The following is a 115,343-nucleotide window of genomic DNA, read 5'->3' as shown; positions in this document are numbered from 1 at the left end:
CGGTGCGGTCGCTCGTTGTGAAGACACGACGGACTTCGGCCACGGGCGAGTTCAGAGGCACGCGCAGCAGCCGCGCCGCCTCAAGATCCGCGGTGCCGATCGTCAGCGTCTGACGGGCGCTGGCGATCGCGGGATCCCTGAGATCGTTGAGGATCGGGATCACGGTCTCATTGCGGAAACGCTTTGGCGACCTGCGAAAGATCTTCTCGTCGAGATAGATGGAAATCACGCAGTAAGGCAGCTTCCGGCGTGAGTGCAGGCGGCGCATGAAGACGTATTTCTCGGCCGGCATGCCGTCTTCGGCAAGCAGCGGCGCATTACTGCGGCTCTCCGAGATGTTGATGATCTCCGGCGAGGTGTCGCGGTACATGTCCGCAAGATCGGACAGCGTAGTCTCGACCTTGAGCCAGCGATCCTGCCGCACGGTGCCCGTGACAAACGTGCCTCGTCCCTGCTGGGCCTCGATGACGCCGTCGCGGGCAAGCAGCTCGACCGCCTGACGGATCGTGACGCGCGACACGCCGAACTCGGACGCAAGGTCCTCGTTGGCTGGCAGGCGAAAGCCATGGGTCCAGGTGCCGCGCGCGATCCGCTGGCGGAAGATGTCGGCGATCTGCGCGTATTTGGGGACGTGACTGTCGGAACTCAATTCCATCTCGTCCTCCCGATTCAGGGCCGCGCCATCAGGCCATGACCAGCGCAGCGCCACGCTCGCCGATCATCAAGCTGGCTGCATTGGTGTTGGCCGAAGTGATCTGCGGCATCACCGAGGCGTCGATCACGCGGAGCCGCTCGACGCCGCGCACGCGCAGCTGCGGATCGAGCACCGCTCGCTCGTCCCGACCCATACGGCAGGTCCCGACACAGTGGAACACCGTGCCACCCGTATTGCGCGCAAAATCCCACAGCCCGGCGTCGTCTCTTGCTGCGTCTCCCGGCACCACCTCGACGTCCCACAGCGGACGAAACACCTTCTGTTGATAGATCTCGCGCAGGATCTTCAGGCCCGCAACGATGGTCTTGCGATCGATTTCTTCGGCGAAATAGTTGGGCACGATCCGCGGCTGCTCGAATGGATCGGTCGAGCTGATCGCAAGCTGGCCGCGCGACTTTCCGTGGCATTGCCAGACCGAAGCCGTAAATCCGGAATAGGTGTGAAGGGGCTCACCGGGCTTGTCGACCGACAGTGGCATCACGTTGAACTGCACGTCCGGCCGGCCGCCGACGGCGTATTCGGTGCAGGCTGCACCGCCCACCTGCCCTGCGCCGACCGTCAACGGACCGCTGCCTGCCAGGATCCATTGCAGGCCCATCTTCGCAAGCTCGACGGGATTTCGGACCTGATCGTTGAGCGAGATCCGCTCCTTCAGGCGGACGATCAGCCGGGCCTGATAGTGATCCTGAAGATTGGCGCCAACTTCCGGAGCATCCGCAACAACGGGAATGCCGAGCTTGCGCAGGAGACCCGCCGGACCGACGCCGGAGAGCTGGAGGATCTGCGGCGACTGCAGCGCGCCACTGGACAGGATGACTTCACGCTCGGCCCTGGCGCGGTGCACCTGCCCCTTCCTGATCCATTCGACGCCGTTCGCAACGGGGCCTGCGAATGTGACCTTACTGACCTGCGCATGGGTGATGATAGTGAGATTGGGCCTGGCAGCAATCGGACGAAGAAAGGCGGAGGCGGAGCTGGTCCGCCAGTGACGCCCAATGCCGAGCTGGTAAGTGCCGACGCCGAGCGTGGTTGCGCCGTTGAAGTCGGGATTGGATGGCAGACCAAACTGCACACCCGCCTCGACCCAGGCCCTAGATGCTCGATTGTCGTTGCGGAGATCTGAGACCTCGAACTCCCCAAGCCCGCCGTGAAACTGGCTCTCGCCGCCGCGGTAGCGTTCGTAGCGCCGGAAATACGGCAGGACGTCACGATAGCTCCAGCCATCGGCGCCAAAGCGTTCCCAGTCGTCGAAATCCTCGTGCTGGCCGCGGATGAAGATCAGGCCGTTAATCGACGAGGACCCTCCGAGCACACGGCCGCGCGGCCAGACGATGGCGCGCCCGCCGCTGCCTTCCGACGGCTCGGTCCTGAACAGGCGCGAGAAACGTTCGTTGTAGATGGTCCGATAGTACCCGACCGGAAGCCTGAGCCAAAAATTCCGGTCCGATCCACCGGCTTCCAGCAGCAGCACGCGGCAGGCGGGATCGGCCGACAGCCGGTTTGCGACCACGCAGCCGGCCGAGCCCGCGCCGACGATGATGTAGTCGTAGCCGGGCGATGACATCAGGCGGTCCGGTACTGTTCGATCGACGCAAGGTCAGGCTTGAGCCCAAGACCTGGCCCGTCGCCGAGTTCGATCGCGCCGTCCCGGACATCTAACACGGGGCCACAGAAGCGATCGCGCAGCGGGTTCTCATTGCAATCGACTTCCAGCAGCCCGTCGCCGCCGATGCCGGCCAGAAGATGGGCCGATGCGAGAAGTCCGATGCCGGCACCAAGATAGTGCGGACAGAACATCTTGCCTGACTGCAGGATATCGCGGGCGATGCCCGCGCAAGCCGAGAGTCCACCCCATTTCGCGATGTCCGGCTGGACCACGCCGAGAACCGGCTCACCCAGCACCTCGGCAAATCCGGCGTGGCTGGCGATGTTCTCGCCGGCCGCGAGCGGAAAGCTGATTATCTGGCGGAGTTGCTTCCACTCCTGCCGCGGGCGGTCGGCGCGGATCGGCTCCTCGAGCCAGCCAAGGCCGAACGCCTCCAGCTGCGGAGCAAGCTCAAGCGCCTGCGCGATGGTCCAGCCCTGGTTGACGTCGGCGGCGAGCAGGCCCTCGCCGACAAGCCGCCGCAGGGCTGCCAGATTGGCGCGGTCGGCCACCGGATCAAAACCTACCTTCAGCTTCAGGTCGCGGTAGCCGCGTGCGAGGGCCGCTTCCGCGGCCAGCTCTGATCCGGCCGGATTGATGCCGCTGGCGTACACCTTGATCTTGCTCCGGGATCCGCCGAGCAACTTCCACAGCGCAACGTTCTGGCGGCGCGCATAGAGATCCCAGACAGCAAGATCGATGCCGGCGATCGACTGCGCAAACGGACCCGCCTCGCCGGATTGCAGCGCGAGCACCGAGGTTCCCTGCGTCAGGCGCTCGAAAGCGGCCGGCGGCTCCTGCGCCTTAAATCCGACAAGGGCCGGCGCGAGCACCTCGTTGACCAGCCGAACACGATGTTCGGCGCCCGGCGCTGGAAAATTGCACCACACCTCGCCCCAACCTAGGTGACCGTCCGTATCCTCGACTCGAACGAAAACGGCTGGCCGATCCGCCATCCGCCCGAACGAGGTGATGACGTGTGTCGTCAACGGATAGCGATAGCCGAAAGCCTGGACGCTGCGAATGGTGAAGGGCGGCGATGTCATGCGGGAAGGCCTGCGATGCCTATGACCAAAGGCGCTCTTGTCTGGTCATCCTATTTATAATATGAGTTCTAAAAACATCAACCGCAATCTGGGTGGACGCGTCGAATGAACGGAGCTGGCGTGAGACGCTTTAGTCTCGGATTGATACCGTGGATCGGTGCAATCCTGCTCTGGTACACGGTGCGCTGGAGCGGCTTCGTCAATGTCTCGCTGATCCCCGCCCCGCACCAGGTTGCCGCGAAATTCTTCGAGCTTCTCACGAGGGAAGGCCTTCTCGTCGACATCTTCGCCTCCACCAGACGCGTCTTCTTCGGCGTCGCGCTCGGGAGTCTTGCAGCGGTGCCCGTTGGCTTCCTGCTCGGCTGGTATCGCCCGGCCCGCACCTTCGCCGACCCGATGATCAACTTTTTCCGCGCGCTGCCACCAATCGCCCTGATCCCGCTCGTGATTGTCTATTTCGGCGTGGACGAGGTCGCGAAACTCGTCATCCTGGTCTACGCCTCATTCTTCTCCGGCGTGATCGTGATGTATGAGGGCGTCTCGCAGATCACGCCTCTCTACATCCGCGTAGCGCAGACGCTCGGCGCCAATCAGGCGGAAATCTTCCGCAAGGTCATCATTCCCCTCACCGTGCCGCATATCCTCACCGCGCTGCGGGTGGCATTGGGTGTGGCCTGGGCGACTCTGGTGGCATCTGAGCTGATCGCGGCCCAGCGCGGACTTGGTGCGATGATCCAGAATGCCTCGACCTATTTCCTGCTCGATGTCATTTATGTCGGCATCATCTGCATCGGCCTGATCGCCCTGATCATGGACATGATCCTGCGCAGGATCACGGCGCGGTTGCTGGTGTGGCAGGATCGGGTCGTCGCATGACGAAGCGTGCGCGATTCGAAAACGTTTCGTTGTCCTTTGAGACTGCGAAGGGCCGCCTCAATGTCGTCGAGGACATCAGCTACGACATCAACGACGGCGACTTCATTGCCGTGATCGGCCCGTCCGGCTGCGGCAAGACCACGATGATGAGCATGCTCGCGGGCTTCCAGAAGCCGACGACTGGCAAGGTCCTGTTCGACGGACGTCCCGTCGCGGGTCCCGGCCCCGAGCGCGGTGTCATCTTCCAGGAATATGGCGTATTCCCGTGGTTGACCGTGAAGCAGAACATCGCCTTCGGCCTGACGCTCAACGCCAACCGTGTTCCGACCGCCGAGCGCGACGCGATCTGCGATCACTATCTTGGCTTGATGGGCCTGTCCGACTTCGCCAACTCCTATCCGAAACATCTGTCCGGCGGCATGCGGCAACGGCTCGCGATTGCACGGGCCTATGCGGTCAAGCCGCAATTCCTGCTGATGGATGAGCCCTTCGGCGCGCTCGACGCCCAGACACGCTCCAACATGCAGAACCTGCTGCTCAAGGTGCTGGAGACCGAAGGCAAGACGGTCATGCTCATCACCCACTCCGTGGAAGAGGCGATCTATCTCGCCTCCCGCATCGTGGTGGTGACCGCGCGGCCGGCACGGATCAGGGAGATCATCGACGTGCCGTTCGCCTATCCGCGCGATGAATCGATCCAGGAGCGGCCCGAATTCGGCGAGCTGCGAAGCTACATCAGGCAACTGGTGATGGACGAGTATCGCGCCCAGCAGGCGCAAATGCGTGCGGCATCATTCTCGGAATAACAAGCAAAATGGAGGATACACCATGGATCGCAGACAATTTCTGAGCACGACGGCGGGCCTTGCGCTTGGCACCTTCACGGCCTCGGCACCGGCGATCGCGCAACCGAAAACGAAGGTCCGCGTCGGCTATCTTCACACTGTCGCCGTCGATGGCCAGATCTGGACCGGCATGGATCGCGGTTCCTTCGAAAAACAGGGCCTCGATCTCGAGCTGCGACAGTTCAACACCGGCCTGGAGATCTTCCAGGCGCTGATCGGCGGCAGCCTCGACGTGCTCGCAACCGGCGCCGTGCTCTCGAACTTCCCGGCTCGGGGTCAGGGCAAGGTGTTCCTGGTCAACGACATTGAGGTCGCGACCGCACAGCTCTGGGTTCGCGGCGACCAGGGCATCAAGTCGTTTGAGGACCTCAAGGGCAAGCGGATCGCGACCGCGACCGGCACCACTGCCCACGTGTTCCTGGATACCGCGCTTCGCGCCAACAAGGTCGATCCGAAGGAGATCGAACTCGTCAACCAGACTATGCCAGCCGCCGTGACCGCCTTTATCTCCGGCGCGGTACCGGCCGTTGCTCTTTGGGTACCCTTCAACGTCACGGTTCGCGACAAGGTGCCAGGCGCGGTAAAGCTCGCCGATGCATCAGCCTACTATCCCAAGGCCGCTATCATCGGCGGCTGGGCGGCGGCCAACGATTATTACGAGCCAAACAAGGAAACGCTGGCGAAGCTCATCCGTGGTTGGGCGGATGCCAATGACTACATCATCGCGAACAGCACCGAAGCGATGGATAAACTGCAGAAGGGCCACTATAGCCAAACACCGCTGGCCGACATCAACGAGTCATTCAAGGCGCAGAAGATGTTCACGTCCAAGGATTGGAAGCGCATGTATTCAGACGGGACGGTCACCAACTGGCTGCAGCAGTCTACGGATTTCTTCATGGCCAATGCAGGCATCAAGGAGTTCACGCCGGCAAGCAAATATTTCGACCCCAGTCTGTATCTAAAAACAATCGTGTGATCTTCGCGGAAGCTGCCGGCTCCGTTGCAAGGAGCCGTAGCACCCGCGCTCTCTACATCATAAAATAGGCTTCCCGTGCGAAAGCTAACCAGTCGATGATATGGCTCCGGTTTAGTTGAAGCCTGCTGGCGGCGAAACCGCCGCCTTTTGCATAACACTAAGCGACCACAGCTGCGGCTTCATTGGCCCTTCTCATTCGCTGTAGGATCGCTGTTACCCTGTTTCGGCCGTCTCGTTCGAAGACAAGCAACGCCGCGCCCCCTCTATCTGGACGTTGGTGGCACCCTGACTACGGGCATACATTTCAGCCAGCGCTGCTGAATACCTTGCAACGTAGTATCTGACTCCGAGCAGGAGATCCAGTCTCCGGGCCTGTGTTGCCGTGCGGCATACGCGTCAGAGCTCATCGTGATCAGGAACAAAACGGCAGCTCCGATTCCGGACGCCTTCACCCGCATCTGCATTTCACTATGTGAATCAGGTCGAAGGTGGCGGCTCTCAAAAAGCGACCTCAGGAGCCGAGACCTGCGGCCGAGGGTTTACCTTCCCTCCACTGTTCACGCGGTCAGAGGCCTCCTTGTGAGCAGGACGGAGAACCTGCCTAGCGCATTCTGCTGAATCCGCAACGGCTTGCCGGCGATCTAAAGCGGCCACCGCTTAACGCAAGCGCCCGATCCGGGGCCGTCTTTCCACGATTCGTAGTATCGAAGTCGGCGTAATGCGTCCCTCGCCGTCGATCGCCCGCCGATCGCCCATCGAGACGTCTATCTCAGCCGCTCTAGGACAAGGCGCCCTTCCAAATAAGCGGGCTTACGCGGGCGGGGTTTTGCTGCTTCCGCGAACCTGATGACGTGGTGCTATTCGACTTTTCGAACTAAAGCCGTTTTGTGCGGGCTTGCTCCAGCCGCGCCGGCGACGCGGGGGGCCGATTTGCTGCCGTCGGATGCTATCTTCAGAGTCTATCTATTAGGTCGGTCCAATCGAGCCGGGTGCGCCTCCGCCGTGAATGGCGCCGTCGAGGTCCCATAGTCGGCACCGTCATCAGTTCAGCTTGAAAAACGTCTGCCCTAGCCGCTCCTTGAGTGTTTCCAGTAACGACATTCTCGTATCAGGCGCGGCAATTTGCGCTCCCGTTGCGGGTACGGGAATAATATTCAACGGTTTCGCTGCTCGATCGTTAGGGACCGTTTTCCCAGATGCGCCTTTTGCAGCATGCTTCCGCTTCAAAACCTCGCCGCCTGATTTCGGAGTGACCGGTTTCGGGGCAACGTCGAGTTCAGACAATGCGCTCTGCAGAGGCCAAGCAGATTGCACCGACGTCATCGATGTAGAAGGACTGATGTTCGACGGAGCCACAATGGTCGGCAAGCTGGCATCGATTATTACCCGTTCAGGTGCCCGCTCGGCTGAGCTGATCCTTATGGACGGTCGCTCTACGTCACTATAACCGGGGCCCATCGCCTGCTGCGGGAAGCACCAGCCGATTGCGATCAGCAACAGGACGAGAGCGCTGCCGACGAATGCGAAATATTTCATCAAAGGCATAGGCCGCCTCCGTTTGGCAACGACCTTGCGACCTGGATTGTTAGTAAAAAGCTAAAGGTAGATTAAAACAGAAGACATGGTTATCACGCATGCTGCGACGCAGCGGCCATTTCGCGGGCGTCCGTGACTTCGATGCTGCATCGTAGATCTCGATCTTCAGCATGGGATACTTGGCCAACAGTTCAAGGGCCGCTTGAGTCGCGGCGTCCTGATCAAGAAATTCGGTCTTGAAACGACCATCGACGAGCATCGCATAACCGGTGGCCGGCGCGAGGTCGGCACGCCGAACTTGGCTTGGTTGCGGACGTTCAAGGTGGCGGGTTGTCTTGTTCATTCCTTACTTATCCGGTTGGAGAACGCCCTTGCTGCTGAGGCTCTCGCAATTCGCCGAATGAACGCTTGGGGTTTCCCAACCGGCGTAAGCACAGGACAAGAGAACAAAGATTCGAAATGCAATCGACATGCCGCCCGCCTTTTCTTGTTGGTGACGGTGCAAGCAAGCCTTACAGGCAGCTTAGGAGAAAGGGTTTGCGCAAAGTATACGCCAGAGCGAAGAGGGACGTCGGATTGCCGAAGCCGCAGTCATATTTCTGTTGGCGATCGCTTCAATTCAGCATTCATAAATGAATTCGCTATCGTGACCAGGTGTACTGCGGCGGTTCCCAGCTGCTCCATTTCCTTGTCAGCAGAGTAGGCTGAAGCCGCTCGTCGAAAGGCGATTGCGACCGTTGCGTATGCATCGGTGATCAGTACAGCTGAATGATCGTGCGCATCCTTTGCTTTCCGATTACGTACTTGGACGACTTTTGTCGCCGCCTGAGCGGTTAATTCAGCAAGCTTCTCGTTACTTAAGCGCGGATCATCAATACCAGGCTGACATGCTGAAGCCGCGCCGGCGATTGCCTGATAGTATTGGTGTTTTTGCCACTCATTGGCCGTCAGGTAACTCTGCAGCAGGCGGCGAGCTCTCGCTTCAAGCTGCTTTCGATCGATTCGGATCTTTTGACGATCTGAGCTAAGCCAGCGGAGCATCGTTTGCCTATTCACTTCGGCGCCTAACGCAAAGATCAAGGGGCTATTAAGTTCCACCGGCGCGATTGACAGTCGGGACATAATTGAAGTCGATCACGGCCTGCAGCTGGTGCGGACGCGCATTTGCGCAAAGGGTGGGCTGGGGCCCTCCCCCCGGAATGCTCCATCTTGGCGTCCTTGACCGCAGCCCAAACGCGCGGTGAGGCCCTCCTGCTGGTGACACAGTGGTAACACTGTCGATGCGGCGTGCGCCTGGACGACTGCCCAACCTGTAAGCGGTTGTTTTCGGGATGCAGCCGCCATAAATTGCCTGATCGCGATCCTACTTTATCTGATCGCGAAAAAATCGGCAGCGGGGTGGAAATGGTCCGAGCCGGGGCTCCAAAAAGTTCGACGATTTGGTCCGCAGAGGACGACGAAATGCTTTTACGGATGCGGGCGAGCGGAGCGTCATTTACAGAGATTGCAGCAAAACTCGGCCGTAGCCAGGCATCAGTCGAATCTCGCTATTCCAGCTTAAAGAAGCAGATTGAATCTGCGCGGTCGTTCCTAAAACCTTAAGCCCGGCCACCGGCGGGATACGACCTGGTGAACACGCCTTGTTGCTCAATGCGATTGTAATGAAATGTGCAGCCATGAGCGCGGCGAAGATTTAAGCCTCTGCAAGCGCGAGCGCGTCATTCCCGCCGAACGCATACTCGATGTACCGGTCGCGAATTATCACCTGCTGGTCCGCCCCGGCATCATCTAAAACGCTCGCCAGCCGCAGCAGGTAGTCTTCGCGCCTCCATGAAGGCGTCGGATCAACTACCGGCCTTCAACGATTTTGCGGCGTCCAGGTGCTTTTGCAACGTATCAATCTGGCCGGAGGCATATTCACCGGCAGCATCCTTAGTTTTAGATGCCTTCTTGTACTCGGCGATGTCCTTCTGGTGGTCTGCGACCATGTGGGTAGCGAACATCTTGTCGAACCCTGCGCCGGACATTCTTGCCATCTTGTCATGGTCGGCTTTTTGCTTCGCATTCGGCCCGCTGGGTGGGTTCATTCCCAATGCTTGGGCAGCATTTAAGGCCTTCTGATTGGCCGCAGCGTGGTCTGTGGAGAGCATTCTGCCGAACGACTTGACGGCATCGCTCTGGCCGTTCTGCTGCGCCAGCTCTCCCATGCGCACTTCAGCGAAATTGCCCTCGATTGCCTTCTTGAGGAACGTTTCGCTTTGCTTATCCTTCGCAGTTGCGTTGGCAACAGAGATCGCCATCAAGGTTGCTGTCCCGAGCGACAAAAGCATTCTGTTCATCGACCACTCCTAGCAGGTTATTCGCCGATGAACACGCCCATGGCGGAAGAGGTTCCAATTAAGGCAGATCGGGCCGCGTTGGGCCCGGCAGACCCCTCCAGTGGCCCCGGCGCAGGCGCTACCGCAGGATCTTCCGCAGTCCGAGTTAGCATGATGTCCAAGGAACCGAAGACAGCGGGTGCTATTACGTCGCTATGAGCGATCGGGTTCTGTATGAAAGCAGCAATGGCGACATCTGGTATTTGTCGCGCAACCACCTTCGAGCACGCCAGTCGTGTAGCATCGGCCGAATGCCAACTCAGGAGGACGGACCTCGTACATTGAAATCGGCAAATTCCTACTGGACAGCGCTAACGGTCCTGAGCAGCAAGCGCTGCTCAACCTGATCTGGACCTTGATACCAAACTAGCGAGCACGCAATGCGATATCCTTGGATAGTGGCACCCCTTTTTGCAGTCGGAGTCATTGCCTGGGCAATGCTAGCTTAGGGTCCCCCAGAGACCCCCTGCGGATCGAGGCGTCCATGACGGTGGCCGCCGACCCCGACCTTCGTTTGGTCTCAGAGCGCGGCCCCTTCATGCGGACAGAGCGTTGATAACGAACACAATGGTCAAGGCGTCGTTACTGGGCGTCTCGCTGAGCACCCGAAGGCAACGGTGGAATGGCGGGAACAATATTGCCAATTTGTTGAATTCGGAAAGGAGCAACCGGAAGTGTTTTGGTCGAACGTCCGAGGGTTGAGCGGGGCGACCGTGGGATTTTGAGTCTCGGAGTTGGGCTTGCGCTCGGAGACGGAGCACTCGGTTTCGCGCCACTGGTGGTCGTAATCATCTTAGCCGCTGTGGTCGGCTTGATAGGCAACCGGCTCGGCACCGCAACTGCCCGACGGCAATCGACTTAAGGCGCCAACACCCCCTCAACATTTGATTTGCAGACGCGCGTAAAACTGGGACCGACCGGTCTGCGACGGCGGATTGCGTCCGAAAACTGCCACGCCCTCCCCATACCGGCCTACAGCATGCCCTCACACGCATGGCTTCACGCCTTGCGGCGATGCCGCGTTGGATCGCGCGGGCGCGCGGTTTGTGAAAGCCAAGATGCAACTCAGCTGAGGCAAGCATGCAGCGGCTTCAATACGGTCCCACTTGAAGCTAGGGACGCGCGTCAACAAAGACGTGGGTCAGTTCAGAAACTTCACAGCGAGACGTCGCTCATCACGCCATACAACGGAGCAATCAATATCCAAGCCAGCACCTGGAACGCGCAGCCCAAATGCCGCGGGCACGAAAGGCGCGTTATCGATTTGGACGATCGCAGAGGAATCCGTGAGGTGGCGGACCTTGCACCGCACAGGACTGCCGTCGACCAATATCTGCGCAGCATAGACGCTACGTCGCCGCTCGTTCGCCACGTCTCGCAGTCCTCCCGCTCTAGCGCGGGAGAGATATTGATCTACGATTCCAGTCTCAAATGAGGCTAGACCATGGTTTCATATCGGACAAGAGCCAGCTCAGTTCCTGGTGGAGGAGCTTTTGAAGGATGGGCCAAGGACCTTGCCCGTTGGCAATTTGAATCCCTCGACATCGCTGCACTATCTAACCTTGGAAGATTAGCCTCCACGCCGTGAGAACCGCCGGCCTCAAGAGCCGGCGGAGCCTTGCGGTGTGAGGCCGAGGCATCCAACCGTACTCTGCCTGGCTTGCCCGGATCGGAATTAGCGATATCCGTTTCCTCACCCGCGACGCGCAGTAGCTCGCGCGCTTTCGCCTCCTTCTCGTAGTTGTGAAGCCGGCACAGATTGTGAGGGAACAGTCGGAGTATCAGATAGGGGCGGTTGCGGAATTGGAGCTGAACTATGCGCTCGGTTTTGGCGGTGAGTTTCTTGATGCTCCTGTGCACCTCGGCCGACGCTGCAAAGGTGCGTCACTCTCGGGCGCGCCAACCCGCGGCGGAACGTCCGAGCCCGGATGTCAATTCTCGGGCGCGCTTCGCGGTCCCCGGATGGAGTGACGACGCAACGCGGCGATGGCTGGATAATGCTTCCTCCAATGTCGGTCGCGGTGGCTAACAACCGACATCGGTTGCGGGCACTAGGCCCGCGCCAGACATTTCGTACCGCGTTCGAATGGAAAGGGAGCCAATGCGTACTCTCATAATCGCCGGCATCGCTCTTGCTTCGCTAGTTTCAGCCGGGGCGGCCGATGATGGTCCCGCAGACAAACCAAGAAGATCGACAGCTGCAGCTACATGCTGATGGATGGCCAGTTGGTCCATCTACCGGTTGGCGCGAACGTTTGCGTCCGCTCACCTGCGCCAAATACCAACGAATACGCCCTGCTTCACTGTTATCGCCCCTTCAAGAGGTCGACCTCGTAAAGCGCGGTGATTTCCGGTGTAGTGAAAAGTACGAGATCGCGAGCGATAAAAATAGAGTGGCGTGAACCCGAGCTGTTCGCTCTGGTCCGAGTCACGGCTCGACGAAAACGCCCTAGCGCTGCTTGAATGCGCTAGGGCCCCATTTTGCACCGGCGCACTCGCAGTTAAGACCGGTGCTCGTACCATCGCCCACAAACGTTTCGGAATGGTTAGTTGGAGGCTTCTGCTGTTCTAAACTAGTTCGGCCAGGTGCAGAAACTCGCGGACGGCGCAAACAATCATTCCCCACAGCGCAAAGTGTATCTGCAGAGCTGCAACCATGCTTCCCTCCCTGTCGGCCGTGCTTGGTGCTACGGTTGCTGGTGGACTTGCATTTTCACCATTTCTCCGAATCTTATCGATTCGAACGTCTCAACCGCCCCGCAAGAATACTGGGGCGGACTCTCGATGAATACCGCTCAAGGCCCGCCCTCTTCCGCATCACGGCAAGGCGTTGCGCTCGCGCAACAGCCTCCGGGTTCCTATTCGGAACAGATGTTTTGACTCAACCCGCAAACCAGGTTCTGCAATCATCGCCAACAGCCGGGGCTGGAAGTGTCCATTACGTAAGCACTCAATTTTCCCGGGAAAATAAAGGCCGCAGGAGATGAGCTGATCCTGCGGCCTTTTTCATCTCAGCGGCGGATGTTGTAATCTCAGGAGCGGGCTTGCTTGAAAGGAAAAGCGTCCGGAGCAGCTTGGAGCTACCGACGACGCCGATCAGTGAAGCGATATCGATCAGCTTGGCCGATGTTTCGCGTTGGAGTTCTCCCAGGCGACCTTGAAGCGGCGCGCTTGGCTTCATCGAGCGAGCCAGCTTCCCCGAACGGCGGACCCGGAAGCGGTTACGATGCAGGCCAGTGCGGTAGCCGCAGACGTCCTTATTCGCCCGGTACAGAAGAGCTGGCGAGTGCATCTGAGGAAGCCGATCGCCTTCCCAAAGCTGCACGTCGTGCTCGCCATACATTTGCTAGGCTCGACGTCTCGCCGCTTGCTCGTCAATACAGTCAAGCGTTGCTGCGCAGATCACTTGCCGCAGTCCACCACGAACACTTTGTACCCGCATGATGGAAGTCCCATCCAAAAAGGGATCGTCATGTTAATCGAATGTCCGTCTAAGGCAGCTCCGAACTGAGTGCAGGCGCGCGGAACCTTTGTACGTGTGGCAACTCGGCTATAACGGCGTGAACTCATCGATCGCGGGGCTGCGTCAACTAACCCGCTCAGTGTACGCGCATCGGTGGCGTAGCTTTACCGTCTGCCGAACCGTGCGGTTCGAGCTTAAAATCGAAAAGCCCCCAGCGTCATCAGCAGCACACCTAACGAGGTTACCGTCCAGCTGCGCGGCTCGTCGCGCACCTCTTCATTGTGCGCGGCCATCGGGATAGCTGGAGGTGAGTCGGCTCGCGCGGCCGCGGCAAGCTTCTCCACGTCAACTTGGGGCGGCACGGAGTGCTGGGGCGTGAGCTGGGTGATAGGAAGATCCGCGACGGGTCGCGCCGGCATGGGGGCCGGCGTGCCCGCATCGAAAACAGAAGCGGCATCGGCCACCTTGAGTTCGCGTGCCGGCGGCGTCGGCTGAGCCCCCTCGGCCGGCGATGAGCTTGGCATGCACGAGCATGACTGATGCCTTCGTTCGTGGGGTGCCGGTCTGATGGGGGCTCGTCCGTGGGTGCAAGGTCAACGGCTCACTTCAATGACACTGCTCCGCTCAAGTCGGTTCCTGCGCGCCCCTGTCTCTGGCTGTCATTTGGGCCTTCTTGCCATTTGCTTGGATAAAAACGGACGCCAGCTCGCCAACACTGCACTGCGTACAGGCACTGCTGCACAGCCCGCCGACCACAGCCCACGGACAAAGAAAAGCCCTAGCTCAGTCCGTGAGCTAGGCCTTTCATTGCGTCGCCCGAGGGTTGAGTTATCCGGACGGAGAGACTGTACAGCGGGCGCGCTAACGTACCGTTACCAATGAGTTGCGGCTTAGCTGGCTGGCAGCAACTCTGGTCAGCCACCAATCGGACCCGAAAGCGTATTCAAGCCCGCTTCGATAGCAACAATATCCTCTTCGATCTGTGTTATTGAAAGCCGGTAGTCGAAGCCAGTTCTGGCCTTCAGATCGACAGCCAAACGTCTCCGGTGCATCCGGAGATCCTCAAGCGATCGCCGGTCCTTCAGTTGAGCAAAGCCATCAACGATCAACTCAATGGCACTCGACATAACGCTACCCTGATCGGCGCGTTCTGGCTACCGTAGTGTGGATGCAGATGCAAATGCGCGATCTTGCCGTCCGCGCGGTCGAGACCAATGCCAAGCTGTCTGCCCGGTATTACCAACTCTTTCGATGGTGGTTCGCCTTCGGATTTCCGGCGCTCGCAGCCGTGCTGGTTATCTTCTGGCTGATGATCGCTCGCGCACCTATACTGGGATTGGATTGACCGGCTGCAAATCAGAGTCCTCTGCTCTTGTCGCAGTTTAACCCTGAACGGATGTGGTGGATATAAACACCTGGACGCGGTCCGGTGTGAGGTCTTGGCTTTGGTTTGCTCGGACGTCCGCATCACGAACTGACGCGCTCGCCCCTAACTCCTGCCCTACTCGGCTTCATCGTAGGCTTGCAGGATCCGGACAAAATCAGCCATGCTGGATCGATCTTGGTTTTCAGCCATAGCCGCCACCTGAGTATTGGACGCGCGCTGGCTTCCCTGCCAGAACCGCACTAGGAGATCGGCGATGTTTCTCATGACGGACTCTCTGCACCAAAGTACAGCGGTAAGCATGAGTTGAGCGGCGAAGCCCCGCTAGATCGGGAGAAGGGCCGGCGGGCGCTACGCCGCCGGTCTCGTCCCGCAACTGCCGACTCGCAGGGCCGGTTCCGTTGCTTTCCACTCTCGATGTATCGATAACAGTAGCCCTTGGTCGGTGCCATCGCGCGCAGGTATGAAGTGACCATACTTAGGTAGACGGGCTGGTGAATCGGGATCAGGAGCCATCCGACCGGCACCGTTCGGCGTGGCGCCGCCGCCGACCAGGCCATTGCTGCCTGATGTCGAGACGCCCGGGAGGCGGTCAAGGCGCTCATTGTCGCGAACGGCTTCCTCCGAGGCGCAGGTCGAGGAGTTACGGGCCTCGGTTTCCGCCGGCTACTTGCGCGGCCGGTTCGTCGTCCCGCGCGGCCGCCTCCCCCGAATTGACCAGGCAGGCCCCTCGACCGCCATCGACCAAGGCGTCATCGATCAAGCTGCAGATCAGAGCTTCATCCTCGACGACCAGAACACGAAGGGCATTACTCACCTCGACGACCGATGCTGTCGTCTCGCGCAACGGCGAGTGCGTCGGCCCGCGAATGTCGTGCGCCTCAAGCCACCGGCACACCGTAGTAGGCATTCACGGAGCGCGTGGTCGCGGGATCGCTCCAATTCCAACTGCTCTCGTCGGAGTATTTCGGGGCGCCGCGGAGCTGGTCCTGGGTGATGCCGGTGACGTAGCCGTCGAGGTTGGTGTCGTATTTCAGCCCCTGCCATGGCAACGGATAGTGATCGTCGCCAATGCCGAGCAGACCCCCGAAGCTGAGCACCGCGTACGACACCTTGCCGCTGACCTTGTCGATCATGACGCGCTCGATGTAGCCCACCTTTTTCCCGTCGGCCCCGTACACGTTCGTGCCCTCGACCTTGTCGCTTCCGATCAAGCTGAACGTCTCGCGATCTTCCATAGCCATGTTAACCTCCTGGATGTTGTCTTCCGGAGTCAACCCGAGGACGATGGCTCCGTTCCTGGCTGAAGCCCTGGTAATGTTGTTCTCGGCATCATCAGCGATGGAGCGCCGCGGACGACGCGACCCGCGGTCCCCGTAGGGCGGCAGTAGGTTCAAGGTTACTGCGGGCAGCGGAATGGCGGAGGGACGCGACCCTGCTCACCCGAGTACGCGGCTGTGATATAGGCCGAGGCGCTTTCGCGAAAGCCCGGGCATTCTCAGCGCGGTGGCCTTGCCGCAGCGGGGATGAGGCGACGGGCCACTTCGGAGACGCAACCGTGATCCGGAAGTTCGGCGAGGTCCTGGACGACCTTGAGTACGGTGCGCAGCCGGCCCGCGATAGCTTCGATCGTCTCGGAGCGCCCCGCACCTTGCTGTCCGTCCGACATGATTGCGACCTTCCAGGTGTCGTGAAAGGCACTACGAGATGGCGATGCCAATCCGTAACTCGCAGGTGTCTTCCATTCTTGGACCTTCGGTCATTCAAAGCTCCGGAATACGCGCGCGGCCCATAACATCTCGATTGGCGGCGCAAACCAGCGAGGACTGCCCGACCTTCATTCAGTTGTCGGAACACGAAAAAGGCTTGGAGGATGTGAGGCGGCTCACATCACCGGGACGAATTAGAGCTTACTCCGTCTTGGCGGATACAACACCGGACGGAGATGTCGAATGAAACGCCTTATGCTTTCGCTCGTCACGGCCCTGCTCGTCATCGGTGCGGCGACCAGCGTGCTCAGACCGCATGCACTTCTTCATTCTGCACAGAGTGGCATGCCAAACATTCCAGAGCTGCAGACAGCCCAGGCGAGCACGCTGGCCGAGCAGGAGATCGAGGACCGGTCCGTTCTGTTTGCCAGAGGGCGCACGCAATAGCGCACACCTGACCGGCCCTCTTCAGCCGCTCCCCCTCATTCCGCCGCAGCGGTCACTGGTTGCGGCTTTTGATCGTTCGGCCCGGTTCGCCCACTCTGTTCGTCGAGCCAGAGGCTATGATGTTCGCGTGCCCAGTTGAGGTCGACCTCACCCGAACCCATGGCCTCGAAAGCCCCCTCCATCCCGATCGTGCCGATGTAGATATGCGCTATCATTGCGGCCACGAATAGCACGGCCACCACGGAGTGGATGATCTGGGCCATCTGCATGCCTTCAATGCCGCTGATGTAGAACGGGAACATCAGCTCGTATCCCGTCGCCGCAACGAGGCCGCCCCCGATTACGACGATCCAGTAAATCATCTTCTGGCCGGCGTTGAAGCGATAGGCCGGTGGATGATCATGGCCGACAATGCCCCCTCCCCGCTTGATCCAGGCGACGTCCACCTTGTTCGGGAGATTTCCCGCGATCCACATCAGGAAGATCAGGACGACGCCGACGGTGAACGGGAAACTCAGATAGTTGTGGGCATACTTCGCCCATTGTGACCATTCGGAGAACGCTTCAAAACCGATCAACGGCAATAACAACGGCCGCCCGAAGGTGATGTTCAGACCCGAGATGGCGAGGATGATGAAGCAGGTCGCTGTCATCCAATGCACGAAGCGCTCAAACAGCGTGAAGCGCACGATGGTGCGCCCCGATCGCCCGCTTTCAAGCCGCACCATGCCACGGGTGAGATAGAAGATCACGAGCAAAGCCAGCATGCCGATAATCGCGACGCCGCCGATCCAGCGCAGCGTGACATTGCGAAACTCCCGCCATTCGCGTCCCTGTGGCTGCTCAAGCACGCCCGATCTCTGATCCGGAATGCTGACACGGCCCTGGATTCGGTTCAGTTCCTGCAGCAACTGCTGCTCCTTGACGGAGCTTGCGGTCGGGTTGACCTGCTGGGTGCTCGCTGGAGCCGCCATGATCACCAGAAGCAGCGCGCATGCGCCAAATGCCAGGCGAATGAGTCTTCCAAATGACGCCATCTGCGCCTCCCGGTATCGCGTCCTTGACTGTCGTCCGCGTCAGGACTCGATCGTCTCGCGATACGCGGTCTTCCAGCCCCACGCGCCGGAGCCGTAGCCGCGCTTCATCACGCGTTCCTTGTAGATCTGGGCGATGATCTCCCCGTCGCCGGCGAGCAATGACTTCGTCGAACACATTTCGGCACACAGCGGCAACTTGCCCTCCGCCAGCCGGTTCGCGCCGTACTTCTCGTATTCCTCCTTGCTGCCATCGGCCTCGGGCCCGCCGGCGCAGTAGGTGCATTTGTCCATCTTGCCGCGTGAGCCGAAGTTCCCGACCTTGGGATATTGCGGCGCGCCGAACGGACAGGCGTAGAAGCAATAGCCGCAGCCGATGCAGAGGTCCTTGGAGTGCAGCACCACGCCATCTGCGGTGGTGTAGAAACAGTTCACGGGGCACACGGCTGCGCAGGGCGCGTCGGTGCAGTGCATACAGGCCATCGAGATCGAACGCTCGCCTGGCTTGCCATCATTTATGGTGACCACGCGGCGCCGGTTGATACCCCAGGGCACCTCATGCTCGTTCTTGCAGGCGGTGACGCAGGCATTGCACTCGATGCAACGGTCGGCGTCGCAGAGGAATTTCATACGGGCCATCGTCGTTGCTCCTTATGCCGCCGCGATTTGGCAAAGAGTGACCTTCGGTTCCTGCATGCCCGTCGCGGGATCATATCCGTAGGTCGTGATGGTGTTCGCGCTTTCGCCGAGAACGATCGGATCGGTCCCCTTCGGATAGGCGCTGCGAAGATCCTTCCCTGCCAGCCAGCCGCCGAAATGGAAGGGCATCCAGGCGACGCCCTTGCCGACACGCTCGGTGACGAGCGCTTTCATCCTCGCTCTGGAATTGTTCTCTGCACCGGTGACCCAGACCCAGCCGCCATCCTTGACGCCGCGATCAGCAGCATCGGCCGGGTTGATTTCGATGAACATGTCCTGCTGTAGTTCGGCAAGCCACGGATTGGTACGCGTCTCCTCCCCACCTCCCTCATACTCGACCAGACGGCCCGACGAGAGGATGAGCGGGAACTGCTTGGCAATCCTCTTCTCCACAGCAGCCTTCTGCACCGAGAAGCCGATGTTGGGCATGCGAAACTGCTTGGCATCGGGCGTCGTCGGATATTTCTCGACAAGATCGACACGTGGCGTGTAGATCGGCTCACGATGGACCGGAATCGGATCGGGAAGGCCGAAGGCGTTCATGCGTGCCTTGCCGTTGCCGTACGGCACGCAGCCGTGTTTGAGCGCGACCCGCTGGATGCCCCCTGAGAGATCGAGCGACCAGGACACCGAATCCGGATTGGTCGGATTGATCTTCATGATCGTGGCCATCTCCGCTTCGGTGAGATCCGTATCCCAGCCAAGCTTCTTCAGGCTCGCCAGCGTGAATTCGGGATAGCCGTCCTGGATCTCGGAATCCTTAGAGTACGATTTGTCGGCCAGCAGGCTGACCTTGCGCGTGGACCCGTCTGGCAGCTTCTCCTCGCGTTCGATACCGAAGCGCGGCCGGAACGTGCCGCCGCCATCCATCACCGCGAGATTGGTGTTGTAGAGCAGCGGCGTGCCCGGATGCCGGACGTCCGGTGAGCCCCAGCACGGCCACGGCAGGCCATAATAATCACCGCCGACCTCGGGATCGTCCTTTGGGGCACGCATCGTCAGCATGTCGAACTTCGCCTGGTTCTTCATGTGCGCCTTGAGCCGCTCAGGCGATTGCCCGCAATAGCCGGTCGACCAGCTGCCGCGATTCATTTCGCGCAGCACATCCTCTGCTTCAGGCAGATTGTTCTCGACCTTGATTTTCTTGAACATCTGGTCTGCGAATCCGAGTTTCTTGGCCACAAGATAAATGACCTCGAGATCGTCCTTGGATTCGAAGATCGGTTTGACGATCTGCTCGCCCCATTGCAGCGAGCGGTTCGAGGCGACGCGCGATCCCTTGCACTCGAATTGCGTGGCCACGGGAAGAATGTAGACGCCATCCTTGCGGCCGGCCTCGACCGCCAATGACGCCCACGTCGTGGGATGCGGGTCGGCAATGACAAGCAGGTCTAGCGCCTTCAGGCCGTTGAGAGACTCCGGAATGCGCGTGATGCTGTTGCTGGCGTGCCCCTGAACGAACACTGCCCGTACGTTGTCCTTCTGAGCGACCTGATCTTTCGGCAGCGTCACCGCCTCGAACCAGCGAGTCAGCGGAATGCCGGGAGTCTCCATGATCTGCTTGGAATCGAAGCGCGACTTCAAGAACTCGTAATCAACGTCCCAAACCCGCGACCAGTGCTTCCACGCACCTTCGGCGAGACCGTAGTAGAACGGCAACGTCACAATATCGAGCCCGACATCAGTCGCGCCCTGCACATTGTCGTGGCCGCGGAAGATGTTGGCACCCATGCCGGGCCCGCCCACATTGCCGGTCAACAGCAGCAGGATGCAGCTCGCCCTCACATTGGCGGTGCCGACGGTCTTCTGAGTCTGGCCCATGGCCCAGATCAACGTCGACGGCTTCTCGGTGGCGAACATCTTCGCGACCCGCTTGAGCTGTTCGCCGGGGATGCCGGCGACGCGCTCGACCTCTTCCGGATTCCATTTCTCCACCTCCTTGCGGAGATCGTCGAACCCGTAGACACGCTGCCTGATGAACTCCTTGTCCTCCCAGCCGTTCTGGAGAATGTGCCACATCATGCCGTAGAGCACTGGAATGTCGGTGCCCGGACGCATCCGCACATATTCCGTGGCGTGCGCTGCGGTGCGCGTCATGCGTGGGTCGATGACGATGAAGTTGGCCTTTTGCAGCTCCTTGCCTTCGAGCAGATGCTGCAACGAAACCGGATGCGCCTCGGCCGGATTGCCGCCCATGATCATCTGAGTCTTGGCATTGCGAATATCGTTGTAGCTATTGGTCATCGCGCCGTAGCCCCAGGTATTGGCGACGCCGGTGACGGTGGTCGAATGGCAGATGCGTGCCTGATGGTCGGTGTTGTTGGTGCCCCAGAACGCCCCGAGCTTGCGGAACAAATATGCGCCCTCATTGGTCATTTTGGCCGAGCCGAGCCAATATACGGAATCGGGCCCCGATTTTTCGCGAACTTCGATGATCTTGTCGCCGATCTCGTTGACCGCAGACTCCCAGGAGACGCGCGTCCATTGCCCGTTTAGGAGCTTCATCGGATAGCGCAAACGCCGCTCGCTGTGCACCAGCTCGCGTACGGAAGCTCCCTTCGCGCAATGAGATCCTCGATTGATGGGGGAATCCCAGCTCGGCTCCTGGCCGATCCAGACCCCGTTCAACACCTCCGCGGTCACGGTGCATCCGACCGAACAATGCGTACAGATGCTTTTCTTGACGGTGGCCCCGGCGGTCAGCGGGCCCGCCACGGCCGCTTCCGCCTTGCGCACGCCGGAAATCGGCATGGTCCCGAGTGCCGCGAGCGCGCCACCCGCAACACCGGACCGGCGCAGGAAGGTGCGGCGATCGAGACCGCCGGTCTGCCTTGCCATGGTGTCCGCGACCGAGCCGCGGCGGCCGGATCCGGAATGCTCTTGTGTTCGCTTGATAAGCACGGGCAGCCTCCCTTAAGCGGGATAGCGATTGACGCGGTAATAGGCCTTCACGTGATCGGATTCCTTGTAGCGCGCCTTACGCTTCTCATCGTTATTCTCGCTGTCGGCCTGCGCGGAGCCGACGAGTGGCGTCGCCAGCGTGGCGCCAGCGCCTACCGTGCCGATGCCAACTTTGCGGAGGAAGTCGCGCCGTCCGACGATCGCTTTCTTTTCATCGCTCATCGCATCTCACCCGGACCAGCCTGCGCATGGTCAGTTCGCGAACGAAAATCCTTGCCTCTCGATCTCGATAAACAGGCGGCCGAATGTGCCGACCGCGCGGTAAAACCTTGCGCTCGCGGCCCGCTCCATGTCGGCAAACAGACGCCCCATCCAGGACGAGACGTGCTTCTCGAACAACGCACGCTGCGCAACGAACGGCGCTTCCAAGCGGCCATCAGCCATTCCGGCCATGATTTTGCAGAGGATGGCGGCATGATCCTCGGGTTCGAAATTACCCTCGGCGCCCATTATGCCGAGTGCCGCAAGATCAGTCCGCAAGCGTGACAGCGGCCGTTCGTTGAGAAAGCCGGTCAAATAGTAGGAGGCGTAGGGCAGCAACTCGCCGCGGCCGAGGCCAACAAAAAGATCGAAATATTCGCGTTCGACCTGAGCTGCGGTCGTGTGCGAAGCGGCATCCGCCAAGCCGGCGTGAACCTGACCGAGTGGCGTGCCGTCTCCACTCAAGCCCGTAAGCCGATCGAGCAAGCTCTTGGATGGCGCAGCCGCAAGCAAGGCGGCGAGAAGGGCATATTCCTGCGCTCGCGCGACATCGATCGGATCGATGCTGTCTTGCAATCTCGTGGGTTCGTGATTGTGATCAGGATAGAGATCAGGCCGCAGTTCGGCCCGGGGAACACCTGTTGCAGCTTCCACCGCAATCACCCGCTGAGCGGGTATCTTGCTCCAGTTCGAAACCGAGGGCTGGCTGATGCGGATTTTGCGCGCAAGCTGGGCCACGCCGCCTGCGGCGTCAATGGCGCGATCAAGCCCGGCGTCACGCACATGGACCTCCGTTGCCTGAGACCCTCTAGTGACCAATTTTACTTGCGCAACAAAGTGCTAGCAAAGCCTAGACCTGGTTCAGGAGGCGGTCAATCGCCGCTCAATAGGTTGAGGCTATAGCCTTTGGTAGAACACTATTCAGGCAGGGCACCGCCATGTACGCGGCGCGGAGGAGTATCAGGCTCCGTTGCCCGTTGCGATGCAACGGGAGCCGCGATCGTCGGGATGGCTTCGTCGGGCGTCTCGGTAAGCACCGCCGAGTGCACAACATCCCCATTCGGAACGTCCGAGGCCCCCTGCAATTGCGGCGGCGTGTCCGGCTGTGCCTCTGCGGCGTCACGCAGACCCCCGACGATTCGGTCGACCCAGGCTGCCAGCTCCGTCTGGGAGCAATCGAGCGGTCCGAAGCCCGGCATAGCATTCGGATCGTTGAAGTCCCAGGCATTCTCGGCGAGCCCCACGAAATCGCGGATCGCCGGGTCGGCCGTCCAGGCGCGGCGAAGAGCCGCTTGCATCAATTCCGGCGCAATACCTTTGCGCAGGAACGCGGTGATGTCGGTACCCGCCGCGATCGCGTCGATCGATGGCAAGCTGCCGAGATCCAGGTCCGGTTCGGCCTGAGCCGCGGGGGATTGCACCGCGGCTTCACCCGCGGGCCTGGCTCTCTCCGCCGGCGGAGCATTCGATTTTGACTCGCGCTTGCGGCGTGACCAGCGTGCGAGAAACTCTTCCTCGGTCATTCTTGCCCGCCTTAGTGCTGCCGACGCGCCAAAGCCTCGGGATCGGCGCGCCGTCGCTCGCGTTTGACGAACTCTCTCTCGACGTGGTGTTCGGCGATGAAGCTTTCAATCACCGCGCGCACTAGCTCAGGCATCGGTACGGCTTCAACCAGATTGTCAGCGGCTTCGGTAAACCCCTCTCCTTCCGCGGGATCAGCGGTCGCGGCGGCGATCGCATAAGGCCAGACTCCCTCGGATGGGCTCAAGACCACCCAGAGGCTCGGTGTGCCGGAGGCGACATTGTCGCAATAGCGCGCGGTTTCCGATACGTACAGGTCAACCGATGCGCTGCCGGCATAGAACCAGGTCGTGCCGCCCTGTTCGCGCAAGATTGTCCAGGCCTCCGTGTCCAGTTTGTCAGGCAACACGGCAGTGCTCCGCCAGATGAAATCGGCCCAGGGCGAATCCGCCTTGCGCCGTTCGACGATGATACCGACAGGGATACGCTGGAGTGGCAGGGCAGCGCTCATGAGATGGCTTCCAAGCGCCTGATCGGGAGTCCCCTCAACAGGTTCTGCGGTTTCATGCGGAGCTTCTGATCGGCTGTCATAGCCAGGATCAGATAGACCGGTTCACCCCGCAAGGTCTCTATGGCGAGCTGAGGATCCGCAAAGGTCAAGCGAAACAACGAAAGAACTCGCTCCGCGCTGGGTCCGTCCAGCTCCTCGTCGTGCCAAAGCCGATCGCCCATCTTGGTGGCGTCAGCGTCCAACCCGACATACCAGGCCAGCTTTACCTCGCGCACTTCCGTCAGCGGTTCAATAGCAACATCGATCCCGAGCAGATGGGAGACCCAGCGGGTCATTGCCTGTGCCAGCGCGCGAGGGCCTCGCCCGCCTGCGGTGAAATCGAAGGCCATATCGAACTGGTCACTGCGTTTCCAATAGTTCTCGGTATTTTCGTCGCTTAACACATCGAGCTGAGCGTCAGCCTTGGTGCCCAGCATCGAGATCAGCGACAAGATAGGGGTCGGGCTACGACCGCCGACAACCTCCTCATCGCCAAGCAGCAAGGCCTGTTCATGCGGAAGGATCCGTTGCGGTCGGAAGAACAGCTCGGCGGCGCGCAGCACCAACACATCCTCGTTGCCGTCGAGCGCATTGCGCAAAATCACATGCACGAGCTGATTGATGAACAGCGGCGGCAGGTCGTTTGACGACGAACGCAGGACCGCGAGATACGCAGCTTCGAGCGTCGGGTGCCGCAACATGAGATCGCGAAATGCCACCACGAAGCGCCAGTTCTCCCGCGCGTCCTCATCGGCGATCGCAGCGAGCTCTTCGGCTGCGACCGCTCGGCGCGGATCAGCAAGCATCTCACGGTGCAGTCTTCGTTCGACCGCGCACGCGTCCTTCGGCGGCATCAACTCGGGACGGGCAAAATAAGCCTTCAAGAATTCGTCGGTGACACGAAGCCTGCCGCTCTCGTCGCGATCGAGCAGATGATGGCCGCATGCGATCCAGAAATCACTCATCGGAGGAGCGACTCCTGGGTCCCATCAGAATAGTTAAGATCGCTGTCGGATTTGACATCATCCTCGATTTCCATGAACGAAAACGCCTTGCCGTGCCGCTGCCCTTCCCTCAGTTTCAGCTTGCGGAAGCCCTCACGGACTTCGCCATCGCCCGCCGAACGGTGGACCGCAATGAGCGAGCTGATCGGGTGCGTGCAAAGGGACTGCGCAAAGGAGACTTCCTCTTCTGCAGCGGTCCTGGCAATTGCCATGTCCGGTGCGCCGAACCGATCAACGAGTTGCCTCGCAAGGAGTTCGATCAGCACCTGGCAATCGTCCTCGGTCGCCGGAGCGATCTGCGCCAGCGTCGACCATCCCCAGGACTGCACACCGAGAAAGCCGCCGCGGAAGGCGGCGCGTGCCTTGCCGCTCAGCTTCGCCGGATCCTGGTCGCAGAAGCGGAACGCGCCGGAGACAGCCCATTCGCCTGGCGTTGCCGGCACCTCGAACACGAAGGTGTCGGAGGGATCCAGCGCGACGGTGCGTAGAAGTTTGACGGTCTTTTTCAACGCTTCGGTCCTCCAAGCGTCGGATCGAGCCAGGATGGCGAGGCCAAGGCATTCACGAGGTCTGCCCGCTCGGTCTTATCACTACCTATGCGGCGCGTGAGCAGATCGCCGCAATCATCGATGCGTCGAACAGTTTGCCGCTCGCGAGGGATGCGGCTGAGATATTCGCGCGCGACGCCGTCAAATCCATCGGCCTGCCAGCTGTCGATCGCCCGCATCAGGTGCCGCGCAAAGCTCTCTGTCATCTGCACTGCGCCGGCCTCGCCGAACCCTTCCTCATCCAGGGCCGAGGCGAGCGGGCGAACACCGGGATCACCATCGTGCATCATGACTGTCCGGATCATGGCCCCGAATACGAGCCAGCCCGGCTCATCCTCGTCCGCGGGTGCGGGCCAGCCAAGCCGTCCCCCTCCGACCAGCCCACCGTCGATCGTCACCGCATCGGGCCAACCGACCACAACCTTCTTGGCGGGCGGCGCATAGGCGCGCAGGGCGTCCGTCAGAGCAACCATGCCGGCGTAAAAGGCGCGGCGTGCGGTGGTCAGCGGCTCGGCCGGCTCCAGCACCACCGCGAACTCGGCGAGGTCGAACCGTCCTACATAGACCAGCGTGCCGGCACCGCTTTCGGGTGCAATGCGGCATGCATGGGCGAACGCGTCTCCGCTCTCGCGCAACCGGACCAAGGTAAAGGGCGGCGGCAATTGGATCTGTTCCGCCATGGAAGTGTGGCTGGTTGGGATCGACCGCAGGCCTTCCTCCACTTTCTCCTTTTTCCCGATTGACAATATCTATACGAGGCAAAGGATTAGCGCGAGTCCGTCATTCGTCGCCTTCTCGGAGGGATGAACCTGGAGCAGCCAGCGAAGACCATCCTGATTTGCTCGTGTGAAGACACGATGCGGCTTGACGTGACCGCAATCAAGCGCGGGTGCGGCAATGGCGACATCAAGAGTTTTCGTCACCTGTGCGGCGCCGAGCTCGACCACTTTCGCGCATGCGCAAAGGCAGAGAGCCCTCTGACCGTTGCCTGCACATATCAGCAATCCTTGTTTGCGGAGCAAGCCGGCGGTCGTTCCGCGCCGATTGCTTTCGTGAACATTCGCGAGACGGCAGGCTGGTCGACCGAGGGCGCGCAAGCAGGCCCCAAAATGGCAGCGCTGCTCGCGGCCAGCGCCGTGCAGGCGCCCGATTATCCGCTTGTCACGCTCGCCAGCGACGGCGTCATCCTGATCTACGGCCGAGATGAGGCAGCGATCGAAACCGGATTGCTGCTTTCGGATCACCTCGATGTGACCGTGATGCTGAGGCAGCCGGGCGAGAACATCCTGCCTGTGGCAACACCCTTCCCGGTCGTCAAGGGAACCATCCGTAACGCCAGAGGACATTTTGGCGCGTTCGAGCTCACCATCGACGACTACGCTCGCCCGCATCCCTCCTCGCGCGATCACTACGTCTTTGAAACTCCACGCAACGGCGCCACCTCGCGTTGCGACATCATCCTTGACCTATCGAGTGAGAGACCGCTGTTTCAGGCGCATGATCTGCGCGACGGTTATCTGCGGGCCGATCCCAAGGACCGGGGCGCCATGCTCGGCGCCGCCCTGAGCGCGCGTGATCTCGTCGGGCGTTTCGATAAGCCTAAATACGTCGAGTTCACGCCCGATCTTTGCGCCCATTCGCGCTCGAATCTGACCGGCTGTCATCGCTGTCTTGATCTGTGTCCCACGAATGCGATCACGCCAGCCGGCAATCATGTTGCCGTCGATGCCGAGATTTGCGCCGGCTGCGGCCAATGCGCCGCCGCCTGTCCGACGGGCGCCGCGTCCTACGCGTTGCCGCCCGCGGACACCCAGCTTCAGACCATCCGCGCCATGCTGCTCGCCTATCATCAGGCAGGTGGATCGAACCCCGTCCTGTTGCTGCACGACCGCCAACACGGCACGCCGTTGATCGACGCGCTGGCGCGGCACGGGGATGGCCTACCTGCCCATGTCATCCCTCTGGCCGTCAATGAGGTGACGCAGATCGGGCTTGAGGCCGTCATCGGCGCATTTGCCTACGGAGCGACCGCGTTCCGGTTTTTGCTCCGCGGCAAGCCGCGACATGACGTGACTGGACTGACCCAAACGATCAACATGGCAGAGGCCATCCTTTCGGGCCTCGGATTTGGCGGGCGCCGGGTTACTGCGATCGAAACTGACGATCCGGATTCAATGCTGGAGCAACTGGGGGGCATCGAGCGGCTTGCTGCGGTGAACACGCCTGCGACCTTCAAGACCGTCGGCAAGCGGCGCGACCTGCTTCGATTCGCGCTGAGCGAACTGCATCGGCTCGCACCGAAGCCGGTCGACGTCATTGCCTTGCCTCAGGGCGCTCCGATTGGAGCGGTGAGTGTTGATACCGATGGATGCACGCTGTGCCTGTCCTGCGTTTCCGTCTGCCCGACGGGCGCGCTCCGCGACGATCCCGACCGCCCAGTGCTCAAATTCGTCGAGGATGCCTGCGTGCAATGCGGTCTCTGCCAGAGCACCTGTCCCGAGAAGGTCATCACGCTGAGGCCCCAGATCGATTTCCGCGCTGGCCGCGCGCCGGCGGTTGTGATCAAGGAGGAAGAGCCTGCCCTTTGCATCCGCTGCGGCGCGCCGTTCGGCGTCAAGAGCACGATCGATCGCATAGCGGCCAAGCTCGAGGGCCGGCATTGGATGTATCCGGCCGGCACCAAGCGCCTCGACGCCGTCAGGATGTGCGCGGATTGCCGTGTGATCGTGATGAGCGAACAGCGGTTCGATCCGTTTGAGGGCGTGCCCGAACGCGCGCCGCCCCGAACCACCGAGGATTATTTGCGCCGGCCGGACAGCAAGACGTAGGCGCGACGTCCCTCGTCCAGGTTAGGGCCTCGCCTATTGCGAGGTCGCCCGGGCCAGGAAGTCGGTCAACGCCCGGCGGTCTTCGGCCGATCCGATGCGCTGCTCCGGCATCTTCGTTCCCGGCGTGTAGGCGTTGGGCCCGACTTCAAACAGCTTTGCGACGGTCTCGGGGCTCCAGACGATATCCATCGTCTTGAGCGCCTCGGAAAACCGATAGCCCGAGAGCGAGGCGATTTTCCGTCCGAACAATCCGGCAAGCGTTGGCCCTGCACGTTGCGGCTCCTTGTTCGACAGCGTGTGGCAGGCAACGCAAGCGCGAAAAACATCGGCGCCGTGATCGCCCGCATAAGCGGCCAGCGGATCCGCTGATGTCCCGAACAGATTCGAGCCGACCGGCTCACCGGTATGCACGTTCCAGCGCCGGATCTTTCCGTCCGCACCTCCAGTCACGAGCGTTGCCGCATCATGCAGGAACACGACGGACCAGAAGGGGAAACCCGGTCCCACAAGTGTCCGCAACACACTCCGCGACTTGCGCTGCACAATGGCAACCGTGCCGTCGATGCATGCGGCGGCGATCAGCATCCCATCATCGGAAAGCGCCAAAGCGACGATCGGTGCCAAGCCCGCGGCCACCTGGCCCTCCAGCTCTCCGTCCCTCGTCAGCATGCGCAGCTTGCCGTCAGCCCCTGCCGCGACGATCTCGCCATCAGGCGCGATGGCGGCGGCGTTCAATGGCGCTGGCAATTCCACCGTCTCAGGCCGGCCCTCGGGCAAGCGCCAGATGCGCAACGCACGATCATAACCGACGCTAACGAGCGACATGCCGTCTGGAGCGAAGGCCACACCGTTCACATTCTGCGCGTGACCCTCGAACACCCGGGCGGCGCCATCAGCCAACGACCAAAGGCGCACGCTATGGTCCCAAGAGGCCGAGGCGAGGCTCGATCCGTCCGACGCCACGGCGATTGCCACGACGGGAGCGGTATGCCCCTCGAGGACTTGATCAGGCTGTTGGCGGCCGGCTGTCCATACCGCCAGCCGGGCGTCGGACCCTGCGGTGACCATGCGGCCGTCCTGCAGGAAAGCAACGGCGTTAACGGCGTCCGCATGATACCTTAGCACCTCGCCCGCCGCGTTGGTCTTAAGCGACCAGCGGATGACGGAAGTGTCGAAGCTGCCCGACAACAGGCTGTCGCCATCAGCCGAAACGGCAAGCGCACGGACGGGGCCGCCGTGACCCGCAAGCTGCGCGTGCGCCGCTGACGCAGCAACAATCTCCAGGAGGGTTGCGGCAACCCGGGCGCACGAAACCCATCGCATCAATCACTGCCAGCCATGGTCACTCTATGCAGTCAAGAATGCCCGAAATAAGTGTCCGCGGCACCGCGCTTACTTCTCCGGCGCAACGACTTTCTTGGACGAGCCCTCGGGCGCCGCCTGCATCCCGGGCGGGCTCTGGCCCTGCGGACTCTCGGCGGGCGCGCCGCCCGAACCCGTATTAACCGGGCCGGTCCAGCCCTGTGGCTGCGGCTGGCCCTTCTCTTCGGGAACCGTCTGTGGCGCAGGCGCCCCTGTCTGACGGGATTGGGCGAGCGCACTATCGAAGGCCACGACCGCTGCCAAGCATAGTATGGATGTCAGTGCCTTCACGGCCAGACCCTCCTTCTGGGGCGCAAGCTTCAACGAGGAAGGATCGGTATCCGTTCCTCGACGCGCACTGCGTCAGTTCGCCCACCGCCCGCAATCTTCCCTTGAATCGCGGCAGCGCGAGTCCTAGCCTTGGTTTTTGCTCGTCATGTCAAGGAAGAAGGCATGCTGGGGCAATCGAGGCCATTGCTGCGGATGATCTCATGGCTACGCGCCATGCGCGTGTTCTTGATCGCTCCAGAGCCAGCTACCCGAGAAGCCTCGCCTCTGCTCGCTTTTACGGTTGTCGTGCTCATGCTGCTCCTCGTCATATTGGAAGTGGACTTGCATAGCGCCGACCTTCAATCGCTGGGGTTGATGAGCGATGCATTTTCGATCGATCCGGTTTTTAACAGCCCCTAGATCCGGCAGCAACTGCGGGCGAGCCTGAATCGTTCGCCACAGTAGCTCGCGGGAAACTGGCATTAGGATGCGTGCGGCTTGTAAATGATGGAGTTTGCACATGAAGGCTTTTCTGCTCGGTTGCGCTGCAGCTCTCGTGATCGCATTTGCAGCAATGGCGCTCTTGGATCAGGTGCAGGAACCCGTCGCTCAGGCGTTTGCTACGACCGGTGTGCGCCTGTAAGACTGCCCGCCACAAGATGCGCCGGGGCGGCCGCTTGATGCTCGGCTACCATCTCCACGAGGTGAGGCGCGGGCTTCCATGACATCGCTACAAGGCGATCCCTTGTCGGAGTATTGACCGCGCCTCAAGGGCAGAATGCGATCAGGCACCATCAAGAGTGGCACTTCTCCCTTTCAGTCGAAGTACGACGTTCAGCAACATTGGAACGCTCTTTGTCGGAGCGGTGGCTTGCGGCCTGTCACTCTATCGGTGAACGTTCGATAACGAGCAATCAACCTCGTCGCTCGATCGCACCCGGTGCGGCCTTGTTCTTATCTGTCAATGTTGTTGACGGTAGTCCTCCGGAGTTGCTGTTGCGCCAAACGCGGTCTGGGATGCGGCGTTCAGCGCATCCACTCGACGTCAGGACAATTGCCGCACGCATTCGTATCTACATCAGAATTGGAGATGATCATGCGCAGCATAGCACTGATGATCGCATTCGTGATTTCGTTGACCGGCCTAGCATCGGCTCAGAAGGCCGAAATTGAAGCGATCAACGCCAAATGGATTGAAATGTTCAACAAGGGCGACTTCTCTGGAATTGGGTCACTCTACAGCACGGATGCGACTGCATTCCCGCCCGGCTCTGCGATGGTGCAGGGCCGAGCAGCCATCGAGACAATGTGGAAAGGCATGGCGGAGCAAGTGGGCGATCCGAAACTTACCACCGTTGACGTTAAGCCACTTGGCCCTATGGCGGTACGCGAGATCGGCACCTTCGTGCTGAAGACCAAGGGACCGACACCACAGGAAGTGACTGGAAAATATGTCGTGGTTTGGGAAAAGGTCGGAAATGATTGGAAGCTCGCCACCGATATCTGGAACGAAGGCAAGTAGCATCGTTCGCAGGCCTGCTTCGCGTCAAAAGCTTCCGAACGTCAAGGCTGTTTCATTGGGCATGAAAGGGCGGGCTCTGCAGGCTTGCGCCTAATGGATTTTTCTGGATCTCCCGGTGCACACGTCGTGCACACGCGGCCTTCTAATTATCTGAAAAACTTGCGCTCTCGCTCCAATCCATCATGGGCAAGTTTGAGCTAGCTCCAGCAATCCATGTCCCGAGTGGAGCCAATCAAAGAAACGTTCGTCCACTCCCCTGCCCACCGCACGTTCAAATCGTGAAGCTGCCGCCGCTTCGACCGCAAACGGCTTGGACTTTGCGTGCCGCGAGAGATCCGTCCTACGTTTGAGTGGACAAGCGGTGGGGCGGAAGGGATGTGATTCACCCTGGTTTTACGCCAAGACCACCCCCCCGCAGTTCGAAAGCTGCCCGCACTGCAATGGCCGTCTATTGCGGGTAGATAGCTTCCTCCACGTCGCTCTGGCAAAACAGTCCGTGCCTTCAAGTGCACCGATTGCCAGAAGCTCACCTGGGACGACTAGGGCGCCTCGGTGGCCCCCTCTTTCATTCGCGCGGGGGCGTTAGACCGTAGCCTTACGCTCTTAAGGCGGGGTCTGCCGATGTCGTGTTGATGGATCTGCAATATGCGCCACAGGTGCTCGCCTCAGTTGGCTATTCGACAATGGAGGACATCATAATCGATGTCGCAAAACAGGAACGGGTCGGGCTGTTCTCTCGTTTTGCTCTGATGCGAAACTCGGTCAGTGCCGGGGTTGCGCAAAGCGCGCTTGTAACGTGGGACGGATTGCACAACACCGCCGATGGTTATGATTGCATTGGACGAGGCCTTGCCCGAGCCATCTCAACGAGTGCGCGTTGAGAGGCCCTAGCTCAGGCGAGTCGAAGGCTGCGAGTTCGCATGAGTTTGGGCACCGACCGTGACAGCGATCCCGAGCGTGCAGATGCCCACCAACGCGAACAAAGACCGCTTGTCGTCGACAATCACCGCATCTCTCGCGGCGGTGACAGCAATTCGCGCCGACGCTGTCAGGAGGTGCGCTCATGCACCATTATGCCAGCCAACTTGTTGACCTGTTACTGGTGCTTCTCGCCGCGTGGATGGTGCCGGCCACCATTTTTATTATCTACGTCTATTTCGCTCGCCTTAAGAATCCGGTCAGCGAGTCGGTCTTTGGACGCGTGGTCATCATATCCTTGTTCTTCATAACCACGTCGATCTGGCTCCCGATAATTCTGACCGCCATAGCCCTATCATTGATGGGTCATTTGTGGTTCCGCTTCAGGGGGCAAGTACGCAAGTAGCTCGATTTGCTAGAGGCGAAAAAGATGGAGTCGAATTAGAGCAGCCCCTCAGTAAACAAAAAAAGGGAAGCGAAGCAATGCCCGCGTTTCTTCCAGCTCTGACGATAGCTGCTATCAATTTGATAACAATCGCCACGGCCGCAGAATGGCGACCGCAGTTTCTCTCAGCGTGCCAAAACGGTTGCGCGCAGCATGGTGGCTTTTCGACGGACGCTTGCTTGCAGATTTGCAACTGCATGGCCTCAGAATTGGAAGCGAAATTTAGTACCGAGACTCTCGGCTCCATTGATCCCCCGAGCGCTGAGCAACTACGCCAAACTAATGAAATCAGAACGCTTTGCGTCCGGCTAGTACTAGGACGTTAGAGCTGTTGCCATTGGCATGGAGGTCATCAACTTGACCCTGACGTACCTCTCCGTCTTTCCTAGCCGCAAAATTGGCTGCGCCGGCTGTTCGAGCACGATATCGCGCCGACGGCGAAGCGGGTCACGATCCCAGTCAGCCGGCCGTTCTTCGAGACGCTATATCTCCGTTACGACGAGCGCTTCGTCTAGGCTCGTGCACGGAGACGAAGTCGCGCGAACCATGCTCCAGGAAGGTATGAGCCTCGCCACGCTGATGGACACGATGTTCTCCGCGCCGATAGCACATCGCGATGCCGTTCGATACGTCGCGAGTGCCTTAGATGACTTCGCCATTACACCAGAACTTGGCCCGGTCCGGCATCTTCGTTACCTGTATGATGATCAGCCCGGCTCATTTCGAGTCGTGATATGGAGATAGCCACGCCAACCGGTACGCTGTCCAGCAACGACCTTTGGCTTCGGCTGCCCGTCTAACCATGCTCTGCAATGCAACCGTGCTTCGACGATTAGCCGGAGCCCCTGCCCTACGTGCCGGCTTTGTAGGTCTTGATAGTGCCGACCGGTACGTCACAGCATCAAGGCGCCGCTGCAGCTCATCGACGCCCTTTCCCCCCATGGCCTGAGCCCAGTTGGCCGCGATGATCCAACTGCTCCCCCGCCCGTTCACGTCGGCGAAATTGCGAGATCGGTGACGCCGAGCGAGGCCTGAAATCTTGATTTCACTTGCGTCCTGCGTGCAGGATGGCAGCTCTCCCAAATCCGCGAGGGATCGACCTTCCGAGCACGAACGCGACGAAGAGCGACTGCAAGAAAGATTTTAGAAGCTAGCAATTGAATCCGGCGTGTGCAGAAAGTATTCGCAGTTGAGCGGCGCGAGGCGTGCGAAAAGGACACTATGCCTGTCGAAGTCGCGAGAGCCCAGCAGGACGAAAAGGTTCACATCCTTGCCGGCGGATGCCCATAGAGGCATCACGATCTCGATTTGGACGTATCGCGATTTGGCCGAGTTACCGTAGTTCCTTGCCGTAGTTATTTCTAGAGTTGTCCAAGGCTTGCGAAAAATGAACGTCTTCGCGAGGGTTTAGCGCCCACAGTTTGGAGGAGTGGATATCCGCGGACCACGAGTTATGATAGCTACCGCCCATTCAACCTGGCCAGGAGCCGACTGGTTGGCAAGGTTCGCGTTTGAACTCTCCCGGTACTGTGCCTGGATTTCCAATTGCCTGCCCCCGCCGGCCGGGTGTCGATGGACAGCTTCGCGGCGGGGTTCAAACCAATCGGACCACCATGTCGTCTAGCTCCAACGCCAGTATCGCCAAGAGAGCGCGCACGAAGGCTGAGGCGGATTTTGCCACCTGGCTCATGATGGCCAAGCTGGGTGCTTTCGATGACCTGCCGTCCAGCGCCCGAAGGTTTCTGACAAATTATCAAACCCGGCTCGAGACAATGAGCGAGGCCGAGTCCACGGCTCTAGCCGTTCGCGAGGTCTACAGCGCTTATTACAGCGAGATGGGAGGCATAGGCGCTGCGCCGGAACTAAAGGCTCGGACGCCTACGACAGAGGGCAAACTCGTGCGGTCCCAGAGACCGCCTGGACCTCAACCGGGTCAATCGGCTGTGCGCCAGTCGACGAGGCCAATGACCCGAAAATGCCTCCCAGCAATGCTGATTTTCGCGAGCATGGTGGCACTGGTTGTCGCCTTCGGATTTCTAGCGCAGTAAGATCGCCCGCGGAATGTGTGCAACGTCCGCTTTTGCCCCCATAGCGACCTAACTAGCGGAGATCGTGCACTTCGCATTTGGGCCAAAACGGAAGTCACCACCTCATTCGATCGTGTTGTTGGCACAGGAGATCCCGGGCGGCATTTCGACACCGAGCGCTTTTGCAGTTCTAAGATTGATGATCAATTCAAATTAAGTCGGCTGCTCAACGGGCACATCAACCGCTTGGCGCCTCGCAAAAGCTTCGCGACCTGATGGGCGCAGTGACGAAAAATGACGCTGAGACGCGACAATCTCCGAATCGAAGGGGAGGTCTGAAATTGGCCATTTCCGGACACCGGCATCACAACAAGACAGCCTATGCGGTCCTCACCGGCGCGGTGAGCGCCAGCGCCGCCACGGCATCCGCTATTCCCGCAGCATCTGCATAGGTAACCATGTGACCGGCATCCTCGACCAGATGCAGCACCGAGCTGGGCAACACCTCGTGCAGGCGGCGCGACTGGTCGGCCTCGATGAGCCGGTCACCCTTTCCATGCAGGATCCTAACGGGAGACCGGATGCCCTGATACTGGAGCTGCAACTGCGCGGCAGCTGGAATAAGGAACGCGCTCTCCTCGGCGGCCGCCCTCAACTGCTTGGGCCGGAGAGCCAACGAGAACGGAAATTCATTCTTGAATTTCGGCGGAATGGCACGCGGCGCGAACAGCGTGCGCATCAGCTTCGGCGTAATAGCCCACGATATGATCGGCGAGATAGTGTAGCGCATCAGATCCCCGAGCAGCGGCAGTGCCGGACCTGACATGAGCCAAAAATCCATCCGAAAGGTTGGAAAATAGTAGCCGGACACAAGCACGAGCCCACTCACGGCATAACCGCTTCGCAGCGCCAGCGCGATTGCCACCAGCGTTCCCCAGGAGTGGCCGAGCACCACGGGATTGCGCACTCCAAGCTGATCAAGAGCCTTCGCGAACAAGGAAGCTTGCGTTGTGGCCGTCCAGATGCGCGTGCGCGGACGGTCGCTGTAGCCAAATCCTGGCCGGTCGAAGCAAACGACGCGATAGTCTTGGGCCAGGCGGTCGACCAAACCGCTTAGGATGAGATCCTGAATCATGCTGCCGTTCCCGTGAAACAGGACCACGCAAGGGGCGGCGGTATCGCCCCGTTCAATATAGTGAAGGCGCACTCCGTCGCACTCGGTAAAGACGCCGATCGGGGGATTCTTTCGCTCCGCTGCCACCTGAAACGCGATGTTGCCGAGGATCAAAACGACAAGTCCTGCCAAAACGATCATCAGCACGGCTTCTGTTGTGGACATGGTGTCAACCTATATGCGCTATGGCGGGTACCTCGGATTGGCGGCACCGAGGCCGCTTAAGGCCGATGCTGATTCGGCTCCCTCGTTGTGAGCCGCGCTGCCCAGCCGAAAGCAAGCAACCGCGCGTGCGTGATCCGCGGTCGCTTCCATCCTTTGCCGCAGCGGATACGGCGCAGTTATCGTCCCGACAGAGCGGTGAGCTCTTGGGGCGGGTCGATGCGCCAGAACGGATAAGCCGCCAGTTCTTTCGAATGCAGCCCGACCATATCGAGCCGTCTGTTTGTAAACTCCGTAATGACGCCAAAAAATTCAGTCGGTGACTTGATCGTCGCAAGTCTGAGGCCGAATTCAAAAGCAAATTGCGCGTTGGCCGCGGCTATCTCAAGAAGCTTCGATTGATACGCCTGCATGTTTGCCGTCGCTAAAGCAACGCCTTTCGTTGGATCGCTATCCGTGATTCTCGGACTGAGGTCATCCGGTAAGGCATCCACCCGAGGCTCAATGAAAGGAACCTCGTGTTTAGAGTCATCATAAAGGCCAAGGGGCGGTTCAATCGAGACTGCCGCAACAGAGCGAAGTAAATCCTGTTTCGGGCTTCGAACAATGGCCTGCTTGTTCTGTTGGGCCCGCGCGGCCATTTTCGGATTCCGGGCGCGCTTCGGCGCTGTCGCCGGCTTGCGTTTGCTCATCTGACACTCCAAGAAAATGGGGGGCGACCACAACAAACATTTCTGAAAGGACAACAGGCTTTGTGACGTGGCGTTCCAAGCCCTGTGCATTGTTGGAGTCCCGCATGAACTGAGATCAATCGGACGGTCTGCGCTGTCGAGGATGATTTTAGGTAGCAACTCCAACCAACAAACGTCTAGCTGGCGATCTTCCAGACCTATGCTCAACGGCGTCAGTCTGAGAACGATCAGGCCTCCGCGCGTTGCGCTCTCCGAAGAACCGCTTTATCGCCGACGTTCTCATCACGGACGTCAAGCCGCCCGGAGACATCGACGGATGGCACATACCGAACGTTGCCGAGCGGATTATCCCAAAGTCCCGTTGATCTATGCGACCTGTTTCTCGCGGGTCGCGCCCAGCGCTGGCGGATAGAGGCCGGCTTCGGCGCCGCCAAGCGGTCCGGACGCTCGGCGACGTGCTCGAGGACAACCTGAGCGCCCTGTGAAGCCAGACTACCCACCGAGCGAATGCTCGAGGAAGAAGCGCAGCATTTCCCTCGTCGCATCCGGCCCTTGCGGATCAGTGTAGGACCCGGCGGGGCTGCCGCCTGACCACGCGTGTCCGGCGCCATCGATGGTCCAATGTTCGGAGATCGCCCGACCGGCCCCATCGATCAGGACGGTGCGAGTGTAGGCATGGCCGTGGGGTACGCGTCCGCACGACATCGAATGCGCCCGCAAAGAAGACTGGCGACCCCTCTTCGGCGAAAGCCATGGCCTGCTCCGCCGAAAGTGAGAATGCATTTTTTTCCGGATGGTAGTCGATGTATCCTGAGGCGGCCTGCCCGGACAGCCATTCGCGCAAGTAACGCTCATGCAGTCCGGTCTTCTTCGCAAGCTCGGACGGAGTGATCACGGCACCATCCGCCATCGCCTTGTAGAGCCCGAGGCGATCGCCGAGCAGTATGCTTGCACCGCCAAGCGAGATGCTAAGGTCGCCGACCAGCTTTCCTACCAGCGCGTTCAATTTTTCGACGTTTGGTTCACGCATTTCAGCTTCCTCCTCTTGAGAACAACCCAGCCTTTCAAACTAGCGTGGGATGACCGGCAGATTGCGAGTGAAGGAGTTCACGTTTCCACGAGTGGCCTGCGTCGCTCGATATCAGCTTTGGGTCATCGCGTCTGTCGTTCGGCAGTCGAGCGGCTTCCGCTCGGCTCCCGCGCGGCCAAGCAGCGGCGGCACCTGCCAGGGGCAGCCAAAACTCGTGGTACTATCAGAATTGCCTCAGCCGCGGATCATCGCGTAGATGCTCCAGGCCAAGCGATTATCCGGGCATCGGTTTCGAACGTATGTAGCTGCCCAAGCTTGGTTGGCTCAGTTCGTCTTAGCGAACTTGTACGTTCCCTTCTTGTGGCCAATGACCTGACTGACGCCTTCGAAGTTGCTCTTAAGTGGGTCTATGGTGACGACGAGCGCAGCCTGGAGACCTTCAAATTTCCCCGTTCCACCAGTGATGTTGCAATTGTTGGGGGATCCAGGCATCCAGTCGCACTGCTCGAACAACTGATCGCCGTCCTTGTCGACGTAAGTACAGTATCCGTGAATCTCCGCCGTCTTTGCCGACGAATCCGTAAGGCGGCTCAGCTGGCAGCGTCCACCCATGTTGTTGAGTACAGGGTTTCCAGCCTCGTTCGAGGCTGCCATGGCTTGGTTGATAAAAACAAACTCTTTGCCGCCGCCGATGGACATTGGCTTGGGCGCTGGAATCGGCGTAGCGGTGAATATGACTGAGACCGAACCTTCCGGCGGCACGCTCTGAGCAACGACGCTCGAGCTGGTCAGAATGGCAACCAGCAAAAACGATGCGATGAGTACACGATTAATAGCCATCGTTCCCTCCCTTTATGATGGCGCAGAGAACTTATGCGAGCGAGCAGGCTATGCCCTGAGCAACGCTCCAGCAAGAGTTACAGACCAAACAAAGAGTAGCACGGTGTCGCAGGCGGAGCTCAGCAAGCAAAGGTGCGTCAGTAGAGCTGATCCACTCGAAATTTTTGGGCGGGCACATCCGCCGCGAATGAACATTTCCGGTCGGGTCCATTCGCGTCGGTGTTGGCCGGAGCTAACGTAACAGCCGACCTTGCAAAATCGGCCCAACAGCTGACATTCGAGGTGTGAAGAGGCCGTCGACCCAGCAAGCGAATAGGCTTGCTTGCTATTCCCGAACCCCTCCCTTCCTCAGCCCATCGAGAATGTCGTCGATCTCTTGACGAAACTGCGGGTTCGTTGACATTGAGTAAACAAGATCACGGTACCAATGGATCGTGAAGTCTGGTCGCAGTTTGTTCAATTCAGTCAAGCTCCGCTGTGCCTGTTCCAATTGCCCCGTGGCTCCATAAGCCGAAGTCAGATCGACATAAGCGTACATGTGCGAGTTGTTCAAATTGACCGAGCGCCCGCATTCCTCGATAGCTTCTCCATATTGGTGCAGGTGCAAGTGTGCATGGCAGAGCCAGAAGTGCCATTGGAAAGCAAAAGGATCTCTGGGACTAAGACGGAGAGCCAACTGGACCGGAGAGAAGGCTTCGCGCGCGCGCCCGGAGGCGACGAGTGCAATTGCTTTAGCAGCGTAGGCAGCTGGATTATTTGGATCAATTTCGAGCGCGGCATCGTATTCAGCCAATGCCTCCTCAGGACGTCCAAATAGAAGAATGGTTCCCTTGGTCGTATGAGCACTCGCGCTTGCCGGGCTTTTGGACAGAACTCTGTCGATGAGGTCGATCGCCTGTTTTTTGTCTTCAACAACGGACGTAGACCATCGGTTGTTCACACCAGCGGCTAGACACCGCGCTTTGCCAATCATGGCCTCGACGTTGTCCGGATCGAGGCGCAGCGCGTTATCGAATAGGTCCTTTGCCTGGCCATTTTGGACCTTCGACTGCGGCCCATAGAGCTTTGCCCAGCCGCGCATCGTGAAGTCCGTAGCGTCTGGATTTCTCGATCGGTCCACTTCGCTGCGACGGCTTTCGGCTTGGATCAGTTCGATGTTAAGCGAACGAGCGAGCCGCGCCGTGATCTGGTCCTGCAAGGCGGCGAGGTTCGTACGGTCGCCGTCGAAACGATCGGACCAGACGTCCCGAGCGCTCGCGATATCCGTAAGTGATACGTTGACCCGAACCTGATCCCCGTTGCGCCGCACCGCGCCCTGGACCGCCCAGCGGATGCCAAGGTCCTTGCCGAGCGTCCTGAAGTCGATCTGCTTGTTCTTGTATGTAAACGCCGTTCCGCGTCCGATAACGAACGCGCCGGGCATTTGCGCGAGGTCGGTCGTCAGGTCGGTCGTGATGCCGTCGGCGAAATAGTCCTGCTCCAGATCATTGCTGACGTTTGCGAACGGCAGAATGACAAGTGACAAGCGGGGAGCAATGTCGGGCCGGGCCGTAGCTTCCCTCTGCGTCTGTTGCTTGTCCGGAAACACGTCGGTGCGAAGCGTCTTCCACACAGTCCAATAGCCGACGAGGCCACCCGCGATCGCACCGATAGCCGCGATCGAAGCAAGCGCCCCGCCAATCAATCGCATTCGCACCCGGAGGCGACCCTTAAAGCGCGAGCCGATGCCGGTTGGTCCGGAGGCTCGTCGTCGGATGGCGTTTCGTTCAGTGGGTCACTATCGGATACTGGTTTATTCGGTCGGTCGCTGGAGACTTCAGAGTCTGTCACCATTGCCTCCCCGCACGGGCCAAACGCCCGGATGCTCGAACCTAGCAGAGTTTTGTGGCTTTGCGTTGGTCAAGGTTGCTGACTGAGTTCATGGCGCTTACAAGTTGTTGCAGTGATGCTGAATGGACGTCCGGGGTCAAAAGCAGCGGTGGACGCCAAGTTGGATCGGCGTCCGGTTTGGCCCTGACAGCCGACATGACATGCGCTCAATTCACCTTCGGGTAAGGGCCAACTGCGGAAATTGCTCAGATCGTCTCATTGCGGAAACCAGCCCGCCGCAGGCCGTTCTCAAATCGTTTGAGACCATCGCGTTCTCGCGGGCGCCGGACCGGTCTTAGGATTTGCCTAACCATGATGAAGTAGAGGTCCCGCGCGAGTGATGCCGCCGATTTGACTAATCGAGAAGCCGCACTCGTTGGAACGGCGCAACCCGATTCATAGCTAAGCTAGGCCTGGTTCTCGCTTGGCGAAAATGCAATGCGTCCCATTTTGGCCTTGTGCCTTTTGATCGCCCTGTGCGGCGTTGCGAACGCGGCGCCGGCGCACCACGCCCACCGGCACGCTGTGGTTCGCTCCAATCAGGGCACGTTCGCACCGGGCTCCGCCTCGAGCTTTGCCTACGCGCCACTTCGCCAGCCGCTCCAAGACCGGTCCGGCACCCCGGACTGCGACAAACCTTAACCGTATTTCGGCGCTTGTCAGGGATATGCGCCTGGCGAAAAGAAGCAATTTCTCGATGGTGTGAGACAAGGTGGTTAGATCGCTCAAACATATCGGATGATCTTAACAACTGCGATCGCTGAAGGGCAAACGAAGGTCTCACCGACGTCAGCAACTGGTCAATCGCGTCGGTCGGGCGCTCGGCTAACCGCTTCCGGTCTATCCCGATAACCGGACAACATGAAAGCTCGCCGGGCTTCGGATTCGGGCCAAGAGGCGACATCACTCGATTACCTCATCGGCACGGCCGAGCAGCATCGCTGGCATTTGGAGGCCGAGCGCTTTCGCGGCTTTGAGATTTATGACCAACTCGAATTTGGTAGGCTGGTAAAAAGGGATGTCTCCGGGATTGGGCGCCTTTTAGAATCATAGCGACAAGGCTGGCGAGGCGGCGATAGACGTCCACCTGGTTGATCGAGTAAGCCATCAGTCCACCAGCGTCGGCAAATTCGCGGAGCGGATAGATTGTTGGGATCCGGCTCTTCGCCGCCAGTTCAACAATCATCGCGATATAGGCAGCGTGCTCAGGTTCTTCAGATATCATGAGCGCATCCGTTCGATCTTGTTCAGCGACCTGAAGACGCGCTCATACTCTGCCTCGTTAAAGGCGTTGCCCAATATAGCCGGTGACAACGCAATGCCCGCTCGTTTAGCCGCCTCCCGCGCCGCCGCACCTCTCGCATCCTCCCAGAATGGTCGTGATGCAAGGTAACCGACGGTGGACAGCTTCTGCATCGCCTCGACCAGCAGCCCCATACGTTTCCCAATAATGTCTAGCGCCTCCGGCGATAGTAACGCCTGTGATGTTGCCGCCCGGCCGCCCGATGTTTGCTACAAGTCCCAAAGCAACCGGATCGATGACTATCGTCACAATCGGGATGTCGTCGTCGCCATCTTAAAGTCCAACGATAGACGACCCCCCACCGCTAAGATCAAGTCGGGATTTGTGCTGACGACATCGCGCGCAAGTGCGGGATAGCGATCGGTTCGCCCTTCCCCAGAGTACCTCTCCACTCCGAGGTTTTTGCCCTCAACGTAGCCAAGACGACCTAGCTCGTCGAAAAACGCGCCGTACCACGGTGGACCGCTCACGGTCATTCTGCTGACGTTGCTCGCCGACTGAACGAAGGCCATCCGCTTCATCTTCGCCGATTGCTGCGCGCGGGCCGCAAGCGACCACGTCGCGGCCGTGCAGCTGAAAAGCGTGATGAAATCGCGCCGTCGCATATATCCCCCTGAGGGAACACTTCATCGGCGCCTCAACCCTAGCACCTTGCGACGACGGGTGGAAAGAAACAGTCAGTTGACCAGCACGCTGCGACCCGATGTCCGCTAATGGAATGGTCCGGCCGTGCTGCGGCCCTGCCAGTACGAGAAGCTGGCAAGGGGCGCCCAAGACAAGGAGCACGCCATGTCTCAGAAACTCGACGCTTCGCCCGCCGTCATCGGCATCGATATCGGCAAGAACTCGTTCCACATCATTGGTCAGAATCAGCGCGGCGGCATCGTGCTGCGGCAGAAGTGGTCGCGCGGCCAGATGCAAACGCTGCTCGCCAACCTGCCGCCGTGCTTGATCGGCATGGAGGCCTGCGTCGGCGCGCATCACCTCAGTCGCAAGCTGCAAATGCTTGGCCACGACGCCCGCTTGATGCCGGCGAAATACGTGCGCCCCTATTCGAACGGACAGAAGAATGACTTCCGAGATGCGGCAGCCATCGCCGAGGCGGTCCAACGCCCGACCATGAAGTTCGTCACAACCAAGACCGCCGACCAGCTCGACCTGCAGCCTCTGCACCGCGTGCGCGAGCGATTAGTCGGTCAGCGCACCGGCGTCATCAATCAGATCCATGCGTTCCTGCTGGAGCGGGGCATCGCCGTGCGGCAAGGCCTGCGCTCCCTGAGGTCCGAGTTGCCGGCTATCCTCGCGACGCGCACCGATGTGCTCTCGCCTCGCATGTTGCGCATCATCGAGAAACTGGCGGGCGACTGGCGCCGGCTGGATGACCGTATCGAGGACCTCTCCAGCGAAAACGAAGCATTGGCCCGTCAAGACAAAGGCTGCGAGCGACTGATGACGGTGCCCGGCATTGGCCCGATCATCTCTCGAGCGCGATGGTGGCTGCGATCGGCACTGGAGACGTGTTCTCGAAAGGCCGCGACTTCGGCGCCTGGCTTGGACTGGTGCCGAAGCAGATATCGACCGGCGACCGCACGATCCTCGGCAAGACATCAAGGCGCGGCAATCGCTACCTGCGCGCGCTGTTTGTGCAGGCCGCGTGGGTTGTGCTGGTCAAGGTCAAGGGTTGGGAGCGCTATGGCCTCAAATCTTGGATCGAAGCCGCCAAGAAACGATTGCACCACAACGTGCTGGCGATTGCGCTCGCCAACAAGCTCGCCCGGATCGCCTGGGCGTTTCTCAACAAGGGACGCGCCTTCGAGTGCGTCAACACGGAAGAGACGGCGTCCCGAGCTGCCTGATCCTCGCACCGTGCTCGGGGCCGTCAAGGCGCGGCCTGACCGCGGTAGAGCAAGACGTCAGGACAGCACGACGGCCGGCCTTGACGGCCCTTGTGCGCGGCGCGTCTGCGCGCGCAGGCCGGGACAAAGGAACGACCGCCAGGCACGAACTAGGGAACAGCACGAAGTGAGGTGCGATCGATGACGTAACCAACATCCCTTACCCGCCGAGGCCTGCGAGAGGAATGAGACAACGATGGAGGACCGGTCTTCCCGGCGCATGCGAACACTGGTGACCCGAATGGCCCGTTCGAGGCCTGTCCGCTAGTTAGCTCGAATGCGCGCTGATATCCATGATGGCCCGGAGCACAACACGCTCCAATCAGAGGCCGGATACATTGATGCAAGACCGCATCTGCCAGGTTGACGAAACCTCTTGCAACGCGCGGCCGGACCATACATCCGGGTCAAAAGCAGCGGTGGACGTCAAGTTGGATCGACGTCCGGTTTGCCCCTGACAGCCGACATGACACGCGCTCAATTGACCTTCGGCTAAGGGCCACTACCGGACTCATGCACCGCGGCAAATGTATTGCTACTCGATTGTCTCTCCGTAGGATGGGACCACAGGCTGGCGGGGTAAAATGATCTCTTTTCGAAGGTTGGTGACGGGGATTGTCGAAGCAATGGCGGGCCGACAGGCGACGGTCGCCGATAATCGATTCGAATCAAGCGTTTAAGTGACGTGAAAGACGGCTTCGCCTACAGGTTGTCGTCGTAGCGCTGCAGATTGCATGCGAAAAGCGCGACGGAGGCTGAGACACTGTCATGACATGGCCCCTGCCGTATCCAAGGCGCGGTGATGTGATGGGTATTCTATTCATCGTCGTTCTGCTGTGCCTTATCGCTTTCAGCTTCTATTGGTTTCCAACTTCTAAGCCGAATAACGGCTTCGGTCCGGATTGGGATTGCACCCCTGTCCCTAATGGCCAACCGATTTGCATCAAAAAGCTAGGTCAGTGAACGCGGTTCGCTGACGGAATTAGACATGCAGATGTCCGATGTGCGCCATAAGCTGCGTTCGTCAGAAGTAGAAGCTGGCAGCGACGCTCTGCATCGCAGCAATCAGCGACGAGCCGGCAAATCTTGACTGCGCGCGCGCTGGTCAATGGCGGCGTTCTCAACATCATAGTCGAACAGCCATCTGCGGAATGCGGAGGAGTTTGCGACCTCGCGATCGCGTTGTTCGAGGTCTTCATATTTCGAATCAAAACGCAGTCCATTTTTCCGTGCCTCGGCCTGAATGACGTCAGTCCGGACACGGCGCATTTTTTCGTACTGCGGCAAAATGGCCGGCACCTCGACCGCATCTCGTCCCTCAAGAAGGACAGCCAGAGCGATGCCGTCTTCGATCGCCTGGTTGCCGCCCTGCCCCAAATGCGGAAGCATGGCGTGGGCGGCGTCACCCAATAGCGCGAGCCGCCCATTCGTCCACGATTGCAGCGGCTTGCGGTCATACAAGCCCCACCAAAAGCAGCTCTGCACCGCTTCAAGCAGTCTCACGACAGGCGCGTCCCATCCGATGAAGGACGACGCGAGCTCGTCGCGGTCTCCGATCGCGGACCAGGATTCGGCCTTGGCGTCGGCGCTAGGGACAAAGCCGACATAGTTCAGCATCCGGCCAGCGCGCACCGGAAATACAATGAAGTGCTTTCCGTCCCCCATCCAAACCTGATGGGCTGCCTCTCGCCATCCCGGAAGTTTGTCGCTGGCAATCAAACCGCGATAGGAGCGGACACCGGAATATTCCGGTAGCGTCGGCTCAACCACATACTTCTGCAAGGCAGAATGTATGCCGTCCGCAGCGATCACGACATCGGCTTCGATGGTTTCCCCATTCGCGAATTTCAATCGCGCTGCGACCACGCTCTGCTCGAATCCGATGCAGCGATAGCCGGCTTGAATGGATTCTCGGGGAATGCTTGCCGCGAGCACATTCAGCAAATCGGCTCTGTGCATGCCATACATGCCATTCCAGCCGCTGGAGTCGGTCGTGACAACAGAGCCGACCCTGGTGCCGTCGGAGCGGCAGTATTGTGATGCATCGCCGATCTTGGCACCGATCTTGGCCAGAGCCGGTCCCAGCCCCATTCGCTCGAGTTGCCGCAGCGCGTTCGGAAAGATCGACAGGCCGGCACCGATCTCGCCCAGCGCATCGGTCTGCTCGAAAACCATGACGTCGATGCCCCTTCGACGCAGGGCACATGCTGCGGAAAGACCGCCTATTCCTCCACCGACGATGGCGGCCCGAAGCTTCATTTGAACCTCCCCCGTATCCCGAGGCCGCACTACCTTGCTACATTTTTCAAATCGACCACGCGGCTGATCTGCTCGATGCCCGTTCGCTGCCGTTCAATGGCCGCGGAAAACTCACGGGGCGTGCTGCCGAGGACTTGTGCGCCACTTGCCTCAATTCGTGAGCGGACCGAGGGATCGGCGGCCACCGCCTTCACGTCCTCGGCAATCTTGTCGCGCAATGCTGCCGGCATGTCGCGCCAGCCGAACAGACCTGCAAGACCCTCAATTTCCATTTCAGCAAAGCCGGACTCAGCAACCGTCGGCACGTCGGGCAAGCTTGGTTGGCGTCCAGGACTCGTGACGGCAAGTATCCGCGCCTTGCCGGCAACGACGGAAGCTCTCACCGACAGCAGGGCGTGGGAAAGGATTTGGATGCGTCCCTCGCCAAAATCCGCCTGCTGGGCCGAGGCGTCCCGATAGGGGATGTAGATCTGCTTGAGCCCGTGCCGCGCCAGCATTGCCGCGAACACGAAGTGTGGCAGGCTCGGACCCGAACTCCACGACAATTCACCGGGCTTCGCTCGGGCCAGTTCGGCCAGCTCCTGTAGCGAGCGCACTGGGAGGCGGTCGTGGACCGCGATGACCAGGATGGAACTAGCCGTCGAGGCGATCGGTACCATGTCCCGGGACGAATCGTAGGGAAGTGAGTCCTGCAATAGCGGGCTCACGGTGACCATCGAGGCGGTCCCATAAAGAAGGGTGTGATCGTCCCTGGCGTTTGCAAACGCGCCGCCACCGACGACGGCATCGGCGCCGGGCCGGTTCTCGACGATGACGGGCTTGCCCCAACGCCTACTCAAACCGTCAGCATAGAAACGCGCGCTTACATCGTTGGCGGAGCCTGCGGCAAACGGTACAATGATCTTCACAATGCGCACTGGCCAAGCGTCGTCTCCACGACAGGTGGACACAGTCGCCGGGGTGGCTCCGGCAAGAAGCATCGTGAGGCCGACGACATTTCGAAGGTTTCGCAACCCCATTGGCTTCTCCTGAGGCAGCCTTGAAGGAGAATTTCGAAAAGTGTCTTGAAACGCCATGTTGCCACCATATGGATGGCACCGCGTTCGCAATTGAGCCGCTCCCAGTAGAGCATGGCTGAGGGATCACTGTCCTGAATTATGATGTAATTAGCCTGAAACTTCCGCTCTATTCCTTCAGGCACTCGCCGCGAGCGACGTCGGGGTTCATGCATTGGCACAAGGTGCACTAGTCAAATCCTGAGTTTCTGCTTGTCTGGGGCGCGCCTTGCCGATCTTTCCGGCCCCCAAGCTTCCAAGATTGGCGAGAACGTACAGGCCTCGGCGCGGCATCAGCTTCGCCGGGGCCACCGACGCGGAGATAGTCCAAGACGATGAACGCAGAGGCAGATCGGCAAGGAGGTTTGGAGTTGGGTCGCCGCTGGGCAGAGCATGCCTCGGCGCATGAGCTTGCACCATGGTGAGCGGGTCGTTTGGTGATCTCAGCCAAATTCTGCCACCGGACGCATCTGATCAGCTCGTTGGCGGCTTTCGCGAAGGCGTGTTGCGCGTCTGGCGCGGAGCTTAGGACGAGCTCAGCACAAGGGCGCCTGGATGAGACCAAGCGCCCTTGCACCCCCATCATCGGCTGATCCAAGGTGTGAGTTCTAAGAAATCGTTGGGCGAGCCGAGGAACGCTGGATTACCGAGCGAATCAATATTCGAACCTCTTGTTGCAACTGAGGCGGACGCGCGTTTAACTGCTGTCGCCGCTTACGTCAATTCTAGTGACCGACCTTCTAAAGGGATCTTCACCATCGAGCTTTTTCACGAACGACAGCTCACCATGATGTATGTGAGTGTTCGCGGCGCTCTCGCGTCTGATGACCCGCAGAAGGCTAATGGCCAGCAGCCTCGTTTCCAAGCTCGCGAAACGTCCGATCGGCAGGAGCACGCCGCCAAGCTGGAAACCGCAATGGTTCGGCGGAGTACGTCCTTGGAGATTATCGGCCCGAAAAGGTGGCGCGGCTGCCTCTCTAGAGTTCTGCTTTAGGGAAATTTAATGGATCGTTGCCGACGTTGAGTTTATTGTTATCGTCGCGGCGACACGCATCTGGTTGCTATCAACCGGGCCTGCTCGGTTGGCAGTCCCTTCACGGGAGGCCGATGCTAAAAGGTTGCATGATTGCTGCTTTCGCGCTGTCTTTTCTGAGCCTGTGGGATCATCAATATCAAATGGCAAGTATACTGACGAGGCTATCGCGATGGCAAAGCACATCACGCGTTCGTTCGGCGTCTGACGTTCAGAGTTCCTGGGGCAGTAAACGCCGGAAAGTGTTCGGATTGCGGATCGAAATTGCGATCCGGGCTGCGCATAGATTCGCGGAGCACCTGATCTGCGTGACATGCGAAGCGCGATTTTACGTCGTGCCGAGACGGCCGCTTGCCACCGCGTTCATTCGGCAATGAAAAGTACAGGTGATTTCGTCAGGGGTTGCCGAAAATAAGCACGCTTTTCGAGGTGTTATTCTCCGCTTGCGGTTGCCCGATCCCCGTTGGGTGGCGTGCGGACGAATCATGCTTACGGCAACGGAGTTCGATCACTTAGCGAATGCCCTCGCTCAGAGGAAGCCGCGCCGATGGCGGCTAGACCAAAGAAGCAGCTGCACTGACCTTTAGTTGAGGTGCCGTTCTTTTGAACCTTGGCTTGAATTGCGGGACTCACGTCAAAGGGCAGTGGCGATGAAGGGCCGCCCATCACAACATGGAGCGATTGTAGCTATCGTCGCTCACCAGCGGCAGCCGCAACGGATTAATGGTTGACAGCCTTAGCCGCACCAAGCCAGCCGATCGGCCGGTGATATCGCGGAGGCAAAGAGATGTTTCCAGCGAAACTTGCGGCGTTGTTGTTTGGCTCAGCGTTGCTACTGACGCCAGCACTCGCACGTGATGATGGCCGATACGACCACTCTCCGCTGAAGTCATGGTTCGAAAGCTTGCAGAGCGAATTTGGAAAGTGCTGTACCGATGCCGACGGATACATAGTGTCCGACGCGGATTGGGAGTCCAGTCGTGGGCGTTACCGCGTCCTCATTGACGACGAATGGGTGATCGTACCTGATGGCGCGGTCATCACACAACCCAACCGTTTCGGCCGCACAATGGTCTGGAGGCACTACATCGACGGCCATCCGCGTGTCCGATGCTTCATGCCAGGCAACATGACTTGATGCGTTTAGAAGGTAGTCCGCTTCGGGCGAAAATGGGAACACAATGTGAGCAACACTGGTCCGCCAAACCCCACCGAGCGGGCCTAACCGAGGCATGCCGCGACTTCGCTGATGGGCCAGCTACGGCCCTAGACCATGAGAAGCTGGCGCCGGTCGCCCAAACTGGCTCTTGTGCATCAGGCCAGCTCATCGAGGAGTGCCCTGCCCTCGATGAGATCGCGCGTGTCGAAACCTTCGGTGAAGCTGCCGAGCACCGGCGCCAGTAGGGCACGCGCCTCGTCGATCTTGCCAGCTTCGCGCCATAGCCGGGCAAGTCCCTTCGCCGCGCGTAGCTCCCACATCCGCGCCGACTGCGCCGTCGCAAGCGTGAGCGCTCGCCGGAATTTTACCTCGGCATTCACCTTGTCCCCTTTTGCAAGCGCAAGTTCGGCGGCAAGCCGGTGTAACTCCGCCTCATACCAGCGTTCGTCCGTGGCCCGCACCAGGCGTAGTCCCTCGCCGAGCTGTTCCTCCGCTTCCGACCACCGACCGGCTTGCAGACAAATCTCGGCCAGGATTGATCTCTTGTAGGGATGCTCGACCTTCTGCTCCGTCGCGACGAGTTTAGCCAGCGCGTCACGCATCAGCTCTATCCCACCTTCGGGTGCGCCGCGACAAGCCCGTGTCCAGCCTTCGAAAAGGCGCATCTGCGCGCGGTACACGACCCCTTTCTTCGCCGCAAGATCGAGCAGCCTAGCAACGTTCGCCTCCACGGCCGCACAATCTCCGCACATATGATGCAGATAGCAACCGTTGCTAAGTGCCATTGCATAGTAGAACTCTGAACCCTTCCTTGAAGCCGCAATGGCTTCTGCGGCTAAAGCGTGCCCCTGGTCCGGAAATCCAAGCACGAACATGGTCCATGCCAAGTATGTCAGTGGCCAAGTGGGATACTGGCCGTGCGAGTAACGATTGACGCGCCCATGGTCTACGTTATCGATGCGCAGCGACTCTTCCAAATGTTGGCGACCGCGAACAAGATCACCCAGCAAAAATGCTGTGCTGCCAATCAAATACTCTGCCACCTTCAGCGCTGAAGCATTCTGGTCAATCTGCGCAACCTCCATGAACTCGCTCGCATAGAGCTCGGCATCATGAAGCTTCGGCCGATTGAACGCACCGACAAACTGACCATACATGACTTCCAAGAGCCGATCGGCGTCGCCAATCTCCTCACATAGTGCGCGGGCACGCCTATAGCTGATCTCAGTCTGCAGTGAGCCCGAGCCACGGAGGGCGCGATACACCGCGCCGAGCGACATCTGCAGGTCAAGCTCAGTACGCTTCCGCGCCTGGTCGGGCAGTTGCGGCACAAGTGCAACCGCCGCGGTCAAGGCGTGCTCAGCCTCGACGTAATTGGAGCGTTCGCGCGCACGCGTCCCGGACCGCTGCCAATAGGCGATCGCGCGATCGTATATGCCGGCGGCCGCGTAGTGGTGTGCCAGCAGTTCGGGCTCCGCTTCTGCAATCTCCGGGAATTGCTGCTCAAGTACGTCGGCGGTCCGCGCATGCAGTTGCTGTCTGGAGGTGAAGAGCAGGGTTCCATAGGCGGCGTCCTGCACCAGCGCGTGCTTAAAGACGTAGCTGTTTTGAGGGGGCAAGCCGCGGCGGAACAGTAGTCCCGCGTGAACCAACGCATCCAAGGCTGCGGTCAGTGCGTCTCGCTTCGGTGGCAAGACAGCTGTCAGGAGGGCCTCGCTGAATTCGCGGCCCAGCACCGCCGCCACTTGCGCGACTTCCTTCGTCCCGGCTGTCCGGTCCAGCCGCGCAACCAGGGCGTCCTGCAGTGTCACCGGAACCGAGAGCTGCAGTCGCCCGGCACGCCCGCAAGTAGTTTCGCCGTCGGCCAAGCCGGCCTCGAGTACCGCTTTGGTCAGCTCCTCGATGAAAAGCGGCACGCCGTCCGCTTTTTCAACGATCTGTTGAATTATTTCCGCCGGCAGCGCTTCGGTAGCAGCAAACGCACCAACCATGTCAGCTGCCTGCGCTCGGCTTAGCCGATTGAGCGTAAGCATGGTTAGATGGGGGCGGCCGCTCCATGGCGGTACGTAGTCGGGTCGGTAGGTAATCAGGATCAGGACCCGAGATTCCTGCACACGATCCATCGCGGCCATTATTAAGTCTGCGCTTGAAGCATCGATCCAATGCGCGTCTTCCACCACGATCAGCACCGGCTTCCGGGTCGCCAACCCAAGCATTCGATCGACCAATGCTGTCGCCGTTCTCTGCTTAAGGCTCTCTGCCGACAGCTCCAGCTTCGGATAGTGCGAAGCAACAGGGATCGATAGCAAACCTGCAAACAGCGAAGCGTTCTCGGGCACTGCCTGTCCAGATTCGGTCAACATCTGCTCGAGCTTGTTCAATTTAATCGCCGGCGGATCAGTTGGCAGGAACCCGGCCGCCTGTATCAACTGGCGCGCGAAGGGATATAGCGCGCTGGTCGCGAAATATGCCGAGCATTGGCACCGCAACCGTGCATGCGGCAGGTCCGCTATTCGCTCGATGAGCGCCTCGGCAATCCGCGACTTGCCGATGCCAGGCTCCCCACAGAGCAATACGACCTGGCCGTCACCTTGCTTCGCCTGCTCCCAGCGGCGCAGCAATAAATTGACCTCTTCCTCGCGACCGATCAGCGGGAATGGCCCGCCAGGATGCAGCGCCTCAAAACGACTCTCGGTCAGACGCTCGCCGGTCACTCGCCACGCCTGCACAGGACGGGCGACGCCTTTCAGCTGGTGGACACCAATGTCTTCGTAGGTGAAAAAGCCAGCGACCAGCCGCTGTGTGCTGGAGCTGATCACTAAGGTATTGGGGGCGGCCAGTGACTGTAGCCGCGCAGCAACATTCGGTGTTTCACCGACAATCGCCATTTCCTCGCGTGCGCCACCCGCACCCATCTCGCCTGCCACCACGAGCCCGGTGTGCACGGCAAGGCGGACACTGAGCTCGATACCGAATTTCTTGGACAAGTCTCGATTCAGCAGCACGACCGCCTCGACAATATCCAGCCCGGCACTCACCGCACGTTGGGCGTCATCCTCATGCGCACGCGGAAGACCGAAATAGACCAGCAGACCGTCTCCAAGGTATTTCGCGAGATGGCCGTCGTAGCGGTCAATGACGGCGACGCAAGCTGCTTGATAGGCGAGCAGTAGTTCTCTCAGCTGTTCGGGATCGACAGTGCTGGAAAGAGCGGTAGAATCGACGAGATCGCAGAACATCACGGTCAGCTGACGACGTTCCGCCTCGGATGTGCTCGGAGCCGGAATTGCCGCTAAGGGCTTGGTCCGCATGAGCGTGGCGATCGCCCTGAGCAGACGCTTGCGGTCTCCTAGCCTTGCAATCCCGAGATCTTTCAGATCGCTGTTACTGAGATCGGGCAGCAGATCAAAATCGACGCCGCTCTGTGCGAACGTTTCGGCATATCGCCCGAGTCCGAGATGCTCAAGCCAAGCTCTTACGTCATGGCTCATCGTCGTGTCCTCAGTGCACCCAGGGCGTCTTAAGTTTCCCAACTAGCTACTGAAGCGGACGAACCTGGCTCCGTGGATGAGCAATCCTATCTCATACGATGTCACCTGTGGGGACAGTTTTCGGCCATAATTCTGCTCATTAGCGAGATCGGAGTACGTCCCGACGCACGATAGGCCGACGCGGCTGGCCTCTTTCGTGTCCTCGCAATTGAGCAGCGCACAAGCAAAACCGCACGCCACGGCCGCGCGACAGAAATGGTTACCTGCGTTCCTTCCCATAAGCGCAACTCCACTAAGACGTTGCTGGCAAGCCTAAAGCCATAGCTCCCAAAAATACAATGTCAGAAGTGGGTTCAATAGCGTCTGTCGCGCGATACGCGAGCTGGTTCCGCTCTGCTCGTATGAACGGACAGCCCGAGGACGCCCTCGCTTTCGCATACGTGCGAACAAGCGAACTTCAGTGAGATGCCATCAAACGGATGGGGTGATTGTGCCGGCGCCCTAACCGACCGACGATCGCGGCGCTGGTCGTCGATGCACCCTTTGACTACCCGCCAGCTTCTCGGCGGCGACGCTCGTCTAATTCTGCGAAGGTAACGATACCCTGCGCGCACCGCGGCACCTCGTCATAGGTCTCCGGAAATGTGGAGGAGCTTGTCGCCTGTCCTGGGATACCAAACTGGTTGAGGCTCCGGAAGCAAAACGCCGTCGGCTTTAAACGATCGCGGGTCGGTCATCATTCACCGCGTCAACAACCTTCCTCGGCAGTGCGGCGTCGTGTTGCGCGCGCGCAAGCTGGACGATCGCAACCGTCGAGGCGACGTACCCTTGAAGGGTGTTGACTTGCGCTGACCCTGAGGGAATGGACGGGATAGCGGAGAATTGCCTAAACTGACGCGATGCACCGCGAAATCAAAGAGATGCTGATCGGTTCAGGCATCATAATCTTACTCGGCATCGGCATCATCGCATGGCCGCCGCTCGGCCTATTCGTTGATCGCTACTTTTTCTCCTACCTGAGACTGGCGCTGCAGTGGGCCATCTCTTGAAGCAAATCGGCACCCACCCTGAGACAGTTTCAGATTCCCCTCGCCGCGGCGTCCAAGGTTAGCAATCGATGCCCGAAAATCCATTGAGTAACGAAAACGTCGCCGAAAGGCTTAAGCTCGTGCGTAAAGCCGTTGCCGGGACGCAAACGGCGTTTTCGTAAGCGGATCGGGATTGAAATCCCCCATTGGAACAATTTCGAACGTGGCTTCCCGTTGTCAAAAAGCATCGGCATTCTGCTAGTGCAAAAGATTCCTGGCCTTACACTGGATTGGTTGTTCTTGGAAAAAGCGGATGGATTGCCATTCCAACTTCGGGAGGAGTTAGGGTCCGCCAAGCCGCAGCTACAACCCTGAACATGCGCGCCACTCCTGTCGCGCTTAAACTTAGTTGCGCGTGAGGGTGAGTGCGCGGCTTGCGAACTGCGCGCTACGTTGTTAGACCGCGCCCTCAACATCGAAGGAGCGCCACGTTGGCCAAGAAAGCAAAGAAAATTATTCGCCGCGAGTGGACTAAGGCCGACATCAAGGAACTTAAAGCGCACTCAAAGGCGCGTACGCCTGTCATCAAAATATCCAAGGTGACCAAGCGCAGCGTTGGCGCGCTCCGTCAAAAGGCGCTGTACTTGGGAATAGGTCTGGGCCATCAGCGATAATGAAGGCTCGCTGCCTCACACTCGATGGAAGCGACCTGCCGAATTTCGATATTGGTTTGACATCAATCTGACACGCTTGAGTGCAGATTATCCGTCTTGCGATGAGGCCGCTGAATCTGGTGGCCTCGTGCTAGAGGTTGAGGGCTCGCTATTGCCAGCCCCGGCGGGCCCTCCCTCAGTCAGCAAGACTGACATTTAAGTTTCCCATAAGTGTGACATCGACGACATTGCGGAGGTGAGCCGTCGCTGTAGGCTTATCTCGCCGGGGCTGGAATCAATATTTCACGCTTTCATTTTAACCCGGCTGGCCGCAGTGGTTCGCCGCTGCGGCCGTTTCGTGTGGTTCCTACCGTCGCATCGCGATTAAACGATCACCCCACGCGCAGATTTTCCGCAGAGTCCTTTCCACGATTGTTCACGACGTCAAAGCTGACCTTGGCTCCCTCGCTGAGGCTGCTCAAGCCGGCTTTCTCAACTGCCGAGATGTGACCCGTGCGGACGCGCATTTGCGCAAAGGGTGGGCTGGGGGTCCTCCCCCCGGCATCCGCCATCTTGGCGTTCTTGACCGCAGCGCCAAACGGGCGGTGAGGCCCTCCTGCTGGGGACACAGTGGTAACACTGCCGATGCGGCGTGCGCCTGTACGACTGCCCAACCTGTAAGCGGTTGTTTTCGGGATGCCAGCCGCCATAATTTGCCTGATGGCGATCCTACTTTATCTGATCGGCAGCGGGTGGAAATGGGCCGAACCGGAGCTCCAAAGAGTTCGACGATTTGGTCCGCAAAGGACGACGAAATGCTTTTACGGATGCGGGCGAGCGGAGCGTCATTCACAGACATTGCAGCAAAACTCGGCCGTAGCCAGGCATCAGTCGAATCGCGCTATTCCAGCTTAAAGAAGCAGACTGAATCTGCGCGGTCGTTCCTAAAACCTTAAGCCCGGCCACCGGCGGGGTACGACCTGGTGAACACGCCTTCTTGCTCAATGCGATTGTAATGAAACGTGCAGCCATGAGCGCGGGCGAAGATTTCGGCCTCTGCAAGCGCGAGCGCGTCATTCCCGCCGAACGCATACTCGATGTACCGGTCGCGAATTATCAGCTGGTCCGCCCCGACATCATCTAAAACGCTCGTCAGCCGGCGCAGGTAGTCTTAGCGCCTCTCCATAAAGGCGTCGGATCAACTACCGGCCTTCAACGATTCTGCGGCTTCCAGGTGCTTTTGCAACGTATCAATCTGGCCGGAGGCATATTCACCGGCAGCATCCTTAGTTTTAGATGCCTTCTTGTACTCGGCGATGTCCTTCTAGTGGTCTGCGACCATGTGGGTAGCGAACATCTTGTCGAACCCTGCGCCGGACATTCTTGCCAGCTTGTCATGGTCGGCTTTTTGCTTCGCATTCGGCCCGCTCGGTGGGTTCATTCCCAATGCTTGGGCAGCATTTAAGGGCTTCTGATTGGCGGCAGCGTGGTCTGTGGAGAGCATTCTGCCGAACGACTTGACGGCATCGCTCTGGCCGTTCTGCTGCGCCAGCTCTCCCATGCTCACTTCAGCGAAATTGCCCTCGATTGCCTTCTTGAGGAACGTTTCGCTTTGCTTATCCTTCGCAGTTGCGTTGGCAACTGAGATCTTGCTGTCCCGAGCGACAAAAGCATTTGTTCATCGGCGACTCCTAGCGGGTTATTCGCCGATGAACACGCCTATGGCGGAAGAGGTTCCAATTAAGGCAGATCGGGCCGCGTTGGGCCCGGCAGACCCTGGCCCCGGCGCAGGCGCTACCGCAGGATCTTCCGCAGTCCGTAGTTAGCATGATGTCCAACAGGAACCGAAGACAGCGGGCGCTATTACGTCGCTATGAGCGATCGGGTTCTGTATGAAAGCAGCAATGGCGATATCTGGTATTTGTCGCGGCAACCACCTTCGAGCACGCCAGTCGTGAAGCATCGGCCGAATGCCAACTCAGGAGGACGGACCTCGTACATTGAAATCGGCAACTTCCTACGGGACAGCGTAACGGTCCTGAGCAGCAAGCGCTGCTCAACCTGATCGGGACCTTGATACCAGACTAGCGAGCACGCAATGCGGTATCCTTGGATAGTGGCATTCCTTTTTGCAGTCGGAGTCATCGCTTGGGTAATGCTAGCTGAGCGTCCCCCAGAGACCCCCCTGCGGATCGAGGCGTCCATGACGGTGGCCGCCGACCCCGACCTTCGTTTGGTCTCAGAGCGCAGCCCCTTCATGCGGACAGAGCGGTGAGTAGCGAAGGCGCGCCCGGCCACAACCGAGTTGGGCGCGTTTGGAGGGCTCACCCCATCCGTAGATTTTCAGCCGAGTCTTTTCCGCGGTTATTCACGACATCGAAGATAACCTTAGCTCCCTCTGTCAAGGAGGTGTAACCAGCCTTCTCAACCGCTGAGATATGGACGAAGACGTCCTTGCCGCCGTTGTTAGGTTGAATGAACCCGTAACCCTTCGTCGGGTTGAACCACTTCACAGTCCCCAAAGCCACTTGACCTCTCCATTATTCAAAAACCAAAACTAGTGCGGGGTTTCCGACAAAAGAATGGCTGGCCGGCCGGCGCGCGAACGCGATAGACGGCACGCTGATTCAATCGGCATGCCCCGAGTCAAGTAGATCCAAATACCGAATGTGAAGTGTGAGCGGCTGTTTGGAGCCGTCTAAGAGCACACGTACCTGGTTGCGCGTGGCGCCTAGCCCAAGGACAACGCCGAACTTGCCGGACAATCTTCGACCAGCCGCCTCGGCCAACACGATGCGACAACCCGGTGCGACGCCATCCTTGATGAGAGACAATTCTGAACTGGGCGGACCATTCTTGTGGTCGGACATGCAGGCAACATATCGTAATATTGGCGCAAATAAAGGCCGCGCAGGCTCCGTAAGAACAACGGGAACAACGATGCTACCATACTCGCGGCTAATCCCGCTTCAGGTTCGGTGCCTCAATCGCCTTCAGCAGCTGCGCCCTCAACTGCAACACAACAGGTTCGCAGTCACAGCCGAGCAGTGATCGCGGTGCGATCCAAAGGGCACCCGCTGAATTTCGACCGCCCAAGTGCTGCGGCCAGAGCAATTATCAGGTCGCGCAACTCGTGCGGAGCGTGCTCGCGATTGCCTAGCAATCTAGACCCATATTCTGATTTGCAGATGTGCGTGAAACGGGAAAGCCGCGGTCGCTAAGAAACGATTGATTCTGAAGATCCGGACACCCCCAACCCCTTGCACCGTGCTCTAACCCGCATAGACCTTCGCGGCGCAAATTGCGCCGTTGCGGACGCGGGGGATGATTTCCGCCGGCAAGCTGACGCACGAGTAATACAATAATTATGTGGCACATCTCTCCTTTGGAGATGCTCGACAAAATGCCGATTTCTCCAGGGCCCAGTTGGGAGCGAATGACGGTAGCCTCAGTTTTCGGCCACGAAGACCACCATAGCAAAGGGCCAGAAGAGGCCCTGCATTCTTGTTCAGGTTTCCTGGTGTTGATGAGGTTCACCTCCAGTCCGAGCCATGGCGCATTGGCCGATTTCCACGTTGTGGAGGTTCAGCAGCACCGGTAAATCGATCACGGTGGTCGCCCTGATAATTAAAGCGGCCGCCCCCATAGACCCGTGGCCACGGGGTTGAAATGGGGCGCCCCATGCCCGCTCGCACCTATCCGCGAATTGGTACACGGGATAGAGACACCGAGGACGATGTTACTCAGCTCACTCTCCTCCCACAAAGGCACACTTCATGGTTCTACCGGTAGCCCTTCTTCAGCTATCACAACGCTGGCGTGGCTGTACGTTACCGCCAAGACGGTGATTGCAGTCGGGGGCTGGCTGCTGTTCTAAAATAGTTCGACTAGTTGCAGAAACTCGTAGGCGGCACAAACAATCATTCCCCACAGCGCAAAGTTTATCTGCAGAGCTGCTACCATGCTTCCCTCCCCGTCGGCCGAGCTTGTTGCTTCGGTTGATGGTGCACTTGCATTTTCACCATTTCCCCGAATCTACACCGATTCCAACGTCTCAACCGCCCGCAAGAATACTGGGTCGGACTCTCGATGAAACACGGCAGAGCTTCGGGTATGCACCCGCCCTCTTCCGCCTCACGGCAAGACGTTGCGCAGGCGCAACAGCCTTCCATGTTCCGCTTCGGAACAGATGTTTTGGGACTCAACCCGCAAAACCGGGTTCTGGAATCATCGCCAACAGCCGGGGCTGGAAGTGTCCATTCCGTAAGCACTCAATTTTCCCGGGAAAATAAAGGCCGCAGGAGATGAGCTGATCCTGCGGCCTTTTTCATCTCAGCGGCGGATGTGGCAATCTCAGAAGCGGAGGGCGGAGAGTGTTGCTTGCTTGAAAGGAAAGCTCGCCGAGCAACTTGGAGCTACCGAAAGACGCCGATCAGCGAAGCGATATCGATCAGCTTGGCCGATGTTTCGCCTTGGAGTTCTCCCAGGCGACCTTGAAGCGGCGCGCGTGGCTTCATCGAGCGAGCCAGCTTCCGCCGAACGGCGGACCGGGAAATGTCACGATGAAGGCCAGTGTGGTAGCGCACGACGTCCTTATTCGCCCCGTACAGAAGAGCTGGCGAATGCATTTGAGGATATGAACCGCGCGAGCAGCGAGCGAACGCTGCCCTGGACTTTAGCTGTGGACATCCTGAACAGGTCGATAAGGCGCAACGGTTCCTGGGCGGAGTCGTGAACAAGTCGGGCGGCCGTCTATTCCAGACAGGGCGGTTGCACCGATTTCCGTTCGATGTTGCACCTTGAAAAGTAGCAACGATTTGATCGCCTTCCGCCGTGCTCGCCATACATTTGCTAGCTCGACGTCTCGCCGCTTGCTCGTCAATACGGTCAGGCTTTGCTGCGCAGATCACTTGCCGCAGTCCACCACGAAACGCTTTGTATCCGCATGATGGCAGTCCCATCCAAAAGGGGTACCGTCATGTGAATCGAATGTCCGTCTAAGGCAGCACCGAAATGAGTGCAGTCGCGCGGAACCTTTGTACGTGTGGCAATGTACCGGCGTGAACTCATCGATCGCGGGGCCGCCTCACTAACCCGTCCTGTGTACGCGCATCGGTGGCGTAATTTTACCGTCTGCCGAACCGTGCGGTTCGAGCTTAAAATCGAAAAGCCCCCCAGCGTCATCAGCAGCACACCTAACGAGGTTACCGTCCAGCTGCGCGGCTCGTCGCGCACTTCATTGTGCGCGGCCATCGGGATAGCTGCAGGTGAGTCGGCTCGCACGGCCGCGCGAAGCTTCTGCACATCTACGTGAGGCGGCACGGAGTGCTCGGGCGTGAGCTGGCTGGTAGGAAGATCCGCGACGGGTCGCGCCGGCATCAGGGCCGGCTTACTCGCCTCGGAAAAAGGAGCGGCATCAACCACCTTGAGTTCGCCTGCTGGCGGCATGGGCGGAGCCCGATCAACGGGCGGAGAGGGTAACAACTCCACGCGCGCATCGATCATCGGGTTCGACCTTTGCTGCGCGGCCTCGTTCTCGGCGAGACTAGTGGCGCGGCCGGCCACACGACCGTGAGCTGGCTTTCGCACCGTCGCGGTGCCTTCGGCTAGGAACCAGCATTTGCGGTGGCCGTCCCGCCGATAGACCCAGTGCTGGCGTGGGCCAGGCGAGTTGCCGGGCCGCGGCAAGCATTCCGGCTGCACCGATGAGGTTGCAGCGGGCTCGCGCGGAGCAATATTGAACAAATCGGTAAAAGGGTCGGAGCACGCTGGTGTCGCGGCAAGAACTCCGACAAGGACTAAACCGGCAGAGTAAAATCGCAAATGACGGGACATCGAAAACTCCCGGTGTTGCGCCCCCTACTCGGCACGAGCCTTCGCGGCGACATGGGCCCCCATGCGGCTTAAATCTGGCAACGTGATGGATTAATTGTGCTCCTGGCCATCCTAGTTAACAGGCCATCCAACACTCTTCAGTTGCAAAACGCGGCAGCGCGTTCGATTGAATCGAGCCACATGCGTTGCATTGGGCGTCGGTCCCGCTCGCGATCCGTGACGCGGCCGCCCGGTTGATCACCCGCTGCGGTGTTTGCGCTCACCTTCGCAATGGCAATGGCAATGTGACGACTGGTCGAGCGGTAGGTTGTGGATGATACGATGCCGGTGTGCGGGGCCGGAGTGAGGATTCGCCTCGCACCAAATTAAATGCTCCGTCACGATATTACCGCCATCGCGCCTTTCTCCCGTTCTACGGCCTCATTTAAATGTGGATTGTACGACGGCTATTTAACTCATGGCTTGTCTGCTCCTTCATTCCCGAGTTGTCTGCCTGGGCCTTCTCCCAAGAATCGGATCGAGCGATGAACACCGAGCATTTCAATTCGCTTTCCCTGGACGAGCTTTGGATGCTTCACCAACAGGTCGCCGCCACGCTCAGCCAGAAAATTCTGGTGCAAAAAGCACGGTTGGAGGAGCGGCTCCACAAAATTGGACTGGCCGAGAAAGCTGTACGGTTCGATCGTAAGCGCCGTCCATACCCTCCCGTTCGCCCCAAATATAGCAACCCAAAGAACCCGGCGGAGACATGGTCCGGCCGCGGCAGACTGCCTCGGTGGCTGCGGCCGCAGCTTCGAGGTGGCCGGAAGTTGGATGATTTCCTAATCGACGCTCCGCGAAATCTAACTCGGGAAAAGGCGTACGCGCGAGCCCGTACCCTCTAAGGGACGACGACAGAGTAGGCGCGAGCCGATCGGCCCCGGGGAGCTGTTGGCGACGCTCGACGCGAGGCTATCCTCGATTTCGAGAGCAATTTTCTGGGCAATCGTGACGTCGCCCTGGGCCAAGCCGCCTAATGGGACGAAGCAGCGCCCCGGCCGGCGGGGCAGCCGATGGAGTTTGGCCTGTAGACCGAGATCCGGACAGACCACGAGGCTTTGTCGCATGAAGACCGCCAGCTGTGAACGAGAGGCCACTAGTTGAGGCGGTGGCCCAAAAAGGGAAGCGGGATCGGGTCAGCGACGATCTGGACGGACGTGGAGGGGCACGACTTTATCCATGTCGCTGTGACCGGAGCGCCGGCTTTGCAGCTTCACCACCTGCTTGAGTTCGAGAGCCTCTATGGCGAGCTCATCTGCCAAGCGTTCGAAAAGTGCGCGCTTTTGCGGGTCGCTCGATCGCCTGCTCATAAGGGCCAGATCCGCGGCATCCGCACGGAGTAGGTCCGCCATGGTTTCGGCCCCGTCCTAGACCCACCTCGTCTTGCGCAGTCACCCTCTTCGATAGATCACGCCTTCGGATTGTCCCATACTCCAGGCGCTTCCGATCATGATTTGGATCAAACAGAGCGAGAGCTTCACTTGGTTGAACTCTCTTATGAGCAAGAGCAGCTCTATCAAATGCCAGAGGTCGGCGACCTGCACCGCGTATGCTAGGGCTTTTTACTGCTGCTTCGCCATATCCCCCGCAACGACCGCGGGCGTCGACCGAGATCGTTGGATGAGCAGCCAGCCGAAAAGATCCTGGATCAATGCGATCGAACCTGAAGTTCCCATAACTCTCTCAGCACCACTTGGCCGGCGTGCTCAACGGTGTATTCCGCTTTGTAGGTGCCCAGATCCCAGCCATTGGCGGGGCGTTTTCGACCCGTGAACAGAAAAGCTTGAGCCTTATTGTGCTCGACGGGCGCAGCGTTATCTTGGGCGATCACGTTGCCGGAGGGATTGCTGACGACAAGTCGCTGCAAGTCGCCCGATTTCAAGCCGATGATGCGGACAAAAGCGACAATGGCCGCCGAGGTCGCCGAAGGCAATTCCGCGTCGGCTCTTCCATCCTCGATGAATTCCATCGTCACCGGGGCACTCGCAAAGCCCGTATTCAGAACGGAGCGCTCCTGATAGCGAAGCCGCGCCTGCAATGCGGGATCCCAGAGCATCTCTCCTCCGCCGCAGGATTCCGGGCTCGAGCCGAAGGCGAAAGGATCGATGATCGAACCGTTGTGCCGTACCGTGAAGTGGAGGTGAGGATACTCGGTCAAACCCGACAGACCTACTCGGCCGAGCGGCTGCCCTCGTGTTACCGAATCACCGGGCTTCACTTGAAGACTGCCCGTTGCCAAGTGACAATACTGCGTTTCCCAGCGGTGCGCGTGTTCGATCAAAACGCCATTGCCACATTCGACATCACGCACAGCCTCGCGGGCGGCCTTGTGGAACGCGCCGTCCGGCAGATTTTCCCGAGTTCGGATGACGCGCCCATTTGCAGATGCGAGAACGTCAACGCCATGGCGTTGCGCCTGCAGCGACGGGAGTCGAAAATCAGTTCCGTTGTGTCCCTCGTATGTCAGCGTGCCGCACTGGTAGTCCCTTGCTGCCGGTGAGGGGTCCCGATCCGTATAATTCTGAATGTAGCACGTCCTGCCGGGCTCGCAGGCGATCGGCATCCCCAGTTGGATGGGTTCGGCAAGGGCAATTCCAGTGACTGCGAACACGAGCATCCCAATCACAGACGAAAGAGGAAATGAGCTTCCTGCGAGCGGACGCGTTGTTGTCATCATGAATGCTTCGCACATAAATCTTGAAGTCGTCGATCAAGCCTGTCCAAGCATTGCACCTATCCGCTCAACCGAGAGGCGGACCCAAGGTGGCGGACCGACTTCTCGCGCAGACCAGAGCCGAACGGCGATTGCGTGAGATGATGAAGCACAAAGAACTCGGATTGCCGGTTGATTCCCATTTTGAGCATGATGCGCTTGGTGTAGGTTCTCACTGTTGCTTCAGTCAGCCGGAGCTCAGCACCGATCTGTCGTGGACACTTGCCTTGAAGGATCCGAGTGACAATCCGCTCTTCCGCGAAATTCAAGCCGAAAGCGGCGGCAATACGGTGCGCTCCCGCCACCTCATCGAACTGCGGCACGATGACAAGCGCTTTTCCGCTATCGCAAGGCGGCGGCGCAGTTCCAATTCTGGCAAAGGCAAACCGCTCGCGCTCGGTTGAAAGAGGCACGGTTGTCCCCAGCCACTCCCGATCGGCGCCCGAACTCAACGATTCGCGAATCGCGTCCCTCAAGGCAGCCGTCACCGAACTGCTACGCCCCGCCAACCGGTTACCATTCGCCTTGAGGAGTTCGCCCTTGGCCAATAGCGATTGCCCGCTGTCGTTGGTTTCGTGAACAAGAAGATCTTCGTCAACGACGAGGGCGGGAAATCCCAAAACTCCAAGCCAGGCCGCTGCATCTTCTTGGCGCTGCTGGAATCCTACCAGATCGTTTGCAGTCTCCCAGATCGCACGCACTGCACGCACCAAGCACGGAACCTCTGCCCGAGTAAGTCCCGCTGAACGCCATCCTGCGATAAAGACGACCGTCACATCATCGCAAGGGGCGAACCTTCCTATCACAGAATGACCTTTCAGATCCGGTTCGGGTCCTATTAGCCTTCGCACGAAGGTAGTACGCATATGGACGGGTTCGAGAAGCGTACAACCTTTACTAGCGCCCTTGCCGACAATTCGCGCCACCATGGCCGTGCACGAGGGATCGATGGCCGCCTGCCCGATCCGCACCTGTAGCAGTTCCTGGCAAGAAGCCCGGCGTGCCGCCGCCGCAACGTAGCAGCTGCGGCATTCGAGGAGCTTCGCAATCCCCCTACCAAAACACTCCATCGTCGTATGGCCGACGCTCTGGTCAGCAGGCACCGCCGACTGTTCAACCCGGCCTTCGGCATCAATCGCCGAACGTGCGCCCGCCGCGTGGAAAAAACCAGCTCTGTTCTGCCAGTGGGGCAGTACCTTGCCATTCCCGTGCAATCGCTCCTCCCGCAATATCAATGCAGCCGGCTTTGCGGCAGCAGCTTAACTCTCCCTGAAGGCGCGGTGGATCCGCAGCACCATAGGCTGCAGCAAATACTCCGCAAAAGTTCTTTCTCCCGTCTCGACGAACACCTCGACGGGCATTCCGGGCAACAACGACGAAAGGTAGTAAGCCGTCTGCGTTGTGGTAGTTAGCTCGAGTTCCGCCATGTACGTGGCCGCGCCCGTCTTCGGGTCATTCAGAGCATCTGCGGCAACCGCAACGACCTTCGCGTCTAGCATCGGTATTCGCCGGATGTTCAACGCGAGGACGCGCACGCGTGCCGTCTGTCCCACGTAAACCTCTTGCCGATCCGTCGGCTTCAGCGTTGCCTCGATGACAAGCCGGTCTTGGAGGGGGACGATTTCCAGAAGAGTTTCCCTGGGTGCAAGCACGGCACTGAGGTCCCTGCTGTTGAGGCCGACGACTTTTCCACTTTCAGGTGCACGCAACTCGGATCGAACAAGCTGATCGCGCAACGCGGCAATTCGATGTCGAAGATCTCCAATCTCTTCGCTGGTGGCATGCAACTGCTTTGCGATGTCTTGCTTCTGGTTCAACTCCAACTGCCGACGCCGATAGTCCAATTCGGCGATCTTTGTTCGTGCCTGCGAGATTGATGCTGCATTGCGGGCGATCTGCCCTTCCGTTTCAGCCTGACTACGTTGCAGAGCCAGTAAACGCGGCTTACGCGCGAGGCCCTTCGCGAGCAAGGAGCTCGTGTCCGCGATTTCTTCCTTCAGAAGGGCAAGTTGCTGCTCTGCCCCATTTGTGTCGCCTTCCAGTCCACGAATAGTGTCTTCAGATTGCAGCATCTGCTGATCGATCTGCTTTCGCTCGCCCTCGATCGCGGTCAACCGCGCCGCAAATTCCGCCTGCTGGGTTTGTACGGCAACGCCCGCGGCCGCAGCAGAGCTCGTTCGCAGTTCGTCCGGAAATCGTATTGTTTTTTTGCCGGCCTGTTCGGCGGTCAATCGCGCTTCCATCGCAAGGTCCGCGAATAATTTCGTCTCGAGCGAGCCAAGCATTGCCTCGATCTGCGTGGTGTCGAGCCGCGCAATAACTTGACCCGCCTGGACACGATCATTTTCCCTGACCTGGATAGACTTTATGATACCTCCCTGTAGATGCTGTACGGCTTTGCGCTTCGAGTGCACCTTGATGAAGCCGGACGCCACGACCGCGCTGCGGAGCGGAACGGTGGTCGCCCAGACGCCGATGCAGCAGAACTGCAGAATGAGCAACACACACCCCCACGTCACGATGCGCCGCATGTCGGAGCGTGGTTCGCTGAACGTTGCCCACCGATCGCCGGTCACCACTTGGCGGGACATGACGATGTTGCGACCTTGGTCTTGCGACGTCATCGACCTGCTCCTCCGGTCCTAAGCACGCGGGGCTCTGCTTCGCGGTGGACGTCGGTCGACTTTTGTATCGGTGTGACGTCAGACAGACGGAGCGGCAGAACCTTGCTCGGCGGACCAAACGCGAGCTGCATGCCATCTCTGAGCAGCAATACGGCATCTGCGATCGTCAGGAGGCGGGGTCTGTGCGTCACGATGACCAGCGTTGCGCCCCGCGCTTTGACTTCCAAAGCCGCAGAGCAGAGCGCTTCCTCACCCTCTGGGTCGAGGTTGGCGTTCGGCTCGTCCAGCAGCATCAACTTGCGGTCGCCGTAGAAGGCTCGCGCAAGACCGATCCGCTGGCGCTGGCCACCTGAGAGCTTGCTGCCGTCGCGCCCGATCTCGGTCTGATAGCCACATGGCAGGGACAAGATCATGTCATGCGCTTGCGCGAGCATCGCTGCCGAGGTGATGTCTTCGTCGAGCGCGCTTTCGTCGAATCCGGCGATCGCTTCTGCGACGGTACCGCCAACGAGCTGTACGTCTTGGGGAAGATATCCGATGAACTTGCCGAGTTGATCGGAATCCCAGTTGTGGAGAGCGGCGTGATCCAGTCGGATCGTGCCGCTACTCGGCGGCTCGAGGGCCGCCATCAGCCGCAGCAGGGTCGATTTCCCAGCCCCCGTCGGACCTATGACAACTACAATTTGTGAGGGTCGGCACTCAAAGTTTATACCTGCGAGAATGGGGCGTTTGGTTCCGGCGGGCCGGTAAGCTACGCGATCGATGACCAGCCGGCCGGACGGCATCGGAAGCAAGGTCTTTCTCTTCCGCGCCAACACCGGCGCGGCGGCGGCCTGGACTTGTGTCCAAGCTTCCTGCGCAGATGCGAGCGCGCGCCATGCCGAGATCAGGCTTTCCATGGGCTGGAGGGTGCGCGCGACCAGCAGTGAACTAGCAATCAGGCTGCCGGACAGCACTTCATTTTGGAGCACCAGCCAAGCGCCCGCTCCGATCGCGGCAATCTGCAGGGTTGTTCTGATCATGCGCGCGGCAACGCCAATCGCACAGATACGTTCACTGGCTCGCACAACGGGCGACAGTGCGTGATCGTTGAGCCGCATGAATTCGCGAACTGCGCCGAGAGTCCACCCCATCGCGCGCACGAGGCTGGCATTCCGGACGATCCCATCCAGGGCGGCCTGCGTCCGCAGGGCCGCTCCCGAGGCGTCGGCTGTCTCGGTGCGCGCGATCCGCCGGCTGATGATGCCCATCACAAGCAGAATTGCCGTCCCGACCAGAGCGATGGCGCCATACCAGGCGTGGAGGAAGAATAGAATGAAGATGAAAGCAGGGAGAAAAGGCGCATCGATGAGCGTTATAACGGTGCCGCTTGACAGAAAGGTCCTTAGCTCGCGGACCTTGACGAGATCGTGCGTCCTCCCATCGCCGCGACTTGCCGCCTCCACGATGGTGCCTTCGAGAACAATTGGTGCGACGCACCGCTCGAAGCCGACTGCGAACCGACTGAGGAGTCGGCTACGCAAGATATCGAAAGCGCCGCTAAAGACTAGGGCCGCTGCAGCAATCATCGTAAGGCCGACAAGCGTTTCAACGCTACCGCTGCTGATCACTCGATCGAACACCTCGATCGAATACAAGGGAACGACCAAAAGCAGTAGGTTCACTGAGATGCTGAAGGCCACGACCCACACGATTGCGGACCGCCCCGGGATCAATCCGAGCAGCGATCTCTTACCAGTGGCTGGGTTCTCAGGCGGACGCAAATACATGACCGGCAGGCAACTTTACCGACTGACTATTACAGAGCGGCGGGGCGGATCGGTAGCCGCCCCGCCGAAAGTGCCTCACACGACTTCGATGACCGTGGCTCCCGCGGCCACATTGATATCCTCGACCGTTGTGAATGGCGTTGCGCCTCCCGTGACGCCGTCGAGTTGAATCGTTCCGAAGCCGAAGTCGAGCACGGTATTGGTGCCATCGTCGCTGACTACGACCGAGTTTGGATCGAATCCCGGTGCAGCATCGACGTGTATCAGATCACCATCGGTGAGACTGAAATCTGTTATCTCGTCATTACCGAAGTTGGTGGTGGTGTTGTCACCGAAATTATAGGTATCGGCGCCCGCACCACCTGTCAGCACGTCGTCTCCCGTACCCCCGCTGAGGACGTCGTTGCCGTTACCGCCATTCAGCTCGTCATCGCCTGCGCCGCCGGCGAGAGTATCGTTGCCATTTCCGCCCGCGAGCGTGTCGGCTCCGTCGCCGCCGTTTAGAGTATCGTTGTTGTCACCGCCAGCAAGCGTATCGTCGCCACCATCGCCGTTCAGCGTATCATTGCCCGTGCCGCCACTGAGCTCGTCCGCGCCGTCACCACCATTCATGGTGTCATCTCCGGCTCCGCCCAACATAGTGTCGTCTCCGGCGTCTCCGAACATCGTGTCGTTACCGGCACCCCCATCCATAAGGTCGGCTCCGGCGTCCCCATGCAAGGTGTCGTTACCAGCGTCGCCGTTCAGCGTGTCACTGCCGGCGCCCCCATTCAAGACGTCATCATCGGCGCCGCCACTAAGCGTGTCATTTCCGAGGCCGCCGTTCAGTGTGTCATTTCCCTCGTTGCCGTTGATGATATCGTCGCCGATACCTCCGTTCAACGTGTCGTTCCCGAGACCGCCGTTCAAGGTGTCATTGCCGGCATCGCCATTTAGCGTATCGTTGCCTGCGTCTCCCCAAAGGGTGTCGGCTCCGGCGCCACCGTGGATGGCATCATCACCATCTCCGCCGTGTATGGAGTCGTCGCCCGCATCGCCAAAAAGTTGATCGTTCCCCAAGCCGCCGTCAATCGTGTCGTTGCCTGCGTTGCCGTGGATCGTGTCGAGGCCAGCATTGCCCGAGAGATTGTCGTCCCCGGCGCCGCCGCTGATAGTATCGTCGCCGTCGCCCCCGGCGATCGTATCCACACCGGCATTGCCATTCAGAGTGTCGTTGCCAGCGCCGCCATCGATGTTGTCGTCACCCGCACCTCCATTCACGACGTCGTTGCCGTCCAACCCGGTGATCGTATCGTTGCCTGCCAGTCCGTTGATCTCGTCGTCGGCTGCCGTTCCAGGAAGGATATCGTCGCCTGCCGTTCCATTGATGAGTGCCATGATTTCCGCTCCCTATTTCAAGGTTTCCGTGATGCGGGTAGGCTTGCTTTTGTGGTGCTTCGCTTGGGTGACCTCCCATCGTCCCTGTTGTACAGTTCGAGCAACGCAACCCTGAATGAAAATTGGGCAGCGTCGCAATCCCCATTTGGGGACAAAAGAATCGTTGAAGAAGCTGGGCGAGTGGCGCGACGGAGGTGGAGCGCCCAATCTGCCCTTTAGGGAAAGTCCTGGAACGCTCGGCCGCATCCGGCGGGACTTACGGCGCGCTGGTTTCGCGCCGACGATCTTTCCCTTGTTTCACGGAGTGCGCTTCGAAACGGCAGGGGGTACGCTGCGAAACGTTCGTTTTCCTAGTGGTCTCTCGTCTGCTCGTGGCCGACAATCAGCCCAGGATCCGGCCCCATGCTTCCGAACTAAATCGACCCCTCTTTCGTGACGCGCAAGCGACGAACGTAATACCCCTGTCGCTGGACGGTTGACCTAACCTCGTCGCTTACTTTGAGAATTCTTCGTCTGCTCTTGCGCCACTGATCCGCAGAGTAAGCCCCGGGTATCGCGGAGTCTGCGCTTAGAATGAGCAAGTCACGCTTCCAATTGAGATAGACATCAAACACTTTTCGCCTCACTGATTTTGTGGAAGTAAGAACGAAATATGTTTCGGTCATTCTGAGACCAGCTTACTACCCCGAAGAGCTGTGCGGGTTGCAGATGTGCAACGCTCCGCGACTCCTGCTTCAGAACGTGCCTAACCGGCGAACCCCGATTGAACGTTGTACTAGTGGTAGCGGCGGGCCACTTCGCCGGTCCCGGCTGCTTACCCTACGCCAACGCCCTGCTTGGCCAGCTTGACCAACCGGCGAACCTCATGCTCGGCCCATTCCTTGGTGTTTCATGGGGGCGATCGGCCTGCGCACCGTTGTGCCAGTGGTGCGGATGCTGATTTCGACAACGGTGCCGGTCTTGCGCGCTATCCTGCCCTCCGGTCATCTAAATGGATCACATTGCTGCCCGTGAGAAATGCGGCCCAATTCTTCATCAGAGCCCGCTGCTTTTCCAGCTTTTGGCCCCTCTGATCGGCGGCGGTGGTCTCGCTCTTGTACTTGTGGGCCAGCGCGGCCTCGCGGACGCCGTCGGGATAATCGGTGCATTCCTCCGCCCAGGTCGCAAACGTCGAGCGGAAGCCATGCACCGTCACGTGTCCGTAGCCTGGGCGATCAAGCACTGTGAGCATTGCGTTTTCGCTGAAGGGCGCCGCGTGATGTTCAAAGAGGGCCAGCCTAGGGGCCTTCGCGGCCCAACTCCGAGTCACTAGCCCCTGAAATTCCTTCCTCGCATTCAGGTAGAGTATAAGGCGCCGACGCAACGTTGGATCTGCTTCGATCGAGATAAGGGGCGGTCAGCAGCAACTGGAAGATGGCCCGAGCAGCCATGTATTGCGCTGCGGGCCGGCTTCTCTCGCTCCCGACAAATAGAACGTTTCCGCGTGGACCTGAAACAGACCACCGCCAGCCGCGGCCGCGCCGATGAATCCAAAGATCAAAGAGAGCAAAATCGCCAACGGTCATGGCGCGAGCACCCTGGGAATGGACACCTAAAATTTGACAGGAGACTTTACAGATCCGGCACCCTAACTTTCGCCTAAAGTCAGGGTTCTGAGTCCGGCCGAAAAATAGTTGAAGCTTAAAGCATCCGTCTGTACTCTAAGATCTTCGCTAGCGATCTATCTAGAATGCGACCGACTTGGTGTCGCATTTCCCACTCTGCGCTGTTTCACGGAAAGCGTGAACTGAATGTCACCAATCCCGACTGACAAGATCGCGCTCTTCATCGATGGAGCCAATCTCTACGCGACGGCGAAAACTCTGGGCTTCGACATCGATTACAAGCGCCTGCTGAAGGAGTTTCAGAGTCGCGGGACGCTGCTGAGGGCGTTCTACTACACCGCCATCATCGAGGATCAGGAGTACTCCTCGATCCGGCCGCTGATCGACTGGCTTGACTACAACGGCTACACCGTCGTCACCAAGGCGACCAAGGAGTTCATCGACGCCTCCGGCCGCCGCAAGGTCAAGGGCAACATGGACATCGAGCTCGCCGTGAACGCGATGGAGCTCGCCGAGCACATCGACCAGATGGTGCTGTTCTCGGGTGACGGCGACTTCCGCTCCCTGGTCGAGGCCGTTCAGCGCCGCGGCGTGCGGGTCACCGTGATTTCCACGATCGCGAGCCAGCCGCCGATGATCGCCGACGAGCTGCGCCGCCAGGCCGACGTCTTCACCGACCTCGTCGAGCTGCAGTCCAAGCTCGGCCGCGACCCGTCCGAACGCCCCGCCCCGCGTGATCGTGAAGCGCGTGGACACATGCCAAAAATCTTGCAGGAGCCGAGGGGAAACGACCCACACGACTAGATCCTGAAGGCGGCGCCCGCATTCCGCAAGCGCGGCTCGCGGTGGGCCTGTTTGTTACTTGAGATATCTTGGTGTCGGCTCGACGTCGCTTGCATGAAAGGGGTAGCATCCGGCATCATGTTTTTGCTGGCGAAGCGAACCTGCCTTGGCTCTGAAGAATCCCGACGCAATTGCCGTCATCGTGACCGCCCTCCGGCTTTCTCACGGCGACGAAGCTGCACGCGCCATGCTGGTCGGCGGCATGAGCCTGGCCCTGCTGATAGAGACGATGTTCTCCGCACCGATCGGGCGACGGGATGCCGTTCACAACATCACACGTGCGTTGGACGACTTCGCCATTTCGCCGGAACTTGGTCCGGTCTGGCGCCTTCGCTACGTTTACGAAAGTCATGGCCCGCTTCGCGTCGTCGATATGGAGATTGCGACGCCAACCGGTACGCTGTCCAGTAAAGACGTCTGGCTTCCTCTGCCCGTCTAGCTATCTCGCCACCTCTGCGATGTGGCCGGTGCTGTCGACGATTAGCAAGCGCGCGGTGCCTTCCTGGACGGCCTTGTAGGTCTTTATCTTCCGGCTGGTAGTTCCTGGATGTGCGAATAGCCGGCGGCGCGAAGCTTACCGATGATCTCCTCACACGTCAGGCAGAGCGCGGACGAGCATGGCCAAACCACCATGAGGGCAGCCTGACGAAAGATCGCAGCACTTGCCCTCCCTGCGCGCTCGCCGCCATCGGATGGCGCCTTAGCTTAACCGCCGACCGGCCCCGACAACGTCTCCAGGCCCGCCTCGATGGCCTCGATGTCCTGCTCGATCTGCGCAATCGACAACCTGCAGTCAAAGCCCGCCCAGGCTTTCAGGTCTCCGGCAAGGCGCCGGCGGTGCACCCTCAGCTCCTCAAGCGACTGGCGGTCTTTCAGACTCGCGTAGCCGTCCACAATCAACTCAATCGCACTCGACATGACGCTACTCCACAAAAACAATTCGGATCTAATCGGATGAGCTTAGTGCAACTTGAAAGGTTGGCGCAACTTCTACGCTGGCTTAAACACCCAGGTCCCTTTTTGGCTGCGAACGCTCAACCAAGCTTTCGGCAAATAGGTCAAGATCATTGACGGGCTGGCAAGGGAGTGGACGCGGTCCTGAGGCAGTGAGCCTGACGTATTGAAATCTGCAATTTACCGGTGGTAGTGTCCTACTTTTACTACTCGCGCTATATGCTCTGACGCCATCCTGATAGTGCTTTTTTGTGCTGGGGAGGACATTTATGCGAGGCTCTCGCGCAATCCTTTACGCCGAACGACTTAGCGAACTCACGTCTCAGCTCTCAGAATTGGAAGATCTTCGAGGTCTGGTCGAAGAAGCAGAGCGCCGCGCCCGCGGTGTGCCCCCAATACGCTTGACACATCCTGCTTCGCGCCGCGTTCGACGTCGTGAACGGTGCGCTATGTCTGTTCGCCTCCGTCGCCACGCGCCACTAAGCCGGAATGCAAAAGCTATCGGCCCCCCTGACAATGACAACCAAGTCGATTGGACTTTGCTGGAATCATTCCCCGACGGATGGTGGGCTTCCTCCTAAAAAGCTAACCAAGCGCTGACCTTGATGAAGAGATCGATCCAATGCCGGTGGGCTACCCACCTTGCGTTCGCCCTTCGGTTGCGATTGGATCGTCATTTTAGGATTTAATCCAATGGCGATCCACCTTACTCGTGGCGAAGGTTCTCAGGGACGAGCTATCTTCGAGGGGCATTCGATCATTAACCGCCGAAGAGTCCGAGGCGATTGCTGCTCGCATCTTCGAGCGGATCACTGAGCTCGAGCTGGAACTTGCTGCCCGGGGCTTCAACGTCCCCGCGAGCGGCGATGACCGGCCGACGTGACGAGCCGAGGACCCGCTACGGAGGGAGCTGGGGCGCACAAGGGCGCAACTCAGCCTTGGCCAACGCACCGCGTGGCTCGGAAACGCCTGCGGCTATCTCGGCAACGGGCGGGACAGGCACTGCTACACTCCTCGCTGGAGTTTTGAGTTCCATTGCAGCAAGCACTCCCACACCCAGTGGGATGAGGAGGCCCAACAACATCATTCTCAGCATGATGCCTCCGGCTTGAAATGGCGCCGGTTAGAATTCTCCGATCTAATGAGGCAACTTGGCGGCGGCCGACCTGACAACGCGCCCCACGTGCAGAGCGTTTGCCGACAGGGTTACAGCCGCTCCAGAAAATCCGCATTGCTAGACCGCGGAACAGGCTTCGTCAGGCTTGGTCGCGGCATCGCGATCGTCTCAAAGTCTTCTCGAGCTTGCTGTCGTACTGCCCGTCCTTGCCCTTGGCGTCATCGAGTTCAAAGCAGCCGCTGCCCTCGGCTTTCTTTTCCATCTCAGTCCGTGCAGCCAAGGACTTCCAGGGCAACTTGATTTCTCAGCCTGCCCCGGTACCACGGGTGTGTCAGCAACTGCGAAAGTGCTGTTTGCAAGTGCAGTAGCGAAGCCCGGTGCTCCTGCGGACGATTGAAGGCCGCACCTGGCTGAAATCAGCCTTCGGGCGAATGCCCGCTTCCCCCCAGAGAGGGCCGTTCACAAGCGTGACTCCCTGCTCGCCGTGCGCACTGATAAGGTTTCAGCAATTTCCTTATCAGTTCGCGAAACTGCTCCATTTGCGACAAGCCATATCGGTTGCCGACTGACTGCTGCGCTCACCAACCCCACTTCGTCTCGGACTCGCTAAATGAGCCCTATCTTCCAGGCGACTCCGCAGGCTAGGAGATTGCGCGCGCGTCTTGCTGTTCCGTGACACCGTTCATTCAATGGGCGCGCGCCGGGTGTGCCAGTCCGTCACCGACTGGAAGGCATGACCAGCGCGGGCAAGCACATCCTCGGACAGATGCGGACCCACCAACTGCATGCTGAGCGGCAGGCCGTCGGACGCCATCCCGTTCGGCAGTGTGATTGTGGGGCTGCCCGAGAAGTCGAACACTGCGGTGAAGCGGAGGATACTGAGCAGCACGTTCGGATCGGCACCGTATTCGCCCATCTTGGTCAGCGTTGGGATCGGCACAGGCATTGTCGGGATCAGCAGCAGGTCGATATCGCCGAACAAGGCGGCGAGACTGCCGCAAAACTTCAGTCGCTCATGATGGATCTGCGCGATTTCGACACCGCTCATCGACCTGCCCTGCTCGATCAGCTGCGCCAGATCGGGGCCGTATTCCGATTTTCGCGACGGATAGGTCTCCAGGTGCGCCTCCGCCGTTTCGATCGAGCACATCGGGATCCACATGCTGACAAGCTTCTCGTAGGCCGGGAACTTGACCTCGCGGATATCGGCACCGAGCGCGGCCAGCGTGCGTTCGGCTTCCAGCAACGCAGCGACCACCTGCGAATCGATCCCGTCCTGGATGTAGCTGCGGTCCACGCCGATCCGTACGCCCCGGATGCCGTCACCGATACCGGCCAGATAGTTCGGCACCGGCGCCTGCAGGGCCGTGGAATCATTCACATCGGCGCCCGCGATGACGCCAAGCATAGCGGCGGCATCGGCCGCGCTCCGGCACATCGGCCCGACATGGTCGAGCGAGTCCGCCAGCGGAAACACGCCGTGACGGCTGACACGTCCCCAGGTAGGCTTGATTCCTGTCAGTCCGCAGGTTGCGGACGGAAACCGGATCGAGCCGCCAGTATCAGTGCCAATCGAACCGAAGCATAGGCCCGCCGAGGTTGCCGCGCCCGATCCACTTGAGGAAGAGCCGACCCAGTAGTCGACGCCCCAGGGATTGAGAGGTGCCTCGTCGTTCGGATGATGACTGGTGTAGGCGCCCTCAGTCATCTTCAGCTTGCCGAGTATGATGGCGCCGGCATGCTCGAGCCGGTCCACGATGGTCGCGTTGAAGGGCGGGATAAATTTGGCGTGCATCGTCGTGCCGCCCGCGGTCGGCGCAAAGGTCGTGTAGCAGAGATCCTTCAATCCGATCGGCACGCCGTGCAGCGGTCCGCGCCAGATGCCTTTCGCTAGCTCGGCGTCACAGAGCTTCGCTTGCGCCATGGCGCGCTCAGCGAGAACGAGTGCGTAGCTGTGGAACTTTCCATCGAGCTTGTCGATCCGGCTCACCATGGCCTCGGTTACCTTCGAGGGCAGCAGCTCGCCCCGGCGGGACAGATCGGAGAGCTCGATAATCGATTTGTAGTGAATTGGATCTGCTGACATTTGACAGCCTTCTTGTTGTCGAAAGCGGCTTAGGCCACCTGCGCCGCAGCCGACGCGGTCCGGTGACCATTGGGCTCTCGATGCTTAGAACTGCACGCCGCGCGTGAGGGCCCCATCGACCACGAGGTTGGTTCCCGTGATGAAGCTCGCCGCCTTGCTGGCGAGGAACACCGCGCCGTTCGCCATCTCCTGTGGCGTGCCCATGCGGCCGGTAGGGTTCAGCGCCAATGCGCTCTTGTACAGCTCGGGATTGCCGTCCTTGATCTGATTCCAGACACCGCCCTCGAAATAGGTGTTGCCCGGCGACACCGAATTGGCGCGGATGCCTTTGCCGGCAAGCTGGAAGGCGAGTCCTTGCGTGTAGTGAATGATCGCGGCCTTGAACGTGCCGTAGGGACCGCTAGCGAAATCGACCTCGCGGCCCGACACGCTGGAGATGGTGACGATCGCGGCGGCCTTGCTCTTCTCCAGAAACGGCATCGCCGCATTGACCAGCCGCACAGTGCCCATCATGTCGGTGGAGAACTCCTTCTCCCAGCTCTCCTCGTCCTGCCCGATCGACAACGCGCTGACATTGGCGACGACGACGTCGACGCCGCCGAGCCTGGAGGCCATATCCTCCACCCAGGCCTTGAGCGCCGGGCCGTTGGAAACGTCGACCGAGCTGCCGAACGCGGCGACGCCCTTCGCCTTGATCGCGGTGACCGCGTTGTCGACGTCGGCCTGGTTGCGCGCGCAGATGCCGACATTGGCGCCTTCGGCCGCAAACGTGTCGGCGATCGCCCTGCCGATGCCCTTGGTGCTGCCGGTGACGAGAACCTTCGCTCCCTTGAGTCCCAGATCCATGTCCATTCCCTCCCTATTGACGACTTGAAAACATGCCATGTGGCCATTCAGAGTAGGAGCTGCTCGCGAACATTGTCCTCGTTGACCTCGCCGCCTGCCAGCGATTGCGTGATCTTGCCCTTCTCCATGATGTAACAACGCTCGGCGATCGCCAGGATCGTGTCGAGATTTTGCTCCACGAAGATAATCGTGGTGCCGAGCTCGTTCCGAAACGACCTCAGCGCCTCGCAGATGTGCTGGACGATCGAGGGCTGGACACCCTCGGACGGCTCGTCCAGGATCATCAAGGACGGATTGCCGATCAGCGCACGGCCTATGGCGAGCTGTTGCTGCTCGCCGCCCGACATGGTGCCTGCGGCCTGCCGCCGGCGTTCTTTCAGTCTCGGAAAATACTCATAGACGAGTTCAGGCAGCTTCTTGCCACCGGGACCGCCAATCAACTCTCCCACCTGCAGGTTTTCCTCGACAGTCATCTGCGGAAAGACATCGCGTCCCTGCGGGATGTAGCCGAAGCCTGCCCTCGCCCGCGCGTCGGCTTCGAGCCTTGTGATGTCCTGCCCCATGAAGCTGATCGTGCCACGCCAGGTCTGCAGCAAACCGATCAGGCACCGCATCAGAGTCGATTTGCCTACACCGTTACGGCCGATCACGCCGACGATCTCGCCGCGCGAGACCGACATGGTGACGCCCTGCAGGATCGGCGTCGCACCGTATCCCGCCCACAATTCCGATACGTCGAGAATCTGGTCAGTGGGATTGGGTTTAGTGAGCATGGGTCTTACCGAGATAGATTTGCGCGACCTTTTCGTCCTGCAAAATGCCTTTGAGATCGCCGCGCGCGAAAATCTTGCCGAGATGCAACACCGTGACGCGCTGGGCAACCTGACGCACGAAGGCCATGTCATGCTCGACCACAAGCACCGTCATGCCTTCGGCATTGAACGACTTGATCAACTCGCCGGTCTTGAACGTTTCATCCGGAGACATGCCGGCGGTCGGCTCGTCCAGCAGCAAGAGCTGAGGCTTCAGCGCCAGCGCCATCCCGATCTCGAGCCATTGCTGCTGGCCATGCGACAGCGCACCCGCGAGCTTCTCGCTGTCCGGCCCGAGGTTGAGCAGAGTCAGCAGGCGATCCTCCTCGGCGATGCGTTCCGCACCGGATAATCGCCCCTGGAGCGCAATCCGGATGTTTTGCCGAACCGGCAGCTCCTTGAACACGCTCGGAGCCTGCATCTTGATGCTCATGCCCCGCTGCACGCGCGCATATGGACGTTCAGCCGTGATGTCGACGGTATCGAACAGTATGCTGCCTTGGCTCGGCGGGTAAAGACCCACGATCAGCTTGAACAATGTGCTCTTACCGGCGCCATTTGGTCCGATCAGGCAGTGGACCTCGCCGGCGTTGACCGTTAGGTCGACGTCGGAGACTGCGGTCAATCCGCCAAAACGCTTGGATACGCCTTTGACTTCAACCAGCGCCATGATCAGGTCTCTTCCGATTGCAAGCGACCAGCCTCCGCCATGACGGCGCTCTCTTTGCGCCGCCGACGCCCGCTCCACCAGTCGGCAGCAAGCTTGCCGATGCCGAGCACAAAACCCTGCGGCGCCAGCATCACCGTGGCGAGCAGCAGCGCCCCCATCAACACGAGTGCGGCCTGCTGGCTGTAGACCGTGATGGTCTGAAAGCCGAACAGCAGCAGGAACGATCCGACCAGCGTCGCGGTCAGATCGCTCCGTCCGGAGAAAGCCACCCATATGATAGGCATCGCCGCAGCAGGCAGACCGATGCTGGACGGCGTGATGAACTGCCCCCATGACGTGTACAACGCGCCGCTGAGGCCCGCGAGGCCGCTGCCAATCACAAAAGTCAGCAGCTGATATTTTCGGACATCGTAACCTAGCATCTCGGCACGCTGCGGGTTTTCCCGCGTTGCCACGATGACGTTGCCTATGCCCGAATTCACCAGCATGCGCAGCGCGAGGTAGACGATCACGATCAACGCGATCATGACGTAGTACAGCGTCGATCCCTCGATAAACAAGTCGCCCACGGTCAGCGGGTCCATGCCCTTCATGCCGTTGAAGCCGTTGAGCCGAGCCGAGCCTATGTGCCACTCCGGCCCTGCAGTTTGGCCAAGGAAGAAGGCGAGCACGAGGGTCGCGGACAACGTCACAATACCGAAGAAGATGCCGCTGATACCGCCCCAAATCATGAAATAGCCGAGGATGCCCGCCGCCACCATCGCTAGGACAACGGAGAGCATCAGCGCGACGATCGTTGCTGTGCCGCCGCCCATGTTGATCGCGAGCACGCCATACCCGTAGCCGGCGATGCCGAAGAACAAGGTCTGGCCGAACGATAGCATGCCGCCATAACCCCACATCAAGCATAGGCCGAGCGCCATGAAGATCCAGATCAGAAAGTAGGCGAAATTGCCAACGTCGTAGGAATCAGCGAACAGCGGATATGTCAGCGCGCCCGCGAGCACGACAAGGAAGCTGGACCAGAAGACCTTGCCACGTCCGAGCGTCTGCGGACCTTCCAGCAGCTTCAACATCACGATCCCCTTTAGCGCCCACGACGAACTAGAACACTGGAGAGTCCCTCGGGCAGAACCCGAATGATCAAAATAACAGCGACTAGCATGCCAATCTGCCCGATGATCTGGCCGTAGCTCGCGTTCAGCGCCATCCGGATCATGGCCAGCAACACGGCCGCTGGCGCTGTTCCGAGCAGCACGTTCGCCCCTCCGATCACGACTGTGACAAAGCTTTCGACCACGAAGGTCGCTCCCATGGTCGGGATCAGCGTCATGGTTGGTGCGTAAAGGGCCCCGCAAAGCCCGGCGAGACCAGTGCCGATTCCGAAACTGATCGCATAGATGCGGCCAGTGCGCGCGCCCAGCGCCTTCGCCATGGCCGCATTCTGCATCGTCGCGCGCGAGATCACGCCGAATCGCGTCTTCATGAAGATGATGTAAAGACCAGCCAGCACCGCTACCGCGCACGCGAACAGCACCAAACGATAGGTCGAAAACGTATAGCCACCGATCGCAAAACTTCCCTCGGGCGTTCCGATGCCCCGCACCGCAGAGCCTACGGTCAGAAGCATCGATTGCGTTACGATCAGACTAAGGCCCCAGGTCGCGAGCAGCGAGTCCAGCGGCCGCTTGTAGAAGCGCCGCACGACCAGGAACTCGACGAGGACACCGATGAGCCCCGCCGTGAGCGCGGCCAGGATCTGCGCAATTGCGAGCGGAACGCCCAGATTCACAAGGCCGACGGTGACATAAGCGCCGCACATGATGAACTCGCCATGCGCCATGTTGATGACGCCCATCATACCGAACACGATGGCAAGACCTGCAGCCGAGAGAATGAGGAACGCGAACACGTCGGCGAACTGATAGAATACCGAGAATACTTCAGCCGACATCTTGGTCCCTCTGTCGATCCCGGCGCCGCATCGTTGCGGCGCCGGCCCTGTCCAGAACGCAACTCTCAATACGAGCAAAATCCGTGCCCGTCAGGCATCACGATTTCTTCGGGAGATGGCTCGGCGTGTATTGGTCCTTGTCGTTCCTCTTGGTGAGATCGCAACCGATTTCGCTAAGCCAGTACGGCTGGATCGTCCCATAGTCCTTCTCAACCTTCACCTCATGCTTCGGCCCGACCGAGATCAGACGCATGCGGTGCGAGGTGTGCTGGCTCTTCGGATCGATGCACACCTTGCCTTCGGGAGCGTCGATGCATGCATCGCCGGTCGCGATCACCTTGCGCATGTCGTCGAGCTTGATCGACTTCGCTCTCTCAACCAGCGCCTTGTACATATAGAGCGCATTATAGGCATTGTAGCCCATGTCGTTGATGTAGAGTTCGTCAGGGAATTTCGCATGCCAGCGCTGCTTGAACTCGGTCGCTTCCGGCGTGTCGATCTCCTCGAACCAATTCGCAGTCGCATGCATGTTGTTAAGCGCAGGCGGCTTGAACCGCTTGTGCTCGAAGCCGAGCATGACCTTGATCGACGATCCCATCGGCAGATTGAGGTTGGCCGCAGCCGCCTGCTCGAAGAATGAATCCTGCGCAGCGCCGACATTGATCGTGAGTAGCCAATCCGGCTTCGCTTTCTGGATGTTCTGGATCGTCTGCGCGAACTGCGACACGCCGAGCGGGATGAACTCCTCGCCTACGACCTCGCCGCCGAGATCCTTCATGATCTTGCGGTTCCACTCGGCCGAGATTTGACCGAAATTGTAATCAGCGGCGATGACATAGACCTTCTTTCCGAATTTCTCGACCATCCATGGAATCAATGTTGAGAATTGCTGCTCCGGCACTGCGCCCATGCTAATCATGCTGGCGTCACAGACGCCGCCTTCATACTGATTGGTGTAGAAGTACGGTGTCGAGGTGCGATCGACGATGGGACGTAGCGCCTCGCGAGAAGCCGAGGTGATGCCCCCGATCAGAACGTCGACCTTGTCGCGGTTGAGCAGTCGACGGCCGAACTCCTGATAGCGCGCATTGTCGCCCTGCGGATCAAGGTGAATCAGCTCGATCTGTCGCCCCAGGATGCCACCGCTTTTGTTGATCTCCTCGACTGCCAGCTGCGATCCATGCAGCTTTGGCATTCCCATGAAGGCGAGGTCGCCGGACACGTCCTCGAGCAGACCTACCTTCAACGGCGGTTCCGCCGCCCGACCAACACTCGCGCCTGCCACTGTACCGAGCATGGCGCCAAGCAAGACCATTCTGAGCTTACGTCCCGAATTCATCGTGCTATCTCCTGTTCTGAAAGCGTCTGGATGTCATGGCTTGAGGTAATTCTTCAGGATCGATGCCCCCATCGTGTATTTTGGATCGACCATGTTGCCGAGCCGCATGCGGCCGGCTTGGCTGAGCAGCATGTAGGCGTCGATCTCGTCGAAGCCGTAATCGGCCGCCATCCACCGCACGAGTTCGCGATAGGCGATACGCGCCGCGTCCTCAAGCGGACGCGCGCTGCCGATCGTCATGATGAAGTCCTTCGTCTCGAGCCGCGGCCAGGCGAAGCTCCAGTTCTTGATCAGGTCGACCTGCAACGTGACGGTTGCGCGCTGCTCCAGCGCCACGCCTGAGAGCTCACCGTCGCCCTGCGTCGCATGGCAGTCGCCGACGTAAAGCATCCCGCCCTCGGTATGCACCGGGAAATAGATGATCGCTCCGGGAGCGACATCGGGCAGATCCATGTTGCCGCCGTGGTAGTCGGGTTGCAACGACGAGATCGCCTCGATCTCCGGAGAGACGCCGATTGTGCCGATGAACGGCTCGTAGGGCAGCGTGATCTTATCGTTCCAGCGCACGCCGTTCCTGTCGACATGCAGCTTTTTCACACGCTCCGGCAGCGGCGGATTGAGCAGCGCCGTCGAGCTTGTTCCAACCAACCCCCCGAACTCCGGAATAATGCAGGTCGTTCCGGCCGGCTGTTCACCCCGCGTCTCGACATCGCGGATATAGATTGCAAGGCAATCGCCCTTCTTGGCGCCTTTGACGGCAATCGGTCCGCATTGCGGGTTGAGATAGGGGAAGTTCAGTTTGGCCGTGGGGCTGTCGCTCTCCTTGGTGAGCACGCCGCCGAAGGCGTCTTCCGTCTGGACGACGACCACCCCGCCCGGATCGATGGACAAGGTCGGGTTGGCATAGGGACCGTAGACGTAGTGGAAGCCACCTTGTTGCTCGATGGTCAGACTATGCGTCGCGCCGATCGCACCCTTGGCGACTGCGCGTTCAGCCATAATGGATTTCTTCAACCAGTCTTCGGACATGTGATCGGCTCCTCAGCTCAGATCGGGGGATGACGCTTGTGCCAGTCGGTGACGCGCTGGAACGCATCGCCTGCGCGAACGAGGCCGGCCTCATCGAAGTGACGGCCGACGAACTGGAAGCCGACCGGACCGCCATTTGCGGTGAAGCCGCCGGGCAGCGTCACGGTCGGGCTTCCCGTCATGTCGAACGGACACGTGAAGCGGAGTAATCCAGCGATGAGAGAAGCGTCCTCGCCGAGGGCCGCCATCTTGGCGAGGGTTGGCGCCGCGAATGCCTGCGCCGGCACCGCGAGGAGATCGACCGACTCGAACAGAAGGCGGACGGCGCCGCGAAACGCCTCGCGGCGAAGCACGATCTTTTGATAGTCCATGCCGGACTGCTGCCGGCCGAGATCGAGCAGGCTCGCGAGCGCCGGGCCGTACTCGTCCTTGCGTGCGGGATAAGTGTCCTCGTGCGCGACGGCCACCTCGATGCCGCAGAGCGGGAACCAATCGTCGATCACCGCCTTCGGATCGGGAAACGTGACCTCCTTGATCTTCGCGCCGAGGTCGGCCGCCACACGCAACCCCTCAGTCAACACCATGGCCGCATCGCCGTCGGCGCCTTCGCTGGTCCAGCGCCGGTCGACGCCGATCGTCACGCCACGCAGGTCGCCGGAGAGACCAGCGAGATAGTCGGGCACGGGCAGCGGGACCGACGTCGTGTCCTTGGGGTCCTGACCCGCGATCACGCCGAGGATCGCGCCGCAGTCGACCGCGCTCCTTGCCATCGGGCCGATATGATCCAGCGTTGCCGCAAGCTCGAACGCGCCGTACCGACTGACTCGTCCCCAGGTCGGCTTGAGCCCGGTGATGCCGTTGGCCGCGGACGGAAAACGGATCGATCCGCCGGTATCGGTGCCGAGCGAGCCGAAGCAGAGCCCTGCCGCGGTGGCGACGCCAGAGCCGCTCGAGGACGCGCCGGGCCAGAGATCCGCGTTCCACGGATTTTTCGGCGGGTCGATCTTCGGGTGATGATCGGCGTAAGCGCCTTCGGTCTGCTGCAGCTTGCCGAGAATGATTGCGCCGGCTTCCTTCAACCGCGCCACGACAGTTGCGTCCTCGGTTGGACGAAAGTCGCGATGGATGGTCATGCCGTGCGCGGCGGGCGCGCCCTTCGCCCAGCAGAGGTCCTTCACCGCCACCGGCACGCCGTGCAGCGGCCCCCTGATCTTGCCGGAAGCGATTTCCTTCTCGGCCGCCGCCGCTTCGGCGAGCGCCGAGTCGGCCATTACATAAGCAAAGCTCTTGAGCTTGCCGTCGAGCTGCTCGATCCGCCCGAGCATCGCTTTGGTCGCTTGGACCGGCGATAGCTCCTTCGCCTGGATCTTCCGCCCGACGTCAACGAGTCCTAGATAGTGGAGATCTGTTGTCGCCATCGCCTATCACCCTCCCACTCGATGTGACACACGGTCGTCTTCACGCATGCGCTATCCTCACGGGCGACGCGGACGCATCGCCAGCTTCCCCGGCGGCAAACGAAAAAAGCCACCCGTCCCTCCCGAATGAGGCGACGAATGGCTCAAATGCCGCGGCTATGATCTATCGCTTAGGGTCCACAATCGAACGAAGCACTTAGTGCAAAGAGCTGGACGTCATCGGCCAGATCGGCGCACGCAAGGTTCGGCAGGTAACCCCTAGGAGAAAAGTCTAAGTAACTGCCTATCGCATTGTCAACGATGCTCTCTGCCTAAATTTCGATAGTGCTGCGCAGCAAACCGGCAGGCTACTTGCACTGCCATCCCCGATGATGATTTCATTGTCGCGTCGCACCACCGAAAGTCGGCAATGACAAAATCGTCTGTTCCCGTTGGCATCATCTGCTCGCAGTCCGGGCCCTATCAGGCCATGGGCCGCGAGATCCTCAAGAGCGCCATAATGGCGGTCGACGAGATCAACAATCAGGCGGAGTTTGATTTCTCGATCGCTCCCCATATACGCGATCCCCACGGCGTCATCTCGGAGTATCATACGGTCTGCGACGACCTCATCCGCAACGTCCGCGTCGAGCACATCATCGGCTGCTACACGTCGGCATCGCGCAAACAAGTGCTGCCCATCGTGGAGCGCACCGATCGCCTACTCTGGTATCCTGCGCGCTATGAAGGCTTCGAGTGCTCCGACAACGTGATTTATGTCGGCGCTTCTCCAAATCACAACGTCTTGCCGCTCGTCCAATACGTGCTCGACAATCTGTCACGGGAGATCTTCTGCGTCGGCTCCAACTACGTTTGGACTTGGGAGACAAATCGCGTCACCCGTGAACTGGTCAGCGCGGCAGATGGCCAAATCCTCGCCGAACGGCTGCTCGAACTCGGCGAAAGTGCCGTCGATCACATTGTCGACGAGATCGTTCGTCGCAAACCGCCAGTCGTGTTCAATACGTTGGTCGGAAGCTCGAGCTACGACTTCATCCGCGCCTTTCACGCCGGCACCAAGGCCGCGGGTCTGGCGATTCCCATGTTGAGCTGCAGCCTCTGCGAGCCGGAACTCGCGATCATCGGACCGGCATCGGCCGGCTGCATCACGTCGTCGGCCTATTTCGAGAGCATCCGCCTGCCGGAGAACCGCGCGTTCGTCGCGCGCTGGAAGGCGCGGTATGGTGACGACAGCAGCCCCTCCGTCGACGGGCAATCCGCCTATGTTGCGGTCTATTTGCTGGCGCGCGCGCTGCAGCGCGCGGGCACATCCGACATCGCCGAGGTGCGGCGCGCCGCGGCAGGCTATCGCTACAATTCGCCGCAAGGGCCGGTCTGGATCGACGGCGGCAACAATCACTGCGTCCTTACACCGCGGTTGGCCGTATCCAATCCGCACGGCCAATTTGATATCTTCTGGGAAGCCGACGCGCCCGTTAAGCCTGATCCTTACCTGACGCAGCTCGACGTTACGGTCAGCCCTTCGAGGGAGATCTCGGTGGGCGGCGCATTGCCGAACGCGCCGCATTTGCGGGTTGTGAAATGAGCAGACCGTCTTCGTTTTCGCTGCGCGGACGCAAGGCGCTCGTTGCCATCAAGGACGAACGCGATGCAACCATCGTGCGACGGCAGTTCGAGCGTCTCGGGATCGCGGGTGTCGCATGGATGCCGGGTGAGCCCGTCGGCTTCGCACCGGACCTGTCGCTGATCGATGACGAGTTCCTACCCTTGCTGCAGCCGACGCAATGCGCGTACCTGGCGCGGTCACCTGTCATCGCACTGGTCGGCACCGAGACCCCAAGCCGCCTGAAGTTGGTGTTCGAGCTCGACCCAGCTTCGTTCCTCATCAAGCCGCTGCGATCGGCCGGCATCTATGCAGCGCTCGTCATGGCATTCGAGCGAAACGAACGCACAAGCGAATTGAAGCAACAGATCGTCAAACTCGAGCAGCGCTTGCGGTCACGTCGTGTCGTACTTGCCGCCGTTCTCCAGGTGATGCATTCGCATGCGCTTGCCGAACCTGCCGCCTTTGCGCTGATCCGAAAAGCCGCCATGGAGCAACGCAAGACGATCGAAGAGCTTTCGGCAGAGATTGCGGCAACGGGCATGCTCCCGCGCGCAACAGGTTAGATCGCCTTCTGCGGGCGGGCGTGGCAGGCCGCAATCTCCTGTGCCCGCTGGACTCCTTGCTGTTTGCATCGTCACATCAAGAAGATGAGCCGTAGCACGCGCATCGCATAGCGCTTGATAAGCTCTCAACTGATTGGCACCATCGGGCAAACTCTGTTTCGGCTTCTGGCCCCCTAAGTGACATTCCAGCGGTTTTAGCTGCGGTCTGCTATTCGGGCGAATCAGGCATCCACCTCCCGTCCAGCGCCCAACTGATAAGCTTTTGCGTATTATCTTATCAGTTGGCCAACTGACGCCGTTTCGTATGAAACGCTATCCGTCAGCGATCTGGATGTCTGCCTTGCCTCAAATAGCACATCGCAGCTGCACCTCACGGAAGGTCAGCTAAGGGGTCACAAACGGCGATTCTAGACGAGCTTTCTCATGTCCGATCTATGCCCGAGAGGCGACGTTGCGATGGCCTGGCGGCCCTTCGAGCTAACGGCCAGAATGCATCAAGTCGTGTTTTGTCTCTTTGGTGCGGATGATCGACTGGCAATGCACGACGGACGCTGTGCGCCTGTTCAGTACCCGGACGCCGCCCAATCGGCTGTGACGGCCAGTGTGTCAGGAGAGACCCTGGTGTTGCGAATTTAAAGTTTGAATGAACTCCGCTGGGGGGAGAGCGACATGTTATTCTAGTCCATAGTATCTATTTTGATTGTACAGGAGACCGGATCATGATTCCTCAAGATCGGTTTCGCAGCCTCTTTCATAAATATTTGCTCGCGCTTTTCGTGGCTGTCGCTATCCCGCTGGCCTTCAACGGCGTTATCGAAGGATGGTTCGGCTATCGCGATCAGCGCGATAGGCTTGATCAGTGGCTTGGTCTCCAATCGGCATCTGCGGCTGCCGAAATACACGATTTCATCCACGGTGTCACAACTCAGCTTGGATGGCTGGTTCAGCTTCCGTGGACTGAGGAGCCCGACGAACGCCGGCGAACCGACGCGTTGCGCCTCCTTCGACAGGCGCCCGCCATTACTAGTCTTACGCTCCTCGACGGCAATGGTCTGGAGCGTCTCTACATCTCGCGGATCGGCCTTAATCGAATTGAGAGCCGCGCCGATCGATCAGCCGATCCCGCCTTGGTCGGTGCCCGGGTAGCTCAGGTCTGGTTTAGCGAGGTCAGCTACAATCGAGGCTCCGAACCGTACCTGACGGTGTCGATTGTCGGCAATCGACCGGCTGTCGGCGCTGTCGTCGCCGAAGTCAACCTCAAGCTGATTTGGGACGTGATCTCCGCGATCAAAATTGGAAAAACCGGCTACGCCTTCGTTCTGGACCGATCGGGCCGTCTAGTCGCCCACCCCGACATCAGCCTCGTTCTGCGCGGGGCAGAAGAAGCAACCTCCGAACCTTTCCGCGCTATACGGGACGCTATAGGGCCGGGACGGGGTTTCGCAACGAGCCGGGATGCACAGGGGCACTATGTTGCTGCTAGCGCGGCTCCCGTACAGGGCCTCGATTGGACAGTCGTGGTCGAGCAGCCCCTATCTGAAGCTTACGCGCCGCTCTATGCCGCCCTATGGAGGACGGTCATGCTTCTGGCAATGAGCAGCATACTCGCAGGCATTCTGGCCTATGTACTGGCGGACCGGATGACGGTGCCGATTAAATTGCTCGAGGAAGGCACGGAGAGGATTGGTGCCGGGTCCTTTGACTACCGCATCTCGATCCACACCCGGGATGAGTTCCAGCGCCTCGCGAACAGTTTCAACCGAATGGCTTCCGAGTTGGAGCAGGCACAACAGCACCAGGAGCGCATAACCAAGCTCAAGCGTTTCCTTGCCCCCCAGGTCGCCGATCTCGTCGATAGAGCTGGCGACGACAGTGTGCTGGACGGCCGCCGTACGGAAGTCGTCGTTGTGTTCTGCGATCTGAGAGGTTTCACCGCGTTTTCAGCAGGAGCTGCGCCTGAGGAGGTCATGAGCGTACTGTCGGAGTACTATGAAACCCTCGGCAGGGTCATTGCGGAATTTGAAGCAACGCTGATTAACTTCTCTGGAGACGGACTGATGGTCCTGGTGAACGCACCTGTCCCCATCGAAGAGCCTGCCTTAAGAGCAATCGATCTCGCCATTGACATGCAAAAGAACGTGCAAGCCCTGATCGCCGGCTGGCGATCGCATGGCTACCACGTTGGTTTCGGAGTCGGCCTTGCTAGCGGGCCCGCCACAGTCGGCCGGATCGGCTACAAGGACCGGCTCGACTACACCGCCATTGGCAGTGTTGTGAATCTCGCTGCCCGACTGTGCGCATCTGCCGCAGACAAGGAAATTCTGATCGACGCCGAAGTCGCATCAGCTGCCAAGGGCAAGCGGCCCCTTGAGGAGCTTGGGGACCGCAAAATCAAAGGATTCGACGAAGCTATTCCGATCTTCAGGATATCCTTCAGCTGTCTGTAGCAGAGCCTGACCGCCGGATGCCTGCACAATCTCGTCGAGGACTGTTTGGGCATTCAGGCTATGCTCTGGCAATCGGCCGACGGCGCGGGATCGTAGCCATGAGGTGCACCAACTCCAGAGCGGTAATGCTACGAAGACGTGCCAAGCGGCGTGATGTCCTGCTTCTGATGGTAGGTGTTGCGACGTGGGCAACTAAATCGTTTGCGCAGAAACCTTCTGTGCCCGTCATTGGCTATCTTTGTCCGGAATCGCCCGAGCTCTTTGCCACCAGACTCCAGGCTTTTCGGCAGGGGCTTGCAGAAGCCGGCTTTGTCGAGGACCGCAATGTAAGAATCGACTATCGATGGGCCCTCGGTGAGTATTCTCGATTGCCTGCGTTGGCAGCCGAACTGGTCGCCCGCAATGTGGATGTCATCGTGGCACCTGGGGGCGCCCCCGTGGCACTCGCCGCAAAGGCTGTGAGTTCGACCAAGACAATCGTTTTTGAGATGGGCGGCGACCCCGTCCAGCTACGGGTGGTCGATAGCTTGTCGCGGCCGGGCGGAAACATCACGGGAGTTTCGAGCCTGAGTGTCGACGTTTCGCCAAAGCGGCTTGAACTTATGTGCGACCTGGTGCCCACGGCGACGAAACTGATGGTTGTCGCCAACCCGACAAGTCCGACCGTACAGTCACAATTGCAGAAGCTTCACGCAGCTGCAGGCACCTTGGGCGTTCGATTGGATATTTTGCACGCAAGTAAGGAAGATGAGTTTGAAGCGGTGTTCGATACCGCGGCTAGGGACAGGGCAAGTGGACTTGTGTTTACCTCCGATCCCTACTTTGCCTTTCGCAGTTCGCAGTTGGCTCATCTCGCGACAAAGTATCGTGTGCCCGCGATCACACAGACCCGAGACTTTCCCGTTGCTGGAGGTTTGATGAGCTATGGAGGAGATTTCATGCAATCGCATCGGCGCGCGGGGCTCTATACTGGAAGGGTACTGTTGGGGGAAAAGCCTTCTGATCTTCCAGTCCAGCTTGTTACAAAGGTGGAGCTCGTTATCAACTTGAAGGCGGCCAAACTGCTAGGCCACGCATTCTCCTCTGCATTCGTTGCCGGCGCAGATGAGGTCATCGAGTAAACGACGCGGTCCGGCTGTCGTCGGCTCTAGCTCATAGGCCATCTTGGACGGCAAATTGTTCGTGTCACCTTCACGAAGTAAACCTTGCGCCGCTCCGAGCTACAGTCAGCATGAGCCAACGTGGCGATCCGCCGATTCACACAAGCCTCTGAAACAAAGACCGTCCGACGACGGCCTTCCGACAAGTTGTTTCAGCCAGGCGATGCGTAGACGGTCTACTTTCCGTCGACGGACTATCGCCCGGGATTTCGCCTGACCGGAGACTTGGCGCGATCAGCTGGCTAAGGTCGCGCTTCAAGAATCATGTTGAAAGGGGTCTCCGTAGCCCGACGCGCGCTGGAGAACCCGCCACTGTGGATGGGCCAATCCGCGCATCGACCATTGTTGCAGCGGTCAACAATTACGTTGATGAATTTCTATCGTGATGACAAGCAGCGGAACAAGCCACAAGGCGATAACCACGGTACAAGCTTATCCAAAGCTTGATACACAAAGCGCTCTTTGCGGGTGCGTCGCCCGACGGCTCACTAAGGCATCATCTACTCATGGAATTGGATCTGGAACTACAAAAAGGATCGAGAATATTTTGGTAGGTACTACGAGAGTTTCTCATCACAGGTTGACAGTCCGCCTTCCGCTGCAGAAAAACTGATCTACGAGGGATTCAAAAATACTTACGGCGCCGAAGCCGCACCTCGGAAAAGAGCTGGACAACGCCGGGAGCAAAGGCAGACGGCGCCACCTACTGGGAGCTCGGCCTTCCAGGTCCGAGAATTCGTGGTTCATTCATCGCATGGTGTTGGCCAAATTCTCGCAATCGAGAAGCAAGAAGTCGCCGGTATCGAAGTTGAGCTCCATGTCATAGATTTTAAGCGCGATAAAATGACGCTGAGAATTCCCTCGGCGAACTTATTAAAGGTTGGGATCCGCAGACCTTCTGAACCGAATGTCGTGCAGCAGGCGCTCGAGTTGCTGGCGACTGGCTCACGGCAAGCGCCCACAATGGAGGCGAGCTTCTACCATAGCAAGCTCGACTCAGGCGATTTGTTAGCTATTGCGGAGACTGTTCGTGACCTTCACGCGGAGTCTCAAGCAAGTGTACCGAGCTCAGCTCGACACATACTGTATAAATCTGCGGCACAGCGACCTCGGGGACGAGATTGCAATCGTCAAGCAGCAGACCGAGGCCGATGTCGCGAAACTGATCGTCGACAGTTTAGGCAACGCCGAGCGCTGAGGCATCGCTAAAAAGACGGCCCCGGATTGGCGCAGACCTGAGTCCAAGGTACCTTCCCTATTCGCCTCAGGCGCACGCGAAACGAAGCCCAAGGCCAAGTTCCAACGGTTCGCGGGTCAGGCCGTTCCGTCTCTGCGCACGAGCGAACTTGCTGAATTTCCGAATGCGTGAGCGGGAGAGCGAGGAACGAACGCGCGGAGGAAGGCTTGGAAGTCTTGCTAGCTCTCTCGTTGGAGCTGGCGGAGCGGCCCCGGCCCATCCTTCCAGCCCCACTGAAGCCGGGGCCGTCTCTACTTCGATGGAGGGAGCGTCTAGTTTTGCTCGCGTGCGGCTAATTCTCCGTCCAGCTCCTTCAAGCGCCCGAGCAGATTTTCCACGATCTCCATACAATCGGAATGCCTCAATGATTGCACGCCGCGCGCGGCCAGCTCGCGCTCCAATATAGTAGCCACTATGGTTTGGATGCTCACAAATCGTCCCCCGGAAAAAACTGCGCCGTTAAATATGGATCAAAAAAGAATTGGGTTCGCTCAAGCGAAAGGCCGCAGCGTGGTTCCAGCCCCACTGCGGCCATCCGGGTCAACTTGAAATTGCTTGGTACTTAAATCGCGCCGGTGTTCTCACAGTAGAACACCCCGTTCCGAAAATGGACTCCGGACAACTACCGGTAGCGCCTTGTCACACTAGAGCGAAACATGGCATCTCTGGCTTCCAGCCCCTATGCTCCCGGCTGCCGATCCAATTGCGGATCAGAGCGCCGGAGCCGCGAAAGTGAAGGTCGCAGGAACGGCTAAGAGGCTGCTCCTGCGACCGACGCCGCGACGTTCCGCACGATCGGCACGGCACCGTGGCGCTAGCACAGAGGCCCGCCAGCGTGAACCGTCGCTTACAATGAGGCCGCCACATGAGACGGCATGCTCATCAAGTGGGGGCTTACGTTGGAGGACGGAGGCCGGGGGAGCTCAGCCATTGCTGAATGTGCAAGGCGTTCTCACTCAGGCGCGCGGCTTTTAGCAAAGCTTCCCGCTTGGGGCCCGGAGGTGTTGCCTCTGCCCGGCTGCGAGCGGCGCTCGCCATTTGGGTGAGGCGATCTGTTAGCGATGTGGTGAGCTTGGGCATAAATGGCTCCGCATATCTTGGCGGGAGCACGGGGCTCTCAGTCACCGATAGAGGCCGTGATGGGCCGGTGATGGATGCACTAGGCGCTTGATCCACGAGAATAGATACTGAATCCGCTAGAGCCTTGGGCTTGGCATTCTGCTGCACGATGGCCGGCCCCGCCAGTGTGAACCGGCGCCCTTGAATTGCAATGCACGGAGAGGTGCACTGAAACTTCGCGCGCTTCTATTCGTAGTATCAGTATCCGGGATTTTGTTGATCCCTCTCGGGGCTGGACTAAACCTATCGCCGCCGGGACAAGGTATTGTTTGCCCGGCGGCGCATTTGATTGGAGTTGGCTCCGGCGAGCACCTGTTAGCGTGAACCGGCGGACCTTTCGATCGACTTTTCCACACCGACGATGCGCAGTAGTTCGCGCGCGCCGAGCTACTAGGAAGCGATAATTTGCGCGTTGCTGCCGCTTTGCTGGCGGCATGCGCACTCGCTTCGATACACGAAATCCGGCCACTGGCGGATGCGACCGATGCGCTGCCCGCCTTCATGGAACGGTGTAGTAATTGGCGAGCAATCACGCGCAGCGTGAGCATGGCGGTGGTTTCGTTTAGGCGCGGCCTTCGCCTCTCAGGAGCCTTAGTTCGTTCCGTCGCTTGGCAGAAATGAGCGAGGAGTCCGTCATCATATTTCCTGCGATGTGCAAGGCCCTTCGGCTGGCCCGGGTGCATGGCTTTTTGGTCGAGCGCGAGGACGGCTGTATCACCCGGGAGGCAATCAATCTGCGTGCTCGACGGGTTTGGCGCGCAAGATGGTCGAAGGTGGCTGGCTCGTGAAGCACGGCTGGCGTTATGAGCTGACCGAACCGGGTCTGAAAGCGGCGGAGTGATCCAACGCTAGCTCCCTCACCGCGGTGGACGGCAAAAGCATTGGATCAAAGTCAAGAACCGGACCCATCCGGCAATGTCGCGGGAGGTATGAACGGTGGCAACAGATCTGGCACACGCACGCCGGCTTACCAAGGCAAACGGAAGTCTGTCGCCTTTGGCGTAATCGGCTGCTTGGGTCTCTTTAACGGCAACGATGCTTATGCCTCAGAAGCTAGGCGGTTGCTTTCGACGTCGGCGGGGGGCTACTCTCATCTCCAATCCCATGGCCGTGAGCACACCAAGAACAGTTGAAAAGTGTGGAAGCTGCTGTTCGTCCCCAAATGCTCGATAAATGCTCGTTCGTTGCAGACCGGCTTCTCTAGCGACTTCTGAAATGTTGAAGTGATCTAGCGCCTTCCCAATTGCTCTGCAGATCGTGCGAGCTTCGGCCGACTGGAATGCCTCGTTCAACTCGCCGGTTAACTGCGAGGGTGCGACGGGACTCAATCTTTTCGTCATCTCGGTCTCCACAACAAAAAAGGCCGGCTTAAAAAGCCGGCCCTTCGTTATTGAATCGAGGCGCGCTCAGTATTTCGCGATGCTCGGACCGCCCCAGCGATAGTTTACGCGGACCAAGCCCATATCAACGTCTTGGCGGATGCGGTCGCTCCCGCGAAAGCTCCAATCGGCGTCGTGAGCTCGATCGTGCGATCACCCAGGAAGATGTCATTGTACTCGACGCCAACCGACAATTCGGTGCAAAACCATATTCGAGGCCCGCGCCTACCGTGCCGCCCCAACGGGTTTCACGAGCCGACGAGAAGAGCGCACCGGTCGGAAGATCGAATACATCATACTTGTCGCTGACGACCGCGGCGCCGCCCTTGACGTAGAACAGAGTATTGTTCCAGGCGTAGCCGACCTGACCGGTGATCAGACCGAACGAGTCGATCCGCGAACGATTGCGAGTCCCAAATCCCGGGATCGCGCTGACGTTGTCGCCCGAGAAGTCAGCCCAGTTGCCTTGACCTTCGATGCCGTACACCCACTGCCCCGACTGCATGCGGTAGCCGATCTGACCACCAACCGTGCCGCCTAGGTGAATGTCCAGCAGCAAGCAGCTTGCCGTCTGCACGCTGTCGCTCTCAAGCAATGCTTCGGCCGAGGCGAAAGTACGGCTCTCGATGCCGTGGCGCGCCAACAGCCGCGCCACGCTCTTCAGAAGGCCCGCATCGTCGTCGACTACGATCACAAGTGTCCGCTGCGCCATCCTGTCCGCCTCCAGCCCCTAGCACGAAGCACTCAAGGGTGGCCAACCCTTGATATGCATCAACGGAGAGTCCGCTGGCGCTGACTGATGTTATCGCTGGGACTTGCGAGGCGCAGGCGCAGTGGCCGGCCGCAACTCCATGTTGGACACGCCCGCTGTAATGTTCACGCCCGTCTGACCCTGCACGGACAGTGGCTGCAACGCGACCGTGCGATCCGAGCCGCCGACCAGGAGGTTGGCACCCACTCCGGCACCGACCGTACCACCGGCGGTCGCACCCGCATAGGTTCCCGCCAATGCCGCCCGGCGCAGTGTGGTCGGTGCAAAAACGGCCCAAGTCAGCTTGCCGCCGGACGTGGCGCCGATGTCGAGCCCAAGCGTACTGACGGTGCCTTCATAAGCCTCGCGCGCCCTGCCTCTCGCCGATGCATAGATGCAGCTCAGTTGCCGCTGTCCCACGACAATCATGCCAACGCCCGGAGAAATGTTGCAGGTCAGGGTGCCGACCTGCGTTCGCCCAGCCTGCTGAGCGGTGGCAGGAACAATGGCCAGGGCGAGCACCAGGGCGGCGCATGCGATTGGTCTGTTCAGCATTGCTTTGTTCATGGGGCGGCCTCCAACGACGTATTCTGGTGGTCCCCAACGCGGACCAGCATTGCGATGTTCCTGTTTTCTCGCACTGCCGCCCAGTCGAGAATAGTCGAAAGCGCTGACCCAATCCACAAGTCGCGGACATGCCCCTCAATGCCGCCAGTTGGAATTTTCCTCGCCTTGCGGAGTTACGAATTAATTTTGGTCGGAGCAAAACTGTTTGAAGGTTAAAGGACCCCGGTATAGCATCAGATGTCCGGCTTTGATGAAAGCTTTGGAAGTGCCGCCTCATTGGCGAGTTCATATCCCCCGCAGCATGGCACTTCGTGCTTCCGAGATTACAAATGTCTCCCAACAGGATTGCGCTTTTCATCGACGGAGCCAATCTCTATGCGACCACCAAGACGCTCGGCTTCGATATAGATTACAAACGCCTGCTGAGCGAGTTTCAGAGCCGCGGTACGCTTCTGCGCGCGTTCTACTACACCGCGACTAACCAGGACCAAGAGTTCTCCTCGATCCGTCCGCTGATCGACTGGCTTGACTTATAACGGCTTCACCGTCGTCACCAAGCCGAGCAAGGAGTACGTCGACGTCGGCGGCCGGCGCAAGGTCAAGGGCAACATGGATATTGAGCTCGCGGTCAATGCCATGGAGCTCGCCGAGCACATGGACCAAATGGTGCTGTTCTCCGGTGACGGCGACTTCCGGTACCTGGTGGAGGCGGTACAGCGCCGCGGCGTTCAAGTCACCGTCATCTCCACGATCGCGAGCCAGCCGCCGATGATCGCCGACGAGCTGCGCCGCCAGGCCGACGTGTTCACCGATCTAATCGAGCTCCAAGCCAAGATCGGCCGCGATCCCTCCGAACGCCCGCCCCCTCGCGAGCGCGAGCCGCGCTATCGCCCGCAGCAGCTCCGAGAACGTGAGACGCTCGCAGGACCAAAGGGAAATGATAGCGTTCTCGAGAATTGATGCCGAGCGAGCCGGCTCAGGAGCACGCCTGGCTGAGTCGCAAATCGTTCCATGGAGAGTTGCATGTGCGTATGGTGTCCCTCCATCGCGATCATCGATGCCTGAGTGGATGATCAGGCCAGCGATCCCACCCGGTGACGCGCCCAGGCACCGGGCTCGTCGACCCAAGCCTCCTGTGCGAACCAGGCGTGATTGGATTGGCAGATCGGGCAACGAGTGTGCGCGAAGAAAACCGGGCTACGCCGAAAGCTCTCGCGATCGGTCTTGATGCCGGTGGGGATCGCGCGTCCAGTCTGCGGACACTTGACCATGACCATTCCCATTTGGGCCTCCCTCAACTTTAATTTTCTTGAATTCGATTTCCTATTCGGTTTCGAAAAGCAACCGGCCGGTTAGATCGCGCCTCTTGTTGGTGCGCTGGCTTGAGGGCATCGCGCACCTGCCCGTTGCTTGGTCGAGCATGGGTGGGCATGCTCGCGGCGGGGCTTGGTCCAACCGGCCGGATCTCCCTCTTGAATGAACCTGAATGTAAATTGAGTGCCGCTTAGTTGCGTTGGTGAAGGACCTTGGCGATGTGCTTCTTGAGTGGCTCGCCGGTTGCCGTTGCAAGCTTCTGGGTCAGGTCCCATAAGTCCTTGCCTTGGGCGGATGCGGTGTCGAAAGTCTTGCGCGCTTGCTCCGCGGACAAGGTGACGACATCCGCCGCCGACTTGGTACCCAAGAGTTGCACAAAGAAATCGATCGTAGAGGCGGCATTAAAGTTCGAGATCTCGATGACCTTGAGCCCGTAGTCTGTCGCGCTCCTGGCATTGCCCGAATAGCTCTCGCGCAGCGCTTCAGCCATATCCTCTGACGCCGCTTTGATCTTCTCGCAGCCTTCCCTTGCGCGGGCGAAGCCCTGCTCGGAAAATTCACCGAGCACACCGGGCACCGCAAACTTCGGCACTCCGAACGGCGGCATCGCGAAGCCGTTCGTTCCGTTCACCTCAACTTTCACTTCAGCTTTCGCTTCACTTTCACTCACAGCTGCTGTCCCCATTTCTCAAGCGAATCCCGAAACGCTGGCTGCGCCGCAGGAGTTCGTGAAGCGGAAAGTTTTCCACCTCAGCGTCCGTTCAATTTTGATGGGCTTCAATCCAGTCCCGATATCATTATGCCCAACGACAGGAGAGCTGTCCGTCCGATTTGTGACTCTCGGCAAAAAAATCTTCTGACGATGTCAATACACACGATCGTCATATCAACGATATGCTTGCAGCGCCGCCACGTGCGGGTCACCGCGGGTTCCACCTTGCCAACCAGCCCGCCAATGATCGCCGACGAATTTCGCCGCCAGGTCGAGGGGTTCACCGACCCTTGTCGAGCTCCGAGCTAAGATCGGCCACGGTCCGTCCGAACGCGCGGTCATCACCGCAACAGGTCCCGGAGCGTCCCGTCGCGGGGCCGAAGGGAAATGATAGCTTTCTCGAGAATTGATCCCGAGCGAGAATGAGGATCCTTAGCGAATAAGCCCGGCATTTGCGCCGGGCTGATCGCAAGTAAGCTTTGCGTGCTCGCAATGGAGTGATTGGAGAAGATTCTCCGCTGTCAGTCGGTTCGGATTGTAACGTTGGACGCCGGCTCGCGCGACTTTGCACGGGCGTGTTGCTGACCGGTCACGCTCCTAAGCTAAGCCTAACCCTGCGCGCATCGGCCTTGATGCCCCGGACCTGCTCGATCCGAAGCGGAGCGATCCGTCTGCAGACCCAAGTAGCATTCGAAAGCGATGTGAAGCCCACAGCGCATAGTTCCCGCTCAGACGGACTTATCGGAGCGCCAGTCGGCGGCCGATCGCCAAAATTAATTCTGTCTCATAATGATGATGACTCTGTCGCGATAATAAACAATAAGTTTGGGAAAACAGAAGCAGGGAGTTTGCGATGGAAGCTATGCGCCGCTTTCGCGCCATGGCGTTGCTATGCCGACAGGCTGCCGCGCGTGATGCCGAGAGAAGCTGGAACCTGCTCGCAGAGGCAGAGTACTGGGAGCATCTGGCGGCTACAGCTCTGGCTCACTAAGCGCACGGAGTAGTAGCGATTACTCGATTGTCCTGTTTTATCGGTGGCTCTTGATTCATTTTATTAGAGCGTGCCTTCAACACCGAAGGAGCGTCGCTCGCCTAAAACGAAACAAGTAGTTCGCCGCGAGTGGACGAAGGACGACATCAAGGAACTAAAGGCGCACTCCAATGCTCGGACGCAAGTGTGACATCGACGACATTGCGGACTCGAGCCGTCGCTGTAGGCTTATCCTGCCGGGGCTGGAATCAATATTTCACGTCTTCATTTTAACCCGGCCGGCCGCAGTGGTTTGCCGCTGCGGCCTTTTCGTGTGGCGCTCCTAGCGTCGCATCTAGAAAGGCTCACCCCATAGCGATTACTTTCGCTCCGCGTCAGCCTCCTGCTCAAGTCGCAAAATATGTGCGCGCAGAGCGTCAAACCGCTCCTCGGCAAACTCGCTGAATAGCGGATCATTGTGACTCGTTCCGGCTGAAGCGATCTCAGTCCAATCTTGAGGCTTGAGAACCTTAAGTGCCACCGGAAAGAAATCGCGATCTTCCATCATCATGTGACGGCGCTCGTGCGCGATAAAATCGCGAACGACAAGATTCACATCTTCGCGCAGAATGCCACGTTCCGCGAGAACGCTGTCGACCGCCTGAGCGACGCGGCGTTAAAGTTGGGCCCCTTTCTGGTGTTCGCGAGCTAGATCGCCGACCTTCGCAGCAGCGGCTGGATCCCGTGCCCTCAGCTTGGCAAATACCAAGTCTTCCTGGGGATGATGATAAACTTCTGGGTAGACTTCGAAGTAACTGATAACCGCGTGAATGACCTCGTACTCAGCACGGTCGCCGCGGTCGAGTACCTCGAGCTCCCGCTCGAGGATGGCCAGCAGCTTCTCAATGTTGAGATGCTCTTGGGATAAGCGCTCTATGATCATGGCAGAGCTCCATACACGGGCCTCAATATAGTCCTTGGTCGAGTGTCAGCATTTGCGACAGATCAATCCGAGACGATGCGATTTTAAGATCGCGCAACTCGTGCGGACCATGCTCGCGATTGCCTAGCCGCAATTTAGACCCATATTCTGAATTGCAGATGCGTGTGAAACGGGAAAGCCACGGTCTGCGATGGCGGATTGCGTCCCAAAAACTGCCACGCCCCTCCCCGTACCGGCCTACAGCATGCCCTCACACGCATCGCTTCACGCCTTGCGGCGATGCCGCGTTGGATCGCGCGGGCGCGCGGTTTGTGAAAGCCAAGATGCAACTCGGCCGAGGCCAAGCACTCGTTTAGCGTTGCCACAAGAGCAACCTTCTTTGTCGATTTTCTCTATTTTAGGGAAGAATAAGCCGCATGCAGCGGCTTCACGGCACTACGCCGGAAAAAGCTCGCCGGGATCGAACCGGCCTCAAACTCTTGCGTCACATCGGCCGCATCGCTGAGCCTGTACTAACGTAAGAGCTCGGGGGACGTGCGAGCGTACATGCCTATGGCGTGCACGACGTCAGCTTCCGAGGCTAAGGCGGAAGTCGCCGCTCTTAGCGGTCATCGAAGGCTTGTGACCCGACTCGGATATCCGACAGAGGGTTCTGGCGGCTGGTGGTGGCCCATCGAACCAGTGCCGCCGGCCGACCGAGCAGACAGCGCGCCTCGCTTGAGACAGCCTCGCTGCCGAACTATCGTTGCCCTTGAGAGAACCGAGACCTCGCTGCATCCTGCCGCCAACTGCCCTTGCGTCGCGCAATCGTAGGAGCCGGCATCCGGGGAATGTCGGTTGTGATGCATCGGGTGGTGCCTCCCTCGTCTCTGCTCCAAAATGGGGAAGATCCCAATGATCGTTACCGCAACATACGATCCCTCTCTCGTTGCCCTGTCCATCCTGGTCGCTGGCTTCGCGTCTTACACCGCCCTGGATCTCGGCGAACGCGTGGCGCTGGCCCAAGGACCCACGCACCACATACCCACGCAGCGCGTACCCACGCACCCGATCTGGCTGGCGGCGGCCGCACTCACCATGGGAGGCGGCATATGGTCGATGCACTTCGTCGCCATGCTCGCCTTCGAGCTGCCGATGCCGGTGTCTTACGATGTCGGCTTGACTGTCTTTTCCCTCGTGCTGGCGATCCTGGGCACGAGCGGCAGCTTCTACGTCATCAGTAGCCCGGGCGCATGGCGCCCCCGCGTCGTGCTCAGCGGCGTCTTCATGGGGCTCGGCATCCTCGCCATGCACTACACCGGCATGGCCGCCATGCGGGGGCCCGTCCAATTGAGCTACGACCCCCTGTGGTTCGCGCTTTCCGTCATCGTCGCGATCGGCGCGGCGACGGCGGCGCTGTGGCTGGCGTTCGGAACCGGGGGCGCTGGGCAGAAGCTCGCCGCCGCCATCATCATGGGCGTCGCCATATCCGGCATGCACTACACCGGGATGCGGGCGGCCATTTGTAGCGCTCCCGCCACGGTCGAGGACACCCACGTGGATGCGACCCTCGATCGGACCCCCTTGGCGGTGGGGATCGCCGGCTTCGTGCTCGTCGATCTGGCCGCCCTGTTCGCCTCCGTGGCCAGGCGCAAGCGCGCCGCGGAGGCCCTGCGTCAGACGCAGGCGGATCTTGCCCACGTCCAACGGGTCACCGCCATGGGAGAGCTGGCGGCCTCGATTACACATGAAGTCATGCAGCCTCTCGGGGCGGGAATGAACAATGCCGGGGCGGCCTTGCGCTGGCTGGATGGCCAGCCGCCAAATCTGGACAAGGCCCGGGAGGCGCTTGGTCGTACCGTCGAAAACGGAAAGCGTGCGGCCGACATCATCGGCCGCATTCGTGCCCTCATCAAGAAGGAGCCTCCGCGCAAGGATGCCTTGGAGGTCAACGACGCGGTCGTTGAGGTCATTGCCCTGACCCGTGGCGAAGCGATGAAAAACAATGTCTCGGTGCAGACGCAACTCGCGGAGGGCTTGCCGCCCATCCAAGGAGATCGAGTCCAACTGCAGCAAGTGCTCCTTAACTTGATCATCAACGCCGTCCAAGCGATGAGCGGTGTCAGCGAAGGGTCGCGCGGGTTGCTGATCGGCACTGGGAAAGATGCATCGGGCGGAGTGCTCGTCGCCGTGCGGGATTCTGGCCCGGGACTGAAACCGGAGAGTTTTGGACACCTGTTCGACTCATTCTACACCACCAAGCCCGGCGGCATGGGCATGGGGCTATCGATCTGCCGTTCGATTGTCGAAGCTCACGGGGGACGCATATGGGCCACCCCAAACGCCGGACCAGGCATCACCGTGCATTTCACTTTGCCGATTCAAGCCACGGCATCCGCAACCGACGGCGTGATCTTCAATACCATTCAGAAATTCTCCCCCGCCGCTGGCAATAGATGATGAAGGTCGGGCACTCCGAGAAGTCTGGTTCTGTGCGTCGGCTCAAAGCAGTTGGACCTCGGCCGCCGCCGAGGTCTAACGACGAATGCATACAGCTCCTGATGCTGGTTCGAGACGTAGAGAGAGCGTCGCCGAGTAAGCAAGACGCCTTCCCGCATCAGCGCTCGGACCTGAGCCATTGGCGCAAGCGGCTCGGCGACAAGTTGGAGCTGCTGCTGGCGGAGAGCCTGCGGGTGGCGTACGAGGCCGGCGCGTTACGCGGCCAGGACCTCAAGCACGTCACGGTCGACACCACGGTGCAGCCGAAGGCCATCCACCTTTCCGACCGATGCCTATTCTCGTGTGGCCAAGGCCGCCGCGATGATGGCGGGCCGCTACGCTCATGCCAAGCAATTCAAGCGGCATCAGCGGCAGTTGCGCATTCTGCGCAGCCGGCTGGGCCGGATCATCCGCGAGATCCGCCGCAGGAGCGAGGGCCAGCCGGCACTGGAGGAGGCATTCGCCCTCCCGCTTGGCCAGCCCGCGCAAATCCGCTCGCAGCAGCAGCAGCACCAGCGCGGCTGGAAGCTTTACTCCTTCCATGCCCCGGCATTGGGGCTTAACCCAGTTTGGAGTTTGGCGATCTGATCTTCGGTCTGTCCGTTGGACCAGGACGTCGGTAATCGCTGCGCTGACGGGGGCCTTGCCCTGAGCCAGTTGGCCGCCCAGCGAGGCCTGAAATCTTGATTTCACTTGCATCCTGCGTGCAGGCTGGCAGCTCTCTTAAATCCGCGAGGGATCGACCTTCCGAGCACGAACGCGACGAAGAGCGACTGCAAGGAAGATTTTAGACGCTAGCAATTGAAACCGGCGTGTGCAGAAAGTATTCGCAATTGAGCGGCGCGAGGCGTGCGAAAAGGACACTATGCCTGTCGAAGTCGCGAGAGCCCAACAGGACAAAGACGTTCAAGTCCTTGCCGGCGGATGCCCATAGAGGCATCACGATCGCGATTTGGACGTATCGCGATTTGGCCGAGTTACCGTAGTTCCTTGCCGTAGTTTATTTCTAGAGTGGTCCAAGGCTTGCGAAAAATGAACGTCTTCGCGAGGGTTTAGCGCCCACAGTTTGGAGGAGTGGATATCCGCAGACCACGAGTTATGATAGCTACCGCGGTTAAGGATCAATAGAGGTGAGCCCTGCCAAGTCAGCCGCAACCTGGCCGGAGCCGACTAGTTGGTAAGGTTCGCGTTTGAACTCTCCCGGTACTGTGATTGGATTGCCAATTGCCTGCCCCCGCTGCGCGGATGGTGTCGATGGACAGCTTCGCGGCCGGGTTCAAACGAATCGGAGCACCATGTCCTCTAGCTCCAACGCCGGTATCGCCAAGAAAGCGCGCATGAAGGCTGAGGCGGATTTTGCCACCTGGCTCATGATGGCTAAGCTGGGTGGTTTCGATGACCTGCCGTCCAGCGCCCAATGCTTTCTGACAAATTATCAAACTCGGCTCGAGACAATGAGCGAGGCCGAGTCCACGGCTCTAGCCGTTCGCGAGGTCTACAGCGCTTATTACAGCGAGATGGGAGGCGTAGGCGCGGCTCCGGAACCAAAGGCTCGGACGCCTACGACAGAGGGCAAACTCGTGCGGTCCCAGAGACCGCTTGGACCTCAACACGGTCAATCGGCTGCGCGCCATACGACGAGGCCAATGACCCGAAAATCCCTCCCGGCACTGCTAATTCTCGGGAGCATTGTGGCACTGGTTGTCGCAGTCGGATTTCTAGCGCAGTAAGACCGGCCGCGAATTCTGTGCAACGTCCGCTTTTCCCCCCGCGATCCGACTAGGGGAGATCGTGCACTTCGCGTTTGGGCCAACTGGCGACACCGCGGGAGCAGCCTTGAAGACTTGGATCCTTAGTTTGATCGGTCAATAGCGCTGACACAACTGAAGCGCGTGTATTGCCGAATTTTCCCGGCTGTTGCAGCCTAGGCACACCGCCTGCTGATTGAATCAGCTAGCTTAACGCTGGAATTCCGGACAGCAAAAGAACCGGCGTCGTTTGGGCTGAAACGTGGATGGAGCGAAAGTAATGAAGAAGCTTTTGTTAAGTGGCGTGGCTTTGCTGGCAGTGAGCATGGCGGCACCTGCATCAGCGGCTGATCTGGCGGCTAAACCTTACGTCAAGGCCCCGCCCCCGGTGGTCGCGCCGATCTATGATTGGACCGGATTCTACATCGGCGTCAACGGCGGTTGGGGACAAAGCCACGGTTGTGTGGATTTCGTGACGCCAGCAGGGGCAGTCGCAGGTGGTTGCGCGGATCGCTCCGGGGGCCTCGCTGGCGGACAGATCGGGTACCGCTGGCAAACCAATCAGTTTGTGCTCGGTCTGGAAGCGCAGGGAGATTGGGCAGAAATCAAGAATACGCGCGTCAGTCTGATCGACCCATTGATTTCGACCACAGGGAAGATTGACGCCATCGGACTCTTCACGGCGCAGCTCGGCTGGGCATGGAACGCCTCGCTGTTCTACGTGAAGGGCGGCGCCGCCGTGACGCGCAACCGATTCGACATATTCAACAACGTCACCGGGGTCGGCCTGGCATCGGCAGGCCACACGCGTTGGGGCGGCGCCCTTGGCGTGGGCTGGGAGTACGGCTTCACGCCCAATTGGTCGTTCGGTATCGAATACGACCATCTCTGGATGGGGCGTGACAATGCCGGCTTCGCAGGCGTAGTCACTCCCGGAGGCTTCGTCCTCACCGGCAGCGGGGTTAGCCAGGATGTCGACATGGTCACACTTCGGTTGAACTACCGCTTCGGTGGATACGGCGCACCGATCGCGGCCAGATACTGATCACCCCCATCTTCGCAAACCAAAGCCCCGGCACGCCGGGGCTTTTTTGTGGTTATGATTTTCTTGGCCTTTGCTACCTTGCGGTGTCTAAGTTGGAAGAGCACGTTCGACCGTATCAATCATGGCGGCCACATTCGTTAAGCAAGCAATCCGAGCCGCTGAGCTATCGTGACCAGCTCTGCCAGAGACGCACTTTCATCTTCTCCGTCACTCGATATCGATGTGCCTTGATTGTCCGCGCGCACCGGCGCTGGCACCGAGGCTCGCGGCGGGACAATCTGCCCGCACGAAACTTGTGTAGTTGGGCACCACCGGCGGTCCGCCCTTGCAGGTTGGGCGAGCTGCACCTTCAAATGCCATTGTAGCCGGGGGCTCCCTTTACGTTATTGATTGTGGCAACGGCGTTGCCCGATAGATCGTGCAAGCTGCTCTTAGGCTAAACGCGTTAAAAAGCATTTTCATTACGCATCAGCATTCGGACCACAATCTAGATTACGGAATTGTTCTATTTGCCTGGTATTCGAGTCTGCGGAAGCCGGTGGCCCGCCACCATTGGCGGAAATGACAAAGAAGGTTTTGAGTTGAATGCTTTCGACATCGACATTCGAATCCGCGATGAAGGCAAGCCCGCTCCTAGGGCAATGCTTGTTCCGCACGAGATAGAGTTGGCCGGGATTGTGATGCAAGGCGAGAATGTGAAGGTCAGTTGTGCCTTGGCTGACCATCCACCCCTTCCGGTCGCGCTATCGTATCGCTTTGACACTGCAGATCGCTCTATAGTTTTCTCCGGAGATACCCGACGCTCTCATTAACCTCGCGAAAGGCGCGGACGTATTCGTGTGCGAGGCCCAATATCTTCCGGGAATGCGCCAGGTGCTTGATGGAGCCGTGAAAGTAGGCAGGTTCGATAAGGAGACCGCCGACAACCTCTTCAAAAGTGTTTCAGGCAATGCACTTACGGTCGAGCAGGCGGGCGAAGTGGCTCAAGCCGCAGGGGTCAAAACGCCGGTGTTAAGTCATTTCGTTCCAGGAAATGGCGCTGTTCCTGATCAGGTGTTTGTGGACGAAGCCCGCAAAGCTTTCTCCGGCGAAATCATAGCGGCCCGAGACTTACTTGAAATTTGAATTTAGCGTCGCGTTTGACAGTCAGGTCCGCAATGGGTCTTGGCTGTGTAAAAAATGCAGCGCCGCACAAATTACAGAGAAAAGCATTCCTTCAGAAGCCTGCTCCGGGAGCGTGAGGAGCATACTGAACTGCGACGCCGCTCCATCTGAGAAGCAGATTCTCCGCGCTACGCGAGATTTCACGTTTTCACACAGCCAGGGTCAAAACGCGAAGCGCAGAGCCCGAGCAGGTCTAGTCGGCTATTTTTAGTGAACAGGCAGTCAGCGAAAGATGTAGCTACATCGCCTACGGGCCAGATGCATCGCCGCCTACGATGACGTGTCGGCGCTGCCGTGCAAGAGCAACCACACGGGGCGAATCCGTGAAGACGGCGGCTGCCGCTTCCCGCTCGATTCCGCCCCCAATCAACAGCATCCGAAACACATCGTGACTGAAGTAATTGCATACGCAGCAATTTGACGGCGGCCGGGGCTTGCTTCAGTTCGTTCCGTATCCGGAACGAACTGAAGGAAAGTCGCTGGCGTTGCAGATTTACAACCCGCACAGCCGACCGAAATACTAAGCTCGGTCATTGAGACAAGCCGAACATATTTCATTCTTAGTTCAATATGGTCAGCGGGGACAAACGATGTTTGACGTCTATCGCAATGACAAGCGCGGCTTGCTCGTTCTAAGTACAGGCTCCGCCGTACCTGCGCTTTACTCTGCACATACCTGGCGCAAGAGCAGAAAACGAGTTCTCAAGGTTAGCAACGAAATCAAGTCAACCGTTCAGGCACAAGGCTATTACATCCGCAGCCTGCGGGCCACTAAGGAACGAATGATCTACGTCAAGTAGGTCGCCGGCCGGTATTCCCCATTTGCAAATCTCTATGACATCGGCAGGAGCCAATCCGCCACGATTGCGCTTCGTCCACTGTCGACGCCCGCGCTTCGATGCCACGGGCAAGTCTGTTTGGTTGGTTGGTTGGGACTGATCGCCGCTTGCTCGGATTCGAACAATGACCGCCAACGTGACCGCGCGCTTTCCGACGGAGGTGAACGCTCGAGGCCGGTGATGTCCCAGGGTGGAAGGTCGACGCAGCAGCCAGCGGCCCCTCCTGCAACAACGGAACTGAATGCCCAAGTAACCACATTTCGGTTCCAGCGAAGTATTTTCGCCATCCGGACGAATTTAGCGCTAAAACTTCGACACCGGGGCTGGCCCGATATTTTACTTGTCCATTGTGACCCGGCGTTTTGACCACGCGCGGGCCGCAGCGAGTTTTCCCTCGCTGCGGCGTTCGTGCTTTTCCACCGCGTGGACCGGCGGCCTCGCTTAGAAGTCTCAGATAGCCTGCCGACGGTTTGCAGTGATCGCTCACGATTCCGTAGCTCACCCTCACGTGCTGCCAAGCTGCTGAAGTCCTCCACGGCGGAAATGTATGTCCGTCCGCCGTCCCCCTTGCTGTTTTGAACCAACTCACAGACGCACACCTCCCGCTGCAAAATGCAGTCGCGAACTTGCCAGGGCGTAGTGAGGACGAGACGGCGTCGAGCTGGGGTTCGGTGACATTTTCGAAGTGAGAAGCCGGCGGCGCCACATCGGGTTGACTATCCCCTTCACTCGGCCAGTTTCGCATGATCCGCGTTAACCCTGTCTTTGATCTTCTCCCATAGCAGCGCTTTCCGGTTCACCTCTGCCGCTAAGCGGCCTTATTGGACCTTTGCAATCCGTCCTTGATTTCTGGAGCTCATTTCTAAGAGGATTTGAGTGAGGTTTCTCGTTCGGAGAGCGTGAAATCAGATGAGAGTGGCTCTCTTCCTAATTGGCCTCGGTACACTCGCCGTGATGGAGCTCGAGGCGCCGCCGCGCATCACAGAGCCTGTGAACGAGCCTTTGGCTCTGGCAACGGTCGGATTACGTCCCTCACACGATACACTGACCAAGGCAGACCGGCTCGAAACTCCGCAACTCCAAGCGCCACCGCAGCCAGTTTCCTCGAGCGAACTAAAGAATCCGCCGGACCACATTGTGATCGTTGCGCCAGCACATTCGAACATCATCGAGCAGAAAGTCAACGCAAGCGGAAATCCGCAATCATGCTGCCCAGGCCTCGGCCCCGGCACGGAATTTCCAAGGCAAGCGCAGGCGCCAGTCGCGCCAAACCAATCGCGGAGGCAAAGCCGTGCCTGGCAGGTGCCTTCGATGGCCTTTTGAAAGCATTAAACCTACAGACGCGATGCCAGACCTAGCGCACGGACTCCTCTACGTTGGGACGACAGCCGATGGCAACCCGCGGCTCCCGCCGCATGTGTCAGAGCAAATACGCCGCGACGAGGAAATCCGACCGCCTCGCCGCGACGAGCGTGAATCCGTTGTCGCCGCGCGGAAGTGGTTGTCGGCGGAATTCATCACGCTCGTTGTTGGAGTGGCAATTGGCCTGGCTTTCGTTGCAAGTTTCGTCCTGTTACGCGATGGTCAATTGAAGACGAAATCGATCGACAGAGCGGCTGCGAAGGCATTGGTCGAGCGCATTATCATAGCCGAGTCCAACGGTGACCCGAATGCAAAGAACAAACGGTCCAGCGCCACCGGCGCCGCCCAGTTTCTCGATGATACGTGGCTCGAAGCCGTTCGAAGGCACCGACGCGATCTGATCCAAGGCCGCAGCGACAAGGGAGTCTTGGACCTGCGGGGAGATGCCGAGCTTACGCGCGACATTGCCGCACGGCTGCTCGGAGGAACATGCCGCGATGCTGACCAAGCGCGGTCTGCCCGTGACGCCCGGTTCTCTCTACCTTGCCCATTTCGCGGGACCGGCGGGCGCCGTGGCGCTATTATCCGGGGCAGAGAGTGCCGACGCTGCTTTAGTTATGGCCGCCGCTGACATGACGGGTCGGACCACACGCGAAGAGCTGGTTAACGCCAATACGTTCCTCAAGGCGATTACAGTCGGCGATATCAAGAGCTGGGCCGATCGCAAAATGGCGGCGGGCACTCGGCCTGGCCAAGAGCGGCTCAGGTAACTGGCGATTTCGGGATCGCGAAGCTCTCGGCCATAAACCAGTTTGCGTATCCGGACGCAAAAATAGCACCCAGATCGACCGGAAAGGCACCGATACTGCTCCGGTCGAGCAGCTAAGCCACTCGCGGCAGCAGGGTTAGTGAGGAGAGACGATGACGAAGTGGTCATTCAGGATGGAGTCGCCTCGATGTCGATTGATTTATCCGAGCGGTCGTTGAAAGTCGATCAACACTGCGGTCATGTGTGCGACGCGTGTGCTGGTTTCATCCAGCGTTGGAAGCCAAGTACAGGCTCCGAAGGAGATCACCATTCACCGTCGAATCGCTAGACAATCGTTATTGCCGCTCGCCGCGCGCCGTGACGCGGTCGCCGGCTGCGCAACGTACCTCGGTTATGAATAGAAGAGAGGACTGTCGCAGCACAATTCCCCGCGGGTATGAAAACTATTCGTATCGGATATTGGAAACTTTCGTTCCGCGCTGCGACCAATAACAACTCACCGCCGCGGATTGATCGAATAACGCCAGGGCAACCATTTCAGTCAACACGAAGCAGGAATCCGTGATGTCCGGCTCCTATCCGCTCCCTACTGAACCCGAAGGCATTGTCACGCCGCTGCTCAAGCGATTTCACTCCGGTGAGATGAGCGCGATAATGCTCCCATACGACGCAGAGGCCGTATTAATCGCGAGTAAGAGGGAACCATCACTGATCACACCGAAATCGCCGCCCGACTCGAGCGCGATCTCACGGTCTGATGGTGAAGGCCAAGGCGCGACATGTGTTAGTTGCTGGCAATATTGTCCGATCGTGCTGGACCGTTCAATTGTGTGGCACAGGTCACGACGGCAAGTACGTGCATCTCGGGGACTCGGAGATTTATCATGCGCCGCGCCGGAGATCGACGATTGCGCTACCTGATCGACAATATTCGAGGGACGCTAGTTCGAAAGGCCGCCGGATACATGCGCGGCACGGCAGCTCTCACCCATGCAGCCGCGCGTCGGCCTGGCGTCGACGATTAAAGCCGGTTGGTGAAAATACCTAATTGGAGAGTTTGGACCTGCGCGCCCGAATCTCCGGGAGACAACGGATGCACGGCTCGCTGCAACATCTGGCACCAGTGATCAACCAGGCTCACCGGGGCGGCACGCTCCGGCTCGCATTCGTATCCGCAGTAGTCTCGCTAGTGGTCTCGTTTGCCGCGGCGGCCGCTCCGATTCCCCTTTACAACATCTACCGGGCGGAGGACGGCTTCACGAATGTCGGCATCTCGATCGGTGTCGTCGCCTACGCCATCGGCACCATCGCCGCACTCTTGGGGCTGGGACGACTGTCCAATCATCTGGGCCGCCGGCTCTCTGCGATCATTAGCCTCAGCCTGGTACTACTGGGCTGTGTGCTTTTGCTGAATGTGCACGACATTGCTACCCTGCTGGTCGGTCGGCTCCTCGTGGGTCTCGGTACCGGGTCGGCCAGCAGCAGCCTGACATCCTACATCGTCGACGCCGCACCCAGTAGACCGGAATGGTTGGCGTCCGTCGCCTCCAGCCAGGGACCGATGCTCGGCCTTACTGTCGGCGTCATCGCCTCCGGTGCCTTGGTCCAGTTCGGTCCCTGGCCACGCGACCTCATATACCTAGTTTGCATCGGCTTCCTATTGTTGTCTGCCGCACTCATTGCCATCAGCCCCGAAACAGCAAGTCCGACGCCGGGCGCTTGGCGATCACTGTTACCGCGGGTCAGCGTACCCGCCCGGGTCAGGTACCTGCTCCCTGTTGCGGCGGCAGTGTTCCTGGCCACATGGGCAACTGCGGGCTTCTACCAAGCATTTGTGCCCGCGCTAGTCGAAGATCAACTCCATACCCGCAGCCCCCTCATACTCGGACTGGTGTTCGCCGGCTATATGACCCTCAGCGTTCTCGGCGCTCCCATGGGGGGCCGGTTCACATCCGCGCAAGCCCAACGCGTTGGTATGATCATTTTTCTGGCCGGAATGATCGGCCTCTGCACGGCGGTCGCCGCCAGCACACTGGTTTTGTTCATCATCGCAACCATCGTCGCCGGAGCCGGCCAGGGAATCGCCATTAGCGCCGCCGCCCGCGGCTTGCTGCATGGCAGCACGCCAGCCGAACGGGCGCCGATCTTCAGCGCGATCTACCTTATCTGCTACGGCGGTGCCGCCTTCCCTAGCCTTGTCTCCGGCCAACTTTCGAACACGTTCTCGCTACCGCAGATCACGCTCGGATACGGCGGACTTGCCGCCGTCGCAACTCTGTTCACTGTCGTCGGCGCACGCAATCCGCATACCGATACGATGGGAAGCAGCACCCGCGACAGCTCGAACGCGACCGGTTCATCAAACAGCGAACGCTCTCATGAGAATGGTCGCCGGGCTTGCCGTCACGATCGGTGAAGAAGGCTGCGTAGTGTGGGCCACAATCGAACAGCATTTCCGCCGCGCTGTAGCGGCAAACCGTACCGCCGAGCGCGAGCTCAGGTTCTCGCCGGAGCACATCCAGTAAAGAGACAAATGATCGGAGAGAAATTATCATGCAGGCGATCGTTGTGACTGACCAGGCTGCGGGAACGGCCGGGATGAAACTGATGCAGCAGCCCGAGCCGCACGCGGCGATAAACGAGGTCATCGTTCAGGTTCATGCGTCGGGATTCACCTCCGGTGAGCTGACATGGCCTTCGACCTGGACCGATCGCCTCGACCGTGACCGGACGCCGACAATTCCCGGCCAGGAGCTGGCGGGTGTCGTCACCGCTCTCGGTTATGGCACGACCGGGCTGTCGGTGGGACAACGGGTGTTCGGTCTGTCGGACTCGTATCGCGGAGGGACCTTGGCTGAGTATGTGGCCGTGGAGGCACGCAACCTCGCGCCGCTTCCGGGCGACGTCGATTTCACGGTGGGTGCGGCCGTAGCGATGCCGGGCCTCACCGCGTGGCAGGGGCTGTTCGTGCACGGCCGCATTGGGGCGTGGCAGAGCGTCCTCGTGCACGGCGCGGCCGGCGCAGTCGGTTCGATGGTGGCGCAGCTCGCACGTGAGGCCGGCGCCTACGTCATCGGCACCGGACGCGCTGCCGACCGCCAGAAGGCGCTCGACTTCGGCGTGCAGGAGTTCGTCGACCTCCAGAACGACGTCCTCGAAGACGTCGGCAGAGTCAATCTGGTTTTCGATGTCATCGGCGGCGACATCGCGAAGCGGTCCGCGGACCTGATTCAAGCCGGAGGAACGCTGGTAACCATCGCCGGGCCGATCGAGGCGCGGCCCACCGACGGCCGGGCGATCGATTTTGTCCTCGTGTCTGATCGCCGACAACTGGGTGAGATCGTCCAGCGGGTGCGGGACGGACGACTGCGTACAAACATCGGCAACATCGCGACCATCGAGGATGCCGTCGCCGGTTTGAATTCGACCAAGCGGACCAGCGGGAAAACCATCATCCGAGTTCGTCCGTGAGGAAACAGAAAAGGCGAAGGGTTCCAGAGGCGCAGTTATCGATTCAAGGGCCGTGCGTTGATACTGCCGCCTGACCATGACAAGTCTTTGATGATCGCCAACTCAGTTCGCGTGACGAATGGCCAAGAATGTCCTGTTGATCACGTTGTCAAAATCGAGACAGCTTCTATCACCCAGTTGCTGTCTCCAGCCCATGTCTTTGCCCACCCTCCTCGAAGTCAGGACGAAATCAGGAATAGCTACTATCCTAAGTACGGTGTGAAACCCCTCGGGACCTAGATGATGGCGTAAGCGAAAGCGACCGACACCGAAAGCCCATGAAGATCCGTACCATCATCCCCCAACTGCGCCGCCCTCGCCATCTTGATGGCCGGCCCCATGTACGTCCGTGATGCCGAAGCGCAAACCGTCACGAAGAACTGCGTGGCTGCAATTCCTAACATACCTGGCAAGTCGCTGATCGCCTTGGAAGTCGACTACGCACCCAACGCAGATTCCGCGCCCCACACCCACGCGAGCTCAGCCTTCATCGACGCCTATGTGGTTTCGGGCGCGATTGAGTCGAAGGTGAACGATGGCGAAATGCGTATCTATCGGGCAGGTGAGAGCTGGTCCGAACCGCCCGGTGTGACCCATTCGATCAGCCGCAACGTGAGCACGACCGAGCCGGCGAAGCTGCTCGCTGTTTTCGTCCTCGACACCAATGACAAAGCGTTCACCACTCCCATCAAATAACGCTTGATACGCACTCGGCAGCGCCTAAGGCTCGCGGCGTGCAAGACCGGCCCTCCAAAAGGGCTGCTGTTCGCGTGGCCCCACGCTCGGCTTGCGGCTGAACTGCGGTCCCGTGGGCGAGATCGCCGCTGGGGAGGCTGCCCGTCAGCTCATGTATGCCCGTCGTATTCAGCGGTCTGCGGATCGAGCTAATGCCTTGGCTGCATCGTCGAGCGAAGCCTTCTCGGCTCGCCGCTCGTAGTAGTCGGCAAGAGCCTTAAGCTGAATCGCAACAGCTTGGTCAGTGATGGTTTCGGCAGTGCGCAGCAATGTCTGCGCTGCCTTCAAGCATTCCTTGCCTCGTCGTGAAATCTGATTCCTCATGACGCGCTCGTGCGGTCTTCGGGCGTTTGGTCGAAAGCGATCAGGAACCCATTGTGGTCACTCTGGTGTGCCTTGAAGCGATCGATGCACTTCTTAGAGCAAAGCGGCGTTCGCCATGAATAATGCCGGACGAGACCAAAGTCGCCCTCACAGACTGCGCGTTGCCTGCCCTTGTCAGACCCAAGACGTTCGAAGCGGTAAGGCATTGTCTTCCCCTTAGCCTGTGTGCAAGTCGGATGCTCCAACACTAAGAGGATCGCCACTAACGGATCAATTGAGCACAGGTTGAGCTGGGGAAGTCCAAACAGGGCGTTGCGATGATACGAAAGCTTAGGGTGCTCGGACGAGACGTACAACGAGCCGGCTTGAAATGCCCCGGGACGACGGCGCGCTCGCAGTCACGAACTAGGAGCCGCGTCACCCGCTCGACAGGACGCCGCAAGAGCTATCCGGCCGGGGCACGGATCGGGGCGCGACGCATGGTGTTGTCCTGGTGTTGCGAGCCGACATTGGGTCATCGCGAAGTGCTCATTCATGTCCTCATACACCGCCCGACATCCCGAGTGCAGTACCACACTCGCCGGACGCCGGCGCGCATAGCGCTCTTGGGCGACGATATCTCTCGCCTATCGAATGCATATCCAAATGGAATTTCCAATTTCGCCCCCTGTAGCAAGAATCGCCGCCTATCACCGAGGCAGGCGACAACTACATTGCGCTGCCGTGCTACTTCTGAACCCGATCCAAGGAAGGATGTTGCCAATGGAAAGCGCAGGAAAGATCGGCGCGTTTATTGCGGTGCTCGTACTTGCGGGAGCAACCGCGAATCCCGGCTACGCACAGGACGCCGAGCACGGCAAAGCGATCTTCAAAGCCTGCGCTGCGTGCCATGCCACGGATCACGATAATCGCATCGGGCCGGGCCTGGAAGGAATCATAGGCAGAACGGCAGGTACGGTTCCCGGCTTCAGCTACAGTGACGCTATCAAGAATTCCGGCATCGTTTGGGAGGCAAAGATCCTCGATGCATATCTGGAATCGCCACAGAAGGTGGTTCCCGGAAACAGGATGCCCTACGCGGGGCTGAAGGAATCGAGGGACCGGGCAGACCTGGTTGCCTATCTTGCTACGTTGAAGTAGCAGCTTCTTGAAACAAGCGTCAGCAATGCGCCTGCGCGGACATGAGAGCATTCCGGTCCCGCACAGAAAAGATTCCTGAGTTGAGCGATACAGAAGCATTTCAGGAGCCCCCAGGCGTGTCGAGACAAGCCGCCGAGGTTTCAGAGCCTTCTCGGGAAGCGGAGTCCGATGTCGATTTGTTCGTGATTGGTGGTGGGTCAGGAGGGATCCGCGCTGCGCGCGTCGCGTCGGGACATGGCGCGAGAGTAATGCTCGCGGAGGAGTACCGGCTGGGAGGAACGTGTGTCATCCGCGGCTGCATACCAAAAAAACTGTTCGTCTACGCGAGCCGTTTCAGCGGCACGTTCGAGGAAGCCGCAGGAGTCGGCTGGCGCTTGTCGGTCCCACATTTCGACTGGCCGTCATTGATCGCCGCTAAGGACCGCGAGATCACACGCCTGGAAGGGCTCTACGGCACCGGTCAGGAAAGTGCAGGCGTCGAGGTGGTGAGGTCTCGCGCCGTGCTCGAGGACGCAAATACGGTGCGCCTCCTCAAAAACGGCCGTCGCGTACGGGCACGCACGATCCTGATAGCGACAGGCGCACGGCCTGAATTGCCTCGCTTCGAGGGCATCGAGCTCGGCATCACCTCGGATGCCGTTTTCGACTTGAAGACATTCCCGAGAAAACTTGTGATCGTCGCCGCCGGATACATCGCAATGGAGTTTGCTGGCCTGTTTGCCGCGCTGGGAAGCGACGTCACTGTCGTCTGCCGCGGAAGCAATGTCTTGCGCGGCTTTGACGAGGACGTGCGCCAGGCGGTCGCTGGGTCCTACACGAACCGTGGCATTAAGCGGATGTTTAGCGACAGCATCCGCCGCCTCGAACGGCGGGACGGGGACGTCCGCGACGGCGACCATGCAGGAAGGATCGACGTTACGACCGAACAGGGCGGAAGGTTGATGGCCGACCAGGTGCTGCTCGCCATCGGCCGCACGCCGAACACGACCGCGCTCGGGCTCGACCGCGCCGGGGTCAAGACTGGGGCAGACGGCGCTATCATTGTCGATGCGAGCTCCCGCACGAATATTCCGAGCATCTACGCTGTGGGTGACGTGTCGAACCAGTTCAACCTGACGCCCGTCGCGATTCGCGAGGGCCACGCGTTCGCCGGCAGCCTGTTCGGCAAGAAAGCGTGGCAGGTCGACTATTCCAATGTGCCGACCGCGGTCTTCTCCAGCCCGGAGATCGGCTCCGTTGGCCTGACGGAGCTGGAGGCGAGGGCGCAGTATCCTGCCGTCGACGTCTACAAGGTTCGCTTTCGGCCACTGAAGGCCGCCGTGACGGGCGATTGCGAGACCGCGCTTCTGAAGGTCGTTGTGGATTGCGCAACGGACCGGATCCTCGGGGTCCATATCGTCGCCGAAGAGGCCAGCGAGATGATCCAGGTGCTCGCCATAGCGATCCGCAGCGGAGTTAACATGAAAGACTTCGCGTCAGTTATGGCCGTGCACCCGACGGTAGGTGAGGAGATCGTCGCAATGCGGACTCCGACGGTGCGGTACGATCGGCGCGACGCGTCGACACCGCTCGTCCCAAGCGCTGCCGTCTGATGCCAGCGGCGCGTATTCGGAAGGCCCGATCGGAAAGCCGCGGACCTTCGAGCAGCTCACTAATCTAGACTAAATGCTGCAGGCCTCATACAGGCGGAATGAAATCGATAGCGCCACCCCGCGCCAGTGAGGAGTGCGCAGGCAGTGTCGCGCAGGATGCCTGAACCACCTGCCCCACGACTCGCCGCGTGTTTGCGCTTGCGTGCCAACAGTCCGCAATCCCGAAGGTGAGCGCGATGAGTTCTTCTAGTCCCACACGACGCCCAATCAGCCAAAGTCGTGGA

Annotated in this window: 98 protein-coding genes and 10 pseudogenes (1 of these 108 only partly in view); 39 read left to right on the top strand and 69 right to left on the bottom strand. The window is 59.6% G+C overall.

What is annotated here, in order from left to right; all coding sequences use genetic code 11:
• The 3 genes in view from ACIPUD_RS15260 to ACIPUD_RS15250 are tightly spaced (at most 28 nt apart) and all read right to left on the bottom strand, a layout consistent with a single transcriptional unit that may run on beyond the window.
• Positions 1 to 655 carry the 5' portion of a GntR family transcriptional regulator gene (locus tag ACIPUD_RS15260; protein WP_377831284.1) on the bottom strand. The gene continues 68 nt to the left of window position 1, outside the view, so 655 of the gene's 723 nt are visible here — the first part of the coding sequence; the start codon lies at positions 653 to 655; the stop codon falls past the left edge of the window.
• A gap of 28 nt (positions 656 to 683) precedes the next feature.
• Positions 684 to 2,279: a GMC family oxidoreductase gene (locus tag ACIPUD_RS15255; RefSeq protein ID WP_377831283.1), complete on the bottom strand. Its 1,596-nt coding sequence runs from the start codon at positions 2,277 to 2,279 to the stop codon at positions 684 to 686.
• Positions 2,279 to 3,406, bottom strand: a complete 1,128-nt coding sequence (locus ACIPUD_RS15250) for a mandelate racemase/muconate lactonizing enzyme family protein (RefSeq protein ID WP_446481008.1) — start codon at positions 3,404 to 3,406, stop codon at positions 2,279 to 2,281. The genes ACIPUD_RS15255 and ACIPUD_RS15250 overlap by 1 nt, the downstream gene beginning before the upstream one ends.
• A gap of 105 nt (positions 3,407 to 3,511) precedes the next feature.
• Here ACIPUD_RS15250 and ACIPUD_RS15245 point away from each other — a divergent pair, with 105 nt between their 5' ends.
• Genes ACIPUD_RS15245 through ACIPUD_RS15235 form a run of 3 tightly spaced genes read left to right on the top strand, consistent with a single transcriptional unit; the run spans position 3,512 to position 6,106 of the window.
• On the top strand, positions 3,512 to 4,282 hold the full coding sequence (locus ACIPUD_RS15245; RefSeq protein ID WP_446481007.1) for an ABC transporter permease: 771 nt from the start codon (positions 3,512 to 3,514) through the stop codon (positions 4,280 to 4,282).
• Positions 4,279 to 5,088, top strand: a complete 810-nt coding sequence (locus ACIPUD_RS15240; protein ID WP_377831278.1) for an ABC transporter ATP-binding protein — start codon at positions 4,279 to 4,281, stop codon at positions 5,086 to 5,088. The genes ACIPUD_RS15245 and ACIPUD_RS15240 overlap by 4 nt, the downstream gene beginning before the upstream one ends.
• A gap of 22 nt (positions 5,089 to 5,110) precedes the next feature.
• The gene (locus ACIPUD_RS15235) at positions 5,111 to 6,106 is read left to right on the top strand and encodes an ABC transporter substrate-binding protein (protein ID WP_446481006.1); all 996 of its coding nucleotides are present in this window, start codon (positions 5,111 to 5,113) and stop codon (positions 6,104 to 6,106) included.
• A 1,041-nt stretch (positions 6,107 to 7,147) separates the two neighbouring features.
• Here ACIPUD_RS15235 and ACIPUD_RS15230 read toward each other — a convergent pair.
• The 7 genes from ACIPUD_RS15230 to ACIPUD_RS15200 all read right to left on the bottom strand — a co-directional run bounded on the left by ACIPUD_RS15230 (position 7,148) and on the right by ACIPUD_RS15200 (position 14,610).
• Positions 7,148 to 7,651 carry a hypothetical protein gene (locus ACIPUD_RS15230; RefSeq protein ID WP_377831274.1) on the bottom strand — a complete coding sequence of 168 codons (504 nt, stop codon included), beginning with the start codon at positions 7,649 to 7,651 and terminating at the stop codon, positions 7,148 to 7,150.
• A 40-nt stretch (positions 7,652 to 7,691) separates the two neighbouring features.
• Positions 7,692 to 7,985 (bottom strand): hypothetical protein, encoded by a 294-nt coding sequence (locus ACIPUD_RS15225; RefSeq protein WP_446481005.1) that lies wholly within the window; start codon positions 7,983 to 7,985, stop codon positions 7,692 to 7,694.
• A gap of 248 nt (positions 7,986 to 8,233) precedes the next feature.
• Entirely contained in the window at positions 8,234 to 8,764 is a 531-nt protein-coding gene (locus tag ACIPUD_RS15220) for a hypothetical protein (RefSeq protein WP_377831272.1), read from the bottom strand.
• A 722-nt stretch (positions 8,765 to 9,486) separates the two neighbouring features.
• Positions 9,487 to 9,981: a DUF4142 domain-containing protein gene (locus ACIPUD_RS15215; RefSeq protein WP_377789477.1), complete on the bottom strand. Its 495-nt coding sequence runs from the start codon at positions 9,979 to 9,981 to the stop codon at positions 9,487 to 9,489.
• Positions 9,982 to 12,970: 2,989 nt separating this feature from the next.
• A complete protein-coding gene (locus ACIPUD_RS15210; RefSeq protein ID WP_446481004.1) occupies positions 12,971 to 13,363 on the bottom strand; it encodes a hypothetical protein in 393 nt (130 codons plus the stop codon).
• Positions 13,364 to 13,677: 314 nt separating this feature from the next.
• A complete protein-coding gene (locus ACIPUD_RS15205) occupies positions 13,678 to 13,947 on the bottom strand; it encodes a hypothetical protein (RefSeq protein ID WP_377831268.1) in 270 nt (89 codons plus the stop codon).
• A 450-nt stretch (positions 13,948 to 14,397) separates the two neighbouring features.
• On the bottom strand, positions 14,398 to 14,610 hold the full coding sequence (locus ACIPUD_RS15200) for a hypothetical protein (protein ID WP_377831369.1): 213 nt from the start codon (positions 14,608 to 14,610) through the stop codon (positions 14,398 to 14,400).
• 15 nt (positions 14,611 to 14,625) lie between these two features.
• Here ACIPUD_RS15200 and ACIPUD_RS15195 point away from each other — a divergent pair.
• Positions 14,626 to 14,828: pseudogene (locus tag ACIPUD_RS15195) on the top strand (DUF2269 family protein); the annotation flags it as partial.
• 156 nt (positions 14,829 to 14,984) lie between these two features.
• On the opposite strand, the gene ACIPUD_RS15190 reads toward ACIPUD_RS15195, so the two are convergent.
• From ACIPUD_RS15190 to ACIPUD_RS15180, 3 genes are all read right to left on the bottom strand, one after another.
• Positions 14,985 to 15,134, bottom strand: a complete 150-nt coding sequence (locus ACIPUD_RS15190) for a hypothetical protein (protein WP_247523801.1) — start codon at positions 15,132 to 15,134, stop codon at positions 14,985 to 14,987.
• A gap of 614 nt (positions 15,135 to 15,748) precedes the next feature.
• On the bottom strand, positions 15,749 to 16,111 hold the full coding sequence (locus ACIPUD_RS15185) for a PRC-barrel domain-containing protein (protein ID WP_446481003.1): 363 nt from the start codon (positions 16,109 to 16,111) through the stop codon (positions 15,749 to 15,751).
• A gap of 254 nt (positions 16,112 to 16,365) precedes the next feature.
• Complete coding sequence (locus ACIPUD_RS15180; protein ID WP_247523799.1) at positions 16,366 to 16,587, bottom strand: hypothetical protein; 222 nt, start codon at positions 16,585 to 16,587, stop codon at positions 16,366 to 16,368.
• Positions 16,588 to 16,819: 232 nt separating this feature from the next.
• Between ACIPUD_RS15180 and ACIPUD_RS15175 the strand changes: the two genes are divergently transcribed.
• Entirely contained in the window at positions 16,820 to 17,023 is a 204-nt protein-coding gene (locus ACIPUD_RS15175; RefSeq protein WP_247523798.1) for a hypothetical protein, read from the top strand.
• Positions 17,024 to 17,058: 35 nt separating this feature from the next.
• Here ACIPUD_RS15175 and ACIPUD_RS15170 read toward each other — a convergent pair whose 3' ends face one another.
• The 10 genes from ACIPUD_RS15170 to ACIPUD_RS15125 all read right to left on the bottom strand — a co-directional run bounded on the left by ACIPUD_RS15170 (position 17,059) and on the right by ACIPUD_RS15125 (position 26,263).
• Positions 17,059 to 18,060, bottom strand: coding sequence for a formate dehydrogenase subunit gamma (locus ACIPUD_RS15170; RefSeq protein ID WP_247523797.1), 1,002 nt, complete (start codon positions 18,058 to 18,060; stop codon positions 17,059 to 17,061).
• Positions 18,061 to 18,099: 39 nt separating this feature from the next.
• On the bottom strand, positions 18,100 to 18,696 hold the full coding sequence (gene fdh3B / locus ACIPUD_RS15165; RefSeq protein ID WP_007592757.1) for a formate dehydrogenase FDH3 subunit beta: 597 nt from the start codon (positions 18,694 to 18,696) through the stop codon (positions 18,100 to 18,102).
• Between the two features lie 12 nt (positions 18,697 to 18,708).
• Positions 18,709 to 21,657 carry a formate dehydrogenase subunit alpha gene (locus tag ACIPUD_RS15160; protein ID WP_446481002.1) on the bottom strand — a complete coding sequence of 983 codons (2,949 nt, stop codon included), beginning with the start codon at positions 21,655 to 21,657 and terminating at the stop codon, positions 18,709 to 18,711.
• 12 nt (positions 21,658 to 21,669) lie between these two features.
• A complete protein-coding gene (locus tag ACIPUD_RS15155; RefSeq protein WP_247523795.1) occupies positions 21,670 to 21,879 on the bottom strand; it encodes a twin-arginine translocation signal domain-containing protein in 210 nt (69 codons plus the stop codon).
• 30 nt (positions 21,880 to 21,909) lie between these two features.
• On the bottom strand, positions 21,910 to 22,701 hold the full coding sequence (locus ACIPUD_RS15150; protein WP_247523794.1) for a molecular chaperone TorD family protein: 792 nt from the start codon (positions 22,699 to 22,701) through the stop codon (positions 21,910 to 21,912).
• Positions 22,702 to 22,835: 134 nt separating this feature from the next.
• Positions 22,836 to 23,441, bottom strand: coding sequence for a DUF3306 domain-containing protein (locus ACIPUD_RS15145; RefSeq protein WP_446481001.1), 606 nt, complete (start codon positions 23,439 to 23,441; stop codon positions 22,836 to 22,838).
• Positions 23,442 to 23,452: 11 nt separating this feature from the next.
• Positions 23,453 to 23,950, bottom strand: a complete 498-nt coding sequence (locus ACIPUD_RS15140) for a DUF3305 domain-containing protein (RefSeq protein ID WP_247523791.1) — start codon at positions 23,948 to 23,950, stop codon at positions 23,453 to 23,455.
• Entirely contained in the window at positions 23,947 to 24,954 is a 1,008-nt protein-coding gene (locus tag ACIPUD_RS15135; RefSeq protein WP_446481000.1) for a DUF6352 family protein, read from the bottom strand. Before ACIPUD_RS15135 ends, ACIPUD_RS15140 begins: the two co-directional genes overlap by 4 nt.
• On the bottom strand, positions 24,951 to 25,502 hold the full coding sequence (locus ACIPUD_RS15130; RefSeq protein WP_247523789.1) for a DUF6505 family protein: 552 nt from the start codon (positions 25,500 to 25,502) through the stop codon (positions 24,951 to 24,953). Before ACIPUD_RS15130 ends, ACIPUD_RS15135 begins: the two co-directional genes overlap by 4 nt.
• Positions 25,499 to 26,263, bottom strand: a complete 765-nt coding sequence (locus ACIPUD_RS15125; RefSeq protein ID WP_446480999.1) for a biotin/lipoate--protein ligase family protein — start codon at positions 26,261 to 26,263, stop codon at positions 25,499 to 25,501. The genes ACIPUD_RS15130 and ACIPUD_RS15125 overlap by 4 nt, the downstream gene beginning before the upstream one ends.
• A gap of 135 nt (positions 26,264 to 26,398) precedes the next feature.
• On the opposite strand from ACIPUD_RS15125, the gene ACIPUD_RS15120 reads away from it, so the two are divergent.
• Positions 26,399 to 28,369, top strand: coding sequence for a 4Fe-4S binding protein (locus tag ACIPUD_RS15120; RefSeq protein WP_446480998.1), 1,971 nt, complete (start codon positions 26,399 to 26,401; stop codon positions 28,367 to 28,369).
• A 33-nt stretch (positions 28,370 to 28,402) separates the two neighbouring features.
• Here ACIPUD_RS15120 and ACIPUD_RS15115 read toward each other — a convergent pair whose 3' ends face one another.
• Both ACIPUD_RS15115 and ACIPUD_RS15110 read right to left on the bottom strand, forming a co-directional pair.
• Positions 28,403 to 29,692 (bottom strand): c-type cytochrome, encoded by a 1,290-nt coding sequence (locus ACIPUD_RS15115; RefSeq protein ID WP_446480997.1) that lies wholly within the window; start codon positions 29,690 to 29,692, stop codon positions 28,403 to 28,405.
• 69 nt (positions 29,693 to 29,761) lie between these two features.
• Positions 29,762 to 29,983 carry a hypothetical protein gene (locus tag ACIPUD_RS15110; protein WP_247523786.1) on the bottom strand — a complete coding sequence of 74 codons (222 nt, stop codon included), beginning with the start codon at positions 29,981 to 29,983 and terminating at the stop codon, positions 29,762 to 29,764.
• 168 nt (positions 29,984 to 30,151) lie between these two features.
• On the opposite strand from ACIPUD_RS15110, the gene ACIPUD_RS15105 reads away from it, so the two are divergent.
• From ACIPUD_RS15105 to ACIPUD_RS15080, 6 genes are all read left to right on the top strand, one after another.
• Positions 30,152 to 30,421 carry a hypothetical protein gene (locus tag ACIPUD_RS15105; protein ID WP_446480996.1) on the top strand — a complete coding sequence of 90 codons (270 nt, stop codon included), beginning with the start codon at positions 30,152 to 30,154 and terminating at the stop codon, positions 30,419 to 30,421.
• 100 nt (positions 30,422 to 30,521) lie between these two features.
• Positions 30,522 to 30,644, top strand: a complete 123-nt coding sequence (locus ACIPUD_RS15100) for a hypothetical protein (RefSeq protein ID WP_446480995.1) — start codon at positions 30,522 to 30,524, stop codon at positions 30,642 to 30,644.
• Between the two features lie 453 nt (positions 30,645 to 31,097).
• Positions 31,098 to 31,523: a YybH family protein gene (locus tag ACIPUD_RS15095; protein ID WP_446480994.1), complete on the top strand. Its 426-nt coding sequence runs from the start codon at positions 31,098 to 31,100 to the stop codon at positions 31,521 to 31,523.
• A 632-nt stretch (positions 31,524 to 32,155) separates the two neighbouring features.
• On the top strand, positions 32,156 to 32,404 hold the full coding sequence (locus ACIPUD_RS15090; RefSeq protein WP_446480993.1) for a hypothetical protein: 249 nt from the start codon (positions 32,156 to 32,158) through the stop codon (positions 32,402 to 32,404).
• A gap of 182 nt (positions 32,405 to 32,586) precedes the next feature.
• Positions 32,587 to 32,847 (top strand): hypothetical protein, encoded by a 261-nt coding sequence (locus tag ACIPUD_RS15085; RefSeq protein WP_446480992.1) that lies wholly within the window; start codon positions 32,587 to 32,589, stop codon positions 32,845 to 32,847.
• 1,652 nt (positions 32,848 to 34,499) lie between these two features.
• Positions 34,500 to 34,934 (top strand): hypothetical protein, encoded by a 435-nt coding sequence (locus ACIPUD_RS15080; protein WP_446480991.1) that lies wholly within the window; start codon positions 34,500 to 34,502, stop codon positions 34,932 to 34,934.
• Between the two features lie 358 nt (positions 34,935 to 35,292).
• Here the strand turns inward: ACIPUD_RS15080 and ACIPUD_RS15075 are convergent, their stop codons facing one another.
• The 9 genes and pseudogenes from ACIPUD_RS15075 to ACIPUD_RS15035 form a co-directional block, all read right to left on the bottom strand.
• Positions 35,293 to 36,252, bottom strand: a complete 960-nt coding sequence (locus ACIPUD_RS15075) for an alpha/beta fold hydrolase (protein WP_446480990.1) — start codon at positions 36,250 to 36,252, stop codon at positions 35,293 to 35,295.
• A 176-nt stretch (positions 36,253 to 36,428) separates the two neighbouring features.
• Positions 36,429 to 36,941, bottom strand: coding sequence for a Phasin protein (locus ACIPUD_RS15070; RefSeq protein ID WP_446480989.1), 513 nt, complete (start codon positions 36,939 to 36,941; stop codon positions 36,429 to 36,431).
• Positions 36,942 to 37,433: 492 nt separating this feature from the next.
• Positions 37,434 to 37,637, bottom strand: a pseudogene (locus ACIPUD_RS15065) (esterase); the annotation flags it as partial.
• A 64-nt stretch (positions 37,638 to 37,701) separates the two neighbouring features.
• A pseudogene (locus ACIPUD_RS15060) lies at positions 37,702 to 37,971 on the bottom strand (SAM-dependent methyltransferase); the annotation flags it as partial.
• Positions 37,972 to 38,295: 324 nt separating this feature from the next.
• On the bottom strand, positions 38,296 to 38,811 hold the full coding sequence (locus ACIPUD_RS15055) for a hypothetical protein (RefSeq protein ID WP_009859176.1): 516 nt from the start codon (positions 38,809 to 38,811) through the stop codon (positions 38,296 to 38,298).
• A 325-nt stretch (positions 38,812 to 39,136) separates the two neighbouring features.
• On the bottom strand, positions 39,137 to 40,501 hold the full coding sequence (locus tag ACIPUD_RS15050) for a tetratricopeptide repeat protein (RefSeq protein WP_446480988.1): 1,365 nt from the start codon (positions 40,499 to 40,501) through the stop codon (positions 39,137 to 39,139).
• 1,082 nt (positions 40,502 to 41,583) lie between these two features.
• Entirely contained in the window at positions 41,584 to 41,670 is an 87-nt protein-coding gene (locus ACIPUD_RS15045; protein ID WP_446481123.1) for a hypothetical protein, read from the bottom strand.
• 103 nt (positions 41,671 to 41,773) lie between these two features.
• Positions 41,774 to 41,866: pseudogene (locus ACIPUD_RS15040) on the bottom strand (hypothetical protein); the annotation flags it as partial.
• A gap of 35 nt (positions 41,867 to 41,901) precedes the next feature.
• Positions 41,902 to 42,117, bottom strand: coding sequence for a hypothetical protein (locus ACIPUD_RS15035; protein WP_446480987.1), 216 nt, complete (start codon positions 42,115 to 42,117; stop codon positions 41,902 to 41,904).
• Positions 42,118 to 42,772: 655 nt separating this feature from the next.
• Here ACIPUD_RS15035 and ACIPUD_RS15030 point away from each other — a divergent pair.
• Positions 42,773 to 43,839 (top strand): annotated as a pseudogene (locus tag ACIPUD_RS15030) (IS110 family transposase).
• A gap of 1,104 nt (positions 43,840 to 44,943) precedes the next feature.
• On the opposite strand, the gene ACIPUD_RS15025 reads toward ACIPUD_RS15030, so the two are convergent.
• Both ACIPUD_RS15025 and ACIPUD_RS15020 read right to left on the bottom strand, forming a co-directional pair.
• Complete coding sequence (locus ACIPUD_RS15025; RefSeq protein WP_446480986.1) at positions 44,944 to 46,137, bottom strand: FAD-dependent monooxygenase; 1,194 nt, start codon at positions 46,135 to 46,137, stop codon at positions 44,944 to 44,946.
• 29 nt (positions 46,138 to 46,166) lie between these two features.
• Positions 46,167 to 47,156 carry a Bug family tripartite tricarboxylate transporter substrate binding protein gene (locus ACIPUD_RS15020; protein ID WP_446480985.1) on the bottom strand — a complete coding sequence of 330 codons (990 nt, stop codon included), beginning with the start codon at positions 47,154 to 47,156 and terminating at the stop codon, positions 46,167 to 46,169.
• Positions 47,157 to 49,012: 1,856 nt separating this feature from the next.
• Between ACIPUD_RS15020 and ACIPUD_RS15015 the strand changes: the two genes are divergently transcribed.
• Positions 49,013 to 49,363, top strand: a complete 351-nt coding sequence (locus ACIPUD_RS15015; RefSeq protein WP_446480984.1) for a hypothetical protein — start codon at positions 49,013 to 49,015, stop codon at positions 49,361 to 49,363.
• A gap of 176 nt (positions 49,364 to 49,539) precedes the next feature.
• On the opposite strand, the gene ACIPUD_RS15010 is transcribed toward ACIPUD_RS15015, so the two are convergent.
• Positions 49,540 to 52,875 (bottom strand): AAA family ATPase, encoded by a 3,336-nt coding sequence (locus tag ACIPUD_RS15010; protein WP_446480983.1) that lies wholly within the window; start codon positions 52,873 to 52,875, stop codon positions 49,540 to 49,542.
• An 899-nt stretch (positions 52,876 to 53,774) separates the two neighbouring features.
• Here ACIPUD_RS15010 and ACIPUD_RS15005 point away from each other — a divergent pair.
• Together ACIPUD_RS15005 and ACIPUD_RS15000 are read left to right on the top strand one after the other, a co-directional pair.
• Positions 53,775 to 53,924: a hypothetical protein gene (locus ACIPUD_RS15005; RefSeq protein WP_158091709.1), complete on the top strand. Its 150-nt coding sequence runs from the start codon at positions 53,775 to 53,777 to the stop codon at positions 53,922 to 53,924.
• Between the two features lie 470 nt (positions 53,925 to 54,394).
• Complete coding sequence (locus ACIPUD_RS15000) at positions 54,395 to 54,577, top strand: hypothetical protein (protein WP_446480982.1); 183 nt, start codon at positions 54,395 to 54,397, stop codon at positions 54,575 to 54,577.
• A 371-nt stretch (positions 54,578 to 54,948) separates the two neighbouring features.
• Here the strand turns inward: ACIPUD_RS15000 and ACIPUD_RS14995 are convergent.
• Positions 54,949 to 55,065 (bottom strand): annotated as a pseudogene (locus ACIPUD_RS14995) (cold-shock protein); the annotation flags it as partial.
• Positions 55,066 to 55,571: 506 nt separating this feature from the next.
• Here ACIPUD_RS14995 and ACIPUD_RS14990 point away from each other — a divergent pair.
• Complete coding sequence (locus tag ACIPUD_RS14990; protein WP_446480981.1) at positions 55,572 to 55,700, top strand: hypothetical protein; 129 nt, start codon at positions 55,572 to 55,574, stop codon at positions 55,698 to 55,700.
• 180 nt (positions 55,701 to 55,880) lie between these two features.
• Here the strand turns inward: ACIPUD_RS14990 and ACIPUD_RS14985 are convergent, their stop codons facing one another.
• The 3 genes from ACIPUD_RS14985 to ACIPUD_RS14975 form a co-directional block, all read right to left on the bottom strand.
• Entirely contained in the window at positions 55,881 to 56,117 is a 237-nt protein-coding gene (locus ACIPUD_RS14985) for a DUF4142 domain-containing protein (protein ID WP_446480980.1), read from the bottom strand.
• A 763-nt stretch (positions 56,118 to 56,880) separates the two neighbouring features.
• A complete protein-coding gene (locus ACIPUD_RS14980; protein ID WP_446480979.1) occupies positions 56,881 to 57,084 on the bottom strand; it encodes a cold-shock protein in 204 nt (67 codons plus the stop codon).
• A gap of 2,359 nt (positions 57,085 to 59,443) precedes the next feature.
• Positions 59,444 to 60,391, bottom strand: coding sequence for a hypothetical protein (locus ACIPUD_RS14975; RefSeq protein WP_446480978.1), 948 nt, complete (start codon positions 60,389 to 60,391; stop codon positions 59,444 to 59,446).
• 428 nt (positions 60,392 to 60,819) lie between these two features.
• On the opposite strand from ACIPUD_RS14975, the gene ACIPUD_RS14970 reads away from it, so the two are divergent.
• Positions 60,820 to 61,275, top strand: a complete 456-nt coding sequence (locus ACIPUD_RS14970) for an H-NS histone family protein (RefSeq protein WP_446480977.1) — start codon at positions 60,820 to 60,822, stop codon at positions 61,273 to 61,275.
• Between the two features lie 291 nt (positions 61,276 to 61,566).
• Here ACIPUD_RS14970 and ACIPUD_RS14965 read toward each other — a convergent pair whose 3' ends face one another.
• From ACIPUD_RS14965 to ACIPUD_RS14935, 7 genes are all read right to left on the bottom strand, one after another.
• Positions 61,567 to 61,782 (bottom strand): hypothetical protein, encoded by a 216-nt coding sequence (locus ACIPUD_RS14965; protein ID WP_446480976.1) that lies wholly within the window; start codon positions 61,780 to 61,782, stop codon positions 61,567 to 61,569.
• Positions 61,783 to 62,078: 296 nt separating this feature from the next.
• The gene (locus tag ACIPUD_RS14960) at positions 62,079 to 63,107 is read right to left on the bottom strand and encodes a M23 family metallopeptidase (RefSeq protein WP_446480975.1); all 1,029 of its coding nucleotides are present in this window, start codon (positions 63,105 to 63,107) and stop codon (positions 62,079 to 62,081) included.
• A 56-nt stretch (positions 63,108 to 63,163) separates the two neighbouring features.
• Positions 63,164 to 64,357, bottom strand: a complete 1,194-nt coding sequence (locus ACIPUD_RS14955; RefSeq protein ID WP_446480974.1) for a helix-turn-helix transcriptional regulator — start codon at positions 64,355 to 64,357, stop codon at positions 63,164 to 63,166.
• 45 nt (positions 64,358 to 64,402) lie between these two features.
• Positions 64,403 to 65,767 carry an HlyD family type I secretion periplasmic adaptor subunit gene (locus ACIPUD_RS14950; protein WP_446480973.1) on the bottom strand — a complete coding sequence of 455 codons (1,365 nt, stop codon included), beginning with the start codon at positions 65,765 to 65,767 and terminating at the stop codon, positions 64,403 to 64,405.
• On the bottom strand, positions 65,764 to 67,536 hold the full coding sequence (locus tag ACIPUD_RS14945; RefSeq protein ID WP_446480972.1) for a type I secretion system permease/ATPase: 1,773 nt from the start codon (positions 67,534 to 67,536) through the stop codon (positions 65,764 to 65,766). The genes ACIPUD_RS14950 and ACIPUD_RS14945 overlap by 4 nt, the downstream gene beginning before the upstream one ends.
• A 75-nt stretch (positions 67,537 to 67,611) precedes the next feature.
• On the bottom strand, positions 67,612 to 68,913 hold the full coding sequence (locus tag ACIPUD_RS14940; protein ID WP_446480971.1) for a calcium-binding protein: 1,302 nt from the start codon (positions 68,911 to 68,913) through the stop codon (positions 67,612 to 67,614).
• Between the two features lie 967 nt (positions 68,914 to 69,880).
• A complete protein-coding gene (locus ACIPUD_RS14935) occupies positions 69,881 to 70,144 on the bottom strand; it encodes a hypothetical protein (protein ID WP_446480970.1) in 264 nt (87 codons plus the stop codon).
• A gap of 559 nt (positions 70,145 to 70,703) precedes the next feature.
• Between ACIPUD_RS14935 and ACIPUD_RS14930 the strand changes: the two genes are divergently transcribed.
• On the top strand, positions 70,704 to 71,321 hold the full coding sequence (locus tag ACIPUD_RS14930; RefSeq protein WP_446480969.1) for a LabA-like NYN domain-containing protein: 618 nt from the start codon (positions 70,704 to 70,706) through the stop codon (positions 71,319 to 71,321).
• A gap of 145 nt (positions 71,322 to 71,466) precedes the next feature.
• Positions 71,467 to 71,799 carry a hypothetical protein gene (locus tag ACIPUD_RS14925; protein ID WP_446480968.1) on the top strand — a complete coding sequence of 111 codons (333 nt, stop codon included), beginning with the start codon at positions 71,467 to 71,469 and terminating at the stop codon, positions 71,797 to 71,799.
• Positions 71,800 to 72,065: 266 nt separating this feature from the next.
• Here the strand turns inward: ACIPUD_RS14925 and ACIPUD_RS14920 are convergent, their stop codons facing one another.
• From ACIPUD_RS14920 to ACIPUD_RS14870, 11 genes are all read right to left on the bottom strand, one after another.
• Positions 72,066 to 72,278, bottom strand: a complete 213-nt coding sequence (locus ACIPUD_RS14920; protein WP_446480967.1) for a hypothetical protein — start codon at positions 72,276 to 72,278, stop codon at positions 72,066 to 72,068.
• A gap of 1,292 nt (positions 72,279 to 73,570) precedes the next feature.
• Positions 73,571 to 73,693 carry a hypothetical protein gene (locus tag ACIPUD_RS14915; protein ID WP_446480966.1) on the bottom strand — a complete coding sequence of 41 codons (123 nt, stop codon included), beginning with the start codon at positions 73,691 to 73,693 and terminating at the stop codon, positions 73,571 to 73,573.
• A gap of 420 nt (positions 73,694 to 74,113) precedes the next feature.
• Positions 74,114 to 75,517: an amidase gene (locus ACIPUD_RS14910; protein ID WP_446480965.1), complete on the bottom strand. Its 1,404-nt coding sequence runs from the start codon at positions 75,515 to 75,517 to the stop codon at positions 74,114 to 74,116.
• A gap of 84 nt (positions 75,518 to 75,601) precedes the next feature.
• Complete coding sequence (locus ACIPUD_RS14905; protein ID WP_446480964.1) at positions 75,602 to 76,363, bottom strand: SDR family NAD(P)-dependent oxidoreductase; 762 nt, start codon at positions 76,361 to 76,363, stop codon at positions 75,602 to 75,604.
• Between the two features lie 47 nt (positions 76,364 to 76,410).
• Positions 76,411 to 77,136 carry an ABC transporter ATP-binding protein gene (locus ACIPUD_RS14900; RefSeq protein ID WP_446480963.1) on the bottom strand — a complete coding sequence of 242 codons (726 nt, stop codon included), beginning with the start codon at positions 77,134 to 77,136 and terminating at the stop codon, positions 76,411 to 76,413.
• The gene (locus tag ACIPUD_RS14895; protein ID WP_446480962.1) at positions 77,126 to 77,845 is read right to left on the bottom strand and encodes an ABC transporter ATP-binding protein; all 720 of its coding nucleotides are present in this window, start codon (positions 77,843 to 77,845) and stop codon (positions 77,126 to 77,128) included. The genes ACIPUD_RS14900 and ACIPUD_RS14895 overlap by 11 nt, the downstream gene beginning before the upstream one ends.
• Before the next feature lie 2 nt (positions 77,846 to 77,847).
• On the bottom strand, positions 77,848 to 78,921 hold the full coding sequence (locus ACIPUD_RS14890) for a branched-chain amino acid ABC transporter permease (protein ID WP_446480961.1): 1,074 nt from the start codon (positions 78,919 to 78,921) through the stop codon (positions 77,848 to 77,850).
• Positions 78,922 to 78,932: 11 nt separating this feature from the next.
• Positions 78,933 to 79,799, bottom strand: a complete 867-nt coding sequence (locus tag ACIPUD_RS14885; RefSeq protein ID WP_446480960.1) for an ABC transporter permease subunit — start codon at positions 79,797 to 79,799, stop codon at positions 78,933 to 78,935.
• Between the two features lie 97 nt (positions 79,800 to 79,896).
• Positions 79,897 to 81,138 (bottom strand): urea ABC transporter substrate-binding protein, encoded by a 1,242-nt coding sequence (locus ACIPUD_RS14880; protein ID WP_446480959.1) that lies wholly within the window; start codon positions 81,136 to 81,138, stop codon positions 79,897 to 79,899.
• A 33-nt stretch (positions 81,139 to 81,171) separates the two neighbouring features.
• Entirely contained in the window at positions 81,172 to 82,167 is a 996-nt protein-coding gene (locus tag ACIPUD_RS14875; protein ID WP_247523509.1) for an acetamidase/formamidase family protein, read from the bottom strand.
• A 17-nt stretch (positions 82,168 to 82,184) separates the two neighbouring features.
• On the bottom strand, positions 82,185 to 83,585 hold the full coding sequence (locus ACIPUD_RS14870) for an amidase (RefSeq protein ID WP_446480958.1): 1,401 nt from the start codon (positions 83,583 to 83,585) through the stop codon (positions 82,185 to 82,187).
• A 409-nt stretch (positions 83,586 to 83,994) separates the two neighbouring features.
• Here ACIPUD_RS14870 and ACIPUD_RS14865 point away from each other — a divergent pair, with 409 nt between their 5' ends.
• The 6 genes and pseudogenes from ACIPUD_RS14865 (at position 83,995) to ACIPUD_RS14840 (ending at position 90,559) form a co-directional block, all read left to right on the top strand.
• On the top strand, positions 83,995 to 85,170 hold the full coding sequence (locus ACIPUD_RS14865) for a transporter substrate-binding domain-containing protein (protein WP_446480957.1): 1,176 nt from the start codon (positions 83,995 to 83,997) through the stop codon (positions 85,168 to 85,170).
• Complete coding sequence (locus ACIPUD_RS14860) at positions 85,167 to 85,754, top strand: ANTAR domain-containing response regulator (RefSeq protein ID WP_446480956.1); 588 nt, start codon at positions 85,167 to 85,169, stop codon at positions 85,752 to 85,754. Before ACIPUD_RS14865 ends, ACIPUD_RS14860 begins: the two co-directional genes overlap by 4 nt.
• Positions 85,755 to 86,473: 719 nt before the next feature.
• Positions 86,474 to 88,201, top strand: coding sequence for a cache domain-containing protein (locus tag ACIPUD_RS14855; RefSeq protein WP_446480955.1), 1,728 nt, complete (start codon positions 86,474 to 86,476; stop codon positions 88,199 to 88,201).
• A gap of 167 nt (positions 88,202 to 88,368) precedes the next feature.
• Positions 88,369 to 89,322, top strand: a complete 954-nt coding sequence (locus ACIPUD_RS14850; RefSeq protein ID WP_446481122.1) for an ABC transporter substrate-binding protein — start codon at positions 88,369 to 88,371, stop codon at positions 89,320 to 89,322.
• 534 nt (positions 89,323 to 89,856) lie between these two features.
• Positions 89,857 to 90,243: pseudogene (locus ACIPUD_RS14845) on the top strand (CarD family transcriptional regulator); the annotation flags it as partial.
• Positions 90,244 to 90,391: 148 nt separating this feature from the next.
• On the top strand, positions 90,392 to 90,559 hold the full coding sequence (locus ACIPUD_RS14840) for a hypothetical protein (protein WP_446480954.1): 168 nt from the start codon (positions 90,392 to 90,394) through the stop codon (positions 90,557 to 90,559).
• Positions 90,560 to 92,763: 2,204 nt separating this feature from the next.
• Here ACIPUD_RS14840 and ACIPUD_RS14835 read toward each other — a convergent pair.
• The 3 genes and pseudogenes from ACIPUD_RS14835 to ACIPUD_RS14825 all read right to left on the bottom strand — a co-directional run bounded on the left by ACIPUD_RS14835 (position 92,764) and on the right by ACIPUD_RS14825 (position 94,414).
• Positions 92,764 to 93,057 carry a helix-turn-helix domain-containing transcriptional regulator gene (locus ACIPUD_RS14835; RefSeq protein ID WP_446480953.1) on the bottom strand — a complete coding sequence of 98 codons (294 nt, stop codon included), beginning with the start codon at positions 93,055 to 93,057 and terminating at the stop codon, positions 92,764 to 92,766.
• 66 nt (positions 93,058 to 93,123) lie between these two features.
• Positions 93,124 to 93,634, bottom strand: a pseudogene (locus ACIPUD_RS14830) (outer membrane protein); the annotation flags it as partial.
• Positions 93,635 to 93,898: 264 nt separating this feature from the next.
• Positions 93,899 to 94,414 carry a DUF992 domain-containing protein gene (locus ACIPUD_RS14825; protein ID WP_446480952.1) on the bottom strand — a complete coding sequence of 172 codons (516 nt, stop codon included), beginning with the start codon at positions 94,412 to 94,414 and terminating at the stop codon, positions 93,899 to 93,901.
• Between the two features lie 329 nt (positions 94,415 to 94,743).
• Between ACIPUD_RS14825 and ACIPUD_RS14820 the strand changes: the two are divergent.
• Positions 94,744 to 95,374 (top strand): annotated as a pseudogene (locus tag ACIPUD_RS14820) (LabA-like NYN domain-containing protein).
• A gap of 113 nt (positions 95,375 to 95,487) precedes the next feature.
• Here ACIPUD_RS14820 and ACIPUD_RS14815 read toward each other — a convergent pair.
• The 4 genes from ACIPUD_RS14815 to ACIPUD_RS14800 form a co-directional block, all read right to left on the bottom strand.
• Positions 95,488 to 95,697 carry a hypothetical protein gene (locus ACIPUD_RS14815; protein WP_446480951.1) on the bottom strand — a complete coding sequence of 70 codons (210 nt, stop codon included), beginning with the start codon at positions 95,695 to 95,697 and terminating at the stop codon, positions 95,488 to 95,490.
• Positions 95,698 to 95,918: 221 nt separating this feature from the next.
• On the bottom strand, positions 95,919 to 96,398 hold the full coding sequence (locus ACIPUD_RS14810; RefSeq protein ID WP_446480950.1) for a phasin family protein: 480 nt from the start codon (positions 96,396 to 96,398) through the stop codon (positions 95,919 to 95,921).
• A gap of 1,391 nt (positions 96,399 to 97,789) precedes the next feature.
• Positions 97,790 to 97,981: a hypothetical protein gene (locus ACIPUD_RS14805; RefSeq protein WP_446480949.1), complete on the bottom strand. Its 192-nt coding sequence runs from the start codon at positions 97,979 to 97,981 to the stop codon at positions 97,790 to 97,792.
• A 105-nt stretch (positions 97,982 to 98,086) separates the two neighbouring features.
• On the bottom strand, positions 98,087 to 98,353 hold the full coding sequence (locus ACIPUD_RS14800; RefSeq protein WP_446480948.1) for a hemerythrin domain-containing protein: 267 nt from the start codon (positions 98,351 to 98,353) through the stop codon (positions 98,087 to 98,089).
• 894 nt (positions 98,354 to 99,247) lie between these two features.
• Here ACIPUD_RS14800 and ACIPUD_RS14795 point away from each other — a divergent pair.
• The 4 genes and pseudogenes from ACIPUD_RS14795 (at position 99,248) to ACIPUD_RS14780 (ending at position 103,624) form a co-directional block, all read left to right on the top strand.
• On the top strand, positions 99,248 to 100,792 hold the full coding sequence (locus ACIPUD_RS14795) for an MHYT domain-containing protein (protein WP_446480947.1): 1,545 nt from the start codon (positions 99,248 to 99,250) through the stop codon (positions 100,790 to 100,792).
• 140 nt (positions 100,793 to 100,932) lie between these two features.
• Positions 100,933 to 101,380, top strand: a pseudogene (locus tag ACIPUD_RS14790) (IS5/IS1182 family transposase); the annotation flags it as partial.
• A gap of 746 nt (positions 101,381 to 102,126) precedes the next feature.
• Positions 102,127 to 102,561 (top strand): hypothetical protein, encoded by a 435-nt coding sequence (locus tag ACIPUD_RS14785; protein ID WP_446480946.1) that lies wholly within the window; start codon positions 102,127 to 102,129, stop codon positions 102,559 to 102,561.
• 298 nt (positions 102,562 to 102,859) lie between these two features.
• Positions 102,860 to 103,624 carry an outer membrane protein gene (locus ACIPUD_RS14780; RefSeq protein WP_446480945.1) on the top strand — a complete coding sequence of 255 codons (765 nt, stop codon included), beginning with the start codon at positions 102,860 to 102,862 and terminating at the stop codon, positions 103,622 to 103,624.
• 461 nt (positions 103,625 to 104,085) lie between these two features.
• On the opposite strand, the gene ACIPUD_RS14775 is transcribed toward ACIPUD_RS14780, so the two are convergent.
• Complete coding sequence (locus tag ACIPUD_RS14775; RefSeq protein WP_446480944.1) at positions 104,086 to 104,349, bottom strand: hypothetical protein; 264 nt, start codon at positions 104,347 to 104,349, stop codon at positions 104,086 to 104,088.
• A gap of 112 nt (positions 104,350 to 104,461) precedes the next feature.
• Here ACIPUD_RS14775 and ACIPUD_RS14770 point away from each other — a divergent pair, with 112 nt between their 5' ends.
• Entirely contained in the window at positions 104,462 to 104,749 is a 288-nt protein-coding gene (locus tag ACIPUD_RS14770; protein WP_446480943.1) for a hypothetical protein, read from the top strand.
• Positions 104,750 to 105,378: 629 nt separating this feature from the next.
• A complete protein-coding gene (locus ACIPUD_RS14765; RefSeq protein ID WP_446480942.1) occupies positions 105,379 to 105,588 on the top strand; it encodes a hypothetical protein in 210 nt (69 codons plus the stop codon).
• A 1,612-nt stretch (positions 105,589 to 107,200) separates the two neighbouring features.
• Here the strand turns inward: ACIPUD_RS14765 and ACIPUD_RS14760 are convergent.
• A complete protein-coding gene (locus ACIPUD_RS14760) occupies positions 107,201 to 107,497 on the bottom strand; it encodes a hypothetical protein (RefSeq protein ID WP_446480941.1) in 297 nt (98 codons plus the stop codon).
• On the opposite strand from ACIPUD_RS14760, the gene ACIPUD_RS14755 reads away from it, so the two are divergent.
• From ACIPUD_RS14755 to ACIPUD_RS14740, 4 genes are all read left to right on the top strand, one after another.
• The gene (locus ACIPUD_RS14755) at positions 107,487 to 107,759 is read left to right on the top strand and encodes a hypothetical protein (RefSeq protein ID WP_446480940.1); all 273 of its coding nucleotides are present in this window, start codon (positions 107,487 to 107,489) and stop codon (positions 107,757 to 107,759) included. The genes ACIPUD_RS14760 and ACIPUD_RS14755 overlap by 11 nt on opposite strands.
• A gap of 1,092 nt (positions 107,760 to 108,851) precedes the next feature.
• Positions 108,852 to 110,174, top strand: a complete 1,323-nt coding sequence (locus ACIPUD_RS14750; RefSeq protein WP_446480939.1) for an MFS transporter — start codon at positions 108,852 to 108,854, stop codon at positions 110,172 to 110,174.
• 137 nt (positions 110,175 to 110,311) lie between these two features.
• Positions 110,312 to 111,229, top strand: a complete 918-nt coding sequence (locus ACIPUD_RS14745) for an NADP-dependent oxidoreductase (RefSeq protein ID WP_446480938.1) — start codon at positions 110,312 to 110,314, stop codon at positions 111,227 to 111,229.
• A 378-nt stretch (positions 111,230 to 111,607) separates the two neighbouring features.
• Positions 111,608 to 111,964: a cupin domain-containing protein gene (locus ACIPUD_RS14740; RefSeq protein ID WP_446480937.1), complete on the top strand. Its 357-nt coding sequence runs from the start codon at positions 111,608 to 111,610 to the stop codon at positions 111,962 to 111,964.
• 168 nt (positions 111,965 to 112,132) lie between these two features.
• On the opposite strand, the gene ACIPUD_RS14735 is transcribed toward ACIPUD_RS14740, so the two are convergent.
• Positions 112,133 to 112,327: a hypothetical protein gene (locus ACIPUD_RS14735; RefSeq protein WP_035992154.1), complete on the bottom strand. Its 195-nt coding sequence runs from the start codon at positions 112,325 to 112,327 to the stop codon at positions 112,133 to 112,135.
• A gap of 762 nt (positions 112,328 to 113,089) precedes the next feature.
• Between ACIPUD_RS14735 and ACIPUD_RS14730 the strand changes: the two genes are divergently transcribed.
• A complete protein-coding gene (locus ACIPUD_RS14730) occupies positions 113,090 to 113,467 on the top strand; it encodes a c-type cytochrome (RefSeq protein WP_049824144.1) in 378 nt (125 codons plus the stop codon).
• Positions 113,468 to 113,583: 116 nt separating this feature from the next.
• On the top strand, positions 113,584 to 115,059 hold the full coding sequence (gorA, locus tag ACIPUD_RS14725) for a glutathione-disulfide reductase (RefSeq protein WP_446481121.1): 1,476 nt from the start codon (positions 113,584 to 113,586) through the stop codon (positions 115,057 to 115,059).
• The last annotated feature ends 284 nt before the right edge of the window (positions 115,060 to 115,343 follow it).

It is taken from the genome of Bradyrhizobium sp. CAR08, from assembly GCF_052871955.1.
Note: the sequence above shows the minus strand (reverse complement) of the source record. Positions and strands in the feature narration are given on the sequence as shown.

Coding starts and splice junctions, on each gene's coding strand:
- ACIPUD_RS15255 (WP_377831283.1), bottom strand. CDS start 2,279: ATGTCATCGCCCGGCTACGACTACATCATCGTCGGCGCGGGCTCGGCC.
- ACIPUD_RS15250 (WP_446481008.1), bottom strand. CDS start 3,406: ATGACATCGCCGCCCTTCACCATTCGCAGCGTCCAGGCTTTCGGCTAT.
- ACIPUD_RS15245 (WP_446481007.1), top strand. CDS start 3,512: ATGAACGGAGCTGGCGTGAGACGCTTTAGTCTCGGATTGATACCGTGG.
- ACIPUD_RS15240 (WP_377831278.1), top strand. CDS start 4,279: ATGACGAAGCGTGCGCGATTCGAAAACGTTTCGTTGTCCTTTGAGACT.
- ACIPUD_RS15235 (WP_446481006.1), top strand. CDS start 5,111: ATGGATCGCAGACAATTTCTGAGCACGACGGCGGGCCTTGCGCTTGGC.
- ACIPUD_RS15230 (WP_377831274.1), bottom strand. CDS start 7,651: ATGCCTTTGATGAAATATTTCGCATTCGTCGGCAGCGCTCTCGTCCTG.
- ACIPUD_RS15225 (WP_446481005.1), bottom strand. CDS start 7,985: ATGAACAAGACAACCCGCCACCTTGAACGTCCGCAACCAAGCCAAGTT.
- ACIPUD_RS15220 (WP_377831272.1), bottom strand. CDS start 8,764: ATGTCCCGACTGTCAATCGCGCCGGTGGAACTTAATAGCCCCTTGATC.
- ACIPUD_RS15215 (WP_377789477.1), bottom strand. CDS start 9,981: ATGAACAGAATGCTTTTGTCGCTCGGGACAGCAACCTTGATGGCGATC.
- ACIPUD_RS15210 (WP_446481004.1), bottom strand. CDS start 13,363: ATGTATGGCGAGCACGACGTGCAGCTTTGGGAAGGCGATCGGCTTCCT.
- ACIPUD_RS15200 (WP_377831369.1), bottom strand. CDS start 14,610: ATGTCGAGTGCCATTGAGTTGATCGTTGATGGCTTTGCTCAACTGAAG.
- ACIPUD_RS15190 (WP_247523801.1), bottom strand. CDS start 15,134: ATGAGAAACATCGCCGATCTCCTAGTGCGGTTCTGGCAGGGAAGCCAG.
- ACIPUD_RS15185 (WP_446481003.1), bottom strand. CDS start 16,111: ATGGCTATGGAAGATCGCGAGACGTTCAGCTTGATCGGAAGCGACAAG.
- ACIPUD_RS15175 (WP_247523798.1), top strand. CDS start 16,820: ATGAAACGCCTTATGCTTTCGCTCGTCACGGCCCTGCTCGTCATCGGT.
- ACIPUD_RS15170 (WP_247523797.1), bottom strand. CDS start 18,060: ATGGCGTCATTTGGAAGACTCATTCGCCTGGCATTTGGCGCATGCGCG.
- fdh3B (WP_007592757.1), bottom strand. CDS start 18,696: ATGGCCCGTATGAAATTCCTCTGCGACGCCGACCGTTGCATCGAGTGC.
- ACIPUD_RS15155 (WP_247523795.1), bottom strand. CDS start 21,879: ATGAGCGATGAAAAGAAAGCGATCGTCGGACGGCGCGACTTCCTCCGC.
- ACIPUD_RS15145 (WP_446481001.1), bottom strand. CDS start 23,441: ATGACCGAGGAAGAGTTTCTCGCACGCTGGTCACGCCGCAAGCGCGAG.
- ACIPUD_RS15140 (WP_247523791.1), bottom strand. CDS start 23,950: ATGAGCGCTGCCCTGCCACTCCAGCGTATCCCTGTCGGTATCATCGTC.
- ACIPUD_RS15135 (WP_446481000.1), bottom strand. CDS start 24,954: ATGAGTGATTTCTGGATCGCATGCGGCCATCATCTGCTCGATCGCGAC.
- ACIPUD_RS15120 (WP_446480998.1), top strand. CDS start 26,399: ATGCGGCTTGACGTGACCGCAATCAAGCGCGGGTGCGGCAATGGCGAC.
- ACIPUD_RS15115 (WP_446480997.1), bottom strand. CDS start 29,692: ATGCGATGGGTTTCGTGCGCCCGGGTTGCCGCAACCCTCCTGGAGATT.
- ACIPUD_RS15100 (WP_446480995.1), top strand. CDS start 30,522: ATGAAGGCTTTTCTGCTCGGTTGCGCTGCAGCTCTCGTGATCGCATTT.
- ACIPUD_RS15095 (WP_446480994.1), top strand. CDS start 31,098: ATGCGCAGCATAGCACTGATGATCGCATTCGTGATTTCGTTGACCGGC.
- ACIPUD_RS15090 (WP_446480993.1), top strand. CDS start 32,156: ATGGATCTGCAATATGCGCCACAGGTGCTCGCCTCAGTTGGCTATTCG.
- ACIPUD_RS15085 (WP_446480992.1), top strand. CDS start 32,587: ATGCACCATTATGCCAGCCAACTTGTTGACCTGTTACTGGTGCTTCTC.
- ACIPUD_RS15080 (WP_446480991.1), top strand. CDS start 34,500: ATGTCGTCTAGCTCCAACGCCAGTATCGCCAAGAGAGCGCGCACGAAG.
- ACIPUD_RS15075 (WP_446480990.1), bottom strand. CDS start 36,252: ATGTCCACAACAGAAGCCGTGCTGATGATCGTTTTGGCAGGACTTGTC.
- ACIPUD_RS15070 (WP_446480989.1), bottom strand. CDS start 36,941: ATGAGCAAACGCAAGCCGGCGACAGCGCCGAAGCGCGCCCGGAATCCG.
- ACIPUD_RS15055 (WP_009859176.1), bottom strand. CDS start 38,811: ATGGCTATTAATCGTGTACTCATCGCATCGTTTTTGCTGGTTGCCATT.
- ACIPUD_RS15050 (WP_446480988.1), bottom strand. CDS start 40,501: ATGCGATTGATTGGCGGGGCGCTTGCTTCGATCGCGGCTATCGGTGCG.
- ACIPUD_RS15035 (WP_446480987.1), bottom strand. CDS start 42,117: ATGGGGCTGCTGGTCGAGGCGATGCAGAAGCTGTCCACCGTCGGTTAC.
- ACIPUD_RS15025 (WP_446480986.1), bottom strand. CDS start 46,137: ATGAAGCTTCGGGCCGCCATCGTCGGTGGAGGAATAGGCGGTCTTTCC.
- ACIPUD_RS15020 (WP_446480985.1), bottom strand. CDS start 47,156: ATGGGGTTGCGAAACCTTCGAAATGTCGTCGGCCTCACGATGCTTCTT.
- ACIPUD_RS15015 (WP_446480984.1), top strand. CDS start 49,013: ATGTTTCCAGCGAAACTTGCGGCGTTGTTGTTTGGCTCAGCGTTGCTA.
- ACIPUD_RS15010 (WP_446480983.1), bottom strand. CDS start 52,875: ATGAGCCATGACGTAAGAGCTTGGCTTGAGCATCTCGGACTCGGGCGA.
- ACIPUD_RS15005 (WP_158091709.1), top strand. CDS start 53,775: ATGCACCGCGAAATCAAAGAGATGCTGATCGGTTCAGGCATCATAATC.
- ACIPUD_RS14990 (WP_446480981.1), top strand. CDS start 55,572: ATGAAACGTGCAGCCATGAGCGCGGGCGAAGATTTCGGCCTCTGCAAG.
- ACIPUD_RS14985 (WP_446480980.1), bottom strand. CDS start 56,117: ATGGGAGAGCTGGCGCAGCAGAACGGCCAGAGCGATGCCGTCAAGTCG.
- ACIPUD_RS14975 (WP_446480978.1), bottom strand. CDS start 60,391: ATGTCCCGTCATTTGCGATTTTACTCTGCCGGTTTAGTCCTTGTCGGA.
- ACIPUD_RS14970 (WP_446480977.1), top strand. CDS start 60,820: ATGTGGATTGTACGACGGCTATTTAACTCATGGCTTGTCTGCTCCTTC.
- ACIPUD_RS14965 (WP_446480976.1), bottom strand. CDS start 61,782: ATGGCGGACCTACTCCGTGCGGATGCCGCGGATCTGGCCCTTATGAGC.
- ACIPUD_RS14960 (WP_446480975.1), bottom strand. CDS start 63,107: ATGATGACAACAACGCGTCCGCTCGCAGGAAGCTCATTTCCTCTTTCG.
- ACIPUD_RS14950 (WP_446480973.1), bottom strand. CDS start 65,767: ATGACGTCGCAAGACCAAGGTCGCAACATCGTCATGTCCCGCCAAGTG.
- ACIPUD_RS14945 (WP_446480972.1), bottom strand. CDS start 67,536: ATGTATTTGCGTCCGCCTGAGAACCCAGCCACTGGTAAGAGATCGCTG.
- ACIPUD_RS14940 (WP_446480971.1), bottom strand. CDS start 68,913: ATGGCACTCATCAATGGAACGGCAGGCGACGATATCCTTCCTGGAACG.
- ACIPUD_RS14935 (WP_446480970.1), bottom strand. CDS start 70,144: ATGCTCACAGTGCTTGATCGCCCAGGCTACGGACACGTGACGGTGCAT.
- ACIPUD_RS14930 (WP_446480969.1), top strand. CDS start 70,704: ATGTCACCAATCCCGACTGACAAGATCGCGCTCTTCATCGATGGAGCC.
- ACIPUD_RS14920 (WP_446480967.1), bottom strand. CDS start 72,278: ATGTCGAGTGCGATTGAGTTGATTGTGGACGGCTACGCGAGTCTGAAA.
- ACIPUD_RS14915 (WP_446480966.1), bottom strand. CDS start 73,693: ATGGAAAAGAAAGCCGAGGGCAGCGGCTGCTTTGAACTCGATGACGCC.
- ACIPUD_RS14910 (WP_446480965.1), bottom strand. CDS start 75,517: ATGTCAGCAGATCCAATTCACTACAAATCGATTATCGAGCTCTCCGAT.
- ACIPUD_RS14905 (WP_446480964.1), bottom strand. CDS start 76,363: ATGGATCTGGGACTCAAGGGAGCGAAGGTTCTCGTCACCGGCAGCACC.
- ACIPUD_RS14900 (WP_446480963.1), bottom strand. CDS start 77,136: ATGCTCACTAAACCCAATCCCACTGACCAGATTCTCGACGTATCGGAA.
- ACIPUD_RS14895 (WP_446480962.1), bottom strand. CDS start 77,845: ATGGCGCTGGTTGAAGTCAAAGGCGTATCCAAGCGTTTTGGCGGATTG.
- ACIPUD_RS14890 (WP_446480961.1), bottom strand. CDS start 78,921: ATGTTGAAGCTGCTGGAAGGTCCGCAGACGCTCGGACGTGGCAAGGTC.
- ACIPUD_RS14885 (WP_446480960.1), bottom strand. CDS start 79,799: ATGTCGGCTGAAGTATTCTCGGTATTCTATCAGTTCGCCGACGTGTTC.
- ACIPUD_RS14880 (WP_446480959.1), bottom strand. CDS start 81,138: ATGAATTCGGGACGTAAGCTCAGAATGGTCTTGCTTGGCGCCATGCTC.
- ACIPUD_RS14875 (WP_247523509.1), bottom strand. CDS start 82,167: ATGTCCGAAGACTGGTTGAAGAAATCCATTATGGCTGAACGCGCAGTC.
- ACIPUD_RS14870 (WP_446480958.1), bottom strand. CDS start 83,585: ATGGCGACAACAGATCTCCACTATCTAGGACTCGTTGACGTCGGGCGG.
- ACIPUD_RS14865 (WP_446480957.1), top strand. CDS start 83,995: ATGACAAAATCGTCTGTTCCCGTTGGCATCATCTGCTCGCAGTCCGGG.
- ACIPUD_RS14860 (WP_446480956.1), top strand. CDS start 85,167: ATGAGCAGACCGTCTTCGTTTTCGCTGCGCGGACGCAAGGCGCTCGTT.
- ACIPUD_RS14855 (WP_446480955.1), top strand. CDS start 86,474: ATGATTCCTCAAGATCGGTTTCGCAGCCTCTTTCATAAATATTTGCTC.
- ACIPUD_RS14850 (WP_446481122.1), top strand. CDS start 88,369: ATGGTAGGTGTTGCGACGTGGGCAACTAAATCGTTTGCGCAGAAACCT.
- ACIPUD_RS14835 (WP_446480953.1), bottom strand. CDS start 93,057: ATGACGAAAAGATTGAGTCCCGTCGCACCCTCGCAGTTAACCGGCGAG.
- ACIPUD_RS14825 (WP_446480952.1), bottom strand. CDS start 94,414: ATGAACAAAGCAATGCTGAACAGACCAATCGCATGCGCCGCCCTGGTG.
- ACIPUD_RS14815 (WP_446480951.1), bottom strand. CDS start 95,697: ATGGGAATGGTCATGGTCAAGTGTCCGCAGACTGGACGCGCGATCCCC.
- ACIPUD_RS14805 (WP_446480949.1), bottom strand. CDS start 97,981: ATGATGATGGAAGATCGCGATTTCTTTCCGGTGGCACTTAAGGTTCTC.
- ACIPUD_RS14800 (WP_446480948.1), bottom strand. CDS start 98,353: ATGATCATAGAGCGCTTATCCCAAGAGCATCTCAACATTGAGAAGCTG.
- ACIPUD_RS14795 (WP_446480947.1), top strand. CDS start 99,248: ATGATCGTTACCGCAACATACGATCCCTCTCTCGTTGCCCTGTCCATC.
- ACIPUD_RS14785 (WP_446480946.1), top strand. CDS start 102,127: ATGTCCTCTAGCTCCAACGCCGGTATCGCCAAGAAAGCGCGCATGAAG.
- ACIPUD_RS14780 (WP_446480945.1), top strand. CDS start 102,860: ATGAAGAAGCTTTTGTTAAGTGGCGTGGCTTTGCTGGCAGTGAGCATG.
- ACIPUD_RS14775 (WP_446480944.1), bottom strand. CDS start 104,349: ATGGTCAGCCAAGGCACAACTGACCTTCACATTCTCGCCTTGCATCAC.
- ACIPUD_RS14765 (WP_446480942.1), top strand. CDS start 105,379: ATGTTTGACGTCTATCGCAATGACAAGCGCGGCTTGCTCGTTCTAAGT.
- ACIPUD_RS14755 (WP_446480940.1), top strand. CDS start 107,487: ATGCTGACCAAGCGCGGTCTGCCCGTGACGCCCGGTTCTCTCTACCTT.
- ACIPUD_RS14750 (WP_446480939.1), top strand. CDS start 108,852: ATGCACGGCTCGCTGCAACATCTGGCACCAGTGATCAACCAGGCTCAC.
- ACIPUD_RS14745 (WP_446480938.1), top strand. CDS start 110,312: ATGCAGGCGATCGTTGTGACTGACCAGGCTGCGGGAACGGCCGGGATG.
- ACIPUD_RS14740 (WP_446480937.1), top strand. CDS start 111,608: ATGTACGTCCGTGATGCCGAAGCGCAAACCGTCACGAAGAACTGCGTG.
- ACIPUD_RS14735 (WP_035992154.1), bottom strand. CDS start 112,327: ATGAGGAATCAGATTTCACGACGAGGCAAGGAATGCTTGAAGGCAGCG.
- ACIPUD_RS14730 (WP_049824144.1), top strand. CDS start 113,090: ATGGAAAGCGCAGGAAAGATCGGCGCGTTTATTGCGGTGCTCGTACTT.